Origin of the sequence: Streptococcus oralis (genome assembly GCF_002386345.1) — a bacterium.
Lineage (GTDB): Bacteria > Bacillota > Bacilli > Lactobacillales > Streptococcaceae > Streptococcus > Streptococcus oralis_S.
In genome coordinates this window covers 1,325,532-1,440,874 of sequence record NZ_CP023507.1, presented here as the reverse complement: position 1 = coordinate 1,440,874, position 115,343 = coordinate 1,325,532, and the positions used below count along the sequence as shown (strand labels likewise).

The 115,343-nt window shown below is 41.2% G+C and carries 106 protein-coding genes, 1 tRNA gene and 1 pseudogene (2 of these 108 cut by a window edge); 84 read left to right on the top strand and 24 right to left on the bottom strand.

What is annotated here, in order from left to right:
* The 28 genes and pseudogenes from CO686_RS07135 to dtd all read left to right on the top strand — a co-directional run.
* Positions 1–1,036, top strand: the final stretch of a protein-coding gene (locus tag CO686_RS07135; RefSeq protein WP_096753665.1) for a DEAD/DEAH box helicase family protein. It extends 1,598 nt beyond the left edge of the window; the window shows 1,036 of its 2,634 coding nt (coding positions 1,599–2,634); the start codon falls outside the window, past its left edge; the stop codon is at positions 1,034–1,036.
* Between the two features lie 67 nt (positions 1,037–1,103).
* Positions 1,104–4,097: a type I restriction endonuclease subunit R gene (locus CO686_RS07130; protein ID WP_096753664.1), complete on the top strand. Its 2,994-nt coding sequence runs from the start codon at positions 1,104–1,106 to the stop codon at positions 4,095–4,097.
* 408 nt (positions 4,098–4,505) lie between these two features.
* Positions 4,506–4,721 (top strand): hypothetical protein, encoded by a 216-nt coding sequence (locus CO686_RS07125; protein ID WP_096753663.1) that lies wholly within the window; start codon positions 4,506–4,508, stop codon positions 4,719–4,721.
* A gap of 25 nt (positions 4,722–4,746) precedes the next feature.
* The gene (locus CO686_RS10350; protein WP_172844176.1) at positions 4,747–5,508 is read left to right on the top strand and encodes a DUF6261 family protein; all 762 of its coding nucleotides are present in this window, start codon (positions 4,747–4,749) and stop codon (positions 5,506–5,508) included.
* 124 nt (positions 5,509–5,632) lie between these two features.
* Positions 5,633–9,097 (top strand): YobI family P-loop NTPase, encoded by a 3,465-nt coding sequence (locus CO686_RS07115; protein ID WP_096753662.1) that lies wholly within the window; start codon positions 5,633–5,635, stop codon positions 9,095–9,097.
* Complete coding sequence (locus tag CO686_RS07110) at positions 9,090–10,340, top strand: restriction endonuclease subunit S (RefSeq protein WP_096753661.1); 1,251 nt, start codon at positions 9,090–9,092, stop codon at positions 10,338–10,340. Before CO686_RS07115 ends, CO686_RS07110 begins: the two co-directional genes overlap by 8 nt.
* A 15-nt stretch (positions 10,341–10,355) precedes the next feature.
* Positions 10,356–11,231: pseudogene (locus CO686_RS07105) on the top strand (HAD family hydrolase); the annotation flags it as partial.
* A gap of 95 nt (positions 11,232–11,326) precedes the next feature.
* Positions 11,327–12,082, top strand: coding sequence for a hypothetical protein (locus CO686_RS07100; protein WP_096753659.1), 756 nt, complete (start codon positions 11,327–11,329; stop codon positions 12,080–12,082).
* 45 nt (positions 12,083–12,127) lie between these two features.
* Entirely contained in the window at positions 12,128–13,729 is a 1,602-nt protein-coding gene (locus CO686_RS07095) for a type I restriction-modification system subunit M (RefSeq protein WP_096753658.1), read from the top strand.
* Between the two features lie 131 nt (positions 13,730–13,860).
* Positions 13,861–14,199, top strand: a complete 339-nt coding sequence (locus tag CO686_RS07090; RefSeq protein ID WP_096753657.1) for a type II toxin-antitoxin system RelE/ParE family toxin — start codon at positions 13,861–13,863, stop codon at positions 14,197–14,199.
* A complete protein-coding gene (locus CO686_RS07085; RefSeq protein ID WP_096753656.1) occupies positions 14,192–15,277 on the top strand; it encodes a HigA family addiction module antitoxin in 1,086 nt (361 codons plus the stop codon). Before CO686_RS07090 ends, CO686_RS07085 begins: the two co-directional genes overlap by 8 nt.
* A gap of 130 nt (positions 15,278–15,407) precedes the next feature.
* Positions 15,408–15,812, top strand: coding sequence for a YbgA family protein (locus CO686_RS07080; protein WP_096753655.1), 405 nt, complete (start codon positions 15,408–15,410; stop codon positions 15,810–15,812).
* Positions 15,796–16,161, top strand: a complete 366-nt coding sequence (locus tag CO686_RS07075) for a TIGR02328 family protein (protein ID WP_049501081.1) — start codon at positions 15,796–15,798, stop codon at positions 16,159–16,161. The genes CO686_RS07080 and CO686_RS07075 overlap by 17 nt, the downstream gene beginning before the upstream one ends.
* 156 nt (positions 16,162–16,317) lie before the next feature.
* On the top strand, positions 16,318–16,683 hold the full coding sequence (locus tag CO686_RS07070) for a type II toxin-antitoxin system RelE/ParE family toxin (protein ID WP_042902787.1): 366 nt from the start codon (positions 16,318–16,320) through the stop codon (positions 16,681–16,683).
* Positions 16,673–16,966 (top strand): helix-turn-helix domain-containing protein, encoded by a 294-nt coding sequence (locus tag CO686_RS07065; protein ID WP_000797736.1) that lies wholly within the window; start codon positions 16,673–16,675, stop codon positions 16,964–16,966. The genes CO686_RS07070 and CO686_RS07065 overlap by 11 nt, the downstream gene beginning before the upstream one ends.
* 353 nt (positions 16,967–17,319) lie before the next feature.
* Positions 17,320–19,569 (top strand): 5-methyltetrahydropteroyltriglutamate--homocysteine S-methyltransferase, encoded by a 2,250-nt coding sequence (gene metE, locus CO686_RS07060; protein ID WP_096753654.1) that lies wholly within the window; start codon positions 17,320–17,322, stop codon positions 19,567–19,569.
* A 94-nt stretch (positions 19,570–19,663) separates the two neighbouring features.
* Positions 19,664–20,530: a methylenetetrahydrofolate reductase [NAD(P)H] gene (gene metF, locus CO686_RS07055; RefSeq protein WP_061421607.1), complete on the top strand. Its 867-nt coding sequence runs from the start codon at positions 19,664–19,666 to the stop codon at positions 20,528–20,530.
* A 495-nt stretch (positions 20,531–21,025) separates the two neighbouring features.
* Positions 21,026–23,239, top strand: a complete 2,214-nt coding sequence (gene pnp / locus CO686_RS07050) for a polyribonucleotide nucleotidyltransferase (RefSeq protein ID WP_096753653.1) — start codon at positions 21,026–21,028, stop codon at positions 23,237–23,239.
* 15 nt (positions 23,240–23,254) lie between these two features.
* Positions 23,255–23,872: a serine O-acetyltransferase gene (cysE, locus tag CO686_RS07045; protein ID WP_096753652.1), complete on the top strand. Its 618-nt coding sequence runs from the start codon at positions 23,255–23,257 to the stop codon at positions 23,870–23,872.
* Between the two features lie 49 nt (positions 23,873–23,921).
* Positions 23,922–24,122, top strand: coding sequence for a YdeI/OmpD-associated family protein (locus CO686_RS07040; protein ID WP_002882686.1), 201 nt, complete (start codon positions 23,922–23,924; stop codon positions 24,120–24,122).
* A 13-nt stretch (positions 24,123–24,135) separates the two neighbouring features.
* Entirely contained in the window at positions 24,136–24,900 is a 765-nt protein-coding gene (locus tag CO686_RS07035; protein WP_000923404.1) for a nucleoside phosphorylase, read from the top strand.
* Positions 24,901–24,908: 8 nt separating this feature from the next.
* Positions 24,909–25,430 (top strand): dihydrofolate reductase family protein, encoded by a 522-nt coding sequence (locus CO686_RS07030; RefSeq protein ID WP_000301981.1) that lies wholly within the window; start codon positions 24,909–24,911, stop codon positions 25,428–25,430.
* A gap of 17 nt (positions 25,431–25,447) precedes the next feature.
* A complete protein-coding gene (cysS, locus tag CO686_RS07025) occupies positions 25,448–26,791 on the top strand; it encodes a cysteine--tRNA ligase (RefSeq protein WP_070535745.1) in 1,344 nt (447 codons plus the stop codon).
* Positions 26,784–27,170 carry a Mini-ribonuclease 3 gene (locus CO686_RS07020; protein ID WP_070535742.1) on the top strand — a complete coding sequence of 129 codons (387 nt, stop codon included), beginning with the start codon at positions 26,784–26,786 and terminating at the stop codon, positions 27,168–27,170. The genes cysS and CO686_RS07020 overlap by 8 nt, the downstream gene beginning before the upstream one ends.
* A gap of 3 nt (positions 27,171–27,173) precedes the next feature.
* Positions 27,174–28,043 carry a helix-turn-helix domain-containing protein gene (locus CO686_RS07015; protein WP_084917805.1) on the top strand — a complete coding sequence of 290 codons (870 nt, stop codon included), beginning with the start codon at positions 27,174–27,176 and terminating at the stop codon, positions 28,041–28,043.
* 114 nt (positions 28,044–28,157) lie between these two features.
* Positions 28,158–29,288, top strand: coding sequence for an ABC transporter ATP-binding protein (locus tag CO686_RS07010; RefSeq protein ID WP_000229944.1), 1,131 nt, complete (start codon positions 28,158–28,160; stop codon positions 29,286–29,288).
* A gap of 139 nt (positions 29,289–29,427) precedes the next feature.
* The gene (locus CO686_RS07005) at positions 29,428–31,644 is read left to right on the top strand and encodes a RelA/SpoT family protein (protein WP_096753651.1); all 2,217 of its coding nucleotides are present in this window, start codon (positions 29,428–29,430) and stop codon (positions 31,642–31,644) included.
* 29 nt (positions 31,645–31,673) lie between these two features.
* Positions 31,674–32,117, top strand: coding sequence for a D-aminoacyl-tRNA deacylase (dtd, locus tag CO686_RS07000; RefSeq protein WP_049538617.1), 444 nt, complete (start codon positions 31,674–31,676; stop codon positions 32,115–32,117).
* 31 nt (positions 32,118–32,148) lie between these two features.
* Here dtd and CO686_RS10500 read toward each other — a convergent pair whose 3' ends face one another.
* The 6 genes from CO686_RS10500 to CO686_RS06970 all read right to left on the bottom strand — a co-directional run bounded on the left by CO686_RS10500 (position 32,149) and on the right by CO686_RS06970 (position 36,539).
* The gene (locus CO686_RS10500) at positions 32,149–32,562 is read right to left on the bottom strand and encodes a hypothetical protein (protein WP_096753650.1); all 414 of its coding nucleotides are present in this window, start codon (positions 32,560–32,562) and stop codon (positions 32,149–32,151) included.
* A gap of 107 nt (positions 32,563–32,669) precedes the next feature.
* Positions 32,670–33,320, bottom strand: coding sequence for a metal-dependent transcriptional regulator (locus CO686_RS06990; RefSeq protein ID WP_049550328.1), 651 nt, complete (start codon positions 33,318–33,320; stop codon positions 32,670–32,672).
* Between the two features lie 83 nt (positions 33,321–33,403).
* Complete coding sequence (gene tpx / locus CO686_RS06985) at positions 33,404–33,898, bottom strand: thiol peroxidase (RefSeq protein WP_000206546.1); 495 nt, start codon at positions 33,896–33,898, stop codon at positions 33,404–33,406.
* Between the two features lie 115 nt (positions 33,899–34,013).
* Positions 34,014–34,946, bottom strand: a complete 933-nt coding sequence (locus CO686_RS06980) for a metal ABC transporter substrate-binding protein (RefSeq protein WP_000733063.1) — start codon at positions 34,944–34,946, stop codon at positions 34,014–34,016.
* 25 nt (positions 34,947–34,971) lie between these two features.
* Positions 34,972–35,820 (bottom strand): metal ABC transporter permease, encoded by an 849-nt coding sequence (locus CO686_RS06975; RefSeq protein WP_000634601.1) that lies wholly within the window; start codon positions 35,818–35,820, stop codon positions 34,972–34,974.
* The gene (locus tag CO686_RS06970) at positions 35,817–36,539 is read right to left on the bottom strand and encodes a metal ABC transporter ATP-binding protein (RefSeq protein ID WP_000619158.1); all 723 of its coding nucleotides are present in this window, start codon (positions 36,537–36,539) and stop codon (positions 35,817–35,819) included. The genes CO686_RS06975 and CO686_RS06970 overlap by 4 nt, the downstream gene beginning before the upstream one ends.
* 179 nt (positions 36,540–36,718) lie before the next feature.
* On the opposite strand from CO686_RS06970, the gene CO686_RS06965 reads away from it, so the two are divergent.
* A complete protein-coding gene (locus CO686_RS06965; RefSeq protein WP_049501051.1) occupies positions 36,719–38,611 on the top strand; it encodes a M13 family metallopeptidase in 1,893 nt (630 codons plus the stop codon).
* A 38-nt stretch (positions 38,612–38,649) separates the two neighbouring features.
* On the opposite strand, the gene CO686_RS06960 is transcribed toward CO686_RS06965, so the two are convergent.
* Positions 38,650–39,279, bottom strand: a complete 630-nt coding sequence (locus CO686_RS06960; RefSeq protein ID WP_049489571.1) for an MBL fold metallo-hydrolase — start codon at positions 39,277–39,279, stop codon at positions 38,650–38,652.
* 101 nt (positions 39,280–39,380) lie between these two features.
* Complete coding sequence (locus tag CO686_RS06955) at positions 39,381–40,574, bottom strand: ferredoxin reductase family protein (RefSeq protein ID WP_049501050.1); 1,194 nt, start codon at positions 40,572–40,574, stop codon at positions 39,381–39,383.
* Between the two features lie 546 nt (positions 40,575–41,120).
* On the opposite strand from CO686_RS06955, the gene CO686_RS06950 reads away from it, so the two are divergent.
* On the top strand, positions 41,121–48,728 hold the full coding sequence (locus CO686_RS06950; protein WP_096753649.1) for a YSIRK-type signal peptide-containing protein: 7,608 nt from the start codon (positions 41,121–41,123) through the stop codon (positions 48,726–48,728).
* Between the two features lie 83 nt (positions 48,729–48,811).
* Here CO686_RS06950 and CO686_RS06945 read toward each other — a convergent pair whose 3' ends face one another.
* From CO686_RS06945 to CO686_RS06935, 3 genes are all read right to left on the bottom strand, one after another.
* Positions 48,812–49,888 carry a DUF2974 domain-containing protein gene (locus CO686_RS06945; RefSeq protein WP_049549831.1) on the bottom strand — a complete coding sequence of 359 codons (1,077 nt, stop codon included), beginning with the start codon at positions 49,886–49,888 and terminating at the stop codon, positions 48,812–48,814.
* 89 nt (positions 49,889–49,977) lie between these two features.
* Positions 49,978–50,754, bottom strand: coding sequence for a ferredoxin reductase domain-containing protein (locus CO686_RS06940; RefSeq protein ID WP_049549830.1), 777 nt, complete (start codon positions 50,752–50,754; stop codon positions 49,978–49,980).
* Between the two features lie 85 nt (positions 50,755–50,839).
* Positions 50,840–51,409 carry a TetR/AcrR family transcriptional regulator gene (locus tag CO686_RS06935; RefSeq protein ID WP_049549829.1) on the bottom strand — a complete coding sequence of 190 codons (570 nt, stop codon included), beginning with the start codon at positions 51,407–51,409 and terminating at the stop codon, positions 50,840–50,842.
* A 321-nt stretch (positions 51,410–51,730) separates the two neighbouring features.
* Here CO686_RS06935 and CO686_RS06930 point away from each other — a divergent pair, with 321 nt between their 5' ends.
* Complete coding sequence (locus CO686_RS06930; RefSeq protein WP_000548981.1) at positions 51,731–52,408, top strand: response regulator transcription factor; 678 nt, start codon at positions 51,731–51,733, stop codon at positions 52,406–52,408.
* Entirely contained in the window at positions 52,401–53,375 is a 975-nt protein-coding gene (locus CO686_RS06925) for a sensor histidine kinase (protein ID WP_049549828.1), read from the top strand. The genes CO686_RS06930 and CO686_RS06925 overlap by 8 nt, the downstream gene beginning before the upstream one ends.
* Positions 53,376–53,528: 153 nt before the next feature.
* Here the strand turns inward: CO686_RS06925 and thrS are convergent, their stop codons facing one another.
* The 3 genes from thrS to CO686_RS06910 form a co-directional block, all read right to left on the bottom strand.
* Complete coding sequence (gene thrS, locus CO686_RS06920) at positions 53,529–55,472, bottom strand: threonine--tRNA ligase (protein WP_049549744.1); 1,944 nt, start codon at positions 55,470–55,472, stop codon at positions 53,529–53,531.
* Positions 55,473–55,482: 10 nt separating this feature from the next.
* A complete protein-coding gene (locus CO686_RS06915; protein ID WP_049549743.1) occupies positions 55,483–56,106 on the bottom strand; it encodes an adenylate kinase family protein in 624 nt (207 codons plus the stop codon).
* A 261-nt stretch (positions 56,107–56,367) separates the two neighbouring features.
* Entirely contained in the window at positions 56,368–56,742 is a 375-nt protein-coding gene (locus CO686_RS06910; protein ID WP_049549742.1) for a hypothetical protein, read from the bottom strand.
* A 195-nt stretch (positions 56,743–56,937) separates the two neighbouring features.
* Between CO686_RS06910 and CO686_RS06905 the strand changes: the two genes are divergently transcribed.
* From CO686_RS06905 to CO686_RS06895, 3 genes are all read left to right on the top strand, one after another.
* The gene (locus CO686_RS06905; RefSeq protein ID WP_049549741.1) at positions 56,938–57,789 is read left to right on the top strand and encodes a metallophosphoesterase family protein; all 852 of its coding nucleotides are present in this window, start codon (positions 56,938–56,940) and stop codon (positions 57,787–57,789) included.
* A gap of 160 nt (positions 57,790–57,949) precedes the next feature.
* On the top strand, positions 57,950–58,891 hold the full coding sequence (locus CO686_RS06900; protein ID WP_096753648.1) for a hypothetical protein: 942 nt from the start codon (positions 57,950–57,952) through the stop codon (positions 58,889–58,891).
* A 164-nt stretch (positions 58,892–59,055) separates the two neighbouring features.
* A complete protein-coding gene (locus tag CO686_RS06895; protein WP_001167390.1) occupies positions 59,056–59,493 on the top strand; it encodes an Rrf2 family transcriptional regulator in 438 nt (145 codons plus the stop codon).
* Between the two features lie 142 nt (positions 59,494–59,635).
* Here the strand turns inward: CO686_RS06895 and CO686_RS06890 are convergent, their stop codons facing one another.
* The 5 genes from CO686_RS06890 to CO686_RS06870 all read right to left on the bottom strand — a co-directional run bounded on the left by CO686_RS06890 (position 59,636) and on the right by CO686_RS06870 (position 63,470).
* On the bottom strand, positions 59,636–60,418 hold the full coding sequence (locus tag CO686_RS06890) for a DUF4037 domain-containing protein (protein WP_049549739.1): 783 nt from the start codon (positions 60,416–60,418) through the stop codon (positions 59,636–59,638).
* Positions 60,419–60,547: 129 nt separating this feature from the next.
* The gene (locus tag CO686_RS06885) at positions 60,548–61,207 is read right to left on the bottom strand and encodes an amino acid ABC transporter permease (protein ID WP_000443890.1); all 660 of its coding nucleotides are present in this window, start codon (positions 61,205–61,207) and stop codon (positions 60,548–60,550) included.
* A 9-nt stretch (positions 61,208–61,216) separates the two neighbouring features.
* Positions 61,217–61,894, bottom strand: a complete 678-nt coding sequence (locus CO686_RS06880; RefSeq protein ID WP_049549738.1) for an amino acid ABC transporter permease — start codon at positions 61,892–61,894, stop codon at positions 61,217–61,219.
* A gap of 12 nt (positions 61,895–61,906) precedes the next feature.
* Positions 61,907–62,701, bottom strand: a complete 795-nt coding sequence (locus CO686_RS06875; RefSeq protein ID WP_080979096.1) for a transporter substrate-binding domain-containing protein — start codon at positions 62,699–62,701, stop codon at positions 61,907–61,909.
* A 10-nt stretch (positions 62,702–62,711) separates the two neighbouring features.
* The gene (locus CO686_RS06870; RefSeq protein WP_001229587.1) at positions 62,712–63,470 is read right to left on the bottom strand and encodes an amino acid ABC transporter ATP-binding protein; all 759 of its coding nucleotides are present in this window, start codon (positions 63,468–63,470) and stop codon (positions 62,712–62,714) included.
* 177 nt (positions 63,471–63,647) lie between these two features.
* On the opposite strand from CO686_RS06870, the gene recJ reads away from it, so the two are divergent.
* The 18 genes from recJ (at position 63,648) to brnQ (ending at position 81,399) form a co-directional block, all read left to right on the top strand.
* Positions 63,648–65,864 carry a single-stranded-DNA-specific exonuclease RecJ gene (gene recJ, locus CO686_RS06865; protein WP_049549745.1) on the top strand — a complete coding sequence of 739 codons (2,217 nt, stop codon included), beginning with the start codon at positions 63,648–63,650 and terminating at the stop codon, positions 65,862–65,864.
* 287 nt (positions 65,865–66,151) lie between these two features.
* Positions 66,152–66,799 carry a COG3942 and LysM peptidoglycan-binding domain-containing protein gene (locus CO686_RS06860; protein WP_000754477.1) on the top strand — a complete coding sequence of 216 codons (648 nt, stop codon included), beginning with the start codon at positions 66,152–66,154 and terminating at the stop codon, positions 66,797–66,799.
* A gap of 498 nt (positions 66,800–67,297) precedes the next feature.
* The gene (locus CO686_RS06855) at positions 67,298–68,959 is read left to right on the top strand and encodes a ribonuclease J (RefSeq protein ID WP_000065622.1); all 1,662 of its coding nucleotides are present in this window, start codon (positions 67,298–67,300) and stop codon (positions 68,957–68,959) included.
* 68 nt (positions 68,960–69,027) lie between these two features.
* Entirely contained in the window at positions 69,028–69,807 is a 780-nt protein-coding gene (locus tag CO686_RS06850) for an alpha/beta hydrolase (RefSeq protein ID WP_096753647.1), read from the top strand.
* Positions 69,808–69,911: 104 nt separating this feature from the next.
* Positions 69,912–70,613 carry a M57 family metalloprotease gene (locus tag CO686_RS06845; RefSeq protein ID WP_049501474.1) on the top strand — a complete coding sequence of 234 codons (702 nt, stop codon included), beginning with the start codon at positions 69,912–69,914 and terminating at the stop codon, positions 70,611–70,613.
* A 101-nt stretch (positions 70,614–70,714) separates the two neighbouring features.
* The gene (uvrC, locus tag CO686_RS06840; RefSeq protein WP_049501473.1) at positions 70,715–72,562 is read left to right on the top strand and encodes an excinuclease ABC subunit UvrC; all 1,848 of its coding nucleotides are present in this window, start codon (positions 70,715–70,717) and stop codon (positions 72,560–72,562) included.
* The gene (locus CO686_RS06835; protein ID WP_049479636.1) at positions 72,552–73,406 is read left to right on the top strand and encodes a metallophosphoesterase family protein; all 855 of its coding nucleotides are present in this window, start codon (positions 72,552–72,554) and stop codon (positions 73,404–73,406) included. Before uvrC ends, CO686_RS06835 begins: the two co-directional genes overlap by 11 nt.
* A gap of 286 nt (positions 73,407–73,692) precedes the next feature.
* Positions 73,693–74,100, top strand: coding sequence for a hypothetical protein (locus CO686_RS06830; protein WP_049479165.1), 408 nt, complete (start codon positions 73,693–73,695; stop codon positions 74,098–74,100).
* Between the two features lie 4 nt (positions 74,101–74,104).
* A complete protein-coding gene (locus CO686_RS06825) occupies positions 74,105–74,434 on the top strand; it encodes a hypothetical protein (RefSeq protein WP_053091096.1) in 330 nt (109 codons plus the stop codon).
* Between the two features lie 120 nt (positions 74,435–74,554).
* The gene (locus CO686_RS06820) at positions 74,555–74,947 is read left to right on the top strand and encodes a hypothetical protein (protein ID WP_001042358.1); all 393 of its coding nucleotides are present in this window, start codon (positions 74,555–74,557) and stop codon (positions 74,945–74,947) included.
* Complete coding sequence (locus tag CO686_RS06815; protein WP_000704552.1) at positions 74,947–76,164, top strand: Tle-like phospholipase domain-containing protein; 1,218 nt, start codon at positions 74,947–74,949, stop codon at positions 76,162–76,164. The genes CO686_RS06820 and CO686_RS06815 overlap by 1 nt, the downstream gene beginning before the upstream one ends.
* On the top strand, positions 76,146–76,538 hold the full coding sequence (locus CO686_RS06810; RefSeq protein ID WP_000438034.1) for a hypothetical protein: 393 nt from the start codon (positions 76,146–76,148) through the stop codon (positions 76,536–76,538). Before CO686_RS06815 ends, CO686_RS06810 begins: the two co-directional genes overlap by 19 nt.
* Positions 76,519–76,812: a hypothetical protein gene (locus tag CO686_RS06805; protein WP_000880830.1), complete on the top strand. Its 294-nt coding sequence runs from the start codon at positions 76,519–76,521 to the stop codon at positions 76,810–76,812. Before CO686_RS06810 ends, CO686_RS06805 begins: the two co-directional genes overlap by 20 nt.
* 143 nt (positions 76,813–76,955) lie before the next feature.
* Positions 76,956–77,561 carry a nitroreductase family protein gene (locus CO686_RS06800; protein WP_000670152.1) on the top strand — a complete coding sequence of 202 codons (606 nt, stop codon included), beginning with the start codon at positions 76,956–76,958 and terminating at the stop codon, positions 77,559–77,561.
* Between the two features lie 12 nt (positions 77,562–77,573).
* On the top strand, positions 77,574–78,974 hold the full coding sequence (gene pepV / locus CO686_RS06795; protein ID WP_049479589.1) for a dipeptidase PepV: 1,401 nt from the start codon (positions 77,574–77,576) through the stop codon (positions 78,972–78,974).
* Between the two features lie 53 nt (positions 78,975–79,027).
* Positions 79,028–79,618: a uracil-DNA glycosylase family protein gene (locus CO686_RS06790; RefSeq protein WP_033583478.1), complete on the top strand. Its 591-nt coding sequence runs from the start codon at positions 79,028–79,030 to the stop codon at positions 79,616–79,618.
* Positions 79,615–79,902, top strand: coding sequence for a rhodanese-like domain-containing protein (locus CO686_RS06785; RefSeq protein WP_000658239.1), 288 nt, complete (start codon positions 79,615–79,617; stop codon positions 79,900–79,902). Before CO686_RS06790 ends, CO686_RS06785 begins: the two co-directional genes overlap by 4 nt.
* A 171-nt stretch (positions 79,903–80,073) precedes the next feature.
* On the top strand, positions 80,074–81,399 hold the full coding sequence (brnQ, locus tag CO686_RS06780; protein ID WP_033583480.1) for a branched-chain amino acid transport system II carrier protein: 1,326 nt from the start codon (positions 80,074–80,076) through the stop codon (positions 81,397–81,399).
* A 48-nt stretch (positions 81,400–81,447) separates the two neighbouring features.
* Here the strand turns inward: brnQ and CO686_RS06775 are convergent, their stop codons facing one another.
* Positions 81,448–81,999: a DUF1307 domain-containing protein gene (locus CO686_RS06775; RefSeq protein ID WP_084872665.1), complete on the bottom strand. Its 552-nt coding sequence runs from the start codon at positions 81,997–81,999 to the stop codon at positions 81,448–81,450.
* 139 nt (positions 82,000–82,138) lie between these two features.
* On the opposite strand from CO686_RS06775, the gene CO686_RS06770 reads away from it, so the two are divergent.
* The 16 genes from CO686_RS06770 (at position 82,139) to CO686_RS06695 (ending at position 94,373) form a co-directional block, all read left to right on the top strand.
* The gene (locus CO686_RS06770) at positions 82,139–83,176 is read left to right on the top strand and encodes a M42 family metallopeptidase (protein ID WP_045617517.1); all 1,038 of its coding nucleotides are present in this window, start codon (positions 82,139–82,141) and stop codon (positions 83,174–83,176) included.
* Between the two features lies 1 nt (position 83,177).
* Positions 83,178–83,639, top strand: coding sequence for an HIT family protein (locus tag CO686_RS06765; RefSeq protein ID WP_096753646.1), 462 nt, complete (start codon positions 83,178–83,180; stop codon positions 83,637–83,639).
* A 15-nt stretch (positions 83,640–83,654) separates the two neighbouring features.
* Positions 83,655–84,371, top strand: a complete 717-nt coding sequence (gene ldcB, locus CO686_RS06760; RefSeq protein ID WP_084872668.1) for an LD-carboxypeptidase LdcB/DacB — start codon at positions 83,655–83,657, stop codon at positions 84,369–84,371.
* A 122-nt stretch (positions 84,372–84,493) separates the two neighbouring features.
* Positions 84,494–84,919, top strand: coding sequence for a 50S ribosomal protein L11 (gene rplK, locus CO686_RS06755; protein ID WP_001085808.1), 426 nt, complete (start codon positions 84,494–84,496; stop codon positions 84,917–84,919).
* Between the two features lie 207 nt (positions 84,920–85,126).
* Positions 85,127–85,816: a 50S ribosomal protein L1 gene (rplA, locus tag CO686_RS06750; RefSeq protein WP_084872670.1), complete on the top strand. Its 690-nt coding sequence runs from the start codon at positions 85,127–85,129 to the stop codon at positions 85,814–85,816.
* Between the two features lie 175 nt (positions 85,817–85,991).
* The gene (locus CO686_RS06745) at positions 85,992–86,504 is read left to right on the top strand and encodes an adenine phosphoribosyltransferase (protein WP_001049316.1); all 513 of its coding nucleotides are present in this window, start codon (positions 85,992–85,994) and stop codon (positions 86,502–86,504) included.
* A gap of 181 nt (positions 86,505–86,685) precedes the next feature.
* Positions 86,686–87,630: a homoserine O-acetyltransferase MetA gene (gene metA, locus CO686_RS06740; protein WP_001122694.1), complete on the top strand. Its 945-nt coding sequence runs from the start codon at positions 86,686–86,688 to the stop codon at positions 87,628–87,630.
* 8 nt (positions 87,631–87,638) lie between these two features.
* Positions 87,639–88,316: a DnaD domain-containing protein gene (locus CO686_RS06735; protein ID WP_084872671.1), complete on the top strand. Its 678-nt coding sequence runs from the start codon at positions 87,639–87,641 to the stop codon at positions 88,314–88,316.
* Between the two features lie 96 nt (positions 88,317–88,412).
* Positions 88,413–89,171 carry a triose-phosphate isomerase gene (tpiA, locus tag CO686_RS06730; protein WP_000087899.1) on the top strand — a complete coding sequence of 253 codons (759 nt, stop codon included), beginning with the start codon at positions 88,413–88,415 and terminating at the stop codon, positions 89,169–89,171.
* 192 nt (positions 89,172–89,363) lie between these two features.
* Complete coding sequence (locus CO686_RS06725) at positions 89,364–89,882, top strand: Dps family protein (protein ID WP_049500186.1); 519 nt, start codon at positions 89,364–89,366, stop codon at positions 89,880–89,882.
* Positions 89,883–90,093: 211 nt separating this feature from the next.
* The gene (locus tag CO686_RS06720) at positions 90,094–90,432 is read left to right on the top strand and encodes a zinc ribbon domain-containing protein YjdM (RefSeq protein WP_001061600.1); all 339 of its coding nucleotides are present in this window, start codon (positions 90,094–90,096) and stop codon (positions 90,430–90,432) included.
* 2 nt (positions 90,433–90,434) lie between these two features.
* The gene (locus tag CO686_RS06715; protein WP_000775204.1) at positions 90,435–91,058 is read left to right on the top strand and encodes a Pr6Pr family membrane protein; all 624 of its coding nucleotides are present in this window, start codon (positions 90,435–90,437) and stop codon (positions 91,056–91,058) included.
* 112 nt (positions 91,059–91,170) lie between these two features.
* The gene (locus tag CO686_RS06710; RefSeq protein WP_000816259.1) at positions 91,171–92,322 is read left to right on the top strand and encodes an MFS transporter; all 1,152 of its coding nucleotides are present in this window, start codon (positions 91,171–91,173) and stop codon (positions 92,320–92,322) included.
* Between the two features lie 99 nt (positions 92,323–92,421).
* Entirely contained in the window at positions 92,422–93,171 is a 750-nt protein-coding gene (gene truA / locus CO686_RS06705) for a tRNA pseudouridine(38-40) synthase TruA (RefSeq protein ID WP_000199174.1), read from the top strand.
* Entirely contained in the window at positions 93,161–93,934 is a 774-nt protein-coding gene (locus CO686_RS06700) for a bifunctional hydroxymethylpyrimidine kinase/phosphomethylpyrimidine kinase (RefSeq protein ID WP_000794789.1), read from the top strand. Before truA ends, CO686_RS06700 begins: the two co-directional genes overlap by 11 nt.
* Entirely contained in the window at positions 93,912–94,373 is a 462-nt protein-coding gene (locus CO686_RS06695) for an ECF transporter S component (protein WP_000814995.1), read from the top strand. The genes CO686_RS06700 and CO686_RS06695 overlap by 23 nt, the downstream gene beginning before the upstream one ends.
* A 42-nt stretch (positions 94,374–94,415) precedes the next feature.
* On the opposite strand, the gene CO686_RS06690 is transcribed toward CO686_RS06695, so the two are convergent.
* The 4 genes from CO686_RS06690 to CO686_RS06675 form a co-directional block, all read right to left on the bottom strand.
* On the bottom strand, positions 94,416–95,498 hold the full coding sequence (locus CO686_RS06690; RefSeq protein ID WP_000040925.1) for a M24 family metallopeptidase: 1,083 nt from the start codon (positions 95,496–95,498) through the stop codon (positions 94,416–94,418).
* 127 nt (positions 95,499–95,625) lie between these two features.
* On the bottom strand, positions 95,626–96,408 hold the full coding sequence (gatD, locus tag CO686_RS06685) for a lipid II isoglutaminyl synthase subunit GatD (RefSeq protein WP_049500184.1): 783 nt from the start codon (positions 96,406–96,408) through the stop codon (positions 95,626–95,628).
* Entirely contained in the window at positions 96,408–97,751 is a 1,344-nt protein-coding gene (murT, locus tag CO686_RS06680; RefSeq protein WP_096753645.1) for a lipid II isoglutaminyl synthase subunit MurT, read from the bottom strand. The genes gatD and murT overlap by 1 nt, the downstream gene beginning before the upstream one ends.
* A gap of 205 nt (positions 97,752–97,956) precedes the next feature.
* Positions 97,957–99,273 carry an FAD-containing oxidoreductase gene (locus tag CO686_RS06675; protein ID WP_096753644.1) on the bottom strand — a complete coding sequence of 439 codons (1,317 nt, stop codon included), beginning with the start codon at positions 99,271–99,273 and terminating at the stop codon, positions 97,957–97,959.
* Between the two features lie 349 nt (positions 99,274–99,622).
* Here CO686_RS06675 and cshA point away from each other — a divergent pair, with 349 nt between their 5' ends.
* From cshA to CO686_RS06595, 15 genes are all read left to right on the top strand, one after another.
* Entirely contained in the window at positions 99,623–101,197 is a 1,575-nt protein-coding gene (gene cshA / locus CO686_RS06670; protein WP_096753643.1) for a degradosome RNA helicase CshA, read from the top strand.
* 283 nt (positions 101,198–101,480) lie between these two features.
* Positions 101,481–102,269, top strand: a complete 789-nt coding sequence (codY, locus tag CO686_RS06665; protein ID WP_000940725.1) for a GTP-sensing pleiotropic transcriptional regulator CodY — start codon at positions 101,481–101,483, stop codon at positions 102,267–102,269.
* Positions 102,269–102,844, top strand: a complete 576-nt coding sequence (locus CO686_RS06660) for a cysteine hydrolase family protein (protein ID WP_096753642.1) — start codon at positions 102,269–102,271, stop codon at positions 102,842–102,844. Before codY ends, CO686_RS06660 begins: the two co-directional genes overlap by 1 nt.
* A gap of 80 nt (positions 102,845–102,924) precedes the next feature.
* Positions 102,925–103,010 (top strand) — tRNA-Leu (locus tag CO686_RS06655).
* A gap of 393 nt (positions 103,011–103,403) precedes the next feature.
* Complete coding sequence (locus tag CO686_RS06650; RefSeq protein ID WP_001068250.1) at positions 103,404–104,681, top strand: ABC transporter permease; 1,278 nt, start codon at positions 103,404–103,406, stop codon at positions 104,679–104,681.
* Positions 104,682–104,693: 12 nt separating this feature from the next.
* On the top strand, positions 104,694–105,341 hold the full coding sequence (vex2, locus tag CO686_RS06645; RefSeq protein ID WP_000173738.1) for an ABC transporter ATP-binding subunit Vex2: 648 nt from the start codon (positions 104,694–104,696) through the stop codon (positions 105,339–105,341).
* Between the two features lie 161 nt (positions 105,342–105,502).
* Positions 105,503–106,882 carry an ABC transporter permease subunit Vex3 gene (gene vex3 / locus CO686_RS06640; RefSeq protein WP_096753641.1) on the top strand — a complete coding sequence of 460 codons (1,380 nt, stop codon included), beginning with the start codon at positions 105,503–105,505 and terminating at the stop codon, positions 106,880–106,882.
* A 140-nt stretch (positions 106,883–107,022) separates the two neighbouring features.
* On the top strand, positions 107,023–107,679 hold the full coding sequence (vncR, locus tag CO686_RS06635; RefSeq protein WP_049518934.1) for a response regulator transcription factor VncR: 657 nt from the start codon (positions 107,023–107,025) through the stop codon (positions 107,677–107,679).
* Positions 107,676–109,004 carry a sensor histidine kinase VncS gene (gene vncS / locus CO686_RS06630; protein ID WP_096753640.1) on the top strand — a complete coding sequence of 443 codons (1,329 nt, stop codon included), beginning with the start codon at positions 107,676–107,678 and terminating at the stop codon, positions 109,002–109,004. Before vncR ends, vncS begins: the two co-directional genes overlap by 4 nt.
* A 139-nt stretch (positions 109,005–109,143) precedes the next feature.
* Positions 109,144–110,025: a class II fructose-bisphosphate aldolase gene (locus CO686_RS06625; RefSeq protein ID WP_001018995.1), complete on the top strand. Its 882-nt coding sequence runs from the start codon at positions 109,144–109,146 to the stop codon at positions 110,023–110,025.
* Between the two features lie 321 nt (positions 110,026–110,346).
* Positions 110,347–111,216, top strand: coding sequence for a hypothetical protein (locus CO686_RS06620; RefSeq protein WP_096753639.1), 870 nt, complete (start codon positions 110,347–110,349; stop codon positions 111,214–111,216).
* A 710-nt stretch (positions 111,217–111,926) separates the two neighbouring features.
* On the top strand, positions 111,927–112,919 hold the full coding sequence (locus CO686_RS06610) for an ABC transporter ATP-binding protein (protein ID WP_070569110.1): 993 nt from the start codon (positions 111,927–111,929) through the stop codon (positions 112,917–112,919).
* Position 112,920: 1 nt separating this feature from the next.
* A complete protein-coding gene (locus CO686_RS06605; protein ID WP_096753638.1) occupies positions 112,921–113,739 on the top strand; it encodes an ABC transporter permease in 819 nt (272 codons plus the stop codon).
* Position 113,740: 1 nt separating this feature from the next.
* Positions 113,741–114,526: an ABC transporter permease gene (locus CO686_RS06600; protein WP_096753637.1), complete on the top strand. Its 786-nt coding sequence runs from the start codon at positions 113,741–113,743 to the stop codon at positions 114,524–114,526.
* Between the two features lie 430 nt (positions 114,527–114,956).
* Positions 114,957–115,343: the 5' portion of a S8 family peptidase gene (locus tag CO686_RS06595; RefSeq protein WP_096753636.1), read on the top strand. Its footprint extends 6,048 nt past the window's final position; 387 of the gene's 6,435 nt are visible here — the first part of the coding sequence; the start codon lies at positions 114,957–114,959; the stop codon falls past the right edge of the window.

Sequence of the window (115,343 nt, the reverse complement as noted above, 5' to 3'; positions counted from 1 at the left end):
GCTGAGTAACCAGATGCGAGGGCGTGCCATTCGTATCTGGTCGGGACATCCAGAAAAGACCAGCAACATCTGGCATCTGGTAGCCGTTCAAGCGCAAGCACTTATCACTCTTCCTGGTGAGGAGCCTAGACCAGAGAGCAATCAGGATCTGCAAACCTTGTCGCGACGGATGGAGCATTTTCTTGGATTGGCCTATAATCAGGAGAGTATTGAGACTGGTTTGGATCGTTTGGATTTTCCAAAGCCCCCTTTTAAGAAAAAGCAAATTAGTGAGTACAATGAGCGAGTTAAGAGTCTCTCCAAGGATCGAGCAGGCTTGAGACAAAAATGGCAGGATGCTCTTGTTGTAGCGGATCAGTTCGAGATAGTTACAGAAGTCGCAACTCAAAAACAGAAAATTCCAGTCATGCTCTTGCTTGATGCATTAAAATGGGTTCGCATGTCATTGCTCTTGTTGGCAGTGGATTTGTTGGTTTTGCTATTTAGACTGAGACTGATCGGTGTTTGGTGGCTTACAGCAGCCTGTCTCCTCTTTTTGGCCTTTGCATCTTGGCGTTACCTCCGCTATAAGAGTCCTTATAAACGATTGCAGTCTTTGGGTGAGCAGATCCGAAAGGCTCTGCTAGATTCGGGGCATCTAACGGATGATCAATCCCGTGTTCAGGTAGAGGAGGACAAAGAAAACTATATGGTTTTCGCCTATCTCAAGGGAGGAAGCATGAGGGACAAAGAATTGTTTGCTCAGACTGTGGGAGAGTTCTTTGCTCCAGTGGATAACCAGCGCTATCTCTTGAAGGCAGAGAAAGTCCTACAAGGTCAGTCACCTTACTATGTCGTGCCTAGTCTTTTTGATAAGCGCAAGGAAGAAGCACAGAAATTCCTCGACTTTCTGACGCCGACTATCGGACATTATCATCTCGTCTACACACGAACAGAGACCGGACGGAAAACTCTTCTCGAAGCTCGTATCAAAGCTCTCTCTAACAAAAATGACCGTATCTTGACTAAGAAGAAGGTTAAAAGTCAGTTGGAGTAGGAGCGTATGGGAAAATCCATCTGAAACATGATATAATATAGTAAAATTGTGCATTATAAAGGAGAGAATGATGCAAGTAAAACCAGAACTGGAGATAGAAAAACAACTGATCACCCAACTGGTAACTGGGGAAAGTCAATGGACTTATAGAGAAGACCTAAAAACAGAAGAACAATTATGGGACAATTTCTTTACTAAACTAGCCCAAAATAACGTTGCCCTGCTAGCAGATCATCCTTTGACTGAGCAGGAAAAACGCCAGATTCAAAATCAACTCAACTTTGTCAGCTACTATGATGCTGCCAAGTGGTTGGTCGGAGAAAATGGCATTGCCAAAGTCGAGGTTCAGAGAGAAGATGCCAGCTTAGGCACCATTCGTTTATCAGTTATCTGGCGAGACAATATCGCAGCTGGTAAGTCGAGCTATGAAGTAGTCAACCAAGTCGAGCGAGACAAGGCGTACCCTCAAGATCAAGACAGACGAATGGATGTGACTCTTCTGATTAATGGACTTCCTATGATTCACATTGAGCTCAAGAGTCCAGGAGTTGGATTTTTGAAAGCTTTTTATCAGATAGAAAAATACGACCGTGAAGGAAAGTTCCGAGGTATTTACTCAAGCTTGCAGATGTTTGTCGTGACCAATAAGGTTGACACTCGCTATATCGCTGCAGCCCGTGAAAATAAACTAAACAAACAGTTTCTGACCAAGTGGGTGGATAAGGACAACCGGCCTGTGACGGATCTGACCAGCTTTGCCCATGAGGTACTCTCCATACCGCGGGCCCATCAGATGGTCATGCAGTATTCAGTCATTGATGATAGCAAGAAAGCCCTGATCCTCCTGCGTCCTTATCAGATCCATGCCATTGAGGCAGTACAGGACGCTTCTCGTCGTCAAGAGTCGGGCTATATCTGGCACACGACAGGTTCAGGGAAGACCCTGACCTCTTACAAAGTAGCCCGCAATCTCTTGCAGATCCCTGCCATCCAAAAGACCATCTTTGTCGTCGATCGTAGAGATCTGGACCAGCAGACGACCTCATCCTTCCTCTCATACGCTGCCAACGATGTCATTGATATCGATGAGACGGATAATACTCACGAACTAGTCAAACGTCTAGGTGGCAATGACAAGCGCGTGGTAGTCACGACCATTCAGAAAATTGCGACCATGATGCGCAAGTTTGAAGAAGGCAAGTACCAGCGGGATGCTGGGAAGATCAAGGACCTGCGCGTGGCCTTTGTCGTGGATGAGTGCCACCGAGCTGTCACTCCACAAATGCAAAAGGAGATCAAGGCCTACTTCCGAAACTCTCTCTGGTACGGCTTTACAGGGACTCCGATCTTCAAGGAAAACAAACGAAAACAAGTGGGAGACTTGGCTCAAACAACCCACCAACAGTATGGCGAACGCCTGCATGAATACACAGTTAAGGAAGCCATCCATGATGGAGCAGTTCTCGGCTTTAAGGTGGATTATCGAAATACCATCATCTCTGATATGCTGGAGGAGGAGATTCCTGATAGTGCTTATGAGGACAAGGAACACATGCTAGAAGTCCTGGATGCTATCCTTAATAAGAGCCAGCAACAGCTCAATATCCCTAAAGGAGTTGGAAAAAGCTATGACGCTATTTTGACGGTCAAGTCTATCCCACAAGCACAGGCTTATTATAATCTGCTCAAGAGTATCATGGCTGGCAAGGAACGGGTCAAAGTCTCCGAGCGGGTCAAACGCCATTTACCGGATTTTCCAAAGTTTACCATCACTTACTCAGTGTCTGAAAATGAGGAAGAGTCTATCGGTTACCAAGACCATATGAAGCAGGTTATGGAGGACTATAACCAAGAGTTTGATACTCACTTTACAATGGCGGATCTTCGTGGCTTTAACACAGATGTCAATAACCGCCTTGCTCGAAAACAGGATAAGTATCTCTATCGCAAGGAGCAGTTGGACTTGGTTATTGTGGTCAATCGTCTCTTAACAGGATTTGATGCCCCTTGTCTATCGACCCTCTTTATCGATCGTAAACCAATGCAACCGCAGGACTTAATTCAGGCATTTAGTCGTACCAACCGTATCTTTGATTCTAGTAAATCCTATGGTCATATCATCACCTTCCAAAAACCTCTAGCCTTTAAGGAAGCGGTGGACAATGCCCTCAAGCTCTACTCAAATGGTGGAGAAAACGAGGTCCTAGCCCCTAGCTGGGAAGAGGAAAAGAGGAACTTTTTACGGAGTTGTAGTGATTTCCAAAATCTCATCACCGATGATCCTGAGCAAGGACTCCAAATCGAGCAAATCTCTACACCTGAATTGAGAAAACTCGCCAAGGCTTATCAATCCTTTGATAAATACTTGGCATCTATCCGCGTTTATAAAGAGTATGATGAAGAAGAAATCTACGCTCAGACAGGACTAAGCGCAGAAGAATTGGAAACCTATCTTGGCTTCTATCAGAACATCCTAGCTGAATTAAAAAGCCGAAGAGATGATGGTAGTGAGGATGGGGAGCCCCTTGATATTCACTATGAACTAGAGTCTATCCAAGTGGATGAGATCAACTATGCCTATATCCTAACCTTAATCCAAAGCCTGATCGAGCAAGGCCAGAGTCAAGAAAAGAACCTAAGCGCTCAAGATAGAGAGGCAGTGAATAGCTATATTGAGAGCCTTGAGAAGACCAATCCAAACCTTGCCCAGATCATCTCAGAGCTTTGGCAAGAAGTACAGGACAAGCCAGAAAGCTATCGCGGTCAGTCCATTGCCAATATCTTGGATCAGATGATCGAGGCGGTTATCCAGCAACATATCCAAGTCTTTAGCAAACGTTGGTATGTCGGAGAGGATGAACTCCGTTACTATGTCGAGCACTACCGCAAGGGAGTCAAGAAACAACTAGGAGAGAGCCAGCTGACCAAGAGCCAGCGCTATCAAGATTATAAGATAGAAGTGGCAGATGCCCTTAATCCCCTCCTCTATAAAAAACAAATCAAGGAGTCTTGTAAGCAACTTGTCGAAGAAGTCATTGAGCCACTCAGAGTGGGGAGATAGTCCTTCTAAGTTTCGAAGACATAGACTTCCTAAAGTTTACATGCATTCTAAACTTAGAATAATAAGAAATACATAAATTTATTAGCATTCTAAGCTTCAGATAGTCTATCTGAGAAGGTTTTGGGGTCTTCGAGCTTTCGAATAATCATCTTTCCTAAAGTTTAGATGTATTCTAAAGCTAGAAAAGTTAAAATCTAAAAATAGTAAGAGTCTCTATCTGACAGACGGAGTGTATGTCTAGTCAGATAGGGATTTTCTATTTCTGAAATGACTGATTTATTCTATAAAAGTAAAAAATAGCCAAAAAAAGTGCTGTTGGGATGATAAAGTAGACAGTTGAGCGGATGAGTGTTCTAAGTTCTTTGCTATTTGTTAGAATTGTCTTATCAACTTAAAGGAGAAAATCTGATGAAGAAAGATAAAGAAAATGAGGAGAGTATGCTATCGACACTTCCTTTGTGGGGGCTCATATTGTTGTTCTGTGTTTTGTTTCAAGTCTTTGTATCTAAGGATAGACCTTTGATTCAACCTGATAGACAAGGAAGCATTGTAAAAACAGACCAAAAACAGGTCTATCTTCCAGAACTAATCCAGTCTTTATTTGATAAAGAAAAAACTAAATGATTCGTTAAATAGAAAGGTTATCATCATGCCAAAAACATTTACCATCCGTCCGCTAAGCTACACCAACTTTATCAACCGCGAGTTTGAAAGTCTCATGGTAGATACGGGTCAACTACTAGAAGTTTTTGCCAAGGCACATAAGGACGAGCCTATGTATGGCAAGCATCTCGATTCCTTCAAGAGCCAGCTAGCAGACTTCCAAGCCCAACTTGCTATCGTGGAAAAGAAAGAGGCGACAAACCTGACCGAAGTCGACCGCAATCGTGACAGTGCCCTAGTCGGCCTCTTTACCCTTCATCGGGGCTTTGCTAAGATCAAGGAGACCAAACTCAAAGAAGCCCATGAGACTTTGAAACCAGTCTTTGCCAAGTACAAGGACATCACCAAGCATAGCAATGATGTGGAAACGGCAGAAATCAAGAGTTTAATCAAAACGCTCAACGAAGACCCCTATCACACGGCAGTAAACAGCCTAGGACTGACACCTATGCTGACGGCGGTAATCAGTGCGCAGGAGGAGTATGATAAGGTGGAAAGTCAGGCGCGTGCGCATAAGTCTGCCAAGGAAGTAGGTAAGACCAGACAAGTCCGTACCGAACTAACCAGCATCTACGACCTCTTTATGCGCTATACCGTAGCTAGTGCAGAAGCCTATCCAGAAAAAGAACACCTGACCAAACTCCTCAAGGACCTGAACACAATCCGAGATAGTAAACGTCGATTGAGTGGTTCAGGTAAGAAGGATAAGAAAGTGAAAGTAGAAGAAGTGACACAAGTGGCAGGATAAATACAACCCCTTAGGAATTGATTTCTAAGGGGCTATTTTGTGTATAAAAGCTTTATATACTCAGTAAGAATTGATATAATGGTATTAGTTTAAACATATAGTAATTATTGGGAGAGATAAATTAATGGAAAGAGAATATAAATTTCGAGCACTTACTTCAAATAAAGATGTTGAAATAAAGCCAGTAACACTAAAAGCACTTCAGTTTGCGATTGATGAGAATTCTGAAGTAACAAATGTAGCTATCACAGGAAATTACGGAGCTGGCAAAAGTAGTATCGTTGAGAGTTTTGAGAGGGAATGTACAGATAAAAAATTCATTCATATTTCTTTGGGGCAATATGATGAAATAAAAAGTAGTGAAAAAAATGGACTTGATAAGCGTGAAATTAATACAATTGAAGGGAAAATAATCAATCAATTGCTTCATCAAATAAATCCTAACAAAATAAGGAAATCCATTTTTAAAACTCTTGATGCTGAATCACAGATCAACCCCCTCAATATTACACTATACCTAAGTTTAACAATACTATTATCTTTGTATCTTTTTAATATTTCTTCATGGAGTGAATTGGTTCATAACTTTTGTTGGTTATCTTGGACTACGAAACCTATTATTTCCCTTCTTGTACTAATAATTTTATTTGTTTTAATTGTATATGGAATTTATTTTTTACTGAAGCTACAAAAAGATTTTGGTTTTATCAAAAAATTATCCTTAAAGGCAGAAAAATTTGAAACTGATATTGAAATCTTCTCAAATGAAAGTTCAAGGGTATCTTATTTTGATCGCTATTTAGATGATGTACTTTATTTGTTTAAGCAATCTGAAGCGGATGTTATAGTATTTGAAGATATTGAACGTTTTAATGATTCTAGAATTTTTGAAAAATTGAAGGAACTAAATATAATTATTAATAGAAATCGAAAGGCAAATCACAAACGTAAACTGGTATTCTTCTATCTTGTAAAGGATGATTTATTTGAATCACAAGAGAGAACGAAGTTTTTTGATTTTATTATTCCGATAGTTCCTGTCGTAACTGCTTCGAATTCACATATAAAACTAAACGAAATATTAAAAGAAATGGGGGAAGATGAATATTTTGATGAAGTCTTTCTTCTGAATGTCGCTTTATATCTTGACGATATGAGATTAATCAATAATATTTGTAATGAATATTTGACTTATAAAGAGACATTAGACTTTGAAATTAACCCTCATAAACTATTTTCTTTAATAGTTTATAAGAATATTTTTCCAAAAGACTTTTCTCTTTTACAAAGAAATCAAGGAGATTTATTAAAAAAACTCAATGTCCGAGAAGAACTGTTATTCTATACAAATGAAGAAACTAATATTGATCCACAAGATGATATCGTTACATTTTTTATCAATAATGATTATATTGATAAAAATTATAGGAATTATCTGTCATATTTTTATGGTGATGGATTGCTAGAAGATGATAAAAAATTTATAAAAAATGTTAATTCTTATATAGTAAATAGTCGCACCATAGAGCTCACCAATTTTAATGAAATTGTTAAGCGAATAGCATTAGATAATTATAAACTGAAATATGTGTTAAATTATAGTTTTTTTGAATTCTTGTTAAATCCAACAAGTGGTGGGGCATATGACCGACAGCTTAAATATATATTTAATCAAGAAGATATCCTAAACTTTATTACTGAATTTTATAAGACCTTAGATAGAGTTGATAAATTAAAAGTTGTAATTTTCAAAGAAGACATTATTGAAACATTCTTAAAAAAATGGTTAGAATATAATTCGCTATCGTTTATAACTTGCATAAATAATAAGAAAGAATACAAAGTTAATTCAAGTATAATCCTATCCTTGCTATCCTTGGTTGACTTAGAAGAAACTGATTATAAAAATAATACAGTTGAAGATGCATTAAGTATTTATTTGCAAGAACATCAAGAGCTCTTCTGTCAAAATGAGTATAGAAATATAGATTTAGTGAAGAAGAATCTAAGGTGGCTTAAGATTAGATTAAAAGGTTTTTTATCTGCTAAAGACAGTTATAATAGAGAAATAATTGATTTTATTTATAATAATCAGTTATATGGCATTCAAAAAGAAACGTTAGAGTTTTTTACACGATTTTACTTAGGCGATACTATCAATGATTCAGAGTTTAAGCACAAAAACTTTGAAATGATTCATGAACATAGCGAACTATATCCTATCCGCGACTATTGTCTATCATATAGAGCCGAATTCTTAGACTATGTTTGGATGTATATTAAACTGTCAGAAAATAAAATGCTTGATAAACCTAAATATATTGAAAAACTATTAAACGAAAATATCGTATTTGAAAATAAAGGAATGAATCTAAACTTTGAACCATTCAAAGATTCAGCGGCAGAAAAAATAATTGCTAGTATTCCAAAGTTTTATATTACATATACAGAAGATAAATTTAATAAACTATCTAATGAAAATCGAGAATTACTAGTAAAAAATCTTGTTCAGACTAAAAAAGCAGAAGTGAATACTGAAATTGTTTTAGACTATTTTAGTCAAAATGAGGAAGAGGATAATTTATTAGTAGATTTCATAAACCAGAATGGTAATTTTGAACTTGATAAGAGGATATATCTAAAATTAGATAAGGAATTACAAGAAAAATTTGTATATTTTGTTTTAGAAGAGTCGAACATGAATAAAAATATCAGAATTAGATTAGTGAAAGAAATAGGATATCCTTATTATGAAACATTTAATGAAATTGATGAAGATGATAATCAGATGGAACATCTCATAAAATATAAATTGATAGATTTTAATGAAGATAATCTTGAGTTTATACGTCAGAAATATCCAAAACATTTAGCCTCCTTTATTAGGATGAATAAATTTGATTATTTAAATACTGCAAAAGATATTCGTGATGAAGAACAAATTAGAGAATTGCTAGAGAATCTGTATCTATCTGAAAAATATAGAGCAGAAATATTAGTGTTTCTTTTAGATAATAATTTTAATAAGTACGACTTTTACAATTTAATAAATCAAAATAGCTATGATTCGTTAGATGTGACGCTTCAAAATAAAATACAAAAAATAGTTAAAAAATATATAAGACAATTTATAGCATTAGATGAAAATGAAATTAGCGTTCCATTGTATGAATCTATCCTAAATTCGAATGATGTTTTACTTGAACATAAGAAAGAACTACTCAAAAAATTAATTTCTGATTCGGAAAGTCAAATAGAAGTAGATAAGCTCACTTTCCTAGGCGATTATTTAGATTTATTAGAATTACCGGATATCATGCAAATCTTGAAGGAACAAATAGATGATGACATCTACACTGAATGGAAAGTGGCCTTTGAAAAATTAAATGAGAATGAAGGTAACGGAGGGAATGGTAATCAGGAGTCTAAGGTATCGTATTCTGAGTTTAACGAGAAACTTCTGGATTACTTAAAGAAAAGGAAGTTTATTTCTAAAAAGTCTAGACGCGAAAATTCTGTATTAAGGATATTTGGACTTAGAAGTAAGCAAATCGATTTTAAAGATAGTTCGGGAGAAATTAATGAGTAAAAATAGTATTCCTCAAATTAGATTTCAAGGATTTGATTCTTGGTGGGAAACGATAAAATTGACAGATTTAGGTATATCTGTGGGAGGAACAGCCATTGAAAGCGAATTTGATCTAGATGGGAAATATAAGGTAATTAGCATTGGTTCGTATTCAGAAGAAGGTAAATATAAGGACCAAGGAATTAGAGTAAAATATAGTAAGAAAACGGAGAGAAGGATTTTAGAAAAAGATGATTTAACAATGATTTTAAATGACAAAACTAGTACAGGTAAGATTATTGGAAGAGTTCTATTAATTGATGAAGATAATAGTTATGTTTACAATCAGCGCACACAAAGAATTTGTTTAGATAAAAATAAATATGTTCCAGATTTTATTTTTCAATTACTAAATGCTGATATTAACCGTAATAAAATCGTAAGAAGTGCTCAGGGGAACACACAAATTTATGTGAATTGGTCAGATATATCCAATTTAGACTATTTAATACCAGATTCATTTGACGAACAATCCGCCATTGGCATCCTTTTCCGCACCCTCGACGACCTTTTGTCTAGCTACAAGGATAATCTTGCTAACTACCAATCTCTTAAGACGACCATGCTCTCCAAGATGTTTCCCAAAGCTGGACAGACAGTGCCAGAGATTCGTTTAGATGGATTTGAGAGCGAGTGGGAATTATATGAACTTAAATCAAGGGCTGAAACTATAACTAAGGGAACCACACCGAAAGATAAAAGCTGGCAAGGGGAAGTAAACTATATTAAAACCGAAAGTATAAATAGAGATACTGGTAGTTTGGTCCGGACAGCCTCTACAAGTTTAGAAGAACATTTAGGATACCTAAAACGTTCTATACTTAAAGAGGGTGATGTATTGTTTTCAATTGTCGGTACTCTTGGGGTAGTTGGGATAGTTGATAAAAAAGATTTACCTGCAAATACAAATCAGCAAATTGCAATTATTAGATTGAAGAGTGACGATGCGATTTTTATGTTGAATTTTTTGAAAAGTCCAAGAATAAAGTCTTTTATCAAAAGTGATTCAACAATTGGAGCACAACCCTCGCTTTCTTTATGGCAGATAGAGAAAATAAAGGTATCACTTCCTCCTTCACTCGAAGAACAACAAGCCATCGGCGCCTATTTCTCAAACCTCGATAACCTCATCAACTCACACCAAGAAAAAATTTCTCAGCTTGAAACACTGAAAAAGAAACTCTTGCAGGATATGTTTATTTAAAAGGAGTGCAGTAAAATGTCAAAAGTAAAATCAGAAACTCTAAAGAAAGAAGAAAAACCTGTAGTAGCTATCTGCTATGATTTTGATAAAACGCTGTCTCCTGATGATATGCAAGCCCAAGGGTTTATACAGAAGCTCGGGTATGAAATCAGTGAATTTTGGAAGAAATCCAATGGTTTTGCCAAGGCTAATAATATGGACAAGAACCTTGCCTATATGTTTACGATGAAAACAGAATCTGAAGGGACAGTCCTATTTACAAAGACAGAGTTAGCTAAGTTTGGTTCAGAGGTAGAACTATTCCCAGGAGTCGAAGACTGGTTTGAGCGTATTCGAAAATATGGTGAAGAAAACGGAGTTATTGTAGAGCATTACATCATTTCATCTGGTTTGAAAGAAATGATAGAGGGGACTTCAATAGCTAAAAATGGTGCTTTTAAGAAAATTTATGCAACTTCTTTTTATTGTGATGAAAAGGGTGTCGCGGTCTGGCCTGCTCAAGTTGTTAACTACACCAATAAGACTCAATTTCTTTTTAGAATTACCAAAGGTATTTTAGATGTTAATGACGATGCGGTGAATGATTTTTTTGCTGAAAGTGATTTACGAGTTCCTTTTAGAAATATGGTCTATTTAGGGGATAGTGATACAGATATTCCATGTATGAAGCTAGTCAAAACAAGAGGTGGCTACTCTATCGGTGTATTCAATCCAAAAACGAATGATAGAACTAAAGTCCACAAAATGACTCAGGATAATCGTATTGATTATTTTGTTCCAGCGGATTACTCAGAAAATACAGAACTTGATAAACTAATCAAAACGATTATTAAAAAGACGGCTTATAATGAATTGTTAGAAAACAAGAAAAATGCTGATAAACTGGAAGCGGTTTTAGAAAGTCAAAACTAAGGTAATTGTTTACTAAATAAAAGAATACCGATTAAGGTTTATCGACGCTAGTATATATACATAAAGGAGTTGCCATGGTATCTGTAACACAACGTATCAAAGAAATTAACCAACCTCGAGGTGGTTATCTGCCTATCAAGTTATTTTCAGTAGAGCAGTTCGAAGACCACAGAATTCTGCATCCTGTAGAGTCTGTATCTCCAAGTTTAGTGGGGATTTGTGTGGACTACTTGACACGCTTTATGAAAGGGACAGAAGCCCGTGATGCTTTCATAATTTCTCTCATGGGAGCTCATAGGGTTAACATGGGAGACCTAGCAGAAGCACTTCTTGATTTGGTGACAGGATTGGACGATTTATCGATAGAAAGTGCGTGTCGTTTGGTTTCTTTTGATGTCGTTTTTCGTGCGGGGATCAAGTATTATAAGCCATTTGAGGAAATTTCAGTGGATGCCGAAACGATAGAGAATATTCGTATCATGGTGGAGCGAAGTCTTTGCTTTTTCGACCTCTATGGTCCTTTGGTAAAGGATGGCTTTAACTTTTTGGGAGGCTATACAGAAACGATTGATAAGGGTGATGGAGATTTTCTGACCAAGGATACACTGTGGGATTTTAAGGTGACTAAAACAGCTCCTAATAAAGACCATACACTACAAGTCCTTGTATACTATATCATGGGCTTACATTCCTATGATCCTGACTTCCTTTCTATCGAAAATCTTGGATTTTATAATCCTCGAAAAAATATCGTTTATCAACTTCCAGTTTCCTCTATTCCTTTAGATTTGATTCAAACGATTGAGAATGAAGTGATTTGTTATAAATGATTGCTTGTTTAAAAAAATTAATTGCAAAACTTAGAAAGAAACACTATGGAAACAACACAAACTTCCCAGTCGCTCTACCAAGCCCTGTGGAACTCAGCGGATGTTCTCCGCTCCAAGATGGATGCTAACGACTATAAGTCCTATCTCTTGGGCATGGTCTTTTACAAGTATCTATCAGATAAGATGCTCTTTTTCGTGGCGGAGACCATGGAAGAGGGGACAGATAGTCTTGAGACTGCCCTTGAGGTCTATCGCAACTACTATGAGGATGCGGACACTCACGAGGATCTTCTTGCAGTCATGAAGGACGAACTCAACTATAGTATCAAGCCTGACCTGACCTTTACGGCTCTGGTAGCACGTGTTAATGAGGGGACTTTCCAGCTGGAAGATCTGGCTCAGGGTTTTCGAGATATCGAGCAGAGTGACGACCTCTATGAAAATCTTTTTGAAGATATCGATCTCTACTCTAAAAAGCTAGGGGCGACTCCGCAAAAGCAAAACCAAACGGTAGCAGCGGTTATGAAAGAGTTGGCTGTGCTAGATGTGGCTGGTCATGCAGGCGATATGTTGGGGGATGCCTATGAGTATCTGATTGGACAGTTTGCAACAGACTCTGGGAAAAAGGCTGGTGAGTTCTATACTCCTCAGCCTGTTGCTAAGCTCATGACGCAGATTGCCTTTTTGGGTCGTGAGGACCAGCAAGGCTTTACCATCTATGATGCGACCATGGGATCTGGCTCTCTCTTGCTCAATGCCAAGAAATACTCTCATAAACCGCAAACGGTTGTCTACTTCGGTCAGGAGCTCAATACCTCGACCTATAACTTGGCTCGGATGAACATGATTCTACACGGTGTTCCAGTTGAGAATCAATTTCTCCACAATGCTGATACACTAGACGAAGACTGGCCGACACAAGAGCCGACCAACTTTGATGGGGTTCTCATGAACCCTCCATACTCTGCCAAGTGGTCAGCAAGCTCTGGCTTCCTGAATGATCCTCGTTTCTCTCCTTTTGGGAAACTAGCACCTCAGTCCAAGGCTGACTTTGCCTTCCTTTTACATGGTTACTACCATCTCAAGCAAGATAATGGAGTTATGGCTATCGTCCTTCCTCACGGTGTTCTTTTCCGTGGAAATGCAGAAGGGACCATTCGTAAGGCCTTGCTAGAAGAAGGGGCCATTGACACGGTTATCGGTCTACCAGCCAATATCTTCTTTAATACCAGCATTCCGACCACGGTCATCATTCTCAAAAAGAACCGTACCAATCGTGATGTCTACTTTATCGATGCTTCTAAGGAGTTTGATAAGGGGAAAAACCAAAATATCATGACGGATGCCCATATCGAGAAGATTCTGGAGGCCTACAAGTCTCGTGAGGAGATTGATAAGTTTGCCCATCTGGCAAGCTATGAAGAAATTGTCGAAAATGACTACAACCTCAATATCCCTCGCTATGTAGACACCTTTGAGGAAGAAGAAGTCGAGCCGCTGACAGAAATCGTCAGCAAGATTAATGAGACAAATGAAGCAATCCAAAACCAAACAGCTTCATTGCTTGAAATGCTCGGTCAACTCCACGGAACCACACCAGAAGCCGATGCCGAGCTCAAAGAGTTTTTGAAAAACTTTAAAGGGTAATGGAGAAACAGTTAGATACATCTATCAGATTTAAAATCCCAGCCAAATCAACCTTTGGCTGGCTTTTATTATTTATTTATGTTATAATTAAATTACCTAAATGGTAATTTGAAATAAACAGAAAGGGATTTATGAAGCTTATCTATACAAACAAAACTGTTGAAAAGCAGTGCACAGAGCTGAGGCGGGCGAAAAAAGATTTTTCGGATAAAATTGCTGTAAAGTTGCATCAGTTGATCAACTTTTTGGAAGCGGCGGATTCTTTGGCTAGTGTGACAGCTTTTCCTAAATATCACTTTCACCAACTTAAGGGAAAGAGACAGGGACAGTTTGCTTTAGATATAGATGGTCGAAGGAGTTCCTATCGGTTGATTGTGGAATTTCGTGAAGAGGATTTAGAAAAGGTATTTCCAAATCCCGTTGAAATCGAAATCCTAAAAATAGAGGAGGTCAGCAATCACTATGAGTAATAAAATTGTTGAATACAAAGACCTGATTGCTTTTCATCCAGGTCAGTATGTTGAAGAGTTGATTGAAGATTATAACGTAACGCAGAAAGAATTTGCGGAGCGTTTGGGAGTTTCGGCAAAGACTGTCAGTAAACTGGTCAATGCAGAGGAGTCTATTAGTAAGGAAACGGCTCATAAGTTAGCCAAGCTAAGCGGAGTTTCTATGCAAACCTGGCTCAATCTTCAAAATGCTTATGATGTAAAAGTTGCAGAGATTGTAGAACAAAAAGAGCTAGAAGAAGGTAGCGAGAAAGAAATCTGTGATCTGATTGATTTCAAGTATTTCAAGGAAAAAGGCTACGTTCCAGACAAACGCTATAGTTTGAAGGAAAAGATTGTCGAGCTTCGCAAGATTCTCGGTATGGCAAGTTTAGAAAATCTTACATCTTTTAACTATCTAGTCAGCTATCGGAATACGCGTGAGTTTACGACTAAAAGTATAGTGAACTCGAATATTATGCTGGAGTTGGCGTCTAAAAAAGCGCGTGATAAAACGATAACTAAGTTAAATCGCAGAAAGCTAGAGAGAAGCCTGCCTGCCTTGAGAAAGTTGACGAGACAGGACTCAGAAGTTTTTCCTCAACGCTTGTATGATATCTTGCTAGACTGTGGTGTTGTCCTAGTCGGTCTACCTGCTTTGCCAAATGCCAATTTGAATGGAGCGACTAAAAAGTTCAGTAATGGTAGTGCCTTGCTTTTACTCACGGATCGAAACAAAGCATCCGATATTTTCTGGTTCTCACTTTTTCATGAGATTGGACACATTCTGGAGAATGATTTTTCATCTGATGAGGGAAACAGTGAGTCCTATCTTCGTTCTGAGGAACAGGCAGACCAGTTTGCAAAAAATTTCTTGATTAGACCAGAAGATTATCAAGCTTTTGTCAAAAAAGGAAACTTTGATAAGACGGATATCATATGTTTTGCGGAGGAAATCGATATTCATCCTAGCGTTGTTTTAGGCAGATTACAAAATGAGGGTATTCTAGGGTTTGACCGTTTCAGAGAACTAAAAGAGAATTATTACTTTGTTTCTTGAATCTATGGAAATTTGTAGAAGATGAAAAAAGATTCATACAGTCAGTTGTGTGAAGTCATTAATTCGCTCATTTTTAAGGTACAACTTTGTTTCCATATTCGCTGGAAACGGATAGAAAACAAGGAGAAAGATGGAACAAACTAACCAAAAATCCCAGTGCCAACAACTCTGGGCTAGGAACAAATATCTCGTTTTGAGTCATTCCAGCAATATTTACAATGAGATTCGCCAATACTTGAAGAATGAACAGGTGGAGGTAAGTCATGTTCAAGAACTGATCGACCGTGCCTGTCAAATCCCTGAGCATAGAGGTCAAGTTTGCAATGCTTTTCAGCATATTTGGGGCTATTTCAAAAAGAAAGCGACAGATGTTGAGCGTAAGGACTATCTGCTCTTGCTGGATCGCTACCGCTTTGGTCAGGTTTCCAAGGAAGACTTGATCGTTAAAACTCGAGACTTGCTTGAACTCTATCCCAATACCTACTTGCAACATTCAACGTTACTGAAAGGAGACGCCCATGAGACTTTGGCATGAGGCCTTGATTTCACAACTTCCCCGTCCTCAACTTTTGGGGCAACATCGAGAGTGCTGCGCCCTGCGTGGCAATGGTTGGGGCAAAAAACATGCGACTGTGGACTATGTCTTTACTCACTCGCCCTATCATCTCTATGCTTATCATCGCTTGATTATGGAGGAAATGGTTGGCCGTGGCTACAATGTCAGTCCAGAATGGCTGGACAAGAACTACCGTGGCAAAATTTGCCCAGCTTATGAAGACTTGCCTGAGGAAAAGTTGGACAATCCCATCTATAGTGAGCATGATGCAGAATACTATGAGGAGTGCATGGCTAATCTCCGAGAGAAAGGCATTGAGTTGGTGTAAGAGTCAGGAATAGCTCCACATTATAACTCTTCTCAAAATTTTTTCGAATAATAAAAATGAGACCTTTAGAATGATTCTAAGGTCTTCTTTTTATGGGTATTAGGATTTACTTTTAATAACTTTTAAGTTATAATTAAATTGAAAAGAGGTTGCTTGGTGCATACAATTTACTTCTATAAGGACAAAAATGGAAATGAGCCAGTCTTAGATTATATGAGAGAATTGGCTAGAAAGAAGAGTAAGGACAGTCGCATCAAACTCAATAAACTAAACGACTATATCGAGTTGCTTAGTCAGCATGGGACTAGAACTGGTGAACCCTATATCAAACATTTGGAAGATGAGATTTGGGAACTACGACCTCTTAAGGATAGGATTTTATTTGTAGCATGGGTTGATGGGAGTTTTGTTCTTTTACATCATTTTGTTAAAAAGACTCAGAAAACTCCTAGGAGAGAGATTGATAAAGCCAAGCGTGAACTGAAAGACATAAAAGAAAGAGGGTTAAGTGATGAAGAATAGTGCTATTGGAAGTAATTGGAAAGATATCCGATCTGAACTCTTTACCAAGGAGGAAATCCTTGAAAGTGATATGCGAGTGGCTATCATGAGTGAGTTGATAGAAGCTAGACATGAGCAAGGTATTAGTCAGAAAAAGCTAGAAGAACTCAGTGGAGTAAGCCAGCCTGTCATAGCTAGAATGGAAACAGGAAAGACCAGTCCTCAGTTGGATACAGTCTTGAAAGTCTTAGCCAGTTTAGGAAAGACACTAGCAGTCGTCCCACTTGAACAGGAAAAAAGTTGATAGAGATGAGATTACTTGGTTGGCTAAAATCATCCACAGAACAATTTTACCTCCCGTCCGCACTTTTTCAGGGAAATATCAAAATTACCAAAGGATAACTAACCTATAGTCTTTTCTAATAGCATGCCATAGTCACTGATGAGAATCGTCAATAGCTCGTTTGAGCATTCTAACTAAAATACAGCAATAAAACAAGCAATACAAAGGATTTGAGACACTGGTCTCAAGTCTTTTTCTCTTGTTCAAAAAAGTGATATAGTTTCAAACTATATCAAAGCCTAATTATTTACAATTATACAGACAGTTTCTTTTCTGTTAAGATAGTTTCAACAACAAATTTTGGAGGACACATCATGTCAACTACGATCATCGGTTTCCCTCGTTTGGGCGAATTCCGCGAATTAAAATTTACAACTGAAAAATACTTTAGAAAAGAAATCTCAGAAGAAGAACTCTTGGCTGTGGCTAAAGAATTGCGTGCTAAACACTGGAACATTGTCAAAGAAAAAGGCATCACTGAAATCCCATCAAACGACTTTTCTCACTATGACAACTTCCTAGACGCGGCTTTCCTCTTCAACGTGGTGCCAGCTTCTGTTCAAAACTTGGAATTGTCAGACCTTGAGCGTTACTTTGCTTTGGCGCGTGGTTACCAAGGTGAAAAAGGGGATGTTCGTGCCCTTCCGATGAAGAAATGGTTCAACACCAACTACCACTACATCGTGCCTAAATTTGAAAAAGACACTCAAGTAAAATTGGCTGGTCACAAGATTTTTGATGAGTTCCAAGAAGCCAAAGAACTTGGATTGAACACTCGTCCTGTTCTTGTAGGTCCATTCACTTTCCTTCAATTGTCAGACTTTGAAGAAGGCGTGAAAGCAGAAGACTTCGTAGACAGCTTAGTAGCTGCTTACCAAGAAGTTTTTGCTAAATTGGCGGAGCTTGGTGCAACTCGCATCCAACTCGACGAAGCAGCTCTTGTCAAAGATTTGACAGCTGAAGAAAAAGCTCTCTTCTTGAACCTCTACAACAAACTCTTGGCTGATAAAAAAGGTCTTGAAGTCTTGCTTCAAACTTACTTCGGTGACGTTCGTGACGTTTATGCTGACCTTGTAAAATTGCCAGTAGATGCTATCGGTCTTGACTTCGTTGAAGGTAAGAAAACGCTTGAACTTGTGAAAGGTGGTTTCCCAGCTGACAAGACTCTCTATGCTGGTATCGTCAATGGTAAGAACATCTGGCGCAATAATTACGAAAAGAGCTTGGCTGTTCTTGAGCAAATTCCAGCTGAAAACATTGTCTTGACAAGCTCATGCTCACTTCTTCATGTGCCATTTACAACCGCTAATGAAGAATTTGAACCAGCTATCTTGAACCACTTTGCCTTTGCAGTTGAAAAATTGGATGAGATCCGTGATTTGGATGCTATCCGCAACGGTCAAGGTGAACAAGCTCTTGCAGCAAACAAAGAACTCTTTGCGACTGAGCGTGTGGGTGAAAATACTGAACTTCGTGCCCGTATTGCTGGCTTGACAGACGCAGACTACACTCGTTTGCCAGCCTTTGCAGAACGTGAAGCGATCCAAGAAGAAACTTTCAAACTTCCAGCACTTCCAACAACAACCATCGGTTCATTCCCTCAAACTAAGGAAGTTCGTGCTAAACGTTTGGCCTTCCGTAAGGGTGAGTTGTCAGCAGAAGACTATGACAAGTTCTTGGCAGAGCAAATCGACGAATGGATCAAATGGCAAGAAGAAGTTGGATTTGACGTGCTTGTTCACGGTGAATTTGAGCGTAATGACATGGTTGAGTACTTCGGCCAAAACTTGTCAGGTTACCTCTTCTCTAAGAATGGTTGGGTACAATCATACGGTATGCGTGGGGTGAAACCACCAATCATCTGGGGTGATGTAACTCGTCTCAACCCAATCACTGTCAAATGGTCTAGCTACGCACAAAGCCGTACAGACAAGCCTGTCAAAGGTATGTTGACTGGACCTGTGACCATCCTTAACTGGTCATTCCCACGTGAAGACATCTCTATCAAGGACTCAACTCTTCAAATCGCTCTTGCTATCAAGGATGAAGTTCTTGACCTTGAAGCTGCTGGCGTGAAAATCATCCAAATCGACGAAGCTGCTCTTCGTGAGAAATTGCCACTCCGTCGTAGCGACTGGTACGAAGACTACCTTGACTGGGCTATTCCTGCCTTCCGCTTGGTACACTCAACAGTAGCGCCAGACACTCAAATCCACACTCACATGTGTTACTCAGAATTTACAGATATCATCCCAGCTATCGACAACATGGATGCGGACGTTATTTCCTTTGAAGCAAGCCGTTCAAACCTTGAAATCTTGGACGAACTCAAAGCGAAAAACTTCCAAACAGAAGTGGGACCTGGGGTTTACGATATCCACTCTCCACGTGTACCAAATGAAGGCGAAATCGACCACACAATCGATGCTATTCTTGCCAAAGTTCCAAGCAAGAAAGTGTGGATCAACCCTGACTGTGGTTTGAAAACACGTGGTATTCCAGAAACAAAAGAAAGCTTGATCCGCCTTGTCGAAGCAGCAAAAGCTGCGCGTGAGAAATTGTAAGATAGAATTTCTCTCTTGACACTGACTGATCAAGGAACTGCTTGGCCCTAGCTGGCTCAGCAATCATGAAATCAAAAAGAAAAGGATAATGACTATGTCACGCCAAACACCGTCACTTTCATTTGAAGTGTTCCCTCCAAACCCAGCAGTGGGTAATGATAAAATTATTTCAGCCTTGCAGGATATGCGGGAGCTGACACCGCACTTTATCAGTGTGACTGCCAGCAATAATAAATTTAATATCAAGGAAACAACGGTTCGTTTGGCTGACTTTATCCAGAATGATTTGGCGATTCCAACCATTGCCCACTTGCCAGCTATCTATCTGACCAAGGAAAAGGTTGCTGAAACCATTGCAGACTTGGATAAGGTTGGGGTACAGAAAATCTTGGCTTTGCGTGGGGATATTATCCCTGATGTGGAACCACAAAAGGATTTCCGCTACGCAACAGATTTGATCGAGTTCATCAAGGAACAAGCTCCTCACTTTGATATTATTGGCGCTTGCTACCCAGAGGGGCATCCTGACTCGCCAAACCAAATCTCAGATATTCAAAATCTCAAGAAGAAAGTGGATGCAGGCTGTTCAAGCCTCGTAACGCAACTTTTCTTTGACAATGAGCGCTTCTATGATTTCCAAGACAAGTGTACCTTGGCAGGGATTGATGTTCCTATTCATGCGGGGATCATGCCCATTCTTAACCGTAATCAAGCGCTTCGTCTCTTGAAGACTTGTGAGAATATCCATCTTCCACGTAAATTTAAGGCTATCTTAGACAAGTATGAGCATGACCCTGAGTCGCTCAGAGCAGCAGGACTTGCCTATGCAGTAGACCAAATTGTGGACTTGGTCACTCAGGATGTTGCAGGTGTACATCTCTACACCATGAACAATGCTGAAACAGCAAAATACATCCACCAAGCAACCCATGCCTTGTTTAATCATCAGTCTTTAGGATAATAAAAAGCAAACCATTCTTCTCAGGTGAGGGGAATGGTTCCTTTTTAATAGAAAAGCCCGCACTTTTTAAGAAAAATATGATAAAATAGACTCTGTACGTACTTGATACAAAGATGAGGGTATAAAAGTGTTAAAGGCTTTGTCGATTCTCAATTTTATGATAGAAATTTTTTCATAATTTGTTCTTTTCAGTATTTAGTTTGAGCGACACGAACGAGTCAAATCGATGTTATTTGACGAGAGAGTTAGTAAAGCATTTAGCTAATCGCCTAATAGCGATTAGCGTGAAAGGATTAGATGCTTTAGCATCAAACCTTTCTAATGATTTGTATCTTGAAAATTGAACTCGGCCGAAAAGCTGTTTAAAAAAGATAAACTGTCTTGTCTTCATCGAAGACTTCGCCAGTTTCCTATTTTTACTTTGCTTTTTGCGACCTTAGTATCTTGATCTTTGTAGGCAAGGCGTATAATTTCATCAATCCAAAGGGGATTAAAATGACAAAACAAGTGTTTCAAACGACTTTTGCAGGTCGTGAGTTAATCGTAGAGACTGGTCAGGTTGCTAAGCAAGCAAATGGCTCTGTTGTCGTGCGTTACGGTGAGTCAACTGTCTTGACTGCGGCCGTTATGTCTAAGAAAATGGCAACTGGGGATTTCTTCCCACTTCAAGTTAACTACGAAGAAAAAATGTATGCGGCTGGGAAGTTTCCTGGTGGCTTTATGAAACGTGAAGGACGTCCTTCTACTGATGCGACCTTGACAGCGCGTTTGATCGACCGTCCAATCCGTCCGATGTTTGCGGAAGGTTTCCGTAACGAAGTGCAAGTCATCAACACAGTTCTTTCTTATGATGAAAATGCATCTGCACCAATGGCAGCCATGTTTGGTTCATCATTGGCCTTGTCTATTTCAGATATTCCATTTGACGGACCAATCGCTGGGGTACAAGTGGGTTATGTCGACGGCCAAATCATCATCAACCCTACTCAAGAACAGGCAGAGCGTTCGCTTCTTGAATTGACAGTAGCTGGTACCAAGCACGCCATCAACATGGTTGAGTCTGGTGCCAAAGAATTGTCAGAAGAAATCATGTTGGAAGCCCTTCTCAAAGGGCACGAAGCTGTTAAAGAATTGATTGCCTTCCAAGAAGAAATCGTTGCTGCTGTTGGTAAGGAAAAAGCAGAAGTGGAATTGCTTCATGTGGATGCGGACTTGCAAGCTGAAATCATCGCAGCCTACAATAGTGACCTCCAAAAAGCGGTTCAAGTAGAAGAAAAATTGGCTCGTGAAGCTGCAACTCAAGCAGTTAAAGACCAAGTGACTGCTGTTTACGAAGAAAAATATGCAGACCACGAAGAATTTGATCGTATCATGCGTGATGTGGCTGAAATCTTGGAACAAATGGAACACGCTGAAGTGCGCCGTTTGATTACAGAAGATAAGGTACGTCCTGACGGTCGTAAGGTTGATGAAATCCGTCCTTTGGATGCGGTTGTTGACTTTCTTCCTCGTGTGCACGGTTCAGGTCTCTTTACTCGTGGGCAAACTCAAGCCCTTTCAGTCTTGACCTTGGCTCCGATGGGAGAAACTCAAATCATCGATGGTTTGGATCCAGAGTACAAGAAACGCTTTATGCATCACTATAACTTCCCGCAATACTCAGTAGGGGAAACAGGTCGTTACGGTGCGCCTGGTCGTCGTGAAATTGGTCATGGGGCTCTTGGAGAACGTGCTCTTGCTCAAGTCTTGCCAAGCTTGGAAGAATTCCCATACGCTATCCGTCTGGTAGCAGAAGTCTTGGAATCAAATGGTTCTTCTTCTCAAGCTTCTATCTGTGCGGGAACTCTTGCCCTTATGGCTGGTGGTGTGCCAATCAAGGCGCCAGTAGCTGGTATTGCCATGGGACTTATCTCAGATGGAAATAACTATACAGTATTGACAGATATCCAAGGTTTGGAAGACCACTTTGGAGACATGGACTTTAAGGTGGCAGGTACTCGTGAGGGGATTACAGCCCTTCAAATGGATATCAAGATCCAAGGAATTACTGCAGAAATCTTGACTGAAGCCCTTGCTCAAGCCAAGAAAGCTCGTTTTGAAATCCTTGATGTGATTGAAGCAACCATTCCAGAAGTTCGTCCAGAATTGGCTCCAACTGCACCGAAAATTGACACCATCAAGATTGATGTGGACAAGATCAAGATTGTCATCGGTAAGGGTGGAGAAACCATTGATAAGATTATCGCTGAAACAGGCGTTAAGATTGATATCGACGAAGAAGGAAATGTATCTATCTACTCTAGCGACCAAGATGCCATTAACCGTACCAAAGAAATCATCGCTGGCTTGGTTCGTGAAGCGAAAGTGGATGAAGTTTACCATGCTAAGGTTGTTCGTATCGAGAAATTTGGTGCCTTTGTCAACCTCTTTGATAAGACAGATGCACTTGTTCACATCTCAGAAATGGCTTGGACTCGTACCAACCGTGTCGAGGACTTGGTAGCTATCGGTGATGAAGTCGATGTTAAGGTTATCAAGATTGATGAAAAAGGCCGTATCGATGCCTCTATGAAAGCCCTTCTTCCTCGTCCGCCAAAACCTGAGCATGATGAAAAAGGTGAAAAGTCTGAGCGACCTCACCGTCCACGTCATCACAAGGACCACAAACCGAAGAAAGAATTTACAGAAACACCAAAAGATTCAGAATAAGAAAAGGAGAAATGTATGGGATGGTGGCGCGAAACCATTGATATTGTAAAAGAAAATGATCCAGCGGCACGCAACAGTTTGGAAGTTTTGCTGACTTATCCAGGTGTCAAGGCCTTAGCAGCTCACCGTCTCTCGCATTTTCTCTGGAAGCATGGCTTCAAACTCCTAGCTCGGATGCACAGTCAGTTTTGGCGCTTTTGGACTCAGATTGAGATCCATCCGGGTGCCCAGATTGACTCAGGTGTTTTTATCGACCATGGTTCAGGCCTGGTGATTGGAGAGACGGCGATTGTTGAAAAAGGCGTTCTTCTCTATCACGGAGTGACTCTTGGTGGAACAGGGAAGGATGTTGGCAAACGCCATCCGACTGTTCGAAAAGGGGCGCTGATTTCGGCCCACGCTCAGGTGATTGGCCCTATTGAAATTGGAGAGAAAGCCAAAGTTGGGGCGGGTGCAGTGGTTGTGGCAGATGTTCCGAGCGATGTGACAGTTGTCGGAATCCCAGCTAAGATCGTCCGAGTTCATGGACAGAAGGATGAGCCGACGATCCACGAAGTTGAAGAAAAACGAGAATACTATCTAGACAAGCTAGAGCATGCCCGTGAAGCCAGTCACCATTCATCAAGTCTGTAGGATAGGGTAGCAAAGTTATCGAGGTGAAGTATGACAGGAGGTAAGAACTATGTCAGATTTATCAGACGCAATTTTGAACCAGGCAGTTCTTGAGTTGCAAGAACGCTTGGATGGTCTTGCTAAGGAGCGCTTTATTAAACTGCCACCTAGCCACCAGCGTGAATGGGCTCATTATATCAGTGAAGCCAAAAAAGATGAGACCAAACTGCGCCGTCTAAATAAAATGAAGGCGGATTTGCTGGAGCCTTAAAGAAAGAGAAGTTATGCTATTAGAGGAATTTGAAGATGTAGCAGCAGTTATTGAGCCAACTGAAAAGCCAGTCCATGACAAGGGAGAGGTATGCGAAACCATCATTCTGTCCTTTAATGGCGAAATTCTGAAACGTTTGATTGAGTCAGAAGATGTCTATCCGGGAGGCTATTTGAAAAGCATAAACGGCCATCATCCATGGTATATTTATGGCCAAGGACCTAGCAAGCTAGCAGTTATGTTGGCTCCAATTGGGGCTCCCATGATAGTCGGCCAGCTGGAGGAGTTGGCGGCCAGAGGCTTCAAAAATTTTATCATTTTAGGTTCCTGTGGCGTTTTGGACCGCTCAATTGAGGCGGATAAAATTATCCTACCTGCGGCAGCATTGCGAGATGAAGGAACTAGCTATCACTATGCCCCACCGGGTGATGAAGTCGCCTATGACGAGTCTCTGCTGATCGAGCTGGAAGCCATCTTTGACAAGCACAATATCGAACATATCCGCACCAAGTCTTGGACGACTGATGCCTTTTATCGAGAAACGCCTGATAAGGTCAAACGTCGCTTGGCTGCTGGAGCTCAAGTGGTGGACATGGAAGCTTCAGCTATCATGGCTTGGAGTCAATTTCGCAAGAGTAAAGTCTATCAGTTCTTCTACACAGCTGACTATGTGGATCATCATAACAGAACCTGGGATGCCCGCCATGAAGAGCGGACAGCTGATGCCATGACTTTTTTCAATATCGCTTTGACAATAGCAAAGGAACTAGAAAGGTAACTACAAGAATGGCAGTATATTTTTACGGCTGTATCACCATGGATGGCTACTTGGCAGACAGCCAGCACAGGATAGACTGGCTGCATCAGCTTGGTTCTGTAGAGGATACAGGCTATGATGACTTTTACAGACAAATGGATATCACCATCATGGGCAAGCGGACCTTTGAGGAAATCCAAGATTTACAAGATGTAGAAAGTTTTTATCAAGCTACGGAAAATTATGTCTTTACGCATGATAGGCATCTGCCTGTCAGCAATTACCAGCCAGTAGCTGGGGATGTGGTGGACTTTGTTCGCCAGATTGACAAAGGCAAAAATGTCTTTGTGATTGGTGGTAATTCCTTGGTAGGACCGCTCTTGGATGCGGATCTTTTCGATCACCTCATTATTCAGATAGCGCCCCTTATCCTAGGAAAGGGGGTTCCCCTCTTTACCCAAGAGGAAGGGCAGCGCTTTTACCAACTGGATAGCCTCAGACAATTTGGCCCTTTTGCAGAGCTGGTTTTCAGCCGAAAAAGTCAGAAATAGAGAAGGGAGTGGACCGCATGATTAAAATTTACGACACCATGTCTCGTGATTTGCGAGAATTTGTCCCAATCGAAGAAGGAAAGGTTCGCATGTATGTCTGTGGGCCAACGGTATACAACTATATTCACGTAGGGAATGCCCGTTCGACGGTGGCTTTTGATACCATTCGTCGTTATTTCGAATACCGTGGCTACGAAGTTGCCTATATTTCCAACTTTACAGATGTAGACGATAAGATTATCAACCGTGCCAAGGAAGAAGGTATCACGCCTCTGGAGGTTGCGGACAAGTACATCGCTGCCTTTCGTGAGGATGTGACAGCTTTGGGCGTGAAACCTGCGACTCGCCATCCGCGTGTGGTGGAGTTTATGGCGGACATCATTCGTTTTGTGGAAGTCTTGATTGAAAAAGGTTATGCTTACGAGAGTCAAGGAGATGTTTACTTCCGCGTGGAAAAATCTCACAACTATGCTAAATTGGCCAATAAAACCTTGGAAGATTTGGAGCTGGGTGCTTCAGGTCGTACCGATGAAGAAACGGCTCGCAAGGAAAATCCTGTAGACTTTGCCCTTTGGAAAGCTGCAAAGCCAGGCGAGATTTCCTGGGATAGCCCTTGGGGACCTGGTCGTCCGGGTTGGCATATTGAATGTTCAGTCATGTCGACAGAGATTTTGGGAGATACCATTGATATCCACGGTGGTGGAGCTGATTTGGAGTTTCCTCACCATACCAACGAAATTGCCCAGTCAGAAGCAAAAACAGGCAAGACTTTTGCTAACTACTGGATGCACAATGGCTTTGTCAATATCGACAATGTTAAGATGTCTAAGTCCTTGGGCAACTTTATAACCGTACACGATGCCCTCAAAACCCTCGATGGGCAAGTGTTGCGTTTCTTCTTTGCGACTCAGCATTACCGTAAGCCTATCAACTTTACCGAAAAAGCAGTGCGAGACGCCGAAACTAATCTCAAATATCTGAAGAACACTTACGAACAACCATTTACAGGAAACGTGGATACCCAAGAGTTACAAGCTTTTAAAGACAAGTTTGTTGCCGCTATGGATGAGGATTTCAACTCCGCCAACGGTATCACAGTTGTCTTTGAAATGGCCAAATGGATCAACTCAGGAAACTATGATGCAAGTGTTAAGGAAGCTCTTGCGGATATGTTGGAGGTCTTTGGGATTGTCTTTGTTGAGGAAGTTTTGGATGCAGAGATTGAAGCTTTGATCCAAAAACGTCAAGAAGCGCGTGCCAATCGTGACTTTGCGACAGCAGACCAAATCCGTGACCAATTAGCGACTCAAGGAATTAAGCTCCTTGATACCAAGGATGGAGTGAGGTGGACTCGTGATTGATGTCAATCTCATTAACGGGATTGCGCTAGCTTTTGAAGGAGATGCAGTTTACTCCATGTATATCCGTCGCCATCTCATCCGTAAAGGCATGACCAAACCCAACAAACTCCACCAAGAGGCGACTAAGTATGTCTCAGCCAAGGCTCAGGCTCGCTTGATTGCCCTCATGTTGGAGGAGCAAGTCCTGACGGAAAAAGAAGAAGAAATCTATAAACGTGGTCGCAATACCAATAGCCACACAAAGGCTAAAAATGCTGATGTGGTGACTTACCGCATGTCTACAGGTTTTGAAGCAGTCATGGGCTATCTCCATCTGACTGAAAATCTGGAGCGTCTAGAGACCATAATTTCTTGGTGCATCCAAAAAGTGGAGGGCTAGAATATGATTGCAAAGGAATTACAAGACTGGTTTCCTGAAGCTCAGATTTCAGATCAGCCAGTAGAGAAACCGGGCTATCTCACTCTCCCTTTAGCTTCTAAGCAGTGGATTTTACTGGAGGAAGCTGGGCTCAGCGAGCGTGAAAAGCAGCTGGTTGCCCTTTTGACCCAGCAAGAGCAGGCTCGTTCGCTCAATCCTTGGTATCCCTATCTGATTGAGGGGAAGGGGCAGGCACCACAAACTTTCAAAAAGATTCAGCTGGTTTATTGCCATCTTTCCTATTTCCAACAGGAAAATCTATCCTCTTGGCTAGACATGATGCGGACTCTTTTTCCCAATTGCCAGACAGTATTGCAGGTCGGGGCTCAGGATTATGTATTTGTGCTTCAACAAGATAAGTACACCTCTGTTCGCTCAATCTTATCTGATACGATTGAAGCGGTTGAGTATGACTTTGACCTTCGTCTGTCTATCATGTTGGGGCAGGTGTGGTTTCAGACAGGCTCTCAAGCCCTATCAGACTTGATCAAAGCGGAGCGAGATTTGTTTAAGACTTGGTGGCGCCAAGGTCACCAAGGTGTACACACCTTTTCACAGCTCTATCTGTGGAGTATGGGAGAAAGGCTAGTGGACTCGAGAGTCATTAAAGAATGCCTGCACCAGATGATTTTGGATCAGGATCAGATTCAGGAAATCATTCTTTCTCTTTGGGAAAACAGTGCTGTTCTGACTAAAACAGCCCAGCAACTCTATCTGCACCGCAATTCTCTCCAATATAAGATTGATAAATGGGAAGAGTTAACAGGACTTCAGTTGAAGGAGTTAACGGATCTTACCTTGTGTTATCAGTTGATTTTACCAGATATTCTCTAAAGTTTTGTGCAAGTTGCACAGAACTTTTTTATTTTTTTGGTCACCTTGCCATAGAAATGTAAAGCGTTTTCATTTATAATGAAACTATCAAAAAATAAAAGGAGTTCACCTTCCATGGTAGAATTAAATCTTAAAAACATTTACAAAAAATATCCAAACAGCGAACACTACTCAGTTGAAGATTTCAACTTGGACATCAAAGACAAAGAATTTATCGTTTTCGTAGGTCCTTCAGGATGTGGTAAATCAACAACTCTTCGTATGATTGCTGGTCTTGAAGACATTACAGAAGGTACGGCATCTATCGATGGCGTGGTTGTCAACGACGTAGCTCCAAAAGACCGTGACATCGCCATGGTATTCCAAAACTACGCTCTTTACCCACACATGACTGTATATGACAACATGGCTTTCGGTTTGAAATTGCGTAAATACAGCAAGGAAGACATCGACAAACGTGTTCAAGAAGCAGCAGCAATCCTTGGTTTGAAAGAATTCTTGGATCGTAAACCTGCTGACCTTTCAGGTGGTCAACGTCAACGTGTTGCCATGGGTCGTGCCATCGTCCGTGATGCAAAAGTGTTCTTGATGGACGAACCTTTGTCAAACTTGGATGCCAAACTTCGTGTATCTATGCGTGCTGAAATTGCGAAGATTCACCGTCGTATCGGAGCTACAACTATCTACGTAACGCACGACCAAACAGAAGCGATGACACTTGCGGACCGTATCGTTATCATGTCAGCAACTAAGAACCCAGCTGGTACAGGTACTATCGGACGTGTTGAACAAATCGGTACCCCTCAAGAAGTTTACAAAAACCCAGTTAACAAATTTGTAGCAGGATTTATCGGAAGCCCAGCTATGAACTTCATCAATGTGAAATTGGTCGGTAGCGAAATTGTTTCTGACGGTTTCCGTTTGAAAGTGCCAGAAGGTGCTTTGAAAGTTCTTCGTGACAAAGGCTACGAAGGAAAAGAATTGATTTTCGGTATCCGTCCAGAAGATGTGAATGCAGAACCTGCTTTCCTTGAAACATTCCCAGAATCAGTTGTCAAAGCTACTATCTCAGTATCAGAATTGCTTGGTTCAGAATCTCACCTTTACTGCCAAGTTGGTAAAGACGAATTTGTTGCCAAAGTGGATGCTCGTGACTACTTGCAAACAGGTGCAACAGTTGAACTTGGATTTGACTTGAACAAAGCACACTTCTTCGACGTAGAAACTGAAAAAACAGTCTACTAAGCAAATGAAATGTCAAAACACTACTAGAGAAATCTGGCAGTGTTTTTTTAATGATTGGTATTGGCATAAAAACAGAGCTTTTCTAGTTTTCATATCCTTAAAAAAGTGATAAAATGGTAGGAAGAATTGGAGAGTATAGATGCCGAAAGAAGTGAATTTGACGGGCGATCAGGTAGTCGCTTTAACGAGAGAATATTTAACAAAGGAAGACGTTGCTTTTGTACAAAAAGCATTGATTTACGCAGTTGACTGTCATAGTGGGCAGTTTCGGAAATCAGGTGAGCCCTATATTATTCATCCCATTCAGGTGGCAGGGATTTTAGCTAAACTCAAGCTAGATGCCGTGACGGTTGCCTGCGGTTTTTTGCATGATGTGGTTGAGGATACAGATGCGACACTGGATGATTTGGAGAGAGAGTTCGGTCATGATGTTCGGATTATCGTTGATGGGGTGACCAAGCTTGGTAAGGTTGAGTACAAATCACTCGAGGAACAATTGGCTGAAAATCACCGCAAGATGCTTATGGCCATGTCAGAGGATATCCGTGTTATCTTGGTTAAATTATCGGACCGTTTGCACAATATGCGGACTCTCAAACACCTTCGAAAGGATAAGCAAGAGCGTATCTCCAGAGAAACCATGGAAATTTATGCACCACTTGCTCATCGTCTAGGGATTTCCAGTGTCAAGTGGGAGTTGGAAGATCTATCTTTCCGTTATCTCAATCCAACTGAGTTTTACAAGATCACCCACATGATGAAGGAAAAACGCAGAGAACGTGAGGCTTTGGTCGATGAAGTTGTAACCAAGTTGGAAGAGTACGCTACAGAAAGAAATCTCAAAGGAAAAATCTATGGTCGTCCTAAGCATATCTATTCGATCTACCGCAAGATGCAGGATAAGAAGAAACGCTTTGAGGAAATTTATGACCTGATTGCCATTCGCTGTATCTTAGATACCCAGAGTGATGTCTATGCTATGCTGGGTTATGTGCATGAACTTTGGAAACCTATGCCAGGCCGCTTCAAAGACTATATCGCCAATCGTAAGGCCAATGGTTACCAGTCTATCCATACAACTGTTTATGGGCCAAAAGGGCCGATTGAGTTCCAGATTCGGACCAAGGAAATGCACGAAGTGGCTGAGTACGGGGTTGCGGCTCACTGGGCTTATAAGAAAGGCATTAAAGGGCAGGTCAACAGCAAGGAATCTGCTATTGGGATGAACTGGATCAAGGAGATGATGGAGCTCCAAGACCAGGCTGATGATGCCAAGGAATTTGTGGACTCTGTTAAAGAAAACTATCTGGCGGAGGAGATTTACGTCTTTACTCCAGATGGTGCGGTTCGCTCCCTTCCAAAAGATTCAGGACCGATTGACTTTGCCTATGAAATCCATACCAAAGTCGGTGAAAAAGCGACTGGTGCCAAGGTCAATGGCCGTATGGTTCCACTGACAACCAAGCTCAAGACAGGGGATCAGGTTGAAATTATCACCAATCCCAACTCCTTTGGTCCGAGTCGTGACTGGCTCAACATGGTCAAGACCAGCAAGGCGCGCAACAAGATTCGTCAGTTCTTTAAAAATCAAGACAAGGAATTATCCGTTAACAAGGGCCGTGAAATGTTGATGGCCCAGTTCCAAGAAAACGGCTATGTAGCCAATAAATTCATGGACAAGCGCCATATGGATGAGGTTCTTCAAAAGACCAGCTACAAGACAGAGGAGTCTCTCTTTGCGGCCATTGGTTTTGGAGAAATTGGCGCTATTACCGTCTTTAACCGTTTGACCGAAAAGGAACGCCGCGAGGAAGAACGCGCTAAGGCCAAGGCGGAAGCAGAAGAGCTTGTCAAAGGTGGCGAAGTTAAGGTTGAGAACAAAGAAACCCTCAAGGTTAAGCATGAGGGTGGCGTGGTCATTGAAGGTGCTTCAGGTCTCCTAGTTCGGATTGCCAAGTGTTGCAATCCAGTGCCGGGTGACGACATTGTCGGCTACATTACTAAGGGACGCGGTGTGGCTATTCACCGTGTGGACTGTATGAATCTCCGTGCCCAAGAAAACTACGAGCAACGTCTCCTTGATGTGGAGTGGGAAGATCAATTCTCAAGCAAGGAATACACTGCCCACATCGATATCTATGGTCTCAACCGTACAGGGCTTTTGAACGATGTTTTACAAGTTCTCTCCAACACGACCAAAAATATCTCAACCGTTAATGCTCAACCAACCAAGGATATGAAATTTGCCAATATCCATGTGTCCTTTGGAATTTCAAACCTTTCTACGCTGACAACGGTCGTTGACAAAATCAAGAGTGTGCCAGAGGTTTACTCCGTCAAACGGACCAACGGCTAATTCTCCCTTCAGTTACTAGAAAGGCTATTATGAAAATCATCATTCAACGAGTCAAGAAAGCCCAAGTGAGTATCGAAGGTCAGGTTCAGGGAAAAATCAATCAGGGTCTCTTATTGTTGGTCGGTGTAGGCCCAGAGGACCAAGAGGAAGATCTGGATTATGCTGTGAGAAAACTGGTCAACATGCGGATTTTTTCAGATGCAGAAGGCAAGATGAATCTGTCTGTTAAGGATATTGGGGGCGAAATCCTTTCTATTTCTCAGTTTACCCTCTTTGCAGATACTAAGAAGGGCAATCGTCCAGCCTTTACAGGTGCAGCCAAGCCTGATAGGGCAGCTGCCTTCTATGACACTTTCAACCAAAAGCTAGCTCAGGAAGTGCCCGTTCAGAAAGGTATCTTTGGAGCGGATATGCAGGTAGAGCTGGTCAATGACGGACCGGTCACCATTATCCTTGATACAAAAAATAGATAAGAAAACCAAGCCTTGTCGGCTTGGTTTTTGTTTAGAAACACTCCCATAAAGAAATGTGTTTGTTGTAAAAGTCGGGATAGTTTTCTCTTAGGTGGCTAGCCGTCATATAATATAAAGTAGAATGACAGGAAGTAAAGACTGGAGTAAGAGAGTAGAAATATTGAGGGCCAGTGATGGATAAAAAGACAAATAATAGAAAATCGCTGATGAGCACTCCTAAATAGTAGAAGCGAATTTTTTTGTTCATCTGAGGATAAATCTCAGAGAAATGTTTTTTGAGTCGATTGACCAAGCGAAATAGCAGTAGTCCTTGAGCAAGGATGAAAATGAAGCAAAAAATCAGACCTCTCTCCAAAGAAAGTTCGTATCGGGGTCTGAAAGTTACCAACAGTAGCAAATCGCTGACTACAATGGCTGCAAAATGGATTCTAAAGAGCTTTTTCATAGGAAGACCTCCCTCTTTTATCTAGCTTCATTCTACATCAAACGAATGGAACTTACAACTAAAATAATAAAAAATCCCTGAAAGGAATTTCTTTCAAGGATAAGGGCTTAGTTGATTTTTTCGACATAGAGTTGTTTGGCGATATCCATACTAACTTGGAGGTCTTCGTCTTTGTTGACCAGAGTAAAGCTATTGGAAAAGCTATCAAACTGCTTGACTTGGAGTTGGTCACCGATATGAATTGCGTGCTTTTCTAGATACTTGAGTAGTTCAAAGCTATCATGAACGCGAGTCAGGAGATAGGTTCCAGCTTCCTGGACGGCTGCTAGTGGTAGGTTATTGATTTCAACCAAGAGTTCTCCCTCGGCAGGTATGGTTCCACCGTGGGGACAGGTTTGAGGGAAGCCAAGTAGTTTATCCAGTCTCTCTACGAAGAGGTCGGATACAGTGTGCTCAAGGACCTCAGCTTCTTCGTGGATCTGATCGCTAGTATAGTCTAGATGGTGAACTAGAAAGACTTCAATCAACCGGTGTTTACGATAGAGCTCGGAGACTAGTTTGAGCCCAATATCTGTCAATAGATAGCCATTCTCCTTGTCCTTGAGGATGAGATTTTCACTTTTCATGCGTTTGATCATCTCTGTTACGGCAGGTGGAGAGACTTGCATACGGGCAGCAATTTCTTTATTGGTGATTTTCTGCATCTCCGTACCGATTTCATAAATACATTTTAGATAGTCTTCTTTATTTGGCGTCATTCGTTTCCTCTTGTCTTTTCTCTCCATCTAGTATATCAAAAAAAGCTAGATTTCTCTAGCCTTCTGCCCTAATGGCTTTGATTTTAGTCCAGTTCTTTCACTGCAGCAATGGCAGCTTCAAAGTCTGGTTCCGTGTTGATGTTGTCAACGTATTCTACGTAACGGATGACATTGTCAGTATCGAGAACAAAGACGGCACGTGCAAGGAGATGCCATTCGTTGATCAAAAGGGCATAATCGCGTCCGAAAGAATGGTCAAAGTAGTCTGAGAGCATGATGGCATTGTCAAGGCCTTCAGCCCCACACCAGCGTCCTTGGGCAAATGGTAGGTCCATAGAAACAGTAAGAACGACGGTGTTGTCAAGGTTGGCAAGTTCTTGGTTGAATCGACGTGTTTGCGTTGAGCAGACACCAGTATCGATAGAAGGGACAACACTCAAGACTTTTTTCTTTCCATCAAAGTCATCTAGCGTTTTTTTAGAGAGATCGGTTGTCGTAAGAGAAAAGTCAAGTGCCTTGTCTCCGACTTGCAGTTGTTTACCTGTAAAAGTTACAGGATTTCCGAGAAAAGTGGTCATGAAACTACTCCATTCTTTTTTCTTTCATTTTACCGAGAATTATCAGATTTTTCCAATGATTTGACCGGAAAGTGTAAAAAAACGCCAATTCGGTGAGAATGACGTTTTTAATGGATTATTTTGACAAACCTTCAGCAATCTTGTCAAGGTTGTATTTCATCATGTTGTAGTAGCTGTCACCTTCTTTACCTTCTTCAGCGATTGAGTCAGTAAAGATTTGTGCGTAAATTGGGATATTTGTGTCTTGTGAAACAGTCTTCATTGGACGGTCATCGACACTTGATTCAACAAAGAGTGATGGAACTTTTGTTTGGCGAAGTTTTTCAACCAAGGTCTTGATTTGTTCAGGTGTTCCTTCTTCTTCTGTGTTGATTTCCCAGATGTAGGCACTTGGAACTTCGTAAGCTTTAGAGAAGTATTTGAAGCATCCTTCGCTGGTTACAATGAGTTTTTTCTCAGCAGGGATATTGTTAAATTTCTCTTTAGCTTCCTTGTCCAGTTTGTCTAGCTTTTCAGTATAGTCTTTGAGATTTTTTTCGTAGAATTCCTTGTTGCTAGGGTCTTTTGCAATCAACTGTTTAGCGATATTTTTAGCATAAATTATCCCATTTTCAAGGTTGAGCCAAGCGTGTGGGTCTTCTTTGCCTTTCTCGTTTTGACCTTCAAGGTAGATGATATCTACGCCGTCACTAACTGCATAGTAGTCTTTGTTTTCAGTTTTCTTGGCATTTTCGACCAATTTGGTAAACCAAGCATTGCCACCTGTTTCAAGGTTGATACCGTTATAGAAAATGAGGTCAGCCTCAGAAGTTTTCTTTACGTCTTCAGGAAGTGGTTCGTACTCGTGTGGGTCTTGACCAACAGGAACGATACTATGAAGATCAATCTTGTCACCAGCGATATTTTTAGTAATATCAGCAATGATAGAGTTAGTCGCTACAACCTTTAGTTTTTGGTTTGTAGATGCTGTATCTTTTTTCCCACTAGCACAGGCAGCTAATCCAATGATAGAAAGAAAAAGAACGAGCAATGTACCTAATTTTTTCATTAGATTCCTCCAGAAGGGTTTCCCCTTATTTATTGATTTTTTTATTTTTTAGTTTCAAGTATCGTTGCTTTGGAGAGATAAAGAAACTGATTAAGAAGAAGCTGGCAGATGTGAGCACGATGCTGGATCCTGCTGCGAGGTTGAAGCTATAGCCGATAAAGAGTCCCAAAACAGAAGCGGTTGCCCCTAGGGTTGATGAAAGAAAAATCATGCTCTTTAGGCTATTAGCATAAAGGTAAGCCGTCGCAGCTGGGGTGATCAACATGGCCACGATAAGAATCGTTCCAACACTTTGCATGGCAGTGACTGACACAAGGGTCAAGAGCACCATGAGTAGATAGTGATAGAAATTAACAGGCATTCCCATGGCTTTAGCCAAAAGCTCGTCAAAGGATGTAATCAATAGTTGTTTAAAGAAAATCCCGATAATCAAGAGAATCAATGCCCCCACACCAATGGTGATCCACATGTCCGTATCTTGGACAGCGAGGATATTCCCAAAAAGGATATGGAAGAGGTCTGTCGAACTCTTGGCAACACTAATCAAGATGACACCTAAGGCTAAGAAAGATGAAAAGGTAATACCAATGGCAGTGTCACTCTTGATGATAGAGTTCCCCTTGATGTAGGTAATGATGATGGAAGCCATCAAGCCAAAGATGATCGCTCCAATAAAGAAATCAATTCCCAGGATAAAGGAAAGGGCTACGCCGGGCAAAACTGCGTGAGAGATGGCATCCCCCATGAGAGACATTCCACGTAAGATGATAAAACATCCCACGGCTCCAGCAACCACCCCGATGACTATAGCTGTTATCAGGGCATTTTGTAGGAAATGGAAATGTTGCAATCCATCGATAAATTCTACTATCATAGGTCACCTCCATTAAAGAAGAGCTTACTACCATAAGCTTTTTTGAGATTGACTTCGGTAAAGGTTTCTTCAGTTGAACCAATAGCAACCAATTCTCGATTGAGAAGCATAACTTGGTCGAAATAATGAGGGACTTTGCTGAGGTCATGATGGACGATGAGAACTGTTTTACCAGCTTTTTTAAGGTCTCTCAGTGTATTCATGATAATCTCTTCACTGATCGAGTCAATCCCGACAAAAGGCTCATCTAAAAAGATGTAGTCAGCTTCCTGCACTAAGCAGCGGGCAATCAAAACACGTTGGAATTGTCCTCCAGAGAGCTGACTGATTTGGCGATCAGCATAGTCTGAGAGTCCAACGATTTCAAGTGCATCCGCCACTTTTTTCCAGTGGCTGGCCTTTAAAGTGTGGAAGAGCGGGATAGATGGATAGAGTCCCAGTGAGACACATTCCTTGACCTTGATAGGGAAATTGTAGTCGATATGGATTTTTTGCTCGACATAGGCAACTCGATGTAAAGATTTCTTGACTTCTTTGTCATCGAGAAAGGCCTGACCTTCGTGTGGGATAATTCCCAACATACTTTTTAATAAAGTTGATTTTCCAGCACCGTTTGGACCAATAATTCCGGTAATAGTTGGTCCGTGGAGCACTAGTGAAATATCCTTTAGTGCCAACGTTTCTTTGTAGGAGACACTGAGGTTTTCGATACGTATCATACAGTTATTTTCCTCCTGTCTTTTAATATACATTAAAAAAAAAATTAAGTCAAGTTAATTTTTAAAAAATTTAAAATAATAACTGAAAAATGAAGAAAAAAGAGAGACCATTTTTAATTGCATTCCCAAGTGTTTTTTGCTAAGCTAAGAATAAGTGAAAAAATGAAAGCGAGAACAAGATGACACGTTATCAAGACGATTTTTATGATGCAATCAATGGAGAATGGGAAAAAACAGCTGTTATTCCAGCTGATAAATCTCGAACAGGTGGCTTTATTGACCTTGATGAGGAAATTGAAGAGTTAATGCTGGCAACTACGGACAAGTGGTTGGAAGGCGAAGATGTTCCAGAGGACGCTATCCTCGCAAATTTTGTTAAGTACCATCGTATGGTACGTGATTTTGATAAGAGGGATGCAGATGGAATCAAGCCTGTCCTTCCTCTGCTCAAGGAATACCAAGATTTGGAGAGCTTTGCAGATTTTACCAGCAAACTGGCAGAGTTTGAACTAGCAGGTAAACCAAACTTCCTTCCATTTGGAGTATCACCAGACTTTATGGATGCCAGAACCAATGTTCTCTGGGCAAGTGCACCAGGAACTATCTTGCCAGATACAACCTACTATGCTGAAGACCATCCTCAACGTGAGGAGCTCTTGACGCTTTGGAAGGAAAGTAGCGCAAATCTTCTCAAAGCCTATGATTTTTCAGATGAGGAAATCGAAGACTTACTAGAGAAGAGATTGGAATTGGACCGTCGTATCGCAGCAGTGGTTCTTTCAAACGAAGAAAGTTCAGAATATGCCAAACTCTACCATCCATACGCTTATGAAGATTTCAAGAAATTTGCCCCTGCCCTACCTTTGGATGATTTCTTCCAAGCAGTTCTTGGACAAACTCCAGATAAGGTTATCGTAGATGAGGAACGTTTCTGGCAAGCAGCAGACCAATTTTATAGTGAAGAAGCGTGGCCTTTGCTTAAGGCAACCTTGATTTTGGCTGTGGTCAATCTTTCAACCAGCTATCTCACAGACGAGATTCGTGTCCTATCAGGTGCCTATGGACGTGCCCTTTCAGGTGTTCCAGAAGCTCAGGACAAGGTCAAGGCAGCCTATCACTTGGCCCAAGGTCCCTTTAAGCAAGCCCTTGGTCTCTGGTATGCGCATGAAAAATTCTCCCCAGAAGCTAAGGCAGACGTAGAGAAAAAAGTGGCGACTATGATCGATGTTTATAAGGAACGTTTGGCTAAGAATGACTGGCTCACTCCTGAAACGCGTGATAAGGCTATTGTCAAACTCAATGTCATCAAGCCTTATATCGGTTATCCAGAGGAATTGCCAGCCCGCTACAAGGACAAGGTAGTGGACGAAACTGCCAGTCTCTTTGAGAATGCCCTAGCCTTTGCGCGTGTGGAAATCAAGCACAGCTGGAGCAAGTGGAACCAGCCAGTTGACTACAAGGAGTGGGGCATGCCAGCACACATGGTTAATGCCTACTACAATCCTCAGAAGAACTTGATTGTCTTCCCAGCTGCTATTTTACAGGCTCCATTCTATGACTTGCATCAGTCGTCTTCTGCCAACTACGGTGGTATTGGAGCGGTTATTGCCCATGAGATTTCTCATGCCTTTGATACAAATGGTGCTTCCTTTGATGAAAATGGTAGTCTCAAAGACTGGTGGACTGAGAATGACTATGCTGCCTTCAAAGAAAAGACTCAGAAGGTTATCGATCAATTTGATGACCAAGAATCTTACGGTGCAAGAATCAACGGAAAACTAACCGTATCCGAAAACGTTGCCGACCTTGGTGGGATCGCCGCAGCCCTTGAAGCTGCTAAGAGAGAGCCAGACTTCTCTGCTGAAGAATTCTTCCACAACTTTGCTCGTATCTGGCGTATGAAAGGCCGTCCGGAGTTGATGAAACTCATGGCCAGTGTCGACGTGCACGCGCCTGCCAAACTCCGTGTCAATGTTCAAGTACCAAACTTCGATGACTTCTTTACAACTTATGATGTCAAAGAAGGCGACGGCATGTGGCGTTCACCAGAGGACCGTGTGATTATTTGGTAAGACAAAAACCAAGGATTTTTTCCTTGGTTTTTTGCTTGCTAGAAAAAGGGATTAAAAGTCTTTTCGTGAGCGATGGTCGTAGCTGGACCATGGCCAGGATAGACATCGTAGTTAGGAAGAGTAAAGAGTTGCGTCTGAATGCTATGGAGGAGTTGTTCCGTGCTACCTGTAGGAAGGTCGGTTCGTCCGATGGTTTCTCGGAATAGAGCATCTCCCGTCAAGACTAGATGAGCATCAGGAAAGACTAGGGAAACGCCGCCGATAGAGTGCCCTGGGGTCGGTAGAACGGTAAAACGAAATTCCTCAAGCTGGTATTCCTCATGAAAGACAAAGGTGTGCTCTGCAGGTTTTGCGACCACATTTGCCATATCATCGTGACGAGGGAGACCAGAGAGATTATCTACAGGTGTATAAAGCCAGCTGGCTTCACTCTCTGCTACATAAACTGGGGGATTTCCAAAAGTCTCACGAACCAAGTCTAGACTCATAATATGGTCGTAGTGGGTGTGGGTCAGGAGAATCGCGCAGACTGGTTTGTTGATTTTTTCAATAGTCTTGCGAATAGCTTCCCAATGGCTACCTGGGTCAACCACAATCAGGTGTTGGTCTCCTTCCAGATAATAAGTGTTTTCATAAGCAACGGGATTCACGGTTTTATGGATTTTCATAAAGGCTCCAATCTCAAAGAATGTACTAAACTAAGTATAGCACAGAAGAGGGAAATAAAGTGAAAAGAAAGTCCCTCTTTTGTGTTAGAGGGACAATGATCTTATTTAAACTTGAAACCTTCGTAAATGAGTTTTGCTTTGGGATTCTTTTTCTTGATTTGCTTGGCAAGGGCCTTCATCATAGGAAGAGGTCCACACATATAGACTGTAGTCTGGTCAGGGATTTCTTCTTGATCCAAAGTCAGGTATCCTTTTTCATTGCTATCGACCAGCTGCAGGTCAAAGTTAGCATTTTGACGAGCGTAGTCTCGAAGTAGATCTAGGTAGACAGCATTTTCCTCTCCACGGAAACTATAGTAGAAGCGGACGCTCTTGTCTAGGATAGGGTGTTCTCGGATATAAGAGATGAAAGGTGTCATTCCAATTCCACCTGCGATCCAGATTTGCTGCTTTGGACCATGTTCCATAGTCATATGTCCATAGGCGCGATCAACCGCAACCTTGCTACCAACTTGAAGATTGTCATAGATATTTTTGGTGTGGTCACCAGAGTTTTTAATCGTAAAATAAAGAGTTCGTCCTTGCCCTCCAGAGATGGAGAAAGGGTGTGGAGCAGTCTCAAAACCTTTTTGGAAAATTTTTAGAAAGGCAAATTGTCCATATTCGTAGGTGAAAGGGTGACTGAGTTCTATTTCAATTTCAGTCGTATCGTGGTTGAGTCGTTTGATTCCTACGATTTTTCCAAGATAGGTGAAACCGACCTTTTGATAAAGGAAAATAATATAAAAACCTGCAAGCAAGCCTAAAAGAGCATAGATTCCAAAGATAAAACCTAGGAAACTAAAGGAGAGGAGACGATTTCCCATGATCATCAAAACATGAAAAAGGCCAAAGATATAGGCTAGATAAACCAATCGATGAATCCATCTCCATGCTTCATACTGGATGTACTGTCCCAGATAGGCAACCAGAACGATGCTGATAAAGATATAGATAGCAATATTTCCAAACTGGGCGGCCAAATGCGAACCCCAGAGACCACCCATGCTAAAGTTGTGTAGGGTTAGTAGGAGTATGGATAGAAAAGCCGTGAATTTATGAGCTAGATACATCTTTTCAAGTCCGTTAAACCAAGCCTCAAGCAAGGGTAAACGGCTAGCTAGTATAAAAGTAAGTGAGAGGGTAGTGAGAGCTAAACCAGGGATTAGAAACTGATTAGCGCCTGAACTGAGCCAAGCCAGAATAGTCAGAAGCATACTAAGTCCGATAAATAAAATACCTTTTAATGATTTCATAGTAGAATTCCTTTCATGGATTTATCTTATATTAGATGTAATAATATTTGTTACATTTTAACAAAAAAAGAATCTCTAGTCAAGGTTCTAGGCCTCTAAGTCAAATCTTCATGATAATCTATAAATAATGGCTAAGAAATATACTGTTAAATTTGTGCACTTCTTATAGAAAATTTTTTGTTATAACAATGTAAGACTTGGGAAAATTTAACTTCTACAAGACTCTAAAAAATAAATTGATACATTAAAGTGTATTTTATTTAATTATAAGATAAATGATTCCGGGAATTTACACGCTGTAAACCATCGTGAATATTGCTTTTTTAAAGCATTTACCATTAAATTATTTTTGTATTTTTCTAAAATAAAATTATAAAAGTTGTTGAAAAAGATAGGGAAAAGTGTTAGTATGAATATGCATATTGAATACGAGGATATAATCCTTTTGAAATATCAAAATTTAAAAGCCTTTTTAAGGAGAGAAAGAAATTTTGTTTTTCTATATTTCAATATCAACATAATGAAAATAGGGAGGTTGTGTATCTTATGAAGAGTAAGCAACAGGGTTTTAGAACGGAGAAGTACATTCGTTATGGCATTCGGAAGTACAGCTTTGGGGCAGCGTCGGTGGCAATTGCGACCGGTTTGATGATGTTCCTAGGTAATGGTGCGGTATCGGCAGCGGAAGTACAAGGTGCAGATGCAACAGTGGCAACGACAACACCAGTAGCAACAAAGGAGTCGGAGTCAACTATAACGGCGGAGAAATCTGAAGCTAAGGCGTCAGAAAAAGTAGTAGAGACTAAAAAAGTTGATAAGACTGCTCTGACTAAAAAAGTAGTTGAGTTAGAAGCGAAGATTGCATCTGCAAAGAAAGCTGATGCAACAGCGATAGCTACTGCAAATGAAGTATTGACTGCGGCAAAGGCAGTTCTTGCAAACGAAACTGCAAAACAGGCTGATATCGATGCAGAGCATGCTAAAGTTGAAGCTTTGATTACAGTTGTAGTTGAGTCAGACGAAGCTGGGAAACAAGTTGAGAAAACAGCAGCAACTACAGCAGTCAAACCAGTGGCGACCACTGCTACAGAAAAAGCAGAAAAAGTAGAAGAAACAAAAGAAACTGTCGAACCAGTCCAAGAAGCTAAAAAAGTCTTAGAACAAGTTACCTCTGAAGCTGAGGTAACCAATGTTTTAGCAACTGAAGCAATCCGGAAAAATCAGCTTGAGGCTGAAAACAAAGCGGCAATTGAGGCGGCGATAGCTAATAATAAAGAAGTTATTGCGGAAGCTAAAAAAGTGTTAGTTACGGATAGCGTTACAGCTAGACAAGGCAATGAACAATTGTCACGTTTGAACGAGTCAATTCTTGCAGTATATAATGAACTAAAAAAAGCAGGAATCGGAAAAGATGGAAACTTCGGAGTAGCTTTGGCTGCTCAAGATTTCTATGCTGAAGAGGGTTCTAACACAACTCATGCATCGGAAACAAACGCTGCAAATCATACTGGTAAAGATACCTATACGATCCCGGTACAAGAAATTAAATTAATTAAAGGTACTGATGCTACAGGTCTAGAGATTGAAGTCTATTCTAATCAGCGGGTTGGTAATGATACAAATGCTGGAAATGGGATGCATACAGAACAAGGTGGAAAAACTGGTCATAACAACAAAGGACGTGTAGACTATCCATTAACCCCTGATGCCGCTAAAAAATTAGCAGAAGAAGCCCCTCTTTGGAGAAACAAACTCCGTGCGGATGGGTCAAGAATTTTAAACGCTGCAACATCGATTTACTCTGCTAATGGTGGTTATGAATACCTAGCTACAGAAATTTATGGATTGGGTTACGAACAAGGAATTGATCGTGTACTAATTAAAGGCTTGAAAGATCGTATCGCTGTTTCTGAAAATGCCAAGCAAGCTGGTTGGAGTTTAACTTCTGTAACCCCAACTAACCTTGTGCCGGGATTGACATACGATTCAGAAACAGACACAATTCAAGGAAAAGTTATAGCGGATATTGAAAATGGAGTTTATGATTTACGATTTAATATTACTGCGACCAATACAGATGGTCGAACAGTAACTTTCCAAATTCAGAATCTTCGTGCTGGTTGGGTCGGGTGGCAAGATAGCACACCTCCTAAAATAAAGTCAGACTCTGAGCGTTATGATCGTAAAGTAGGTGATGATGCTAATGTAAACATTCAATTCTATGACGAATCAGGTGCCAGTGCAACACCAGCAAATAGTCGAGGAACTTATAACTACACGACGGTTGAAGGAAAAGTTGTAAGAGTGCCTCAAAGATTTTCTAGAGCAGTGACAGGAGTTTCAGGATATAACACCATTGGTGAACAATTAGATGATTCTAAAGTCCTAATTCCAGGTACTAGCTATAGTGTTTCAAACAGTACTTCTGATGAGCAAGCTGCTGATCAAACGAATATGGGGAGAGGAATCATTTCTGGAAAATTAACTGAAGCAGGAATTTACACAGTCTCCGTATTTGCAAAAGATTATGATAAGTTGGCTAATAATAATGTCTGGAACCAATCTGGACAAGAAGCACATGCTACCGTAACATTAGTTGTGAAACCAAAGGTTGAGGTTCAAAACGTTGAGACTTACTCAACGGTTGTACCAGTTAAAATTTCTAAAGGTGCATCAAGAGCTAAGATAACAATGCCGGATGGTACTGTAACCAATCTAAAAGCAGTTAATGGAAAATGGCTCGTAGACAGTGGTTCAACCAACACAGCTGTTTCTGAAAATCAAGAATTAGGTACTGTAGATTCAAATACCGTCTTTAATATTCCAGTCACGTCAGAAGCAACTGCAAAAGTTGGTGTTGATAATATCAAAGTAGAAGCATCAGCTGAAAATGTTAAGGGAACTTTCTTACGTGAGCGAGTTGAATTGAATGGAACTGATGGGCAAAAACACACTGCAGTTTTAAATAGTACATCTGGTCACTGGGAGCTTCCTGCTGACTATGCCGAAGTGAAAACAGCAAATGGAGATGGGACTACAACTTGGACAAAACGCCAAGTATACACTGAAGCGAAACTAGATGGCGGTATGAAATTCTTCATTTACGAATATACTCGTCAACTTGATAAAGATGGAAATGTAACCAGTGTAACTACTCCTGATCGTCCAATGACGGAATATGTTTCTCAAAATACTAACCAAGCTGGCGATGGTATGTCAGTAACTATTACTTTTGACAAACATTCAAACACATGGACATCATCAGATGGAACAGAAGTTACTGCTAAAAAGTTGGGTGATGATTCATGGGAAGTTCATACTAAATCAGGTTTTGGTGGAATCATTAGAGGAACAATCGCAACTAACTCAGATGTTGCGACTGTTGTCAATACGAAACCAACTGCAAGCTCACAAGATTATACTTCTACTAAAGGAACTGCGGTAGATCTCCGTAATGAAGCAAAAGCTGCAGTGACAATCTCTGATGCAGAAGATACTAAGTACGGAAAAACAACTTACATTACTCGTATTACAGTAACATCTCCTTCAGGAGTTCAGAAGGTTTATGACACTAAACAAGATGCAAACAACTATAATCTTGCTAGTGGTTATACACTGAGTGAAGTGGGAGTCTATACAGTAACAGTTGACGTTATTGATAGTAATGGCAATTACACAACAGATGCTACAATAGGTGGAACTGAATCTGGTGTGGATCATGGGGCTGGCTCATCAACAGCTACAACAACTTACCACATCACAGTAACAGACACGATTGAAGGTCATAATGTAACATCCACAGATGTTCAAGGAGCGACTCAAACAGGTACTCCAACCTTTACATCTGTTGGTGATGGCTCACCTGTGGCACCAAGTGCTACTTCACCTGCTAAGTTGGTAGATCCTACCACTGGTAACTTAGTTGACCAAGTAACAATTGATGGTCAAGGAACATACACAATTAATAATGAAACTGGTGTTGTGACATTTGTTCCGTTGAAAACATTCACAGGTACAGCAACCCCAGTGACTGTATCATTAACAGCAACTCTTGGTCAAGATAAAGATGGACAACCTATTACCGCTACAGCGACAGCAACTTATACTCCAACTGTTACACCAGTTACTCCAACAGCAACTCCTGCAGAATCAACTGGAATCCAAGGCGCTACTCAAACAGGAACGGTAGCATTCAAAGAAGGACACTCTGTTGCTCCAATCAAGCCGAACTCAGCTGTTCTTCTTGATAAGAATGGTACTCCGGTAGCACCTGGAGCTTCAGTAGATGCTTTGGATGAGAATGGTAACAAAGTAGGGGAATATACAATTGACCCAACTTCAAATACTGTAACATTCAGTCCAACCGATAAGACTTACAAAGGTAAAGTCCAACCTGCAACAGTTCAGGCTGAAGATGAGAATGGTACAAAAGTTAAGACAACTTATACTCCACATATTGTAGGTGTTACTCCAACAGCAGAACCTGCTAAGTCAGTTGATGTCCAAGGAGCAACTCAAGAAAGTACAGTAACATTCAATGGTGGTACGACTACACTGGATGGTAAACAGGTGACTGTAGATATTGACCCAGCTACTTTCACTCTTTTAGATGAAACCGGAACTCCAGCAACATCTGTTCCAGCTAAAGACCCTAGTGGAAATGTTATTGGTACATATACTCTGAAAACAGTTGGTGAACAAGCCGTTGCAGTCTTTACCCCAACTGATAAGACTTATAGTGGTGAAGTTCAACCTGTGCGTGTACAGGCTAAAGATAAAAATGGTATTTCGGTTGAAACAACTTACACACCATTGATTACGCCAGTTACACCAACAGCAACTCCAGCAACTTCTGAAAATATTCAAGGAGCAACACAAACAGGCACCCCTACATTTGTTCAAGGTGATGCAATTGCACCAATTAAACAAGGTTCAGTAAAACTTCTTGATAAAGAAGGAAATGAAGTTCCTGCAGGTCAGACAACTCCAGCTTATGCTGAAGATGGGACTACTGAAATTGGTACATTCTCTATTGATCCAACAACTGGAAAGGTAACCTTTAGTCCAACGGATAAATTGTATTCTGGTAAGGTTACTCCAGCAACTGTGCAAGCAGAAGATGAAAATGGAACTAAAGTGACGACAACTTACACGCCACAAATTATCCCAGTAAATCCTATTGGAGTTCCTGCGACTTCTGAAGATGTTCAAGGTGCAACTCAAACTGGAAAACCAGAATTCCAAGGTGGAACTGCAGTTGTCAATGGAAAAGAAGTTACTGTTGAGATGAATGACACTGTTCCAGCTAAATTGATTGATTCTAAAACTGGAAATGTTGTGGATTCTATCACTATTCCGGGTGAAGGTACTTATACTGTAGCACCGGACGGAACAGTAACCTTTGTTCCTGAAAAAACCTTTACAGGTCAAGCATCAGGCGTTGAAGTTTTACGTGAAGACAAGAATGGAACCCCCGTTACAGCAAGCTACACTCCAGTTGTTAAGGCAGCAATTCCAACAGCTACTGATGCTGTTACAGAAGACATTCAAGGTGCAACTCAAAAAGGAGTGCCTACATTCCTAGGTGGTAGGGTTACTGTTAATGGAGTGGAAAAAATTGTTCCTATTGATGAAGCCAAGGGTCTTGAACTTATTGATCCAAAAACAGGAAAACCAACAGATCAACCAATTGTCATTCCAGGCGAAGGAACTTATACTGTAAATAATGGTATGGTAGAATTTAAGCCAGAACCACAATTTACTGGAAAAGGAACAGGTGTAGAAGTTCAACGTGTAGATGAGAATGGAACTCCTGTAAAAGCTAAATACACTCCAGTTGTTAAACCAGCAACTCCAACAAGTTCGGATGTTATTACAACAGATGTTCAGGGTGCAACTCAATCAGGAACACCAACATTTGAAGGTGGAAAAGTCAAAGTTAATGGTATTGAGAAAACTGTTGAAATTGATGAAACAGTCAAACCAACGTTTGATGATGGTACAAAAGAGAAGACAATTCCAGGTGAAGGTACATATACTATTGATGAAACTGGAAAAGTAACCTTTACTCCCGAGAAGACATTTACAGGTCAAGCAACAGGTGTGACTGTTAAGCGTGTTGATAAGAACGGAACCCCAATTACAGCTAAGTATACCCCAGTTGTTATCCCGGTTACACCTACTTCAAAAGATTCTGAATCAGAAGGTCCGAAAGGACAACCTCAATCAGGAACACCAACATTTGAAGGCGGAAAAGTAACAATCAATGGTAAAGAAATTCCGGTAGAAATTGATGAAACAGTTAAGCCGACCTTTGACGATGGTACAACAGAGAAGAAGGTACCAGGCGAGGGTACATATACTATTGATGAAGCTGGAAAAGTTACTTTCACACCAGAGCCAGAATTTGTAGGTCGAGCAACTGGAGTAACAGTTAAACGTGTTGATAAGAATGGAACCCCGATTACAGCTAAATACATCCCTACTGTACGTCCGAATACTTCATTTGTTGATACTAAAGGAAATATCCTAGCACCAAGTGAAGATGGTTCGCAGCCTAAGAAAGATATTCCAGGATATAAAATTGTTGAAACTAAGGTTGATGAAAAAGGCAATGTGGTCCACGTTTATGAGAAGGTTAAGACCAGTCATAAGGATAAGGAAGGCAATGACATTCCAGGTTATCCAACCGAAGACGGCGAACAACCTAAGAAAGATATTCCAGGCTACCGCTTCGTAGAGACTAAGAAACTTCCAAACGGTGACACAGAACATGTCTACGAAAAAGTGAAGACTAGTCACAAGGATAAGGAAGGGAATGAAATTCCAGGTTATCCAAGCGAAGACGGCGAACAACCTAAGAAAGATATTCCAGGTTACCGCTTCGTAGAGACCAAAAAACTTCCAAACGGCGACACAGAACATGTCTACGAAAAAGTGAAGACTAGTCACAAGGATAAAGAAGGGAATGAAATTCCAGGTTATCCAAGCGAAGACGGCGAACAACCTAAGAAAGATATTCCAGGTTACCGCTTCGTAGAGACCAAAAAACTTCCAAACGGCGACACAGAACATGTCTACGAAAAAGTGAAGACTAGTCACAAGGATAAGGAAGGCAATGAAATTCCAGGTTATCCAAGCGAAGACGGCCAACAACCTAAGAAGGATATTCCAGGTTACCGCTTCGTAGAGACTAAGAAACTTCCAAACGGTGACACAGAACATGTCTACGAAAAAGTGAAGACCAGTCATAAGGATAAGGAAGGGAATGACATTCCAGGTTATCCAACCGAAGACGGTGAACAACCGAAGAAAGATATTCCAGGCTACCGCTTCGTAGAGACTAAGAAACTTCCAAACGGTGACACAGAACACGTTTATGAGAAGGTTAAGACCAGCCACAAGGATAAGGAAGGGAATGACATTCCAGGTTATCCAACCGAAGACGGTGAACAACCGAAGAAAGATATTCCAGGTTACCGCTTCGTAGAGACTAAGAAACTTCCAAACGGTGACACAGAACACGTTTATGAGAAGGTTAAGACCAGCCACAAGGATAAGGAAGGGAATGACATTCCAGGTTATCCAACCGAAGACGGTGAACAACCGAAGAAAGATATTCCAGGTTACCGCTTCGTAGAGACTAAGAAACTTCCAAACGGCGACACAGAACACGTTTATGAGAAGGTTAAGACCAGCCACAAGGATAAGGAAGGGAATGACATTCCAGGTCATCCAACCGAAGACGGCGAACAACCTAAGAAGGATATTCCAGGTTACCGCTTCGTAGAGACTAAGAAACTTCCAAACGGGGACACAGAACATGTCTACGAAAAAGTGAAGACCAGTCATAAGGATAAGGAAGGGAATGACATTCCAGGTTATCCAACCGAAGACGGCGAACAACCTAAGAAAGATATTCCAGGTTACCGCTTCGTAGAGACTAAGAAACTTCCAAACGGGGACACAGAACATGTCTACGAAAAAGTTGTTACTGACCCTCAACAAAAGCCGACTGAGCAATCTCCAACTACTAAAGCAACCAAAGAATTACCTAATACTGGTACGGAAGATCATGCAGCTTTGGCAGCTCTAGGAGTACTTGGTTTGATGAGCGGATTTGGACTTGTGTCTCGCAAGAAAAAAGAAGACTAATTCTATACTCGAGATTCTAAGTAGTATCCATTAGTTTCTTAAACAAAAAACCAACTAATCATTAGGTTAGTTGGTTTTTTTGTCTATACTCGATTTTTCCAAGCTTGGTAACGGGTATCAATCAAGAGTTGGGTTAAGCGTCCCATGGTTTCTCTTTCTTCGGGAGTGAGGGATTGGGCTTGGACAAAGAGATGATGAATGTGTTCAATGACCTTGAAGGAAGAAAGGTCGTTGATAGAGGAGATGCCTGCATCAAGAATAATTCCAAAAAAGAGGTCAAAGTAGAGCTGCAGTTCTTCGTCAGGGACTGTTTCAACCCATTCCTTGAAGGTGGTATCGACTTGCTGGCTGTCACTATTGGTCTCGTCCAGTTGGACAAAGTGTTTGTCTTCAACCTGCCAACTAAAAGTGTCATGCTGAGCAAGGCCACCTAGAGAGGTGCTTCGAACGACGATTTTTTTGTCCGGAATTTCCAGCATCATCCCGATGATAGAACCTTGTGGGACAAATACTTTCGTTCTTTCCATCATGTTTTGATAGCCAGGTGTTTCGGTTAGTTCCTTGTGAAGCCCAGGGGAATCAAAAGTATAGACAGCGACAATGTTTTTCTGTAAGTTTGGATCAAGTTGACTGGCAGCATAGACAGCTAGATTGCCCCCTTTTGAATGTCCTGCTAGAATAACCTTTTGATTAGGATGTTGAGCAAAAAAGTTCTCTAAATACTGGAGAGAATGTTTTTGAGCAGGGATTTCCTTCATATAGGTCATATGGAAATCTTCTTTCCAACCGATGATACTATCATCCGTCCCACGAAAAACAAGCAAATAAGTATCGAGACTGATACGATAGGTCATGGCTGCAAACTGTTTTTGCAATTCAGGATCAATATCGTTGATAAAATTTGATAGCTTGCAATTTTTAAAGCGTTTGTGTTGAGAGAGTTGATCCAACAACTGGAGGCGGTTCTTATTGGTCAACATCGTCGTGTCTCTAGGGATTTGAGGTGCAAGATCTATGAGGCGCTTTGGTTCTTGGGTAACTACATCATCAAAAGGAAGATAGGTTAATTCAGTCAAGGCAAGAACATCTAACTCGTTCACGGGGAGGTCATAAAAGGAATCGTATGCTACATCATTTAAGTAGTCAAAAATATTGGCCATAAAAGCTCCTTTCTCTATGTTTATCCTACCACATTTACCTAGAATTAGCTAGTAGGGTTTGATTGAAATACATAGAAGATAGATTGCTCCTATTTCAAACCTCTAAACGAGCTTACTTGTATGTTTTTGTTATCAATCCCATTTTCCTTTAAAAAATTCTTCATCTCATTTACATCATCAGGCTGACCTGTGATGAGATAGCTGGCTTGATTGCCGTATTCATCAATAGCACGTTTTAAAAATTCTTGACTTTGAGAAAGTTCATCGCTAGTTTTATAAGTAAAATTCGATGTTTTTTGAGCCAGTTCTTTCATCTCATTATCGAAAATAGTAACTCCTTTGTCAAAATGGTTGAGAATAATCGGACATTTACCAGCCCATTCTTTGATAAGGGGGCGTAGAGCAGAAATGCCGACATCAGATGCAAAGCAAACTAGTGGCTGATTCGTATCTTTAATGGTTAAAGAGGAATCCAACCAACTCATCTCAATCTCACTGCCAGCCGGTAAATGTGTCAAGGTGTTCTTAAAGCGGCTACCACTATTATGAGTCAAAATGAGAATTTCATCTTCATCAGGTGTGGAGGCAATGGTTAGCCATCGACTGGTCTGCTCACCCTTGGCTTCGTTTTTCCTAGCAGCGGACGAGGTATCAGGGAGTGTAAACTTAGCATAAGCCCCAGCTTTCCAAATTTGATGACTCGGTTTTGTGATATGAATTAAATATAGATCTCCGCTGGGGTTTTCGATGGATTTTATCGATAATGTCTGGCTTCGTCCAAGATAAGCGATGGCACCCCAAGTTATAATACATAGCGCTCCAAGTGTTGATAGAATGATAATAAACATTTTTTTACCTCTTTTCATTTTTTATGACTCCTGTTCTTAATATTATGAATGAACTAAAAAATAATTCATTCATATCTTTTCAAAAAATAAAGAAATCCATTCTTTATTTTAGAACTCCTTTAATGAAGTTGGTTGCAAGTATTTCAACAGTTTTGCCAATATCTGGAAAATCTTTTTCCGTGATATGCATATCCATATAGTAAAACAGATTATAAACCTGTAAAATATCTTGAATCTTTTCTGGCGAGTACCCTTCAGCCTGCATACGATTTGTAAAAGTTTTAACTAGAAACTGATGAAAAGGATTTGCGACTTTGCCTTCTTCCGAGGAATAGTAGCTGTGCAACTCATCTGCGATGGCAGGATTGTACCATTCTGCAAGGATTTTATTGGAAGAAACGAGAGTTCTGGACTGAGCAAATAGTTGACCAATGAGGTCGATCATGTCAATTTCCCAATCCAGTTCTTCGATCATAGCTTGGCGAACACGGTTGTTTTCATCTATATAGATGTCTAGAAAAATGGCTTCTTTACTCTCGTAATAGTTATAAAAAGAACCAACTGCAACACCAGCTTGCCTAGCAATTTCTGAAATACCTGTTGCCTTGTAACCTTTTTTCGAAAAAACTTCATAGGCTGCTGTCTTTAAAGATTGTTTTTTGTCCAATATGATTTAACCTCCTTTGTTTCATGAATGAATAAATTCATTTGTTCATTCATATTCTAACAAATCATGGCTAGCTTGTCAATAAGAAGGCTAGATCTATTAAATAAGTTAAAGAAATGCTAACTAAATGAGCACAAAAAGGAAAATATAGGATAAGGCTGGAACTATAATTAAAAATAAGGTATGATATCAGTGGGAATATTCTCTATTTAGCATCTGTTTTCTGATCTGGATTTGGGAAATAGGCTGCTAAACAGTATGAGATACTGATCCGTAAATCTGATATGAAGGGTTTTGATACTTTGAGAAATAACAAAGGAGGAGCGCATGCACAAGATTTTACTAGTAGAAGATGACCAAGTTATTCGGCAACAAGTTGGGAAACTGCTCTCTGAGTGGGGTTTTGAGGTCGTTTTGGTAGAAGATTTTATGGAAGTATTGAGTCTTTTTGTTCAGTCAGAACCTCATTTGGTCCTCATGGATATTGGTCTGCCTCTTTTTAATGGTTACCACTGGTGTCAAGAGATTCGCAAGATTTCCAAGGTACCCATCATGTTTCTTTCTTCGAGAGATCAGGCTATGGATATTGTCATGGCGATCAATATGGGGGCAGATGACTTTGTGACCAAGCCTTTTGACCAGCAGGTGCTCCTGGCCAAGGTTCAGGGCTTATTGCGCCGTTCCTATGAATTTGGCCGTGATGAAAGTCTGCTAGAGTATGCGGGTGTGATCCTCAATACCAAGTCCATGGACTTGCACTATCAAGGGGAAGTTCTGAGTTTGACCAAGAATGAATTTCAAATTTTGCGGGTCTTGTTTGAACATGCTGGCAATATCGTGGCGCGTGATGACCTGATGCGGGAACTCTGGAATAGCGACTTTTTCATCGATGACAATACCTTGTCTGTCAATGTTGCTCGCCTGCGTAAAAAGTTGGAGGAACAAGGATTGGCAGGCTTTATCGAAACCAAGAAAGGGATAGGATACGGACTGAAACATGCTTGATTGGAAATCATTTTTTCTAGCCTATCTGCGTTCTCGCAGTCGCGTTTTTGCCTATATTTTTTCATTAGGCTTTCTCGTCCTTCTCTTTCAGTTTTTATTTGCTAGTCTAGGAACTTATTTTCTTTATTTCTTTCTGCTCAGTAGTTTTTTGACTTTCTTATTTTTAGCTTGGGATATATTTGCAGAAGCTCAGGTTTACCGTCAGGAAGTACTCTATGCTGAGAGAGACCCCAAGTCTCCTCTGGAATGTGCGCTAGCAGAAAAGCTCGAAGAGCGTGAGTCTGAATTGTATCAAAAGAAGTCGGAAGCCCAAAGTAAGCTTACGGATTTGCTGGACTACTACACCTTGTGGGTTCATCAAATCAAGACCCCCATTGCAGCGAGTCGTCTCTTGGTAGCAGAAGTCTCTGATCGTGAGGCCAAGCAGCAACTGGAACAGGAAATCTTTAAGATTGACTCCTATACCAATCTGGTGTTGCAGTATCTTCGTTTGGAAAGCTTCCACGATGACTTGGTATTTGAAAAGGTTCAAGTGGAGGATCTGGTGAAGGAAGTGGTTCGCAAGTATGCCCTTTTCTTTATCCAAAAAGGACTGGCGCTCAATCTACATGACCTTGACAAAATCATCGTGACCGATAAGAAGTGGTTGTTGGTCGTCATTGAACAAATCCTTTCAAATAGCCTTAAATACACCAAAGATGGTGGGCTAGAGATTTATATGGAAGGTCAGGAGCTCTGTATCAAGGATACGGGAATCGGGATAAAAAACAGCGATGTGCTCCGAGTCTTTGAACGTGGCTTTTCAGGCTACAATGGGCGTTTGACCCAGCAGTCGTCTGGACTTGGACTTTATCTATCTAAGAAAATTTCTGAAGAACTGGGCCACCAGATTCGCATCGAGTCTGAGGTTGGAAAAGGAACAACCGTACGGATTAAATTCGCTGAAGTGAAGCTCGTTATTGAGTAAACATAAATGAGAAAAAGCCTCCGAATGGAGGCTTTTATGCTAGGCTCTTATACTCAATGAAAATCAAAGAGCAAACTAGGAAACTAGCCGCAGGCTGTACTTGAGTACGGCAAGGCGACGTTGACGTGGTTTGAATTTGATTTTCGAAGAGTATTATTTCTCAACGCGTGATTTGTTGGCAATATCAGCAAGGATTGCTACGACAAACTCATCTACTGGGACAGTTTGTGTTTCTTTTTGTCCGTAGCGACGAACGTTGACTGTTCCGTCTTCCATTTCCTTGTCACCAACGATCAATTGGTAAGGAATCTTGCTGGTTTGAGAAGCACGGATCTTGAACTGCATTTTTTCATTGCGCTCATCTACGTCTGCACGGACACCACGGTCACGGAGTTTCTTAGCCACTTCCCAAGCGTAGTCCACGTGTTTTTCGTTAGATACTGGGATGAGGGTTACTTGGTGTGGTGCCAGCCATGTTGGGAAGGCACCCTTGTAGTTCTCAATCAAGATAGCTGTGAAGCGTTCCATGGTTGAGATAACCCCACGGTGAATCATGACTGGACGGTGTTCCTCACCATCTGCTCCAACATATTTGAGGTCGAAGCGTTCTGGAAGCAAGAAGTCAAGCTGGATAGTAGAAAGGGTTTCTTCTTTACCGAGGGCAGTTTTAACCTGGATATCCAATTTTGGTCCGTAGAAGGCTGCTTCACCTTCAGCTTCAAAGTAGTCAACGCCCATTTCATCAAGAGCTGCACGAAGCATGGTTTGGGCATTTTCCCACATCTCATCGTTGTCAAAGTACTTGTGAGTATCTTGAGGGTCGCGTAGAGAGAGACGGAAGCGGTATTCAGTTAAGTTGAAGTCTTCATAAACATCGATAATCAACTGAAGAGCACGTTGGAATTCCTCTTGGATTTGTTCAGGAGTGACAAAGAGGTGACCGTCGTTGAGAGACATTTCACGAACACGTTGGAGACCAGTGAGGGCACCAGATTTTTCGTAACGGTGCATCATACCGATTTCAGCGATACGGATTGGCAATTCACGGTATGAGTGAACATGGTGTTTGAAGACTTGGATGTGGTGAGGGCAGTTCATTGGACGAAGGACAAATTCTTCGCCGTCACCCATATCCATGGTTGGGAACATGTCTTCTTGGTAATGATCCCAGTGCCCAGAAGTCTTGTAAAGCTCTACAGAAGCAAGTGGTGGAGTGTAAACGTGTTGGTAGCCAGAAGCCAACTCCTTGTCGACGATGTAGCGTTCCAATTCACGACGGATCGTCGCACCGTTTGGCAACCAGAATGGAAGTCCTTGACCAACTTCTTGTGAAATCATGAAGAGGTCAAGCTCTTTACCAAGTTTACGGTGGTCACGTTCTTTGGCCTCTTCACGCATTTGAAGGTAGTTTTTCAAGTCTTTCTTGTCAAACCAAGCTGTACCGTAGATCCGTTGCATCATCGCGTTGTCGCTATTTCCACGCCAGTAAGCACCTGCTACATGAAGAAGGTGGAAGATTTGGATACGGCCTGTTGATGGAACGTGAGGGCCACGGCAAAGGTCCACGTATTCCCCCTGACGGTAGATAGTCAAACCACCCTCGTCTTCTGAGTGTTCTTCGATCAATTCCAACTTGTAAGGATCGTTCTTGAAGATTTCACGTGCTTCGTCTTTAGTGACTTCCTCACGAATAGATGGGAAGTTTTCTTTGACGATTTTTTTCATTTCTTCTTCGATACGAGGAAGATCTTCGTTGGAGATTTGACCAGCTTGATTGTCCGTATCGTAGTAGAAGCCATCTTCAATAGCTGGACCAACTCCCAAGTGAATGTCTGGGAAAAGGCGACGAGCTGCTTGGGCGAACAAGTGGGCAGCTGAGTGACGCAAGATTGGAAGGGCATCTTCGTGGTCAGGTGTCACGATTTCGATGCTTCCATCTTCAGTGATAGAACGAGTCGTGTCGATGAGTTTGCCGTTGAATTTACCAGCCAAGGCTTTTTTAGCTAGGGAATTGCTGATAGATTGGGCAATTTCAAAAGTAGTAACGCCAGATTCGAATTCACGAACAGCGCCATCTGGGAAAGTAATCTTAATCATGGTTTTCTCCTTAAATATTTATTCTATTTTTGTTGGACAATTTTAAGAGCCGAGCAACTTCTTCCGCAGTCTGATTCTCTGATTGACTACCATCTGTTACGAGACTAGGATAGCCTAATAGCACCGCTTCCTTACGAACCATTTGAGCAAAAAGAATGTCTCGTTGCATCCAGTTTTCAAAAGCTTGTTCGGGGTTGGTTGTACCCTCTAAGACATAAGGAACCCATTCTCTCTGTATATAATGCTTTTTTTGAAAATCAGCTGTCGGAGTCAAGCATAGATAGGATGATGCTTGACATTCAAGCTCCTTTACCAAGTGAGGCAAAAGTCCTGCTCCCTCCACCAAGAGAGGTCTGTTTTGTTTTTTTATCAAGTAAGATTTTACATATGGAAAAATCTCTTCATAAAAGCACCATTCTTCATCTGCCATCTCTTCTGGCTTTCTCATCCAGATTTGTTCTGGATTTCTATCCTTCCTAAGAAGGCAAATTGGCTGTGAGTCTGCACTTGCTTGACTCATCATCTCTTCTACCAAATCATCCAGTTTGATATGAAGTAGTTGATACTGTCTAGCAAGAAGTGAGGCAATTGTTGACTTTCCACTACAAGGCGATCCGCCAATCATATAAAGCATCGTTCTTCCTCCTTCTGACCAAACAAAAAACGACATCCTAAAAGGACGTCGCAACGTGGTTCCACCTTCATTTATGTTCCTCAAAAAAGAGGGACACCTCTGATTGGCTTTAACGTAGCCACCGTTTTATGTTTGCATAAAAGTCAGTAGAGTAGTATCAGTTTAGGCTTTCTATGCGTTTCCAGCAACCACGCACTCTCTAGTAGAAAGGGACTAAGTGACTTGTCTCTATGCATTATTATAGCATGATTGCGAGAATTTTCAAGGTTTTTGTATAATTTTTTTGTTTTTCGCTCGCTGGAAGAGATGCTTGATCCCCATACCAGAAACCAAGCCAAGTAGGGCAAAGAGCTCATAGGCTAGGAAGTAAAGCAGGATGAATTCGCCAAAGGTGATGATGGTAAAGCAATAGAGCAGACCAATACCGAGTAGCCACCAAAGTGAGAATTGGAAACGGTAGCTATAAAGAAGGGATACGATAAAGGTTACCAGAGGTGAGAAGAGGATGATGTTATAAATGTACAGTCCCTTCAGTGTATATGGGTCAGAGATGCATAGAGAGAGGAGTTCATAGAGTGGCCAGTAAAGGAAGAAAATGACAAGGTAGTATGGGATATACTTAAGATAATTCCGCATGGTAATAGTCCTCCAATCTGGAAAAATTGAGAGATATTGTAGACCACATAATCCTAAATGAAGGGGAAATCTCTACTTATATTATAGCACGATTTGGAGGCTCTTACAATTTAATCCATTGATCAGTGATAGTGATCTTTTCGAGTGTTTTCTGTTATAATACTAACAAAAGAAGTAAAAGGGTAAGGAGAAAGAATGACCAAAATAGCAGTTCTTTCAGACATACATGGAAATACGACAGCTTTGGAAGCTGTACTGGCTGATGCTAAAGCGGCAGAGGTAGACCAATACTGGCTTTTAGGGGATATTCTGATGCCAGGAACAGGACGTAGAAGGATCTTTGATCTTTTAGCAAGTTTGCCTATTACAGTAAGAGTTCTTGGTAATTGGGAAAATAGTCTCTGGCGAGGCCTGCATCGCAAGTTAGACCCTACAAAAGCGAGCCATCGTTATCTCCTGCGTCAAAGTCAGTACATCTTAGAGGAGGTCAGCCCTGAAGAAATCGAAGACCTCAATAATCAACCTATGCAAGTTCATCGTCAGTTTGGTGATTTGATGGTGGGAATCACTCACCATCTCCCTGATAAAAACTGGGGAAGAGAGTTGATCCATACGGGAAAGCAAGAAGATTTTGATAGATTGGTGACGAATCCACACGCCTCTATCGCAGTATATGGCCATATTCACCAACAGTTGCTTCGTTACGGAAGTGATGGACAGTTGATTCTTAATCCAGGTTCCATTGGACAACCTTTCTTTCTAGATGCGAAGTTGCGTAAGGACCTGCGGGCCCAGTATATGATCTTAGAGTTTGATGAGGCAGGTTTGTCTGATGTTGATTTTCGTCGAGTGGATTATGATGTAGAAGCTGAATTGCAGTTGGCTAAAGATTTGAAGCTCCCCTATTTTCAGGTCTACTATGAAAGTTTGGTAAATGGGATTCACCATACTCATAATCACGAACTGTTAGGTCAGATTAGTGAACAAGAAGGTTATGATCAGGATGTTGAGCTTTGGATGGAAAGAGACAAGAAAGATTGGTTTTAAGAGGTTTTCTAGTCAGAAATCAGAGAGTCTAGGGACTGCTGTTTCCCGATAAGTCGAACTGGATACGAATTGACGGCTTCTCAAATTTATGTTAGAATAACGGAATATAACTAATTTGAATCTCATACTAATTGATATTCAAAATAAGAGGAGACAGATAATGAAACCAGAAGAGTTACACGCTATTGCCTCGGAGTTGGGCTTGCAATTTGACGAAGATTCGCGTAGTATTTATGGCACGCAGTCAGGCTATTTACTTTTCCTGCAAGAAACTGACGTGAAAAATCAGTTTCGACTTTGTGTCAGTGTGAGTTTGAATGGCAATCCTGCGGATTCAGAAGAAAATGAATTGGTTTGGGATGAGTTTAAGAGTGAATCTCTTCCAAACTTGTCGACCTTGTCCATCAACCAGTACCTTGTTTCTTTTGTCGTAAAAGGTGCCATGCGCAAATCCAAAACAATTGAAAAGTTACAGACGCTCATAACAGACCTCGTTGCCTTCCTTGAAACCCATCATTTCGTCCAAGTGTGTGCCTATAGCGGTCAGGAGTGTCCCGTTGGTCTCTATCAATTAGGTGATTCAATTTTACTTATCAACGAGGAAAGCTATCAATTGCTGAAGAGCAATCTTCAAATCGAGGTGGATTCTTATCAAAATAAAAAGGAAAATGTTCTTCTTGGAGCAGTTGGTGCCTTGCTGGGAGCCTTGATTGGTGGAGCAGTTGCTCTATTTATCGCTCGTCTAGGTTATGTAGCTATGGTAGCGGGTGTTGTTCTGGGGATTTGTACCATTAAAGGATATGAAATCCTTGGAAGAAAGGTATCTCGAAAGGGGATTGTGATTTCCTCTATTTGGATGGTGATTACTGTCTTTCTAGTCAATCAAATTGATTTGGCGATGGAAGTCGTTGCCAAACTAGGGGTTGAGTTTGCCTTTGCTTTCCGAGTGGTGAATGATTTAATCTTTAGCGGTCATTTTCCAGATAACTATTTTTATAATCTAGCTATGTTAGCTGTGTTTACCTTAGTTGGTGCTGGGGTGTCTATCAGCTCAGTCTGGTCAAGTCATAAAACAAAAGGGATTGTCCGTAAAATTGCATAAAAAATAAGTCTTTGTATGCCCTCTACCGTTCTGGTTGTCAAGAGGGATACAGGACTTTTTGCATGGAGAAGGTAATCATTTGTTAATATTTGACAGGATAAGCAAAAAAGGTATAATGTTTATACGGGAAAAGATGAATAAAATATCAATGAAAGGAGAAGAAGATGCAAATTTCAAGCCGATTTACAATTGCGACTCATATGATGATTATTATTGCAATGCAGGATACAGACAGTAAGGTAACTAGTGATTTTCTTGCGGCCAGTGTCGGAGTCAATCCAGTCATTATCCGTAAGACTTTATCGCAACTCAAAAAAGCTGGATTGATTTCAGTTGCTCGTGGTACGGGAGGAACTGAGATAATAAAAGACCTTCAAGAGATCAGTTTGTTGGATGTCTACCAAGCTGTGGAGTGTTTAGGAAAATCCGGTAAGCTCTTTAGTTTTCATGACAATCCAAATCCTAATTGCCCAATTGGTGCGAATATCCATGCAGTTTTGGACCAAAAGTTGTTTGATGTTCAAGCAGCTATGGAAAACCAACTGCGTCAGACAAGTCTGGCTCAGGTTGTGGCAGATGCTCAGAATAAACTGTCTAAGTAAGAGGACTAAGGTTCTCTTTTTCTATTGCCGCTCTTTTTATGAGTTGGGCAAGAAGAATTGTGGTAAAGTGTACTAGATTCTTTACGGTAAACTATAAAGAAAAATGTGAGCCTCAGTTTCAGGTTCACATTTTCTTTTTGGTCTATGGCAAAATGGCTTTTAGTTCCTTCAGGATAGTTTGCAAGGTTACGACCGCTTGTTCTCCTTGTTGCGGTTGGTAGAGTAGTTGGAAATACTTGCGAATAGTTTCTTCAAATTGCTTAGGGAGGAGTGTACAATGGGTCTTTGCGTACTCCAACATTCGTTTTTCACCAGGATGGGTTTGCTCATTGAGCGCAAATAACAAGTCAAAGTAGGAAGCAAAAAATTCACTCGTACGATGATTCATGCTGAGAAGATCTTGACGCTTGATAGCTTTTTCTATTTGATGAGAGAAGGCAGGCATGGCTTGGTCTAGCAAAAGGAACTGCCTTTCGATGATATGTTTTTTGAGTTCCTGTGGATAGGGAATCTGGTAAGTCTTTTGGAGAGAAGCATAGTGTCCATTCGGGTCGTATAGAATCTTGCTGTGGAGTAGATTATGCCACATGCAAGTTGTATAGGCATTTTGGGCTTGATGCTGAAAAACGGTTGAGTTCAATTCTTGTTCAAACGACTCCAGCGAACGATAAATCAACTCGATTTCAATACCGTTGTTTAGTACACAGTCGTCCTCTAACTCCCAAAACTGGTTTCCAATTTCCATATAGGAGCAGTATTTACTCAAAATTTTTAGACGAGTCGCCTCATCAATAGGAGAGTTGAGATAGACATAAACGTCATAATCAGAGTTTTGATCGCAGGCTTGTCCTGCACGAGAACCACCAAGAGCAATAGCTTCTACTTGTTCCAGTTGAGAGAATTCTTTGCAAAGTTCGTGGATCATGATTTTTCTCCTTGCTTTATGGTTTTAAAGTCATTTTACCAAAAAGTAAAACGTTTGCATAGCATTGAGTTGCTCTTTTTCATTTATAGCAAAAAATGTGAACCCTTGTTTCGAGTTCACATTTCGTTTTTATTCTGCAGCTTGTTGCCAACGTTTTGCTAGCTTATGAGACAGGCTAGAAATGGCAAAGTTAAAGATAAAGTAAATCAAGGCAATCAGGATATAAAGACTGAAGACCTGCTCTGGTTCGAAATAACGGCCCATGAGAATTTGGCTAGCGCCAAAGAGTTCTTGTAGAGCGATAACAGAGTAGAGAAGGCTGGTATCCTTAATCACGGTTACAAACTGAGAAATGATGGCTGGCAACATTTTGCGGATCGCTTGTGGGAGAATGATGTAGTAGAGGATTTGCGCAGAGGTGAATCCTTGCGACATTCCTGCTTCGTACTGGCCCTTGTCCACGGCATTGAGGCCGCCTCGGATAATCTCAGCCAGGGCTGCTGAGGTAAAGAGGGTAAAGGCAGTAATACCAGCTGGTGTAGACTTCATCTTAAACACCAAAAAGATGGTGAAAATCCAGAGGAGGTTGGGAACGTTACGTACAAACTCGATATAAATGCTGGAGATGATCCGTAAGACAGGATTTTTCCCATTTCTCATGACGGCTAGTACTGTTCCGATAAGGGTCGAGAGGACGATAGCAATCAGAGAAATGTAGAGGGTCAAGCCAAATCCTTTAAAGATAAAGACTAGGTTATCTGGGGTCAAAACTTCTAAAATAGATTCCATAGTAACCTCCTAAAGTGAATAGGCTTTTTTGTTGGCTTGCTCCATCTTGCGACCAAACTGGGCAACAGGGAAGCATAGGGCAAAGTAGAGAAGAGCGGCACCTAAAAAGGCTGGGATGTAGTTTCCGTTGAGAGCCGACCAAGACTTGGTCACAAACATCAAGTCTACTCCAGAGATGATGGCAACTGTAGAGGTGTTCTTGATGAGGTTGACGATTTGGTTGGTCAAAGGTGGGAGAATGATACGGAAGGCCTGAGGCAAGATAATCAAGCGCATGGCACTGATATAGGTAAAACCTTGCGACAAGGCGGCCTCCATTTGACCGCTAGGAATAGACTGAATCCCTGAACGAATAACCTCAGCGATATAGGCGCCGTGATAGAGTCCCACGCAGAGTACAGCTGTCCAATAAATCGGAATCATGATGGTGTGTTCACTGATAAGAGGCAAACCATAAAAGACAATGACAAACTGCACCAAGAGGGGAGTATTTTGGTAAAATTCGACAAAAATACGAGCCAAAACGCGCAAGACTGGGCGTTTGCTTGTTGACATGGCTCCAAAGAAGATGCCCAAAACCATGGCGAGGATAAAGGAACCAATCGCTAGGGCAAGAGTGAAGAGGAAACCATTGAAAAATTGTCCAAAATCCTGAAAATAGGCTGTCCAAGATGATAAATCTGTCATGGGGTGTCCTCCTTAATCTGCGGTATGGCTAGATGGTTTGAGCTTGTAACGGTCATAAAGTTTCTGCAAACTACCGTCCTTGCTCCATTTAGTGACCAAGGTATCAAGATAGTCGTTTAGCTCGGTATTTGATTTCTTGGTGACGATACCGTAGTCAGATGGCTTGAAACTATCATCTAGTAGTTCTGTCCGTTTACTAATGTAGCCTGACAGGATAGAGCGGTCCACGGAAAAGGCATCAATACGGTGAGCGTGAAGGGAAGTAATCAATTCTGGGTAGGAACCAAGTTCGACGAATTTAAAGGTTAGACCTTTCTTTTTACCCAGTTCAGTAATCAGGCGTTGGGTGATGGATCCTTGAGCAACCCCAATGGTTTTACCGTTTAGGTCCTCAATGCTTTTGATGTTGGCGGATTTATTGACCAAAAAACCAGAAGCGTCCGTATAGTAGGGACTGGTGAAGTTGTATAATTTTTTACGTTCATCTGTGATGGTGAAGGTTGCGATATCCATGTCGACCTGTTCGTTGTCTAGTAGTGGACCACGGGTTTGAGCGGTAACAGGAACGTAGCGAACCTTGACCTTGAGTTCGTCTGCAATCATCTTGGCCAGGTCCGTTTCGATACCAGAATAAGTCCCTGTCTTGGGATCTTTGTAACCAAAATTGGGAACGTCTTGTTTGACACCGACAACTAGTTCGCCTCTTTTTTGAATGTCTGCGACACTAGTATCAGCCTGTACTGGTTTGGAAGCAGCAAGGCCGAAAAGGCTAATCAATAATGTTGATAAAAAGAGTTTCTTTTTCATAAGCGCCTCCTTATTTGACTTTGTCACTTTCGTGGTTGATAATTTTGCTGAGGAATTGCTGGGCACGAGGTTCGCTTGGATTGTCAAAAAAGTCATCGACATCTGTCGTATCCACCAAAACTTCTCCGTCTGCCATAAAGATGATGCGGTCCGCAACCTCTCGAGCAAAGCCCATTTCGTGGGTAACGATAATCATGTTCATCCCGTCATGTGCTAGTTTCTGCATAACTGCTAGAACATCTCCGATAGTCTCAGGATCAAGAGCAGATGTTGGCTCATCAAAGAGGAGGAGTTCCGGATGCATAGCGAGTCCGCGTGCAATGGCAATCCGTTGTTTTTGCCCACCAGATAGCATAGCTGGATAGGAATCTTTCTTGTCCCACATGTTTACAAATTCCAGATATTTTTGGGCTGTTTTTTCAGCTTCTTTTTTATCAATTCCTAGAACTTTTATGGGTGCGAGTGTTACATTTTCTAACACTGTTTTGTGTGGATAAAGATTAAAATGTTGAAAAACCATGCCGACTTCCTTACGAAGAGGAACTAAATCTTTCTGACTAGCACCTGCTACTTGGTGTCCATTGACCAGGAGACTTCCTTTGTCAACAGCCTCTAAACCATTGATCGTACGGATAAGAGTGGACTTTCCAGAGCCGGAAGGTCCAAGCAGGACAACAACTTGTCCTTTTTCAAAACGGAGATTGATGTCGCGGAGTGCGTGGTAGTCTCCGTAATATTTTTCGACGTTTTTAAATTCTACTAAAGCCATGAGAGATCTCCTTTGTGTTAGATTTTATAACATGATTCTACAACAAAAGAGTGTTCTTGTCAAATCATATCTGAAAAAAATTCACTAAAATGTTATAAAAAAGCAATCTGGATAGAGAAAATGCCTAAATCATGTTATAATGAAACGATAGAATTCTTAGAAAGAGTGGATGTTTTTTTGATAACTCCTACTTATGAATGGCAGTTTGCCCCGCAGGTTGAAGATGCGGATTTTACAAAGATAGCCAAGAAGGCTGGACTGGGTCCTGAAGTGGCTCGGTTGTTATTTGAAAGAGGGATTCAGGACGAGGAAAGTCTCAAGAAGTTTTTAGAACCTTCTTTAGAGGACTTACATGATCCCTATCTGCTCCATGATATGGATAAGGCAGTAGAACGGATTCGTCAGGCCATTGAAGAAGGGGAAAACATTCTCATCTATGGAGACTACGATGCGGATGGAATGACTTCAGCTTCGATTGTTAAGGAAAGTTTGGAACAGCTTGGCGCTGAGTGCCGTGTTTATCTACCCAATCGCTTTACCGATGGCTATGGTCCCAATGCCAGTGTCTATAAATATTTTATCGAGCAAGAGGGAATTTCCTTGATTGTGACAGTGGATAATGGGGTTGCAGGTCACGAAGCCATTGAATTGGCTCAGACTATGGGTGTGGATGTCATTGTGACCGATCACCATTCCATGCCGGAAACCCTTCCTGATGCCTATGCGATTGTTCACCCTGAGCATCCAGATGCGGATTATCCCTTCAAATATTTGGCCGGATGCGGAGTGGCTTTCAAGCTAGCTTGCGCTCTTTTAGAAGAAGTGCAAGTGGAATTGCTTGATTTGGTTGCTATCGGTACCATTGCAGATATGGTGAGTTTGACAGATGAAAACCGTATTTTGGTTCAATATGGTCTGGAAATGCTGGGGCATACTCAGCGTATTGGTCTACAAGAAATGCTGGATATGGCTGGGATTGCTGCGAATGAAGTTACAGAAGAAACGGTTGGCTTTCAGATTGCCCCTCGTTTAAATGCCTTGGGGCGTTTAGATGATCCTAATCCAGCTATTGATTTGTTGACTGGGTTTGACGACGAGGAAGCACATGAGATTGCCCTCATGATTCACCAGAAAAATGAAGAACGTAAGGAGATCGTTCAGTCAATCTATGAAGAAGCTAAGACCATGGTAGATCCTGAGAAGAAGGTCCAGATTTTGGCCAAGGAAGGCTGGAATCCTGGGGTTCTGGGTATCGTTGCTGGTCGTTTGTTGGAAGAACTAGGGCAGACAGTCATCGTTCTTAGTATAGAAGAAGATCGTGCCAAGGGCAGTGCTCGTAGTGTGGAAGCGGTCGATATTTTTGAAGCTCTGGATCCCCATCGAGACCTCTTTATCGCCTTTGGCGGCCATGCTGGTGCAGCTGGAATGACGCTGGAAGTGGAGAAGCTTCCAGATTTATCTCAAGTCTTGGAAGACTATGTCCGTGAAAAAGGTGCAGATGCTGTTGGCAAGAACAAGTTAAATCTAGATGAAGAGTTGGACTTGGAGACCCTTAGTTTAGAAACGGTTAAAAGTTTTGAACGTTTGGCACCTTTTGGAATGGACAATCAGAAACCTGTCTTTTATATCAAGGATTTTCATGTCGAAAGTGCTCGTACCATGGGAGCAGGAAATGTCCACCTAAAACTAAAAATTTCCAAGGGTGAGGCGAGTTTTGAAGTGGTGGCCTTTGGACAAGGTAGATGGGCAACAGAGTTTGCTCAAACCAAGAATCTAGAATTGGCAGTCACCTTGTCTGTCAACCAATGGAATGGGCAAACTGCCCTCCAGTTGATGATGGTGGATGCGCGTGTGGAGGGTGTTCAACTCTTTAACATTCGTGGGAAGAATGCAGTCTTGCCAGAAGGGGTTCCAGTCTTGGACTTTGCTGGAGAATTACCAGAATTAGCGACCAGTGATGCTGTGGTTGTGAAAACCATTCCTGAAGATATTACCTTGCTGAAGGCCATTTTTCAGGAACAGGATTTCTCTGCTGTCTATTTCAAAAATGACATCGATAAGGCCTACTATCTGACAGGTTACGGGACTAGAGAACAGTTTGCAAAATTGTACAAGACCATTTACCAGTTTCCAGAGTTTGATATTCGCTACAAGCTGAAAGATTTGGCGGCTTATCTCAATATCCAACAAATCTTGCTGGTCAAGATGATCCAAGTATTTGAAGAGCTGGGCTTTGTTACGATCAAAGATGGTGTCATGACAGTCAATAAAGAAGCGCCAAAAAGGGAAATTGGTGAAAGTCAGATTTACCAAAATCTCAAACAGATTGTTAAAGACCAAGAAATGATGGCGCTGGGGACAGTTCAAGAAATTTATGATTTTTTAATGGAGTAATAGATGGAAAGGGACTGAGATGACCTATCTCGGTCTCTTTTTGACGGATAAATGCTTGATGTGGGAGTGGTTGATTGGATAGTCTTTTGGATGGTTTGCTGATGTAAAGGTTGGGGAAATGATTCATTTTTTTTATTCTCTTCTATCACTTTATACGATGTCTGCTTTTAAACCTTATGTAGTAAAAGTATAAATTTTTGTAACATGACTAAAATATAACTCTAAACGAACTGACATGTAAATCAAGTATGATTTTCTTATCAAGAAAATATAAGGGGAAAATAGTTATGAAAAAAACAGTTACGAAACTGACTCTTGGTTTGACTTCTACCGCTATTTTGGCTACAGTTGGGGCTCAAACTGTTCATGCGAACTCTTACGTTGTCCAAGACGGTGATTCATTTTATGCCATTGCAACTGCAAACGGCATGGATCCGCATGAGTTGGCAGCTTTGAATGGAAAAACCATCTTTGACACTATCCACCCAGGCGATGTATTGGAAGTAAGTGGTTCCGCTCAGGCTAGCTCTACCTACAGTGCTCCAGCTAGCACTGCGAATGTGGTATCAGATACAGAGGATGTTGTCGAAAAGACTCCGACAAACTATGGAAACTCTTATCCTGTTGGTCAGTGTACATGGGGTGTGAAAGAATTGGCTCCTTGGGCTAGCAACTGGTGGGGAAATGCCAACACGTGGGCAATCTACGCGAGCGCTCAAGGTTATAAGACAGGAAGTGTTCCAGTAGTAGGAGCAATCGCCGTTTGGGATGGTGGTGAATATGGACACGTTGCTTATGTAACAGATGTTCAAAGTGAAAACTCTATCCAGGTATTGGAAGCAAACTACAGACGTCAAAAGCAGATTGCGAATTATCGTGGCTTCTTTAATCCTCATGAATTTTTAGGTAACGTAACTTATATCTATCCAAACTAAAGATGATAAAAAGATTTAGAATTTCTAAGTCTTTTTTCTTTTTGAAGAAATTTCCTATCGTTAACCTCCATCTTAATGGCTAATTGCTGAAATTTTTAGATTCTGTAGCGAACAGGAAATTTTCGCTTTTGGATGTAGATAAACCATGTCTTTGTAGAAAATAGTTCTCAAGTCGAGAGGTAAAAGCAAGTTTTTTGAACTAAAAGAAAAATTTAGAGTTCGAGAAAGGTATCTGAAATCAAATTGATTCAGAAAATCCGTATTTTTGATGGTACAATCGTTCTATTATCTTCGATGAAGCCTCCAAAAGAGAAGTCAAAGTAAAAGAATTCGATTCACAGTAGTGACTAATCTCTAGTTAAAAACCGATCTTCGTTTTGAAAATAATCAAAAAAATGGTATAATGGTAGGAAAAGATTCGGCTGAAAGTTTTAGAACTTTTAGAATAAGAGGGTAAATTCGCCCTATAATCAAGATAAATGAATTTTCGGAGGAAAAATGAGTAATATTAGTTTAACAACACTAGGTGGTGTACGAGAAAATGGGAAAAATATGTACATCGCTGAGATTGACAATTCAATTTTTGTTTTGGATGCAGGGCTTAAATACCCTGAAAATGAACAACTAGGGGTTGATGTCGTCATTCCAAATATGGACTACCTTTTTGAAAATAGCAATCGTATCGCAGGGGTCTTTTTGACCCACGGACATGCGGATGCCATTGGTGCCCTGCCTTATCTTTTGGCAGAGGCTAAGGTGCCTGTGTTTGGTTCTGAGTTGACCATTGAGTTGGCCAAACTCTTTGTTAAAGGAAATGATACGGTTAAGAAATTCAATGACTTCCATGTGATTGATGAAGATACGGAGATCGACTTTGGAGGGACTGTGGTTTCCTTCTTCCGTACAACCCACTCCATCCCAGAAAGTTTGGGAATAGTCCTGAAAACAGCTGAAGGTAGCATTGTTTACACAGGGGACTTCAAGTTTGACCAGACAGCTAGCGAATCCTATGCGACGGATTTTGCTCGTTTGGCAGAAATCGGTCGTGATGGTGTCTTGGCGCTCCTCAGTGATTCAGCCAATGCAGACAGCAATATCCAGGTGGCGAGTGAGAGTGAAGTTGGAGATGAAATTACCCAGACCATTGCAGACTGGGAAGGTCGTATCATCGTTGCAGCAGTTGCCAGCAACCTCTCTCGTATCCAGCAGGTTTTTGATGCTGCAGCAGATACAGGTCGCCGAGTTGTTTTGACTGGATTTGATATTGAAAATATCGTCCGCACTGCGATTCGACTCAAAAAATTATCTCTAGCTAATGAAAGTCTCTTGATTAAACCAAAAGAAATGTCTCGTTTTGAAGACCATGAGTTGATTATCCTTGAGACGGGCCGTATGGGTGAGCCTATTAATGGACTTCGCAAGATGTCCATTGGACGCCACCGCTATGTGGAAATCAAAGATGGGGACTTGGTTTATATCGTAACGACTCCATCTATCGCCAAAGAAGCCGTCATGGCGCGTGTTGAAAACATGATCTACCAAGCTGGTGGTGTGGTGAAACTCATTACCCAAAGCTTGCGAGTATCCGGACACGGGAATGCGCGTGATTTGCAGTTGATGATCAATCTTTTGCAACCAAATTACCTCTTCCCTATCCAAGGGGAGTACCGTGAGTTGGATGCGCATGCCAAGGCTGCCATGGCAGTTGGGATGTTGCCGGAACGCATTTTCATCCCTAAAAAGGGAACGACCATGTCTTATGAACATGGAGACTTTGTTCCAGCTGGAGCAGTTTCTGCAGGGGATGTCTTGATTGACGGAAATGCCATCGGGGATGTTGGAAATGTCGTCCTTCGTGACCGTAAGGTCTTGTCTGAGGATGGGATCTTTATCGTGGCAATCACTGTCAACCGTCGTGAGAAAAAAATTGTGGCCAAGGCCCGTGTTCATACGCGTGGATTTGTTTACCTCAAGAAGAGCCGTGATATTCTCCGTGAAAGTTCAGAATTGATTAACCAAACGGTAGAAGAGTATCTTCAAGGTGATGACTTTGACTGGGCAGATCTCAAAGGCAAGGTTCGCGATAATCTGACCAAGTACCTCTTTGATCAAACCAAGCGTCGCCCGGCAATCTTGCCAGTCGTGATGGAAGCAAAATAATAAGTAGCATACCTACAGAAAAAGTCGAAATTCGGCTTTTTCTTATAGAATAGTAAAAGGAGACAACCATGGCAGTTATGAATATTGAGTATTACTCAGAAGTTTTGGATATGGAGTGGGGCGTTACCGTACTCTATCCAGATGCTAGTCGGGTGACTGAACCAGATTGCACAGATATTCCTGTTCTTTACCTTTTGCACGGAATGTCAGGAAACCAAAATAGCTGGCTCAAACGTACCAATGTCGAGCGCTTGTTGCGTGGAACCAATCTCATTGTTATCATGCCCAATACAAATAATGGCTGGTACACAGATACTCAGTATGGCTATAACTACTATACTGCTCTAGCAGAAGAACTCCCCCAAGTCATGAAACGTTTCTTCCCCAATATGACCAGCAAGCGAGAAAAGACCTTTATAGCTGGTCTTTCCATGGGTGGTTACGGCTCCTTCAAACTCGCTCTGTCAACAAATCGTTTTTCTCATGCGGCTAGTTTTTCTGGTGCGCTCAGTTTTCAGGATTTTTCTCCTGAAAGTCAGGATCTGGGGTCACTTGCCTACTGGAGAGGAGTTTTTGGAGAGATTAAAGACTGGACATCTAGTCCTCATTCGCTTGAAAGCATGGCTGCAAAATCCGATAAAAAGACCAAACTATGGGCTTGGTGTGGGGAACAAGACTATCTTTACTCAGCCAATAACCTCGCAGTGAAAAACCTCAAAAAACTAGGTTTTGAGGTGACCTATAGTCATAGTCCAGGTAAGCACGAGTGGTACTACTGGGAAAAACAATTGGAGCGTTTTTTAGCTACTCTACCAATTGACTTTGTTTTGGAAGAGCGCTTATCTTAGTTTTAGGTTTCTTTCAGTTTTATTCAGTAAAATAGAGAATCTATCTTGGTCAAGGAGAATGTGATTTCAAGATAGGTTCTTATTTTTATGAAAGGTGGGACGTCATGTTCTGGATTATTCGATTATTCTTCCGATTTCTTTTGGGAATTTGGCGTTTCTTCTGGCGTCTGGTTTGGACTGTAGTTATTCTACTGCTCATTGCTTTTGGAGTGGTTTGGTATCTGACAGGTGATTTTCATTCTGCGGTCAATCAGGTTGAAAAAATGAGTAAGATTGGTCAAGGTGGCTGGAATCAATGGAAGGAGACGGGAACGCTGGAAGTCTTGTCTCAGACAGACAGTCACCAACATGCAGAAGGCAAGTGGGCTCAGGCCTCAGCTCGCATCTATATTGAACCTCAAATGGATGAGACCTTCCAAGGTGCCTATGCAGAAGCCATAAAAAACTGGAATCAAACGGGAGCCTTTACCTTTGAGGTGGTTGCGGATCCTAGCCAGGCAGATATTGTGGCAAGTGAGATGAATGATGGATCGACCGCTGTAGCTGGTCAAGCCGAGAGTCAAACCAATTTGTTAACCAAACAATTTATATCTGTAACGGTTCGCCTGAATCACTATTATCTATCCAATCCAAACTATGGTTATTCTTATGAACGGATCGTGCACACGGCGGAGCACGAGCTGGGGCATGCCATCGGATTGGATCATACCAACGAAATTTCTGTCATGCAGCCAGCAGGTTCCTATTATGGGATTCAGCCTCAGGATGTGAAGGCTGTTCAAGAGCTCTATACCAGTAGCGACTAGATAAAGTCGGTGAAATCTTAAAAGAAATCAAAGCTTCTCCAACAAGTGATTGGTGGGGCTTTTTGTTCGTCCTGTTACGGCCTTTTTGCTATAATGGAACTATGAACAACTTGATCAAATCAAAACTGGAGCTCTTGCCGACTAGCCCTGGTTGTTACATTCACAAAGATAAAAACGGCACTATCATTTATGTAGGAAAGGCTAAAAATCTGCGCAACCGCGTGCGGTCCTATTTCCGTGGCAGTCATGATACCAAGACAGAGGCTCTGGTATCTGAGATTGTGGATTTTGAATTTATCGTTACTGAGTCTAATATTGAGGCGCTTCTCTTAGAAATCAACCTGATCAAGGAGAATAAGCCTAAATACAATATCATGCTCAAGGACGACAAGTCTTATCCTTTCATCAAAATCACAAATGAGCGCTATCCTCGTTTGATTATCACCCGTCAGGTCAAGAAGGACGGCGGTCTTTACTTTGGTCCCTATCCAGATGTGGGGGCAGCCAATGAAATCAAGCGACTACTGGACCGGATTTTTCCTTTTCGGAAATGTACCAACCCGCCTTCAAAGGTTTGTTTTTACTACCATATTGGCCAGTGTATGGCCCATACCATCTGTAAAAAAGATGAGTCCTATTTTAAGTCCATGGCTCAGGAGGTTTCTGACTTCTTAAAAGGGCAGGATGACAAAATCATCGATGATCTTAAGGGTAAAATGGCAGTGGCAGCGCAAAGTATGGAGTTTGAACGTGCGGCAGAATACCGCGATTTGATTCAGGCAATAGGCACTCTAAGGACTAAGCAGCGGGTCATGGCCAAAGATTTGCAAAATCGGGACGTCTTTGGTTACTATGTGGATAAGGGCTGGATGTGTGTTCAGGTTTTCTTTGTCCGTCAGGGAAAACTCATCGAGCGGGATGTCAATCTTTTCCCTTATTACAACGATCCGGATGAGGACTTCTTGACCTATGTGGGACAATTCTATCAAGAAAAATCTCACCTGGTTCCCAATGAAGTATTGATTCCGCAGGATATTGACGAAGAAGCTGTCAAGGCCTTGGTGGATACCAAGATTCTCAAACCTCAGCGTGGTGAGAAAAAACAATTGGTCAATTTAGCTATAAAGAATGCCCGTGTTAGTCTGGAGCAGAAGTTCAATCTGCTAGAAAAATCAGTCGAAAAGACCCAAGGAGCTATTGAAAATCTGGGACGCTTGCTCCAAATCCCGACCCCAGTCCGTATCGAGTCCTTTGATAACTCTAATATCATGGGAACCAGTCCTGTTTCAGCCATGGTGGTCTTTGTCAATGGCAAACCGAGTAAAAAAGACTACCGAAAGTACAAGATAAAAACGGTTGTTGGACCAGACGATTATGCCAGTATGCGAGAGGTTATTCGCAGACGTTATGGTCGAGTACAACGAGAAGGTTTAACCCCGCCAGATTTGATTGTCATTGATGGGGGGCAAGGTCAAGTCAATATCGCTAAGCAAGTTATTCAAGAAGAGCTAGGTTTGGATATCCCAATTGCAGGTCTGCAAAAGAATGACAAGCACCAAACCCATGAATTGCTCTTCGGAGATCCACTGGAAGTGGTGGAGTTGTCTCGCAATTCTCAGGAATTTTTCCTGCTTCAACGCATCCAAGATGAGGTGCACCGCTTTGCTATCACCTTCCACCGTCAACTGCGCTCAAAAAATTCCTTTTCTTCACAACTGGATGGGATTGACGGTCTGGGACCTAAACGCAAACAGAATCTCATGAAGCATTTTAAATCTCTCACTAAAATCAAGGAAGCTAGTGTGGATGAAATTGTCGAAGTGGGTGTGCCAAGAGCAGTCGCAGAAGATGTGAAAAGAAAGTTGAACCCTCAGGAAGAAGTGGAATTGGCTCAAGTGGCGGAAGAAAGAGTGGACTACCAAACAAAAGGAGATTATGATGAACCATAAAATCGCAATTTTATCAGATATTCATGGAAATGTGACTGCCTTAGAAGCAGTGATTGCAGATGCTAAAGCACAAGGAGTCAGTGAATACTGGCTCATGGGAGACATTTTTCTCCCTGGTCCAGGTGCAAATGACTTGGTCGCTCTGTTAAAGGAACTTCCTATCACTGCAAGTGTTCGAGGCAATTGGGATGATTGTGTCCTTGAGGCTTTAGATGGGCAATATGGCTTGGAAGACCCACAGGAAGTCCAGCTCATGCGATTGACCCAGTTTTTGATGGAGCGAATGGATCCTGAAACGATTGACTGGCTACGAAGCTTACCTTTGCTAGAAAAGAAAGAAGTTGAGGGGCTGCGCTTTTCTCTTTCTCATAATTTGCCTGAAAAAAACTATGGTGGGGATCTGTCTGTTGGGAATGATACAGAGAAATTTGACCAACTCCTAGATGAGGAAACGGACGTGGCAATCTATGGTCATGTCCACAAGCAGTTGCTTCGTTATGGAAGTCAAGGGCAACAAATCATCAATCCAGGTACGATTGGCATGCCCTATTTTGATTGGGAAAAGTTAAAAAATCACCGTGCCCAGTATGCTGTGATAGAAGTGGAAAATGGGGAATTGGTAAATATTCTATTCCGAAAAGTTTCCTATGATTATGAAGCAGAGTTAGAATTGGCCAAGTCCAAGGGGCTTCCTTTTATCGAAATGTATGAAGAACTACGTCGAGATGACAACTATCGGGGGCACAATCTGGAACTCTTAGCTAGTTTAATTGAAAAGCATGGGTATGTGGAGGATGTGAAGAAATTTTTGGAGACTATAAAGTCAGAATATAAGGTAGACTAGTTTCTTTAAATCCCTGAAAATTAGTTGGAACTGGATGAGGGGTTCCCTGATTTAAAAGATGGACTTCGTTTGGTTACTCATCCTTGTTCCAATTTCTTTCTATGAAAAATCTCTGTAAGCTCTTTCAAAATATGGTAGAATGGATGCAGTAGAATTAGAAAAGGAAATCGTAAGTGAACTATGCTAAACTTGAATTCAATGCACAAGACCATAGTGGCTATTGGTCCTATATTATAAGGTAATTAAGACCAAGTTGCTTTATAGAATGATATAAGGAGGTGTGTTAATGAATAAGCGTAAAAAATGGGGTATTATTGCTTTAGTAATCTGTATTATAGGAGGAGTTATAATGTTTAGTTTGAATCATCCAAAAGAAAAAACATTGGAAGAGAAAATGAGAATCGAACAGGATAGGGTAGCAAAGTTTTTAGTTAGTAACTATGATTTAGCTGATGGACAAAAGATTGAGAGAGTGAAGTTTGTTGAATTTCAAAAAAATGAAAGCACCGGGAGTTGGAGGATTACTGCTAAAGTAAATAATCAATATGATATATCTGTCAAAATAGATTCTTTAAATGAGAATGGGAAAATAAGAAGTTCTAATTATTCACCAACAGAATTCATAAAGAGAGAACACAAAGAAGAAGCTGGGTATGATATAGCAGTAAAAATTATCTACTTAGAGGAGAGATAACTATATGGTTACAGAAGAAGATTATAGATATATAGTAGATGATGTTTACGATGTTGACACTGGTAAGGTGAGTAATCCTATTCAGGAGGGACGATTAGTTGCAAACGATCGGTTTAAAGTAATCTCTAAACCCATAGATAACACCTCCAACGGTATGCAGGCGATGGCAGTTGCTCCTGTGGATAAAAATGGGAATGTGGATTATAGCCATGTAGTGATTGCCTATGCAGGGACGAATAAAGATGACATAAAGGATCTTGGTACGGATGTACAGTCTTTATGGCTTGGGAGGGAAAAACTACAGTCTCGTTCAGGACTAAATTCTGCGAAGTAGTAGATTCTCAGTTTGTGACGGTGCTGGATTACGCTAATGTTAGTTAAAATAGCTGTTTATGTTATACTATAAGGTAACTGGGGCTAGTTGCTTTATAGAATGATATAAGGAGGTGTGTTAATGAATAAGCGTAAAAAATGGGGTATTATTGCTTTAGTAATTTGTGTAATAGGAGGAATCGTGATGTTTAGTTTAAATCATCAAAAAGAAAAAACATTGGAAGAAAAAATGAGAATCGAACAGGATAGGATGGTATTGTATTTAGTTAATCATTATGAGGGAATCAATGAAATAGAATTTAATGATATAGAAAATAATGCTACAACAGGTTCAAGAACTGCGTTATTAACTCTAAATAAAGAACTTGAAATGGAAATTACTTTCTTTAAATTTAACGATAAAACTGACAATTATGTAATTAGTTGGAATAAAAGATTAAATTTACAAGAAAAAAATGAAATCACTAATCAACAAACAATAGATAATATTAAAGTGAAATATTGGAGCAAGTGATGAAAATAACAGATAAAAATTATAATGATATTGTTGATGGAGTTTATAATGTTGATGCAGGAAAAGTAAAACGACCTTGGAGAGACGATAAGATTTTTAAATCAAATGGACAAACTTTTCGAGTTCTTAGTGCAAAAGACAACACCTCCAACGGTATGCAGGCGATGGCGGTTGCTCCTGTGGATAAAAATGGGAATGTGGATTATAGCCATGTAGTGATTGCCTATGCTGGGACGAATAAAGATGATCGACTTGACATCCAAACAGATATCCAATCAATAGGATTTGGTGATAGACAGGTGTTGTCGGATTTGAAAACAAAGACATTTAGAAAATCTCAATTTCAAACGGCTCTGAGTTTTGCGGAAGAAATCGAAAAAACTTATCCCTCTGCTAAAATTACAACTGCGGGGCATTCGCTTGGAGAGTCACTGGCTATGTATGTCGCTTTAAAGCGAGGTTATGCCAATGTTGGGTATAACGGGCCAGATATTCATAACTTGATTTCGAAAGAAGAAATCAAGTACATGCAAGAACATCCAGAACAATTTCGCAATTTCCGTCATAAGTATGATGTTATTGGCAATATTACGGGAAATACGACTCAAACAGCTATATTTCCCTACATCTACCCTGCAAAAGATAACTGGGGTGACAAGTTAGAATATCATAACTTGTCCCAGTGGCGATTTGATGAGAATGGCCAGCTAGTTGATTTGGATGGAAAACGTGTCACAAATCTCAAAGTAACGGCATTAGCAGAAGCAACAGCGGGTATGTACCGCTACCAAAAAATTAAAAGCTACCTCTCGGCAGATGGTTTGTCAAGTAGGGAAGAGATATACTTGGATAGCTTGCAGGGAATGGCTCTAGGGGAAGGAATGGCTAATGCGGCTCGAGCTGGTGCAGACGACGTCAAGCACCTTCAAGAAGAGGTGGTGTCAAAAGCACAAGAACTATGGAATCAGCTTGACTTTAGTAGTTTCCGATACCTGAGTTATGATGAAGTTCTATCGACTTTTGCGTCTGCGGGTGTGACTCAGGATACGATTGTCGGTTCAGTTAAGCAAGATTTTGAGCAAATGAATCAAAAGGCTGAAAAACTAGCCACAGAGTTTGATACCCTTAACCAACAGATTATCCAAGTCATTGAGAGTAAACTGGCCACAGATAAGGAATTGGCAGGAGAATTTAGAAAATGGAACAGTCGGATTTAGTCTTCCAAAAGTTAAAAGCAAAAGAAAAAGAGCATTATGATTTGGAAGATGAGTATCTAAAGCGGAAAGCAACTTTTACGAATCAATATAACGAACTCTATGAACGTCGAGACCGCCTTGCCCGAATCATTGAAGACGAAGCTAGCAAAATGGATGTCTTTCTTCAAAAGGGACAACACAGTTACCAAGATGGAGAACAGTTTTATAGGAGTTTGCAACAATTGATGGAGGATTCTCAGTTTGCGTGTAGGCGTAGAGAAGATGAATTGCAGTACCATGAAGAGATGTTAGATAGAGATTATCGTAAAAAGCAAGATGAGTTAGAACAGACAATCGGAGATTTAAGGAGGTCATATGCTCGCACCATTAAATGAATATTACACAGATGAAGAATATGAATTTGCTTTACGTCAGATGTATCGCATGATGGAGAGGAATAGAATCTATACAATGGCGACAGTAATCTTAAAGGAAAAAAATTCTTTGCAAACCAACTATAAAGAAAAAGTGAGAGAAAGTGCGGAGGAGACAAAAGTCGCTATTGGGAAAATAAAATCACAGATGGATACGGCCATAAAAGGTCAGGTAAAGAAAAAGTTGGAAGAAGTGACAACGGAGAAGCTATCTCAGTATGATTCCATTTGCTAATTTTATGGTGAGTGATATAGAATAATTATTACAAACTGCACAGAGCAGTTTGTTTTGCTCTTGCTTTTCCTATGAAAAATCTCTGCAAGCTCTTTCAAAATATGGTAGAATGGAAGCAGTAGAATTAGAAAAGGAAATCGATTATGAAATTTCTTGAATTAAATAAAAAACGTCATGCGACCAAGCATTTTACTGATAAACCGGTAGATCCCAAAGATGTGCGTACGGCTATCGAAATCGCAACCTTGGCCCCAAGTGCCCACAATAGCCAGCCATGGAAGTTTGTGGTTGTTCGTGAGAAAAATGCTGAATTGGCAAAATTAGCTTATGGTTCGAACTTTGAGCAGGTATCATCAGCGCCAGTAACCATTGCCTTGTTTACAGATACAGATCTTGCCAAACGTGCCCGCAAGATTGCCCGTGTTGGTGGCGCAAAGAATTTCTCAGAAGAGCAACTTCAATATTTCATGAAGAATTTGCCTGCCGAGTTTGCGCGTTACAGTGAACAACAAGTCAGCGACTATCTAGCCCTCAATGCAGGTTTGGTTGCCATGAACTTGGTTCTGGCTCTGACAGACCAAGGAATTGGTTCTAACATTATTCTTGGATTTGACAAATCAAAAGCCAATGAGGTTTTGGACATTGAAGACCGTTTCCGCCCAGAACTCTTGATTACAGTGGGTTATACAGACGAAAAATTGGAACCAAGCTACCGCTTGCCAGTAGATGAAATCATCGAGAAAAGATAGAAGGAAGAAAAAATGACAACAATTGATTTTACAGCAGAAGTAGAAAAACGCAAAGAAGACCTCTTGGCTGACTTGTTTAGCCTTTTGGAAATCAACTCAGAACGTGATGACAGCAAGGTAGATGCGCAACATCCATTTGGACCTGGTCCAGTAAAAGCCTTGGAGAAATTCCTTGAAATCGCAGACCGCGATGGCTATCCAACAAAGAATGTCGATAACTACGCAGGACATTTTGAGTTTGGTGAAGGAGAAGAAGTTCTCGGAATCTTTGCTCACATGGACGTGGTGCCAGCTGGTAGCGGTTGGGACACGGACCCTTATACACCAACTATCAAAGACGGTCGCCTTTATGCGCGTGGAGCTTCAGACGACAAGGGGCCTACAACAGCTTGTTACTATGGTTTGAAAATCATCAAAGAATTGGGGCTTCCAACTTCTAGAAAAGTTCGTTTCATCGTCGGAACAGATGAAGAATCAGGTTGGGCAGACATGGACTACTACTTTGAACATGTAGGACTTGCGAAACCAGACTTTGGATTCTCACCAGATGCTGAATTCCCAATCATCAATGGTGAAAAAGGAAATATCACAGAATACCTCCACTTTGCAGGTGAAAATGCAGGTGCTGCCCGCCTTCACAGCTTTACAGGTGGTTTACGTGAAAACATGGTACCTGAATCAGCGACAGCAGTCGTTTCAGGTGACTTGGCTGACTTGCAAGCTAAACTAGATGCCTTTGTTGCAGAACACAAACTCAGAGGAGAACTCCAAGAAGAAAACGGCCAGTACAAGGTGACTGTGATTGGTAAATCAGCCCATGGTGCTATGCCTGCTTCAGGTGTCAATGGTGCGACCTACCTGGCACTCTTCCTCAGCCAGTTTAACTTTGCGGGACCTGCAAAAGACTACCTTAACATCGCTGGTAAGATTCTCTTGAATGACCATGAGGGTGAAAATCTCAAGGTTGCTCATGTGGATGAAAAAATGGGTGCCCTTTCTATGAATGCGGGTGTCTTCCGCTTTGACGAAGCAAGTGCTGACAATACCATTGCCCTCAACTTCCGTTATCCAAAAGGAACAAGCCCAGAGCAAATCAAGTCAATCCTTGAAAACTTGCCAGTTGCTTCTGTTAGCCTCTCTGCCCATGGTCATACACCTCACTATGTACCGATGGAAGATCCACTTGTGCAAACCTTGTTGAATGTCTATGAAAAACAAACTGGTCTCCAAGGTCACGAACAAGTCATCGGTGGTGGTACCTTTGGTCGTTTGCTAGAACGTGGGGTTGCCTACGGTGCGATGTTCCCAGACTCAATTGACACTATGCACCAAGCCAATGAATTTATCGCCTTGGACGATCTCTTCCGAGCAGCAGCAATCTATGCAGAAGCTATCTATGAATTGATCAAATAAAACGATAGAAGTCTGAGATTTTATGCTTAGACTTCTTTTTGGAGGGAAAACAGATGTCTCAAATCGAAAGAATCAAGCAAGCCATTATGGCGGATCCGCAGAATGCCAGCTATACAGAACGTGGAATCGAACCTCTCTTTGCGGCGCCAAAAACTGCTCGCATCAATATTGTCGGTCAAGCTCCGGGGTTTAAAACGCAAGAAGCTGGGATTTATTGGAAGGATAAGAGTGGTGATCGGCTGCGTGAGTGGCTAGGTGTAGATGAAGATACATTTTACAATTCGGGCTTGTTTGCAGTTATTCCCATGGATTTTTATTTCCCAGGACATGGAAAATCGGGCGACCTTCCCCCCCGTAAAGGCTTTGCCGAAAAATGGCACCCACAACTCCTCAAGGAATGTCCAAATATTGAATTGACACTTTTGATTGGGCAATATGCCCAAGCCTATTATTTACATGAGAAAATTAGTGGCAAGGTAACAGAACGGGTAAAACGCTACAAAGACTATCTACCAGAATTTTTCCCTCTGGTTCACCCATCACCACGAAATCAAATCTGGATGGCTAAAAATCCTTGGTTTGAGTCAGAAGTGGTGCCAGATTTGAAAAAAAGAATTAAAACGATTTTAGGAGAAAAAGAATGAAAGAAATAGCCTTCGATGAATTTTACCAGCTCTATCAGAAAGAATCCCTTTCAGTCTTAGACGTGAGAGAAGTAGAAGAGTTCGAGACGCTTCATTTAGAAGGTGCACACAACTTACCGCTTAGTCAATTGGCTGATACTTATGATCAGTTGGACAAGGACCTCTTGCATTATGTCATTTGTAAATCTGGGATGAGGTCAACTCGTGCTTGCCAGTTCTTGGAGGAGTATGGATACAAGGTCATCAATGTTCAAGGTGGAATGACGGCCTTTGAAAATCTTTAAAATTTTGCATTTCTCCTACTTGGTGTGGACTAGGTAGGAGAATTTTGTTTTTAGATAATTCTTATTTTTAAAAATATTGAAAACATTCAATATTTACTTCGTGATGCTTTTTTCATACTCTTATTCGTGATATACTAGGTCAGTATTTTAGAAATATGAAGGAGATTCTTTATGGCTAAAAAAGGTGCCCTAACAGGTTTGCTCCTGTTTGGAATATTTTTTGGTGCGGGGAACTTGATTTTTCCGCCTTCTCTAGGTGCCCTATCTGGAGAACATTTTCTTCCTGCCATTGCAGGTTTTGTCTTTTCAGGTGTCGGTATTGCCGTCTTGACACTTATTATTGGAACGCTAAACCCGAAAGGATACATTCACGAGATTTCTAAGAAAATCTCACCTTGGTTTGCGACGCTTTATCTTGCAGTCCTCTATCTATCAATTGGCCCCTTCTTTGCCATTCCGCGTACAGCCACAACAGCTTACGAAGTTGGGATTAGCCCCCTCTTGTCTGAAGCAAATAAAGGTCTAGGATTGATCGTCTTTACTGTGTTGTATTTTGCAGCGGCCTATCTGATTTCACTCAATCCATCAAAGATTTTGGACCGTATCGGACGAATCTTGACACCAGTCTTTGCTTTGTTGATCGTTATCTTGGTTGTACTAGGTGCCTTCAAATATGGTGGAACCAGTCCTCAAACTGCGTCAGCTGCTTATCAAGCTTCTGCCTTTGGGACAGGTTTCCTAGAAGGTTATAATACCTTGGATGCCCTTGCTTCAGTTGCCTTCAGTGTAATTGCTGTTCAAACCTTGAAACAACTGGGATTTTCCAGTAAGAAAGAATACATTTCAACTATTTGGGTGGTTGGTATCGTTGTAGCTCTTGCCTTTAGCGCTCTTTACATTGGTTTAGGATTCCTTGGAAATCACTTCCCAGTACCAGCAGAAGTGATGAAGGGTGGAACACCAGGTGTTTATATCTTGTCGCAAGCAACTCAGGAAATCTTTGGTTCAACAGCTCAACTCTTCCTTGCTGTTATGGTAACAGTAACCTGCTTCACAACGACAGTTGGCTTGATTGTGTCAACAGCAGAGTTCTTTAACGGACGTTTCCCACAAATCAGCTACAAGGTCTATGCAACTGCCTTTACCTTGATTGGATTTGCTATTGCAAATCTTGGTCTTGATGCAATCATTAAGTACTCAGTGCCAGTACTGGTAATCTTGTACCCAATCACCATCGCCATTGTGATGATCGTAATTGTGAATAAGTTTGTCGCCCTATCAAAACCGGGCATGCAGTTAACCATTGGGCTTGTTACAGCTATTGCGCTTGCAAGCGTCCTTGGAAGTTCCTTTAAGGTAGAGTTTCTAGAAAATCTGATTAATGCCCTTCCGTTTGCGTCAGCCTCTCTTCCGTGGCTAGTGCCAGCTATTATCGGAATCTTGCTTTCATTGGTTCTACCAAACAAACAAGAGAGTGACGTTTTTGAGATGGAATAAAAAAATTCTTGGTCATCGACCAAGAATTTTTTGTATGAGCACGACTCATTAGTTGTTTTGTTCGGTATAACCAGCTTCTTTAAGCATTTTTTTCGAGGCAGCAAAGCTTACACGGCTTCCAATACCAGAATATTCGTTCGGCATTGCTTTTTTCAATTCGTCAAGACTTGCAACAGTCATGTCAACCTCGATGTTTTGGATAACTTTTCCGTCTTGAATTTCAACTTTTTGTGTAACCCCTTTGACCCCTTCATAACCTTTATAAGTATCGTCAACAATTTCCTTAATACCTTCCGCGGTATTATTAAGTTTTTCAGGGTCAAGTACATTATGAACAGTTTGTTTTACAACGTCATCTCCCTTCACAGTATAAGTCAAGGTAGAATGAATCCCAGGTTTGCTATTGTGGACAAATGTGTGGGTTTCTGTCTCATCTTTCTTTTCAGATGATTGTTGACTGCTTTGTTTGCTCTCACTTGACTGAGTTGTTGTGTCTTCTTTGCTACTGCTGTTGATAGGTGTTGATGCTTGTTTGGAACATCCGAGCAGGAGAACAAGTGAAGCCACAAGGGCTAGTGATACTTTAAAGTATGATTTCATATTTTTTACTTTCCTTTCATAATCAAAGTATTTGTATTATAACATGGATCTATAGTGAAAGCAACTAAACACAGTTTTTCTCCTTTTGAGACGGAGTCTGACTAGAAAAATGTTATAATGGTAGGAAAGAGGTGAAGAAATGAATCATACTATAAACTATATCAAAGAACTAACCGCAATTGCATCTCCAACAGGCTTTACTCGTGAGATCTCAGACTATCTAGTTCATACTTTAGAGAAACTTGGTTACCAGCCTGTTCGTACAGCTAAGGGCGGTGTCAATGTGACCATTAAAGGTCAAAATGATGAACAACACCGCTATGTGACTGCCCACGTGGATACGCTGGGTGCTATTGTCCGTGCTGTCAAACCGGATGGTCGTCTCAAATTGGATCGTATCGGTGGTTTCCCTTGGAACATGATTGAAGGGGAGAACTGTACCGTTCATGTGGCTAGCACAGGTCAAACGGTATCTGGGACCATCCTCATCCATCAAACTTCTTGCCATGTCTACAAGGATGCAGGAACTGCAGAACGCACACAGGACAATATGGAAGTGCGTTTGGATGCAAAAGTAAGTAATGAAAAAGAAACCCGCGCCTTGGGCATCGAGGTTGGCGACTTTATCAGTTTTGACCCGCGAACTGTCGTGACAGAGACTGGTTTTATCAAGTCACGTCACTTGGATGACAAAGTCAGCGCAGCGATTTTGCTCAATCTTCTTCGTGTTTATAAGGAAGAGGGGCTTGAATTACCAGTAACAACTCATTTTGCTTTTTCAGTCTTCGAAGAGGTGGGCCACGGTGCTAACTCCAATATTCCAACTCAAGTGGTGGAATATCTAGCTGTCGATATGGGGGCAATGGGAGATGACCAGCAGACGGATGAGTACACAGTATCTATCTGTGTCAAGGACGCTTCAGGTCCCTATCACTATGACTTTCGTCAACACTTGGTAGCTTTGGCAAAGGAGCAAGATATTCCATTTAAGCTCGACATCTATCCATTTTACGGTTCGGATGCTTCGGCAGCTATGTCAGCAGGAGCCGAGGTCAAACATGCCCTCCTTGGAGCTGGTATTGAATCCAGTCACTCTTACGAACGAACACACATTGATTCGGTCATGGCGACTGAACGTATGGTAGACGCCTATCTCAAGAGTGCATTGGTAGACTAATATGTGCTTGATTTGTCAAAGAATTGAATGGATCAAGGCAGGGGAAAATCCCTACTTTGTAAAAGAACTAGAAACAGGCTATGTTGTTATTGGAGACCATCAATACTTTAAGGGCTATACCTTATTTCTAGCAAAGGAGCATGTCACAGAACTCCACCATATGGAGACTTCTGTAAAACTTCGTTTTCTAGAGGAAATGAGTTTGGTCCAAGAAGCTGTTGCCAAAGCGTTTAAAGCTGAAAAGATGAACATCGAACTGCTAGGAAATGGAGATGCCCACGCCCACTGGCACCTCTTTCCAAGACGATCAGGTGATATGAGGGGTCATGGATTGAATGGTCGTGGTCCAGTCTGGTGGGTGCCCTGGGAAGAAATGGCGGCAGAAGATTGCCAAGTGAAATCCCATGAGTTGGAACAATTGATTAAAGCCTTATCCGATGAATTAGAGAAGCACGTGGTCTAAGAGAGGAAGTAAAAAATGAAAAAAAGATATATCGTTTTATCTGGTTTGCTAGCAGTAACCCTAGCAGCATGTTCTCAAGAACAACCTAAAAATGAAGAAAATACTCAAAAAACGGAACAAACTAGCCAATCTGAAGGAACTGTAGGAAGCAAATCTCAAGCTTCTAGTCAGAAGAAGGCAGAAGTTGTCAATAAGGGAGACCACTATAGTATACAAGGGAAATACGATGAAATCGTCGTAGCTAATAAGCACTATCCTTTGTCAAAAGACTATAATCCAGGAGAAAATCCAACAGCCAAGGCAGAGTTGGTCAAACTCATCAAAGCTATGCAAGAGGCGGGATTCCCAATCAGCGATCATTACAGTGGTTTTAGAAGTTATGAAACTCAAACCAAACTTTATCAAGACTATGTGAATCAAGACGGTAAGGAAGAGGCAGATCGCTACTCAGCTCGCCCTGGATACAGTGAACACCAGACAGGTCTTGCTTTTGATTTGATCGGGACTAATGGAGAATTAGTGACAGAGGAGAAGGCAGCCCAGTGGCTCTTGGATCATGCGGCTGACTATGGCTTTGTTGTTCGCTATCTCAAAGGCAAGGAAAAAGAGACTGGCTATATGGCAGAAGAATGGCATCTCCGCTACGTCGGAAAAGAGGCCAAAGAAATTGCTGCAAGTGGCCTCAGTTTGGAAGAATACTATGGCTTTGAAGGCGGAGATTACGTCGATTAAAAAAGTAATTTTTCTCTTGCATTTTTAGATAAATAGTGTATAATGGAAAGGTATGTGTAAAGCATACTTGTGGGAGGTAAAAATCTTACATTACCGCCAAAACCACAAAGGAGGATTTAAAAATGGCTAAAAAAGTCGAAAAACTTGTAAAATTGCAAATCCCTGCTGGTAAAGCTACACCAGCTCCACCAGTTGGACCTGCTCTTGGTCAAGCTGGTATCAACATCATGGGATTCACAAAAGAGTTCAACGCTCGTACAGCTGACCAAGCTGGTATGATCATTCCAGTTGTTATCTCAGTATACGAAGACAAATCATTTACTTTCGTTACAAAAACACCACCAGCTGCTGTTCTTTTGAAAAAAGCTGCAGGTGTTGAAAAAGGATCAGGTACACCTAACAAAACTAAAGTTGCTACAGTTACTCGTGCACAAGTACAAGAAATTGCAGAAACTAAGATGCCAGATTTGAACGCAGCAAACATTGAGTCTGCAATGCGTATGATCGAAGGTACTGCTCGTTCTATGGGATTCACTGTTGTTGACTAATCAATAACACAGTAGAAAATCTCACAGCAGTCTATTAGTTGCTTTTCATACTAGGCAAGTGACTGAGGCTTGTACTTAGGTACAGCAAAGGAACTGAACGAAGTAGGAAAAGGAAAATAATAGACTGAAAACCCGCAAGACTTCATCATTTCGAGGAGTGACGTGGGAGATGAAAATCGATTGAACCACTTACAAGGAGAATAGAAAATGGCTAAAAAAAGCAAACAACTTCGTGCTGCTCTTGAGAAAATCGACAGCACAAAAGCATACAGTGTAGAAGAAGCTGTAGCACTTGCAAAAGAAACTAACTTTGCAAAATTTGACGCAACTGTAGAAGTTGCTTACAACTTGAACATCGACGTAAAAAAAGCTGACCAACAAATCCGTGGAGCAATGGTATTGCCAAACGGAACTGGTAAAACTTCACGCGTTCTTGTTTTCGCACGTGGTGCAAAAGCTGAAGAAGCAAAAGCTGCTGGTGCAGACTTTGTTGGTGAAGATGACCTTGTTGCGAAAATCAACGACGGTTGGTTGGACTTTGACGTAGTTATCGCTACACCTGACATGATGGCTCTTGTTGGACGTCTTGGACGTGTCCTTGGACCACGTAACTTGATGCCAAACCCTAAAACTGGTACTGTAACAATGGATATTGCTAAAGCAGTTGAAGAGTCTAAAGGTGGTAAAATCACTTACCGTGCTGACCGTGCAGGTAACGTTCAAGCAATCATCGGTAAAGTATCATTTGAAGCTGAAAAATTGGTTGAAAACTTCAAAGCTTTCAACGAAACAATCCAAAAATCAAAACCAGCTACAGCTAAAGGAACTTACGTAACAAACTTGACAATCACAACTACTCAAGGTGTTGGTATCAAAGTTGACGTAAACTCACTTTAATCAGTAGTTTATAAAAGAGAAGACGAGTACGAAAGTGCTCGTTTTTTTTGATGAGTATTACCTTTTAGAAAAATCAGTTCATTGATCAGCTTTGTAGCAATAGTGCGTTTCCTCTTCTTCTTTCACAGAAAATATGGTATAATAGAGAGTAAAAAACTTTGAAAGAAAGAAAAAGATGAATTTAAAAGATTATATCGCAACGATTGAAAATTATCCTAAGGAAGGTATTACCTTCCGTGATATCAGCCCTTTGATGGCAGATGGAAATGCTTATAGCTACGCTGTTCGTGAAATTGTTCAGTATGCAACTGATAAGAAAATCGACATGATCGTGGGTCCAGAGGCTCGTGGATTTATTGTTGGCTGCCCAGTTGCTTTCGAGTTGGGAATTGGCTTTGCACCTGTTCGTAAACCAGGGAAATTGCCACGTGAAGTCATTTCTGCTGACTATGAGAAAGAATATGGTATTGATACCTTGACCATGCATGCTGATGCAATCAAGCCAGGCCAACGTGTTCTCATCGTAGATGATCTTTTGGCAACAGGTGGAACTGTCAAGGCAACCATTGAAATGATCGAAAGACTTGGTGGAGTTGTAGCCGGTTGTGCCTTCTTGATTGAGTTGGATGAGCTTAAAGGCCGTGAAAAAATCGGAGATTACGATTACAAGGTACTTATGCATTATTAATGAAAAACAGTCCTTGGGGCTGTTTTCTCTTCATCTGCTATATAAACAAACTATAGCTAGTTAGAGAAAAACTATAATTGAAAACTATATCTTCTTGCAGTATAATAAAAGGACTAAGTGTTTGAGATTTGACTTCAAACACATTCAATTATTTCTAAAAGAGTACAGTTAGGAGAAGGTTATGCCGATTAGAATTGATAAAAAATTGCCAGCTGTTGAGATTTTACGGACAGAGAATATCTTTGTCATGGATGATCAACGTGCGGCCCACCAAGATATCCGTCCCTTGAAAATTTTGATTTTAAACCTAATGCCCAAAAAAGTGGTCACAGAGACCCAGTTGTTACGGCATTTAGCAAATACTCCTTTGCAATTGGACATAGACTTTCTCTATATGGAGAGCCACCGTTCCAAGACGACTCGTGCAGAGCATATGGAGACTTTTTATAAAACTTTTCCTGAAGTCAAGGACGAGTATTTTGATGGGATGATTATCACAGGGGCTCCGATTGAGCATTTACCATTTGAGGAAGTGGACTATTGGGAGGAATTCAGTCAGGTGCTTGAGTGGTCCAAGACGCATGTTTTTTCTACCCTGCATATCTGCTGGGGGGCCCAAGCAGGTCTTTATGCTCGCTATGGCGTTGAAAAACACCAGATGGAGCAGAAACTGTCAGGCATTTACCCTCAGGATACCTTGAAAGAAGGCCATCTACTCTTTCGTGGTTTTGATGATCGCTATGTAGCTCCCCATTCTCGTCATACTGAGATTTTAAAAGAAGAAATCTTAAATAAGACCAATCTGGAGATCCTGTCAGAAGGTCCTGAGGTTGGGGTTTCTATCCTGGCTAGTCGAGATTTGCGTGAGATTTATAGTTTTGGTCATTTGGAGTATGATCGTGACACTTTGGCAAGAGAGTATTTTCGTGATTATGAGGCGGGACTCGACCCTCATATCCCAGAGAACTACTTTAAAAATGATGATGTAAATGAGACCCCCTGTCTCTGTTGGTCTTCATCAGCTGCCCTCTTTTTTAGCAATTGGGTAAACTATGCAGTTTATCAAGAAACCCCTTTTGACTGGAGAAAGGTAGAGGATGATGCGGCTGCATTTGGATATTTATAAGAGGAATTATGACATATTTTGACGCTTTTAAAACAGGGAACTTGGTTTTGCCAAGTGCCCTGCTCTTGCATTTTAAGGAACTCTTTCCTTCCAGCGAAGATTTTCTCGTCTGGCAATTTTTCTATTTACAAAATACCACAGCCTTAGGAGATATTTCGCCTAGCCAAATAGCTGAAATCATTGGGAAAGAGGTGGCAGATGTCAACCAATCTATTTCGAATTTGACTGAAAATGGTTTGCTGCAATATCGGACCATTGAACTAAATGGGGAAATTGAGCTCATTTTTGATGCTAGTCTGGCTTTTGAACGCTTAGATAGCTTGTTGGATACCCAAACTCCAGCTACAACTGCCCCAAACCCGCAGAATCAGTTGAAGGATCTGGTTGAAACTTTTCAGCAGGAATTGGGTCGCTTATTAACACCATTTGAAATCGAAGATCTTTCTAAGACTGTCAAAGAAGACGGAGTTAAGGCGGATTTGATCAAGGAAGCTCTCCGAGAGGCCGTTCTCAATGGCAAGCCAAACTGGAAATATATTCAGGCAATCCTACGAAACTGGCGCCATGAAGGTATTAAGTCTGTGACTCAGGTAGAGGCCAAACGAGCAGAGCGAGAAGCGAACAATCCCAAACAAGTTCAGGCTTCGGCTGATTTCCTCGATGCCATGAATTTGTGGCAAGATTAGTCGCTTGAAAAATCTTGAAAATTAGAGTAAGGTTTGCAAGCTCCTTATAAATATGATAGAATAATAGTGAATAAAATGAAAAAAGAGGTATGTGAAATGTCACGTAAACCATTTATCGCTGGTAACTGGAAAATGAACAAAAATCCAGAAGAAGCAAAAGCATTCGTTGAAGCCGTTGCATCAAAACTTCCTTCATCAGACCTTGTTGAAGCAGGTATCGCAGCTCCTGCAGTTGATTTGACAGCTGTTCTTGCTGCTGCTAAAGGTTCAAACCTTAAAGTTGCTGCTCAAAACTGCTACTTTGAAAATGCAGGTGCGTTCACTGGTGAAACTAGCCCACAAGTTTTGAAAGAAATCGGTACAGACTACGTTGTGATCGGTCACTCAGAACGTCGTGACTACTTCCATGAAACTGACGAAGATATCAACAAAAAAGCAAAAGCAATCTTTGCAAACGGTATGCTTCCAATCATCTGTTGTGGTGAGTCACTTGAAACTTACGAAGCTGGTAAAGCTGCTGAATTCGTAGGTGCTCAAGTATCTGCTGCATTGGCTGGATTGACAGCTGAACAAGTTGCTGCATCAGTTATCGCTTATGAGCCAATCTGGGCTATCGGTACTGGTAAATCAGCTTCACAAGACGATGCACAAAAAATGTGTAAAGTTGTTCGTGACGTTGTAGCAGCCGACTTCGGTCAAGAAGTTGCGGACAAAGTTCGTGTTCAATACGGTGGTTCTGTTAAACCTGAAAACGTTGCTTCATACATGGCTTGCCCAGACGTTGACGGTGCCCTTGTTGGTGGTGCGTCACTTGAAGCTGAAAGCTTCTTGGCATTGCTTGACTTTGTAAAATAATCTAGGTTATTCCAGACAGTCTTTTAAGACTGTCTTTTTTTAAAAAAAATTCTGTATATTTTTCTTAAATTATCAGTCTATTGCAACTTTTCTCAGATAGTACATTTTCCTTGATATCATTTTCTGGTAGTAGTATACTTGTATTATAGCTACTGTGAAGTAGTTATAAAAAAATGAAAAGAGGTAAGAAATATGGTTGAATTGAAAAAAGAAGCAGTAAAAGACGTAACAACATTATCTAAAACAGCGCCAGTAGCATTGGCAAAAACAAAGGAAGTATTGAACCAAGCAGTAGCGGACTTGTATGTGGCTCACATTGCCCTTCACCAAGTTCACTGGTATATGCGTGGTCGTGGCTTCCTCGTATGGCATCCAAAAATGGATGAATACATGGACAGTCTTGATAGCTATCTTGACGAAATCAGTGAACGTTTGATTACTCTTGGTGGAAAACCTTATTCAACTTTGACAGAATTCCTTCAACACAGTGAAATCGAAGAAGAAGAAGGAGAATTCCGTAACGTTGAAGAAAGCTTGGAACGTGTTCTAGCAATTTATCGCTACCTCATCACTCTTTTCCAAAAAGCTTTGGATGTAACTGACGAAGAAGGTGATGATGTTACAAACGATATCTTTGTTGGGGCTAAGGCTGAACTTGAGAAAACAGTTTGGATGCTTACAGCAGAACTTGGACAAGCTCCTGGTTTGTAAGATATAGTTGCTACCCCTTTTATCATGAGGTGCTTGATAAGTGCCCATGATCAATCATCTTTTAAAAGTCATGTAACTGTAAAAAGGTGCATGACTTTTTTGTTTGCTAGCCCTTAGGAAACATTGTCAAATCTAGGATTTTACGGTATAATAGTTGCTGTTCGAGAAATTTTGATTTTCAAAGAATAGTGAAATGTTATAAGGAGAACCCATGAACAACTTACCAAATTGCCCAAAATGTAATTCAGAATATGTCTACGAAGACGGAAGTCTCTTGGTTTGCCCAGAGTGTGCCTATGAATGGAATCCTGCTGAAGTTGCAGAAGTAGAAGAAGGTGTTGTTGCTATCGATGCCAATGGAAATAAATTGGCTGACGGCGATACTGTAACCCTCATCAAGGACTTGAAAGTAAAAGGTGCACCTAAGGATTTGAAACAAGGAACTCGTGTTAAAAATATCCGTATCGTAGAAGGTGACCACAACATCGACTGTAAGATTGATGGTTTTGGAGCTATGAAACTCAAGTCAGAATTTGTTAAGAAAATCTAGCCATGAAACTGAATTATAAATTTATCTTTTATAGTCGTGTGCTCTTGTTTTTAGCGGCATTTACAGGGGTTTATTTAGAAATTACCAAGCACGGTGGCTTTGGTATGCTCCTTTACTACACAGTGTTGTCCAATCTTTTGGTAACGATTTTCACGGGCTATCTGCTCCGTGTGATGAGCCGTTCAGGTGAAAATTGGCAAAGTCCGACCTTGCTTCGTCTCAAGGGTGGTGTTACCATGAGTATCATGATTACCTGTGTGATTTACCATTTTATGCTTGCTCCGATTGCGACAGACTTTTACCGTGTGGAAAATTTCCTTTGCCACTATATCGTTCCACTCTGGTTTTTAGCCGATACCCTCTTCTTCGATAAACGGGGTCAATACAAGATCTGGGATCCAGTCTTGTGGACCATCCTGCCCTTGGTTTATATGATTTTTGCCTTGTTTAACGGCTTGGTCTTAAAACTCAATATTCCGAATTCCAAGGACAATCCCTTCCCTTATTTCTTTTTAAATGTGAACAAGGGTTGGGACGTGGTTATCAAATGGTGTTTGATCATTTTTGCGGCCTATATGGTTGCAGGCTTCATCTTCTATCTGATCAAGCAAATCAAGCGAAAATAGTCTTCCTATTAGGAAAGTTAGGACGGAGTCTCTAGTTCAATCGGGCTCCTTCTTTTCTTGCCATCTTCCTTTTAAAAGGATCAACAGTGAGAAATATACAGAAAGAAAATTCATGAAACAATATTTAGAACGGGCTAGTATTTTGGCCCTCTCCCTCGTTTTGATTACCTCCTTCTCCATCTCAAGTGCTCTGCCAGCCATGTTTGACTACTATCAAGGCTATCCCAAAGAACAAATCGAGCTCCTGGTCAGTCTTCCTTCTTTTGGAATTATGATTATGCTGGTTTTAAATGGGTTTTTGGAGCGGTTATTTCCTGAGCGACTTCAGATTAGTCTAGGACTTCTCATCCTTTCTATCGGTGGAACTGCCCCTTTCTGGTATCAGGAGTACAACTTTGTCTTTGCGATGCGGATTTTATTTGGCTTGGGTGTTGGGATGATCAATGCCAAGGCTATTTCTATCATCAGCGAACGCTATCATGGAAAGACACGGATTCAGATGTTGGGTCTTCGCGGGTCAGCAGAAGTTGTCGGGGCATCGATTTTGACTCTAGTGGTCGGTCAACTCTTATCCTTGGGGTGGACTGTGACCTTCTTGGCCTACAGTGCGGGATTTTTAGTATTGATCCTTTATCTGCTCTTTGTCCCTTATGGGAAAGAAAAGAAAGAAACAAAGAAAAAAGAGACCGAAACGACTCGTTTGACAGGAAAGATGAAAGGATTAATTTTTCTATTGGCTGTCGAAGCAGCAGTTGTTGTCTGCACCAACACAGCTATCACCATTCGTATTCCTAGTCTGATGGTGGAAAGAGGTCTAGGGGATGCCCAGTTATCGAGCTTGGTCTTAAGTATTATGCAGTTGATTGGTATCTTGGCAGGTGTGAGTTTTTCTTTCTTTATCTCTCTATTTAAAGAAAGATTGCTCCTTTGGTCAGGTATCACCTTTGGATTGGGGCAGATTGTGATTGCCTTGTCTCCGTCATTGGGTGTGATGGTAGTTGGAAGTGTTGTGGCAGGTTTTTCCTACAGTGTGGCCTTGACCACTGTCTTTCAGCTTCTTTCTGAAAGAATCCCAGCCAAGCTCCTTAATCAGGCAACATCTTTTGCAGTGCTAGGATGCAGCTTTGGAGCCTTTACGACACCTTTCATTCTTGGGGCGATTGGCTTGGTGACTCAAAATGGTATGTTGGTCTTCACCATTTTAGGATGTTGGTTGATTGTCACTTCTATCTTTGTTATGTACGCACTTCAAAAGAGAGCTTAGGATTAATTTCCTAAGTTTTTCTTTCTGGGAATTTTGTACCCAGACAATTATTGGTTTTTAAACTTGTTTACACTTTTATTTCCTGATAAAATAGAAGTTATGACAAGATATAAAGCAACTATTTCTTATGATGGTTTTGCTTTTGCCGGTTTTCAGCGCCAGCCTCATGCGCGGAGCGTTCAAGAGGAAATCGAAAAAACCTTAACGAGACTCAATAAGGGGCAAGCCATCGCTGTTCATGGTGCTGGTAGGACGGATAGTGGGGTCCATGCTCTGGAACAGGTCATTCATTTTGATCTGCCCTATCAGATGGATGAGGAAAAACTCCGTTTTGCTCTGGATACTCAGTCACCAGAAGATATCGATGTGATTTCGATTGAGATTGTGGCGGATGATTTTCATTGCCGTTATGCAAAACATAGCAAGACCTATGAGTTTATAGTAGATAGGGGGCGTCCTAAAAATCCCATGCGCCGTCACTATGCTACTCACTTTCCCTATCCCCTCGATGTGGAGCGGATGCAGGAGGCTGTCAAGAAATTAGAAGGAACCCACGATTTTACCGGTTTTACAGCATCTGGAACCAGTGTAGAGGACAAGGTTCGGACCATTACAGAAGCCAGTCTTAGTGTTGATGAGACAGGGCAGTTTTTGACTTTTACCTTTTCAGGAAATGGATTCTTATATAAACAGATTCGTAATATGGTGGGGACACTGCTCAAAATCGGAAATAATCGAATGCCAGTTGAGCAGATTGACTTGATTTTGGAGAAGAAGGACAGGCAGCTAGCAGGTCCAACGGCTGCACCGAATGGCTTGTATTTAAAGGAGATTCGTTATGAAGAATAATCGTATTTTAGCCCTTTCTGGGAATGATATTTTTAGTGGTGGTGGTTTATCAGCTGATCTTGCCACCTATACCTTAAACGGCTTGCATGGCTTTGTAGCAGTGACTTGTTTGACAGCCTTGACAGAGAAGGGGTTTGAAGTCTTCCCTACAGATGATACTATTTTCCAACATGAGTTGAATAGCTTACGTGATGTCGAGTTTGCAGGGATTAAGATTGGCCTTCTTCCTACTGTCAGTGTGGCTGAGAAGGCCTTGGACTTTATCAAGCAACGTCCAGGAGTGCCTGTGGTATTGGACCCCGTTTTGGTCTGCAAGGAAACGCACGACGTGGCTGTTAGTGAGCTCTGCCAAGAGTTGATTCGTTTTTTCCCTCATGTCAGTGTGATTACGCCAAATCTTCCTGAAGCAGAATTGTTAGCGGGTCAAGAGATCAAAACATTGGAAGATATGAAAACTGCAGCGCAGAAATTGCATGATTTAGGAGCGCCAGCAGTTATTATCAAGGGAGGCAATCGCCTCAGTCAGGACAAGGCAGTGGATGTCTTTTATGATGGACAAACTTTCACTGTTCTAGAAAACCCAGTCATTCAAGGCCAAAATGCGGGTGCAGGATGTACCTTTGCCTCAAGCATCGCCAGTCACTTGGTTAAAGGGGATGAACTTTTACCAGCAGTAGAGAGCTCGAAAGCTTTCGTTTACCGTGCTATTGCACAAGCAGATCAATATGGAGTAAGACAATATGAAGCAAACCAAAACAACTAAAATCGCCCTTGTATCCCTCTTAACCGCCCTTTCTGTGGTTCTAGGTTATTACTTGAAAATTGGAACGCCAACAGGAATATTGACTCTCTTGGATGCAGGTATTTTCTTTACTGCCTTTTACTTTGGCAGTAAAGAAGGGGCCGTCGTTGGAGGACTAGCAGCTTTTCTGCTTGACCTTTTATCAGGCTTTCCACAGTGGATGTTCTTTAGCTTGGTAAACCATGGCTTGCAAGGATTTTTTGCAGGTTTTAAAGGGAAATGGCAATGGCTAGGCCTTGTCTTGGCTACTATCGTCATGGTAAGTGGCTACGCTCTGGGCTCAACTCTAATGAATGGCTGGTCAGCAGCCTTGCCAGAAATCCTTCCAAACTTCCTACAAAATACCTTGGGAATGGTTGTGGGATTTGTAGTCTTTCAGAGTGTCAAGAAGATAAAATAAAAAAGTCAGCTTCAATAGCTGACTTTTTGCTTGTCTCTATGTTTAATCAAAATAAAGCAAATCTTTGCTGGTGCTGGTAAAGAGGTCAAATCCATCCTTAGTGACAACACCGCAGTCTTCGATACGAACACCGACTTTGCCCGGGATATAGATACCAGGTTCAACAGAGAAGCACATGCCTTCTTCGATGACCATGTCGTTACCTTCCATGATAGATGGGAATTCGTGGACATCCATACCGATACCGTGACCGAGACGGTGGTTGAAGTACTCACCGTAACCAGCTTTTTCGATGACCTCACGGGCGGCGCGGTCCACTTCATGGGCAGTCACACCTGGCTTGATGAAGTCAAGGGCAGCTTGTTGGGCTTCAAGCGTCAAGTTGTAAATATCTTTTTTGAACTGGTCTGGTTTACCGACAGCGACCGTACGAGTCATATCTGAGGCATAGCCATTAACCATGACACCGAGGTCAAAGAGGAGAAGGGCGTCCTTTTCAACTTTGTTTGCACCAGGAATTCCGTGCGGATTTGCAGCGTTATCGCCAGTCAAGACCATAGTATCAAAGCTCATTTCATAGCCTTCACCTTTCATGGCAAAATCGATTTGGGCAATGATGTCTGTTTCCGTCTTATCAAGAGAAATATTGTCAAAACCAACCTTAACAGCCTTATCAGCATAGAGCCCTGCAACCATCATTTTTTGCACTTCATCAGCTGATTTGATGAGGCGCATGCGTTGAATGCGAGGAGTGAGGTTTTCAAACTCAGCAGTTTCAAAAACTGTTTTCAAACCATGGTATTTGGTCAAGATGAGATTGTCAAACTCAACAGCGACACGTTTGAAGTCGTGCTGCGGCAAAGCATTTTTGATTTTTTGCCATGGATTTTCAGAATCTACATAGCCCGCAACCGGGAAGGAAACGGTGCTACTTGCACGTTCCACTTCGAGAGCTGGGACAAAGAGGAGAGGTTCCTGATCCGCTAGGACAAAGAGGAACATTTGGCGTTCATGGGGATCACTGTAAAAGCCAGTGAGGTAATTAATAGTGACGGGGTCAGATACGACAGCGACGTCTAGTTTTTCTGATTCAAGATATGTTACGATTTGTTGTAATTTAGACATATGCTACCTTCTTTCTACCCCTCTATTTTGGCAAAAAAAGAGAGAAAATGCAAGGGAGAAGGGTAAAATAGCAGGCAAAAAGAACTCCGACAAGATAGGGGAGTTCTTTGATATAGCTTTCATTTCTTTAAGAAAAGTCAGCCTTGCTTTTGACGTCGCTGTATTCTTCAGCGATTTCTTGACTGAGAATGTCTTCATAGGCAGGGAGTTGGATATCCTGACCGTATTTCTTCTTAAGGGCAGTAGTGACCAGGCGATAAGCTAGATTGGCATTACGAGAGAGGATAGGTCCGTGGAAGTAGGAACCAAAGACATTCTTATAATGAACCCCTTCGCCGACCTTTTCTTCGTTGTTTCCATTTCCATAGACCACCTGTCCCAGTGGTTTTTGGTCATCCGAGAGGAAGGTACGGCCCTGGTGATTTTCAAATCCATAGTAGGTTTCATTGAAATCTTCATTGTGAATTTTGATGTCACCGATAAAGCGATTATTGGTCTGGTTGAGGGTATAGTGGCCCATGACCCCTAGACCTTCGATGCGTTTCCCTGAAGCCTCAACATAATATTGCCCCAATAGTTGGAAACCACCACAGATGGCTAGAACCACTCCGTCGTTTTGGATGTAGTTGTCAATGCTTTCTTTTTTAGCAGGAAGATCGCCTGCGATGATGCTTTGTTCAAAGTCTTGGCCGCCACCGAAAAAGGCGATATCGTAGTGATTTTCGTCAAAGTCATCATGGAGAGAAACGATGTCAACCGTCACATGTGCCCCCAGTTTTTCAGCCACATACTTGAGCATGAGGATGTTTCCATTGTCCCCGTAGGTATTCATGAGGTTTCCATAGAGGTGGGCGATGTTGAGCTGATAAGGGTAGTTGCCAGCTTTTGAGGAAAGTGAAGTATAAACCATCAGTTCATCTCCTTTCTAATAATCTGACGACTAGCCAGCAGTTCACGGAATTCCAGCATAGCAGTATAGGTAGCCAGGATATAGGCATGCTTGCAGTCTTGGTTCTCAATGGTCTTGAGAACTTGCTCTAGATTGCTTGTTTCAGTGATTTTCTCAGCTGGATAGCCTGTCACTCGTAGACGACGTGCGATTTCAGAATGACGAACACCGCCAGCGTTTATTTCTGGAATGTCCATGTCAGTGATTTGTTCAAAGTCAGCATCCCAAATCCAGCTAGTATCAATCCCATCAGCATAGTTGGCGTTGAGAAGGACAGATAGGCTAAATGGATAAGGAGCTAGTTTGATCATCTCGATAGCCTGAGTTGCACCGACTGGATTCTTAATCAAGACGAGAGTACATTCCTTGTCGCCGATATGGAAGGTTTCCTGGCGTCCAAAGACAGCACGGCTCTTATCAAATCCTTGCTTGATGAGTTGTGAATCAGCCCCGAGGAAACGGGCAATAGCGACCGCAGCAAGGGCATTGTAGATGTTGTAAAGTCCACCGATTTGGATTCCGTATTCTTGTCCGTCAATGACAAAACGAGAGCGATTGTTGGTCAACTCAACCAAGTCTGTCAGACGGTAGTCCAAGTCAGGTCGTTTGCAACCACAATTTTCACAGATATAGGCACCCAAGTTGGCATAGGTATTGTGCTCATATTTGAGGATGCCTTGACAGTCAGGGCAGAGGATTCCTTCGGTATTGTAGTGAGCCAGTTGGGCTGGCCCTTTTTCCAAGTCAAAACCAAAATACTCTACAGGATTTGGAATAGCTGGCTTGTAGAAAAGCGGACTGTCACCATTGAGGAGAACAGTAGCCGTAGGCACCTTACGGATGGCATCCAAAATCATGTTATAAGTTGTGTAAATCTCACCGTAGCGGTCCATCTGGTCACGGAAAATGTTAGTGATGACAAAAAGGCTAGGCTGGATATAGTCACAGATACGAGAAAGACTGGCTTCGTCGATTTCGAGGACGGCAATGTTTTTCCCAGTTTTAGAGGATTTGGCCGTCAAGAAGGTTGTCGTTATCCCTGTGATCATATTGGCGCCACTAGGATTGGTCAGAACCTGACCATAAACTTCTTTTAAAATGCCGACAGTGAGAGCAGTTGTCAGGGTTTTCCCGTTGGTTCCAGTGACCACGACAATCTCGTAGTTCTTAGCTAGATTTTGTAAAATATCTTTATCAAATTGAAGGGCGAGTTTTCCTGGGAGCGTACTTCCGCGGCCAAGACGGCTTAAAACGAAGTGAGAAGAACGCCCAGCTAGGAGGCCCAAAGTAGTTTTTAATTTCATGTTTCTATTATATCATAAAAGAGGGAAAAGACAGATTTGATACTCAATGAAAATCAAAGAGCAAACTAGGAAGCTAGCCGCAGGCTGTACTTGAGTACGGCAAGGTGAAGCTGACGTAGTTTGAATTTGACTTTCGAAGAGTATGAGATTTCGCAGAAACAAAAACAGCCCTCGTCGGGCTGTTAGCTAACAAATCAGTCTCAACTTAAATCGCAAATAAGTCATTCAAGTTCTCAGCCAAGGTTGGGTGAGTGAAGATTTGTTTTGTGAAGTAAGTGTAAGGAATCTTGTTGTCCATGGCAACAGTGATGATGTTGATGATTTCTTGAGAACCTTCTGAGAAGATACTTGCTCCAAGAATTTCTTTTGTTTCAGTATTAACAACAGCTTTGAAGGCACCGCGAAGGTCTCCATTTACGTGACCACGAGGCATTGCTGCAACTGGAATTTCTTTCACAGCGTATGGAAGTTTCAAATCAGCTGCTTGGCTTTCAGTCAAACCAACTTGTGAAAGTGCAGGTGTGATGAACATGGTGTTTGGTACATTGAGACGGTCTTCAAGTGTGTAGCTGCCATCTCCAGCAAGGTAGCTGTAGACAACACGGAAGTCATCAAGTGAAATGTAAGTAAATTGAAGTCCACCGTTGACATCCCCAACTGCAAAGACGCCAGGAACGTTTGTTTGGCAGTGTTTGTCTACTTTAATAGCGCCACGTTCAGTTAGTTCAATGTCTGTATTTTTAAGTTGAAGTGGTTCTACATTTGGTTTACGTCCGGTTGCATAGAGAAGGGCATCGAAACGGTATGTTTCGTTTTCAGTTACGACAAGGACTTGGTCACCGTCATTTTTAATTTCAGTAGTACGGATATTTTGAAGCAATTCAATACCGTCTTCTTCCATGTATTGTTTAGCAAGAGCTGCGATGGAAGGTTCTGCACGAGGAAGGAATGTATCCAAGGCATCTAGGACTGTGACTTTGCTACCAAGTTTGTTGTAGAGTCCAGCAAATTCAAGACCGATGTTTCCACCACCAAGGACTCCAAGTTTTTCAGGCAATTTGTCCAAGTTTTGGATACCTGTTGAGTCAAAGACATTTTTACTTGTAGCAAGTCCAGGAATTGGCAAGACGTTTGAAACAGCGCCAGTGTTGATGACGATTGTTTCAGCAGTCATTTCTTGTTTTTCGTCACCAGCCTGGATCTCGATCACCTTATTTGACACGAAATGTGCCTCTGCATCAATGACATCAACGCCATTATCGGCCAACATTTTATAATTTTTAGCGTTAAGACGACCAGTCACTGCACCACGCTCTTTCATGGTATCGTCAAATGACCAGCCCTTTTCAGCCGCTACAATCATAGTCTTGGTTGGGATACAAGCAATATTAATGCAAGTACCACCATACATCGCTTTACTGCGCTCGATGACAGCAACTTTTTTTCCAGCCGCATTCATCTTAGCAGCCAAAGTCTTACCGGCTTTACCAAATCCAATGACAATTAAATCGTATGTTAACATTTTTAAATCCTCCTATTTGATTTAATTCTAGCACAAGAAAAAAACTTTTGCACAATTCTGCTACGGGAAATGGAGTGAGTTTGAAATGCTCCCTTCAAATCCTTTGAAAAACCAGTTTCGGGCTACTTTACTGCTAGAAAATCGTTTACATGATTTTCCTTAAGGATTCTACTATCTTTTGCCTCTCTCTTGTGTTATACTAGATAGGTTGCAAAGAAACTCGTACTTTTCTTTCGTGGAAAAGAAGCAACACGGTATCTCTTTTTTGTAGAAGATACGTCATGAAAAGAAAAGTATAAACTAAAGCCCTATAGGGTGGCTTCGCACCACCTTTAGAAAGAAGAATAACGTGAAATTTAATGAATTTAACTTGTCTGCTGAATTGCTAGCAGAGATTGAAAAAGCTGGATTTGTAGAAGCCAGTCCTATCCAAGAACAGACCATTCCCTTGGCCCTCGAAGGAAAAGACGTTATCGGTCAAGCTCAGACAGGTACAGGAAAAACTGCAGCCTTTGGCTTGCCAACCCTTGAAAAAATCCGTACAGAAGAAGCGACCATCCAAGCCTTGGTTATTGCTCCAACTCGTGAACTCGCTGTCCAAAGCCAAGAAGAACTCTTCCGCTTTGGCCGTAGCAAAGGAGTGAAAGTTCGCTCAGTTTATGGTGGTTCCAGCATTGAAAAACAAATCAAAGCTCTTAAATCTGGTGCTCACATCGTGGTAGGAACACCAGGCCGTCTCTTGGACTTGATTAAACGCAAGGCCTTGAAATTACAAGACATTGAAACCCTCATCCTTGATGAAGCGGATGAAATGCTCAATATGGGCTTCCTTGAAGACATTGAAGCCATCATTTCCCGTGTCCCTGAAAATCGTCAAACCTTGCTCTTTTCAGCAACCATGCCAGATGCTATCAAACGTATTGGTGTTCAGTTTATGAAAGAACCTGAGCATGTGAAGATTGCGGCTAAGGAATTGACAACAGAATTGGTTGACCAATACTATATTCGTGTTAAAGAACAAGAAAAATTTGATACCATGACTCGTCTTATGGATGTGGAACAGCCTGAGCTTGCTATCGTATTTGGTCGTACCAAACGTCGTGTAGATGAATTGACTCGTGGTCTTAAAATCCGTGGCTTCCGTGCAGAAGGAATTCATGGAGACCTAGACCAAAACAAACGTCTTCGTGTCCTTCGTGATTTTAAAAATGGGAATCTTGATGTTTTGGTTGCGACAGACGTGGCAGCACGTGGTTTGGATATCTCAGGTGTGACCCATGTCTACAACTACGATATTCCACAAGATCCTGAAAGTTATGTTCACCGTATCGGCCGTACAGGTCGTGCTGGTAAGTCAGGTCAATCTATTACTTTCGTAGCACCAAATGAAATGGGCTACCTTCAAATCATCGAAAACTTGACTAAGAAACGCATGAAAGGCTTGAAACCAGCGACAGCAGAAGAAGCCTTCCAAGCTAAGAAACAAGTAGCGCTCAAGAAAATCGAACGTGATTTTGCAGACGAAGCCATTCGTGGGAACTTTGAGAAATTTGCTAAAGATGCTCGTAAGTTAGCTGCTGAATTTAGTCCAGAAGAATTGGCTATGTATATCTTGAGTCTGACTGTCCAAGATCCAGACAGCCTTCCTGAAGTGGAGATTGCGCGTGAAAAACCACTGCCATTTAAACCATCAGGTAATGGATTCGGTGGCAAAGGTAAGGGAAGTCGTGGAGGCCGTCATGGAGACGACCGTCGAGACCGTGATCGCCGTGGTGGTCGCCGTGATGATTTCAAAAAAGGCAGTCGTGGAAATGATCGTTTTGATAAAGACAGACGTTACCGTAATAAAGACAATAAAAAACCTCGCAACACTTCAAGCGAAAAGAAGACCGGCTTTGTTATTCGTAACAAAGGAGACAAATAGAAAAAAGCGATTCACACTGTGAATCGCTTTTATATATAAGGAGACCGATAGTAAAAGAAGATGGTGATAGTAAATGATAGGTGAAACGGAAAGGGATTTATCATGTCATCTTCTTATGATGTTATAATATCAAAAATAAAATAGGATGTCAATAAAAAAATCGCTTTTTTTTCTAAAATATTTTTGCTGTTCAAAATTGCAATTAAATAAGCAATTTTCAGATAATTATTGAAATAAAGACTTTTCTATGTTATAATGGAAGCGATTATATGCGAGGTAAAAAATGGCACATTTATTAGAAAAAACAAGAAAAATCACGTCTATTCTAAAGCGCTCTGAGGAGCAACTTCAAGATGAACTTCCTTACAATGCGATCACACGCCAGTTAGCTGATATTATTGACTGTAACGCTTGTATTGTGAATAACAAGGGACGTCTCTTGGGCTACTTTATGCGTTATAAGACAAATAATGACCGTGTAGAACAGTTCTTCCAAACTAAAACCTTCCCTGAGGTCTATGTACAAGGCGCAAACATGATTTATGACACGGAAGCCAATCTTCCTGTTGAACATGATTTGACTATTTTCCCTGTAGAGAGCCGTGCGGACTTTCCAGATGGTTTGACGACCATCGCTCCGATTCATGTATCAGGGATTCGCCTAGGTTCGTTGATTATTTGGCGCAATGATAAGAAGTTTGAAGATGAAGATTTGATCCTTGTCGAGATTGCGAGCACGGTTGTGGGAATTCAACTGTTGAACTTCCAACGTGAAGAAGATGAGAAGAATATTCGCCGTCGTACGGCTGTTACCATGGCGGTCAACACCCTTTCCTATTCAGAACTTCGTGCCGTATCAGCTATTTTAGCTGAATTGGATGGAAATGAAGGGCAGCTGACTGCGTCTGTTATTGCAGACCGTATTGGCATTACACGCTCAGTGATTGTCAATGCGCTTCGTAAACTGGAGTCAGCGGGAATTATTGAGAGTCGTTCATTAGGAATGAAGGGGACTTATCTCAAAGTTCTAATTGGTGATATTTTTGAGGAAGTGAAAAAGAGGGATTACTAATGGCAAAAGCTTTAATCTCGATTGACTATACAGAGGATTTCGTAGCAGATCATGGAAAGCTAACTGCTGGAGCACCCGCTCAAGCAATATCAAAAGCCATTGATCAGGTAACCAGACTGGCTTTTGAACGTGGGGATTATGTCTTTTTTACCATTGATGCTCATGAGGAGAAGGATACATTCCACCCAGAAAGTAAGCTTTTTCCACCGCACAATATCATCGGAACTAGTGGGCGTAACCTTTATGGCCCCCTAGCTGATTTTTATGCTGAGCATGAGGCGGATAGTCGCGTCTTTTGGATGGACAAACGTCACTATTCAGCATTTTCAGGAACGGACTTAGATATCCGTTTGCGGGAACGTCGGGTTGATACTGTTATCTTAACTGGAGTCCTGACGGACATTTGCGTCCTTCATACGGCTATTGATGCCTATAATTTAGGTTATCAAATCGAGATTGTCAAGCCTGCAGTTGCCTCTATTTGGCCAGAAAATCATCAGTTTGCTCTTGGGCATTTTAAGAACACATTGGGAGCAAAATTACTGGATGAAAACCTTGCTGAAATTGAACTATAAGACTGTTGGAAAAATGAAAAAAATCTGAAAAAAGTGTTGACAAAGATTTTGAAAGTTGATATACTAGTAAAGTAATCGACGCGGGGATGGCGGAATTGGCAGACGCGCAGGACTAAGGATCCTGTGACCGCTTTAGGTCGTGAGGGTTCAAGTCCCTCTCTCCGCATAGGGTAAGAGTTAGCTTTGGCTAGCTCTTTTTTGTTTTTACAAATAAGATTAGAGGCTACGTTTCCTATATCGAAAAATATTGGCATCAAGAACAGTCATTGTATCAGAACATTTAAACTGAGTTTTCCATTTCATCCTATCAAGAATTTCCTCAAAAACTAGTCAGAAAATGAAGAACTTAGGAGATGGAAAAATACTAATCAGAAAGATGTGACTATCATTTTTAAAATGAAGTAGATTTTTGATTGGTACTATACATCCTTATATAAGAAGGAAAGTTAGCGTTTGCTAGCTTTTTTGTTTTTTTCAAAAATAAATCAAAAAAATTTTCGATTTCATAAACATTTCATATTTGGATTTTATAATAGTCTTACAAACATGGAGGTGACAAATGAATCCAATCCAAAGAGCTTGGGCTTATGTCAGCAGAAAACGACTGAGAAGTTTTATTTTATTTCTGATTTTATTTGTCCTTTTAGCAGGAATTTCAGCCTGTTTGACTCTGATGAAGTCCAACAAAACAGTAGAAAGCAATCTTTACAAATCACTCAATACTTCATTTTCTATCAAAAAGATAGAAAATGGACAGACCTTCAAGTTGTCTGACCTTGCATCCGTGAGCAAGATTAAGGGACTGGAAAATGTCTCTCCTGAACTTGAGACGGTCGCAAAACTGAAAGACAAGGAAGCGGTGAGTGGTGAGCAGAGCGTAGAACGTGATGATTTGTCAGCTGCAGACAAGAACTTGGTTAGCTTAACGGCTCTCGAGGATTCATCCAAGGATGTCACCTTTACCAGTTCGGCTTTCAATCTAAAAGAAGGGCGACACCTTCAAAAAGGGGACTCCAAGAAAATCCTCATCCACGAAGAGTTGGCCAAGAAGAATGGTCTTTCGCTTCACGACAAGATTGGCTTGGATGCTGGTCAGTCCGAAGCTGGAAAGGGGCAAACAGTAGAGTTTGAAATTGTCGGCATCTTTTCTGGTAAAAAACAAGAAAAGTTCACAGGCTTGTCTTCCGACTTCAGTGAAAACCAGGTCTTTACAGACTATGAAAGTAGCCAAACCCTTCTGGGAAATAGTGAACCGCAGGTCAGTGCAGCGCGCTTCTATGTAGAAAATCCTAAGGAAATGGACGGACTCATGAAGCAGGTGGAAAACTTGGCTTTGGAAAGTCAAGGCTACCAAGTCGAGAAGGAAAACAAGGCCTTTGAGCAAATCAAAGACTCAGTGGCAACCTTCCAAACCTTCCTCACCATCTTCCTTTATGGGATGTTGATAGCAGGAGCAGGAGCCTTAATTTTGGTCTTGTCCCTCTGGTTGAGAGAAAGGGTCTACGAAGTGGGAATTCTTCTGGCACTTGGAAAAGGCAAGAGTTCGATCTTCCTCCAGTTCTGTTTAGAGGTAGTTTTGGTATCACTTGGAGCTTTGCTTCCATCCTTTATCGCTGGAAATGCCATCACATCCTATCTACTCCAAACTGTACTAGCCAGTGGAGATCAGGCAACCTTACAGGACACGCTGGCCAAAGCAAGTGGTCTATCAACCAGTCTCCTATCCTTTGCAGAATCCTATGTCTTTCTGCTCCTGATTGGTTGCTTGTCTGTAGCCCTTTGTTTCGTATTTCTATTTAGAAAATCGCCGAAAGAAATTTTATCATCTATTAGTTAAGAAGGAGAAATCATGACTTTATTACAATTGCAAGATGTTACCTACCGTTATAAGAACACTGCTGAAGCAGTTTTATATCAGATCAAGTATAATTTTGAACCCGGAAAATTTTATAGTATCATTGGTGAGTCAGGAGCAGGAAAATCCACTCTCTTGTCCCTACTGGCTGGTCTAGATAGTCCTGTTGAAGGTTCTATCCTTTTCCAAGGAGAGGACATTCGGAACAAGGGGTATTCATACCATCGCATGCACCATATTTCCCTGGTCTTTCAAAATTATAACTTGATAGATTATCTTTCTCCGCTGGAAAATATCCGCTTGGTCAACAAAAAAGCAAGCAAGGATACACTTCTTGAGCTTGGTTTGGATGAAAGTCAGATCAAGCGGAACGTTCTCCAGTTATCAGGTGGTCAACAGCAACGTGTAGCCATCGCTCGCAGTTTAGTCTCAGAAGCTCCAGTTATTCTAGCTGATGAGCCAACAGGAAATCTGGACCCTAAAACTGCTGGAGATATTATCGAACTGCTCAAATCACTTGCCCAGAAAACAGGTAAATGTGTGATCGTCGTCACCCACAGTAAAGAAGTGGCGCAAGCGTCAGATATTACGCTTGAATTGAAGAATAAGAAATTGACTGAAACTCGCAATACTACGAAATAATACTCTTCGAAAATCAAATTCAAACTACGTCAGCGTTGCCTTGCCGTACTCAAGTACAGCCTACGGCTAGCTTCCTAGTTTGCTCTTTGATTTTCATTGAGTATAATACGAGCTTTTTCTGTTAGAACTATAAAATAGAACAACATCTAGAAAGGGAACCTATGTTGCACAACGCATTTGCCTATGTTACAAGGAAGTTTTTCAAATCGATTGTTATCTTCCTGATTATTCTCCTCATGGCGAGCTTGAGTTTGGTCGGCTTGTCGATCAAGGGAGCTACAGCCAAGGCTTCTCAGGAGACCTTTAAAAATATCACCAATAGCTTCTCCATGCAAATCAATCGTCGCGTCAATCAAGGAACGCCACGTGGTTCTGGGAATATCAAGGGTGAGGATATCAAAAAAATCACCGAAAATAAGGCCATCGAGTCTTATGTTAAACGCATCAACGCTATCGGAGATTTGACTGGATACGACCTCATCGAAACGCCAGAAACCAAGAAAAATCTCACTGCAGACCGTGCCAAGCGTTTTGGAAGCAGCTTGATGCTGACAGGTGTTAATGACTCCTCAAAAGAAGATAAGTTTGTCTCTGGCTCATATAAGCTGGTTGAAGGTGAGCACCTAACCAACGACGATAAAGACAAGATACTCATGCACAAGGACTTGGCAGCTAAACATGGCTGGAAAGTCGGAGATAAGGTCAAACTGGACTCCAATATCTACGACGCAGACAATGAAAAAGGGGCTAAGGAAACAGTTGAAGTAACCATCAAGGGTCTCTTTGATGGTCACAATAAGTCAGCAGTAACCTACTCACAAGAACTCTATGAAAACACAGCTATCACAGACATTCACACTGCTGCAAAACTTTATGGATACACAGAAGACACAGCTATTTATGGGGACGCAACCTTCTTTGTAACAGCAGACAAGAACTTGGATGATGTCATGAAAGAGTTGAATGGCATCAGTGGTATCAACTGGAAGAGCTATACACTTGTGAAGAGCTCCTCTAACTACCCAGCTCTAGAGCAATCCATTTCTGGTATGTACAAGATGGCCAACCTCCTCTTCTGGGGTAGCTTGAGCTTCTCAGTCCTTCTCCTTGCACTCTTGCTTAGTCTTTGGATCAACGCTCGTCGCAAGGAAGTGGGAATTCTCCTCTCTATTGGTCTCAAGCAGGCAAGTATCTTGGGTCAATTTATCACAGAATCAATCTTGATTGCTATTCCTGCTCTCGTTTCTGCTTACTTCCTAGCCAACTACACAGCTCGTGCCATCGGAAATACTGTTCTTGCCAATGTGACTTCAGGTGTTGCCAAGCAAGCCAGCAAGGCAGCTCAAGCCTCTAACCTTGGTGGTGGTGCAGAAGTAGATGGCTTTAGCAAGACCTTGTCGAGCCTAGACATTTCCATTCAGACATCAGACTTTATCATCGTCTTTGTCCTTGCCTTGGTTCTAGTGGTTCTCGTTATGGCGCTTGCTTCAAGCAATCTCCTTAGAAAACAACCAAAAGAACTCTTGCTCGATAGCGAATAAAAAACTTGCTACCTATTCTCCCCTAAATGGGGTATAATATAGGTAGCATTTTTATGTATTTCATCTCCCTAAAGCCTTTCCTTTCAGGATGAAACAGGGATGATTTAAAAGAAAATTAAAGAAATGTGAAAGGTTTTTCTATGAAAATTTTAATTGTAGAAGATGAAGAGATGATTCGTGAGGGAATCAGTGACTATTTGACAGATTGTGGTTATGAGACCATTCAGGCTGCGGACGGCGAGGAAGCCCTAGAACAATTTTCCAGCTATGAAGTAGCACTAGTTTTACTGGATATCCAGATGCCCAAGCTCAATGGTTTAGAAGTCCTAGCGGAGATTCGTAAGACCAGTCAGGTTCCTGTTTTGATGCTGACAGCCTTTCAGGATGAAGAATACAAGATGAGTGCTTTTGCTTCTCTAGCAGACGGCTATCTGGAAAAACCCTTCTCCCTCTCCCTCTTAAAAGTGAGGGTAGACGCGATTTTCAAGCGCTACTACGATACAGGACGAGTCTTCTCCTATAAGGACACCAAGGTGGACTTTGAGAGTTACAGTGCAAGCCTCGCAGGTCAAGAAGTGGCCATTAATGCCAAAGAGTTGGAAATTTTGGACTATCTGGTAAAAAATGAAGGACGAGTCTTGACCCGCTCTCAGATTATTGATGCCGTCTGGAAGGTGACAGATGAGGTTCCCTTTGACCGTGTCATTGATGTTTACATCAAGGAACTGCGGAAAAAGCTAGACTTGGATTGTATCCTCACAGTGCGCAATGTTGGTTATAAATTGGAGCGAAAATGAAACGAACAGGTTTATTTACAAAGATATTTATCTATACCTTCTCGATTTTTAGTGTTCTGGTTATTTGTCTTCATTTAGCTATTTATTTTCTCTTTCCGTCAACTTATCTGAGTCATCGTCAGGAAACCATTGGCCAGAAAGCGACAGCCATTGCCCAGTCCCTAGAAGGAAAGGATAGGCAGAGTATCGAGCAAGTCTTAGACTTGTATTCCCAGACTAGTGATATCAAGGGGGCCGTCAAGGGAGAGATGACTGAGGACAAGTTAGAGGTCAAGGACAATCTTCCACTAGACGCGAATCGCCAGACCACCTCTCTCTTTATCGAGGAGCGTGAGGTGACAACCCAAGATGGTAGCACTATGACACTTCAATTTCTAGCTTCCATGGACCTGCAAAAGGAAGCAGAGCAGATTAGTCTCCAATTTCTCCCTTATACCTTGCTGGCATCCTTTCTGATTTCCCTCTTGGTAGCCTACATCTACGCTCGAACCATTGTTGCCCCGATTTTGGAAATCAAGCGGGTGACCCGTCGGATGATGGAACTGGATGCTCAAGTACGGTTGCGCGTGGACTCTAAGGATGAGATAGGTGATCTTAAGGAACAGATCAATAGCCTTTACCAGCATCTCTTGACTGTCATTGCGGACTTGCATGACAAGAATGAAGCTATTCTCCAGCTGGAGAAGATGAAGGTTGAGTTCCTACGAGGGGCCTCTCATGAATTGAAAACACCTCTGGCTAGTCTCAAAATCCTAATCGAAAATATGAAAGAAAATGTCGGCCGTTATAAGGATAGAGACCACTATCTTGGAGTTGCCTTGGGAATTGTGGATGACCTCAGTCACCACGTTCTCCAGATACTTTCTCTTTCTTCTGTTCAGGAATTGCGAGAGGAGAAGGAGAACATTGACCTAGTCCAGATGACGCAAAGTCTGGTCAAGGATTATGCTTTGCTCGCCAAGGAGAGAGAACTTCAGGTGGACATTAGCCTAACCTATCAGCAGGCTTACATAAACCCATCTGTTATGAAACTGATATTATCGAATCTCATCAGCAATGCTATCAAGCACTCCACTCCAGGCGGCTTGGTTCGAATTGGTGAAAGAGAAGGGGAGCTCTATATCGAGAATAGCTGTAGTCCTGAAGAACAAGAAAAACTGGCCCAGTCTTTTTCTGACAATGCTAGTCGCAAGGCCAAGGGTTCGGGGATGGGGATCTTTGTGGTCAAAAGTTTATTAGAACATGAGAAATTACCTTATCATTTTGAGATGCAGGGCGATCGCTTGAGTTTCTTCATACGTTATCCCAAAGTCACTCAGGACTAAGGAGAAGAAAGGGGTTACATTGATTGGATTGGAAGAAATTCAATCTAAAGTATGGGAAAAACTAGCTTTTTTTATCAAAAAGTGATAAAATGAACAATGTAAATGGGATGTCCCAAAAAATATATAGGAGGCCTGACAAATGGCAATCGTTTCAGCAGAAAAATTTGTCCAAGCAGCTCGTGACAACGGTTATGCAGTTGGTGGATTTAACACAAACAACCTTGAGTGGACTCAAGCTATCTTGCGCGCAGCAGAAGCTAAAAAAGCTCCAGTTTTGATCCAAACTTCAATGGGTGCTGCTAAATACATGGGTGGTTACAAAGTTGCTCGCAACTTGATCGCTAACCTTGTTGAGTCAATGGGTATCACTGTACCAGTAGCTATTCACCTTGACCACGGTCACTACGAAGATGCACTTGAGTGTATCGAAGTTGGTTACACTTCAATCATGTTTGACGGTTCACACCTTCCAGTTGAAGAAAACCTTAAATTGGCTAAAGACGTTGTTGAAAAAGCACACGCTAAAGGTATCTCAGTAGAAGCTGAAGTTGGTACTATCGGTGGTGAAGAAGACGGTATCATCGGTAAAGGTGAATTGGCTCCAATCGAAGACGCTAAAGCAATGGTTGCAACTGGTATTGACTTCTTGGCAGCTGGTATCGGTAACATCCACGGTCCTTACCCAGCAAACTGGGAAGGTCTTGACCTTGACCACTTGAAGAAATTGACAGAAGCTCTTCCAGGCTTCCCAATCGTATTGCACGGTGGTTCAGGTATTCCTGATGACCAAATCCAAGCAGCTATCAAACTTGGTGTTGCGAAAGTTAACGTTAACACTGAATGCCAAATCGCATTCGCTAACGCAACTCGTAAATTTGCTCGTGACTACGAAGCAAACGAAGCAGAATACGACAAGAAAAAACTCTTCGACCCACGTAAATTCTTGGCTGACGGTGTAAAAGCTATCCAAGCATCAGTTGAAGAACGTATCGACGTATTCGGTTCAGAAGGTAAAGCTTAATCTAGCTGAATAATACAATACAGAAACCTGCCCATTGGGTGGGTTTTTTGGTTTTCTTTTACCGTATTCGTTGACTTTCTATATTGTATTACTTCACTTATTTTAGTAATACTTTCTATAGTGAAATCTAGCATCAGACTAATTAAGCAATTATTTAATTATTAATAAAAACAATGTCAAATACGATGATGTAAAATTTGTTACCTAGGAATATTTTTGTTATACTAAAAAGAGAAGTTATCATGATAATAGATTTTTAATGATTAAGTATTTTATTGTTATGAGTATTCATAATTATTAATTATATTGAAAGGATTTTTTATGGATAGAGAAGAGTATAGAACGACTCCAGATTTTTTTAAATCTTTAGATATTGTAAAAAGTTTTGTTAGTGATGCATTAAATGGAGACGTTAATATGTTAAAAAATGAGGATATTACTCTTCTTGTTAATAGAATTAGTGATCGAGAAAAAAGAAACTTTTATTTTGGTAGTATAGCTGATCCTGACATGTATTACATAACTCAGGCAATATATATATTGATTTGGGGACATGTTTTTGATTTAACTTTTGAAAAATTAGGTTCCTGGGGGGCAGTAGAACATCCTTTTAGAGGAGATACAATGAATTCTTTTAATAGTGTTTTTGGAAAGGAATATTTAATTGCCAAAAGATATAAAGTAAATAAAAACTTATTGAAAAATATTGAAGAATATTTAAGTTTATACCACTCTATTGGTAATTTTATTGTGATACCTAACAAATTAAATTTAAATAGGCAGAGAGCGAACTACTATACTCTTCAAGATTATTTTGATAGCTTTCTTGGAGCATTGTTTCAGTATAAGTATCCGGATATAGAAACTGAGTATAGAACCTTTTCTGAAGTATTACATTCTTCGTTAATAGAAAATACTATTTTTAATAAAATTGAATTTAAAAAATATATATATGATTTCTTTTTGGAAAGCTATGTAGAAGACGGAAAACCGTACAATGTTTTTGATATACCTCTTGAAATTCGAAGAAAAGAGTATATTGGCAGAAATAGACGTTCTCGGTCTGACTTTATTACTAGAGATGAATATATCGATTTGGCGTCTAATTACTATAATAAATCAAAGGAGATAATTAGTTATAGAGCAGAATGTATAGTAGATGTTTTGAAGAATGAAATTGAAAATAGTTGACTAAGTTCTGTACAAGATAGTTTATGTTATCTAAATAGATTAAATGGATTATGGATTCAATAATGTTAGTTACCATCAATCCAGATTATAAAGTTAAGAGTAGTTTTAGCTCACTTTTTCTCAGGTAGTTCCTACTTTTAGTCAACACAGGTACATTACTTTAAATCATAGAAGTTAATAGTTTATAAGTAAACTATTATATAGAAAGGTTAGCATACACTGAATTACTTCTCCATCAAACAAGGACATTTAGTTCATAGAAAAAAATTAAATTTTGTCCCCAATTTGCCTTGCTTTTTAAGAACTAAAGAGTGTAATTAATAATCGTTCCAATACAGTGTGGGGAGAAGAATACCTGAATATAGCCCTTTTTAGTGTATGAGAAAGTATAGTGAATAAATGATTTAGGTTCAGAAGGTAAAGCATAATCTAGCTGAACAATACATACAGAACCTGCCCATTGGGTGGGTTTTTTGCTGTTTTAAAGAAATTATCAAACCAGAATTTTTGTTTAAAAGTATGATTTTAAGAGAGAAATCTCTAATTTCATAATCTATAGGCAAACGCTTGCATTCTAGTTTTTATTGGACTATAATAGGTTGGTATAAAGCCTTCTGTAGTAATAAAATGTAGAAGTTGTAGAAAGTAAGGATTTAGATATTTGTAGTCAAAAATACAATGTTGCTATTCCTTGCGATAGGGAGAGATTTATGGCAATGATAGAAGTGGAACATCTTCAGAAAAATTTTGTGAAGACAGTGAAGGAGCCGGGGTTAAAGGGAGCTTTGCGCTCCTTTATTCATCCTGAAAAGCAGACCTTTGAAGCGGTCAAGGATTTGACCTTTGAGGTTCCCAAGGGGCAGATTTTAGGCTTTATCGGGGCCAATGGTGCTGGGAAGTCGACAACCATCAAAATGCTGACAGGAATTTTAAAACCGACATCTGGTTTTTGTCGGATTAACGGCAAGATTCCACAGGACAATCGTCAAGACTATGTCAAGGATATCGGGGTTGTCTTTGGACAACGCACCCAGCTATGGTGGGATTTGGCACTGCAAGAGACCTATACGGTCTTGAAAGAGATATACGATGTGCCAGACTCGCTCTTTCATAAACGCATGGATTTTTTGAATGAAGTCTTGGATTTGAAGGAATTTATCAAGGATCCTGTGCGAACTCTTTCACTGGGGCAACGGATGAGGGCGGACATTGCGGCTTCCTTGCTTCACAATCCCAAGGTTCTCTTTTTAGATGAGCCGACCATTGGTTTGGATGTTTCGGTCAAGGACAATATTCGTCGGGCAATTACTCAGATCAATCAAGAGGAAGAAACAACCATTCTCTTGACCACTCACGACCTGAGCGACATTGAGCAACTCTGTGATCGAATTTTTATGATTGATAAGGGGCAAGAGATTTTTGATGGAACGGTTAGCCAGCTCAAGGAAACCTTTGGCAAGATGAAGACTCTTTCCTTTGAACTGCTACCAGGGCAAAGTCATCTTGTCTCTCACTATGAAGGCTCTTCGGATATGACCATTGATAGACAAGGAAACAGTCTCAATATTGAATTCGATAGTTCCCGCTACCAGTCGGCTGATATTATCAAGCAAACCCTGTCTGATTTTGAAATCCGCGATTTGAAGATGGTAGATACGGATATCGAGGATATTATCCGTCGCTTCTACCGAAAGGAGCTCTAAGATGGTCAAATTGTGGAGACGTTATAAACCCTTTATCAATGCAGGTGTTCAGGAGTTGATCACCTATCGAGTCAACTTTATTCTCTACCGGATTGGGGATGTTATGGGAGCTTTTGTGGCTTTTTATCTCTGGAAGGCTGTCTTTGATTCCTCGCAGGAGTCTTTGATTCAGGGCTTTAGTATGGCAGATATCACCCTCTACATCATCATGAGTTTTGTGACCAATCTGTTGACCAGGTCAGATAGCTCCTTTATGATCGGGGAGGAGGTCAAGGATGGTTCCATTATCATGCGTTTGTTGCGACCAGTGCATTTTGCGGCTTCTTACCTCTTTACAGAGCTTGGATCCAAGTGGTTGATTTTTATCTCTGTTGGACTGCCATTTTTAAGTGTTATTGTCTTGATGAAAATCTTATCTGAGCAAGGGATAGTAGAAGTGCTGGGACTAACTACCCTTTATCTTTTTAGCTTAACGCTGGCCTATCTGATTAACTTTTTCTTTAATATCTGCTTTGGATTTTCAGCCTTTGTGTTTAAAAATCTATGGGGTTCCAATCTACTCAAGACTTCCATAGTGGCCTTTATGTCTGGAAGTTTGATTCCCCTGGCTTTCTTTCCAAAGATTGTTTCTGATATCTTGTCCTTCTTGCCTTTTTCATCCTTGATCTACACTCCTGTCATGATCATTGTTGGGAAATACGATGCCAATCAGATTCTTCAAGCTATCTTGCTACAGGTTTTCTGGCTCATAGTGATGGCGGGCTTGTCTCAGCTGATTTGGAAACGAGTCCAGTCATTCATCACCATTCAAGGAGGTTAGTATGAAAAAATATCAACGCATGCACCTGATTTTTATCAGACAATACATCAAGCAAATCATGGAATACAAGGTCGATTTTGTGGTGGGCGTGTTAGGAGTTTTTCTAACTCAAGGCCTGAACCTCTTGTTTCTCAATGTACTCTTTCAACACATCCCCTCGCTAGAAGGCTGGACTTTTCAAGAAATCGCCTTTATCTATGGATTTTCCTTAATTCCCAAGGGATTGGACCATCTCTTTTTTGACAATCTCTGGGCACTGGGGCAACGTTTGGTGCGAAAAGGAGAGTTTGACAAGTACCTGACGCGTCCTATCAATCCTCTTTTTCACATCTTGGTTGAGACCTTTCAGATTGATGCCTTGGGCGAACTATTGGTCGGTGGTATTTTGTTAGCGACCACAGTGTCTAGCATTGGTTGGACTCTTCCAAAATTCCTGATTTTTCTAGTCTGTATTCCTTTTGCGACCTTGATCTATACTTCCTTGAAAATCGCGACTGCCAGTATCGCTTTTTGGACCAAGCAGTCAGGTGCCATGATTTACATTTTTTATATGTTTAATGACTTTGCCAAGTACCCAATTTCCATTTACAATTCGCTTCTTCGTTGGTTAATTAGCTTTATCGTACCTTTCGCCTTTACAGCCTACTATCCTGCCAGCTATTTCTTGCAGGACAAAGACGGGCTCTTTAACATTGGTGGGTTGATTTTGATTTCCCTTGTCTTCTTTGTCATTTCTTTGAAACTATGGGACAAGGGCTTAGATGCCTACGAAAGTGCTGGTTCTTAAGAGATAAAATAGAATGAGATTTAAAAATTAAATATGTTACAAACAACCGTTGAAAATTATTGCGGTTGTTTTTGCATGTTTATTAAGGCATAAATTCTGTCCATACCCCTTTTTGCGATTTTGGTAGTTATTCCAGTTGATTGATAATATTTTTGATGGCACGAATGAGTTTATATTGTAGCCAGTTAACTATAAAATTTATTGACTAGATTTTTTGTTAATATGGATTAAAAAAAAAATTAACCCAGGTTAATTTTTCTTGACTTAAATTTTTTTAATTGATATACTATTTTTCAGAGAGCTAACAATTATATATAAATGTACTACTCTATCCCACTAGATAATACGTCATAAAACTTTTTATAACAAAGGCTAGCAAGGTTAAAGTTTTCTATCTATTGGGTTTAAAATAAAAAATGAAGGAATTATAATGAAAAAAAGTACGGTATTGTCATTAACTACTGCTGCAGTTATTTTAGCAGCATATGCCCCCAATGAGGTGATTTTAGCAGATACAACTAGTTCTGAAGATGCTTTAAGAATTTCTGATAAAGAAAAAGTAGTAGCAGATAAAGAAACAAAAAACAATGAACAATCTGAAGAACTTCATAATGTTATAGAAACTTCAAAGGATACTGAAGAGAAGAAGACAACAGTTATTGAGGAAAAAGAAGTTGTTAGTAGAAAGTCTGAGATAGACAAAAAAACTAGTAACGAAGGAGCAAGTATCAAAGAAGACTCCAATCAATCCAAAGGAGATGATGCGAATTCATTTGTAAATAAAGATACAGAAAATCCGAAAAAAGAAGATAATAAA

Excerpts from the sequence above, each read along its gene's own strand:
- CO686_RS07130 (WP_096753664.1), top strand. The coding sequence starts at position 1,104 with ATGATGCAAGTAAAACCAGAACTGGAGATAGAAAAACAACTGATCACC.
- CO686_RS07125 (WP_096753663.1), top strand. The coding sequence starts at position 4,506 with ATGAAGAAAGATAAAGAAAATGAGGAGAGTATGCTATCGACACTTCCT.
- CO686_RS10350 (WP_172844176.1), top strand. The coding sequence starts at position 4,747 with ATGCCAAAAACATTTACCATCCGTCCGCTAAGCTACACCAACTTTATC.
- CO686_RS07115 (WP_096753662.1), top strand. The coding sequence starts at position 5,633 with ATGGAAAGAGAATATAAATTTCGAGCACTTACTTCAAATAAAGATGTT.
- CO686_RS07110 (WP_096753661.1), top strand. The coding sequence starts at position 9,090 with ATGAGTAAAAATAGTATTCCTCAAATTAGATTTCAAGGATTTGATTCT.
- CO686_RS07100 (WP_096753659.1), top strand. The coding sequence starts at position 11,327 with ATGGTATCTGTAACACAACGTATCAAAGAAATTAACCAACCTCGAGGT.
- CO686_RS07095 (WP_096753658.1), top strand. The coding sequence starts at position 12,128 with ATGGAAACAACACAAACTTCCCAGTCGCTCTACCAAGCCCTGTGGAAC.
- CO686_RS07090 (WP_096753657.1), top strand. The coding sequence starts at position 13,861 with ATGAAGCTTATCTATACAAACAAAACTGTTGAAAAGCAGTGCACAGAG.
- CO686_RS07085 (WP_096753656.1), top strand. The coding sequence starts at position 14,192 with ATGAGTAATAAAATTGTTGAATACAAAGACCTGATTGCTTTTCATCCA.
- CO686_RS07080 (WP_096753655.1), top strand. The coding sequence starts at position 15,408 with ATGGAACAAACTAACCAAAAATCCCAGTGCCAACAACTCTGGGCTAGG.
- CO686_RS07075 (WP_049501081.1), top strand. The coding sequence starts at position 15,796 with ATGAGACTTTGGCATGAGGCCTTGATTTCACAACTTCCCCGTCCTCAA.
- CO686_RS07065 (WP_000797736.1), top strand. The coding sequence starts at position 16,673 with ATGAAGAATAGTGCTATTGGAAGTAATTGGAAAGATATCCGATCTGAA.
- metE (WP_096753654.1), top strand. The coding sequence starts at position 17,320 with ATGTCAACTACGATCATCGGTTTCCCTCGTTTGGGCGAATTCCGCGAA.
- metF (WP_061421607.1), top strand. The coding sequence starts at position 19,664 with ATGTCACGCCAAACACCGTCACTTTCATTTGAAGTGTTCCCTCCAAAC.
- pnp (WP_096753653.1), top strand. The coding sequence starts at position 21,026 with ATGACAAAACAAGTGTTTCAAACGACTTTTGCAGGTCGTGAGTTAATC.
- cysE (WP_096753652.1), top strand. The coding sequence starts at position 23,255 with ATGGGATGGTGGCGCGAAACCATTGATATTGTAAAAGAAAATGATCCA.
- CO686_RS07040 (WP_002882686.1), top strand. The coding sequence starts at position 23,922 with ATGTCAGATTTATCAGACGCAATTTTGAACCAGGCAGTTCTTGAGTTG.
- CO686_RS07035 (WP_000923404.1), top strand. The coding sequence starts at position 24,136 with ATGCTATTAGAGGAATTTGAAGATGTAGCAGCAGTTATTGAGCCAACT.
- CO686_RS07030 (WP_000301981.1), top strand. The coding sequence starts at position 24,909 with ATGGCAGTATATTTTTACGGCTGTATCACCATGGATGGCTACTTGGCA.
- cysS (WP_070535745.1), top strand. The coding sequence starts at position 25,448 with ATGATTAAAATTTACGACACCATGTCTCGTGATTTGCGAGAATTTGTC.
- CO686_RS07015 (WP_084917805.1), top strand. The coding sequence starts at position 27,174 with ATGATTGCAAAGGAATTACAAGACTGGTTTCCTGAAGCTCAGATTTCA.
- CO686_RS07010 (WP_000229944.1), top strand. The coding sequence starts at position 28,158 with ATGGTAGAATTAAATCTTAAAAACATTTACAAAAAATATCCAAACAGC.
- CO686_RS07005 (WP_096753651.1), top strand. The coding sequence starts at position 29,428 with ATGCCGAAAGAAGTGAATTTGACGGGCGATCAGGTAGTCGCTTTAACG.
- dtd (WP_049538617.1), top strand. The coding sequence starts at position 31,674 with ATGAAAATCATCATTCAACGAGTCAAGAAAGCCCAAGTGAGTATCGAA.
- CO686_RS10500 (WP_096753650.1), bottom strand. The coding sequence starts at position 32,562 with ATGAAAAAGCTCTTTAGAATCCATTTTGCAGCCATTGTAGTCAGCGAT.
- CO686_RS06990 (WP_049550328.1), bottom strand. The coding sequence starts at position 33,320 with ATGACGCCAAATAAAGAAGACTATCTAAAATGTATTTATGAAATCGGT.
- tpx (WP_000206546.1), bottom strand. The coding sequence starts at position 33,898 with ATGACCACTTTTCTCGGAAATCCTGTAACTTTTACAGGTAAACAACTG.
- CO686_RS06980 (WP_000733063.1), bottom strand. The coding sequence starts at position 34,946 with ATGAAAAAATTAGGTACATTGCTCGTTCTTTTTCTTTCTATCATTGGA.
- CO686_RS06975 (WP_000634601.1), bottom strand. The coding sequence starts at position 35,820 with ATGATAGTAGAATTTATCGATGGATTGCAACATTTCCATTTCCTACAA.
- CO686_RS06970 (WP_000619158.1), bottom strand. The coding sequence starts at position 36,539 with ATGATACGTATCGAAAACCTCAGTGTCTCCTACAAAGAAACGTTGGCA.
- CO686_RS06965 (WP_049501051.1), top strand. The coding sequence starts at position 36,719 with ATGACACGTTATCAAGACGATTTTTATGATGCAATCAATGGAGAATGG.
- CO686_RS06960 (WP_049489571.1), bottom strand. The coding sequence starts at position 39,279 with ATGAAAATCCATAAAACCGTGAATCCCGTTGCTTATGAAAACACTTAT.
- CO686_RS06955 (WP_049501050.1), bottom strand. The coding sequence starts at position 40,574 with ATGAAATCATTAAAAGGTATTTTATTTATCGGACTTAGTATGCTTCTG.
- CO686_RS06950 (WP_096753649.1), top strand. The coding sequence starts at position 41,121 with ATGAAGAGTAAGCAACAGGGTTTTAGAACGGAGAAGTACATTCGTTAT.
- CO686_RS06945 (WP_049549831.1), bottom strand. The coding sequence starts at position 49,888 with ATGGCCAATATTTTTGACTACTTAAATGATGTAGCATACGATTCCTTT.
- CO686_RS06940 (WP_049549830.1), bottom strand. The coding sequence starts at position 50,754 with ATGAAAAGAGGTAAAAAAATGTTTATTATCATTCTATCAACACTTGGA.
- CO686_RS06930 (WP_000548981.1), top strand. The coding sequence starts at position 51,731 with ATGCACAAGATTTTACTAGTAGAAGATGACCAAGTTATTCGGCAACAA.
- CO686_RS06925 (WP_049549828.1), top strand. The coding sequence starts at position 52,401 with ATGCTTGATTGGAAATCATTTTTTCTAGCCTATCTGCGTTCTCGCAGT.
- thrS (WP_049549744.1), bottom strand. The coding sequence starts at position 55,472 with ATGATTAAGATTACTTTCCCAGATGGCGCTGTTCGTGAATTCGAATCT.
- CO686_RS06915 (WP_049549743.1), bottom strand. The coding sequence starts at position 56,106 with ATGCTTTATATGATTGGCGGATCGCCTTGTAGTGGAAAGTCAACAATT.
- CO686_RS06910 (WP_049549742.1), bottom strand. The coding sequence starts at position 56,742 with ATGCGGAATTATCTTAAGTATATCCCATACTACCTTGTCATTTTCTTC.
- CO686_RS06905 (WP_049549741.1), top strand. The coding sequence starts at position 56,938 with ATGACCAAAATAGCAGTTCTTTCAGACATACATGGAAATACGACAGCT.
- CO686_RS06900 (WP_096753648.1), top strand. The coding sequence starts at position 57,950 with ATGAAACCAGAAGAGTTACACGCTATTGCCTCGGAGTTGGGCTTGCAA.
- CO686_RS06895 (WP_001167390.1), top strand. The coding sequence starts at position 59,056 with ATGCAAATTTCAAGCCGATTTACAATTGCGACTCATATGATGATTATT.
- CO686_RS06890 (WP_049549739.1), bottom strand. The coding sequence starts at position 60,418 with ATGATCCACGAACTTTGCAAAGAATTCTCTCAACTGGAACAAGTAGAA.
- CO686_RS06885 (WP_000443890.1), bottom strand. The coding sequence starts at position 61,207 with ATGGAATCTATTTTAGAAGTTTTGACCCCAGATAACCTAGTCTTTATC.
- CO686_RS06880 (WP_049549738.1), bottom strand. The coding sequence starts at position 61,894 with ATGACAGATTTATCATCTTGGACAGCCTATTTTCAGGATTTTGGACAA.
- CO686_RS06875 (WP_080979096.1), bottom strand. The coding sequence starts at position 62,701 with ATGAAAAAGAAACTCTTTTTATCAACATTATTGATTAGCCTTTTCGGC.
- CO686_RS06870 (WP_001229587.1), bottom strand. The coding sequence starts at position 63,470 with ATGGCTTTAGTAGAATTTAAAAACGTCGAAAAATATTACGGAGACTAC.
- CO686_RS06860 (WP_000754477.1), top strand. The coding sequence starts at position 66,152 with ATGAAAAAAACAGTTACGAAACTGACTCTTGGTTTGACTTCTACCGCT.
- CO686_RS06855 (WP_000065622.1), top strand. The coding sequence starts at position 67,298 with ATGAGTAATATTAGTTTAACAACACTAGGTGGTGTACGAGAAAATGGG.
- CO686_RS06850 (WP_096753647.1), top strand. The coding sequence starts at position 69,028 with ATGGCAGTTATGAATATTGAGTATTACTCAGAAGTTTTGGATATGGAG.
- CO686_RS06845 (WP_049501474.1), top strand. The coding sequence starts at position 69,912 with ATGTTCTGGATTATTCGATTATTCTTCCGATTTCTTTTGGGAATTTGG.
- uvrC (WP_049501473.1), top strand. The coding sequence starts at position 70,715 with ATGAACAACTTGATCAAATCAAAACTGGAGCTCTTGCCGACTAGCCCT.
- CO686_RS06835 (WP_049479636.1), top strand. The coding sequence starts at position 72,552 with ATGAACCATAAAATCGCAATTTTATCAGATATTCATGGAAATGTGACT.
- CO686_RS06830 (WP_049479165.1), top strand. The coding sequence starts at position 73,693 with ATGAATAAGCGTAAAAAATGGGGTATTATTGCTTTAGTAATCTGTATT.
- CO686_RS06825 (WP_053091096.1), top strand. The coding sequence starts at position 74,105 with ATGGTTACAGAAGAAGATTATAGATATATAGTAGATGATGTTTACGAT.
- CO686_RS06820 (WP_001042358.1), top strand. The coding sequence starts at position 74,555 with ATGAATAAGCGTAAAAAATGGGGTATTATTGCTTTAGTAATTTGTGTA.
- CO686_RS06815 (WP_000704552.1), top strand. The coding sequence starts at position 74,947 with ATGAAAATAACAGATAAAAATTATAATGATATTGTTGATGGAGTTTAT.
- CO686_RS06810 (WP_000438034.1), top strand. The coding sequence starts at position 76,146 with ATGGAACAGTCGGATTTAGTCTTCCAAAAGTTAAAAGCAAAAGAAAAA.
- CO686_RS06805 (WP_000880830.1), top strand. The coding sequence starts at position 76,519 with ATGCTCGCACCATTAAATGAATATTACACAGATGAAGAATATGAATTT.
- CO686_RS06800 (WP_000670152.1), top strand. The coding sequence starts at position 76,956 with ATGAAATTTCTTGAATTAAATAAAAAACGTCATGCGACCAAGCATTTT.
- pepV (WP_049479589.1), top strand. The coding sequence starts at position 77,574 with ATGACAACAATTGATTTTACAGCAGAAGTAGAAAAACGCAAAGAAGAC.
- CO686_RS06790 (WP_033583478.1), top strand. The coding sequence starts at position 79,028 with ATGTCTCAAATCGAAAGAATCAAGCAAGCCATTATGGCGGATCCGCAG.
- CO686_RS06785 (WP_000658239.1), top strand. The coding sequence starts at position 79,615 with ATGAAAGAAATAGCCTTCGATGAATTTTACCAGCTCTATCAGAAAGAA.
- brnQ (WP_033583480.1), top strand. The coding sequence starts at position 80,074 with ATGGCTAAAAAAGGTGCCCTAACAGGTTTGCTCCTGTTTGGAATATTT.
- CO686_RS06775 (WP_084872665.1), bottom strand. The coding sequence starts at position 81,999 with ATGAAATCATACTTTAAAGTATCACTAGCCCTTGTGGCTTCACTTGTT.
- CO686_RS06770 (WP_045617517.1), top strand. The coding sequence starts at position 82,139 with ATGAATCATACTATAAACTATATCAAAGAACTAACCGCAATTGCATCT.
- CO686_RS06765 (WP_096753646.1), top strand. The coding sequence starts at position 83,178 with ATGTGCTTGATTTGTCAAAGAATTGAATGGATCAAGGCAGGGGAAAAT.
- ldcB (WP_084872668.1), top strand. The coding sequence starts at position 83,655 with ATGAAAAAAAGATATATCGTTTTATCTGGTTTGCTAGCAGTAACCCTA.
- rplK (WP_001085808.1), top strand. The coding sequence starts at position 84,494 with ATGGCTAAAAAAGTCGAAAAACTTGTAAAATTGCAAATCCCTGCTGGT.
- rplA (WP_084872670.1), top strand. The coding sequence starts at position 85,127 with ATGGCTAAAAAAAGCAAACAACTTCGTGCTGCTCTTGAGAAAATCGAC.
- CO686_RS06745 (WP_001049316.1), top strand. The coding sequence starts at position 85,992 with ATGAATTTAAAAGATTATATCGCAACGATTGAAAATTATCCTAAGGAA.
- metA (WP_001122694.1), top strand. The coding sequence starts at position 86,686 with ATGCCGATTAGAATTGATAAAAAATTGCCAGCTGTTGAGATTTTACGG.
- CO686_RS06735 (WP_084872671.1), top strand. The coding sequence starts at position 87,639 with ATGACATATTTTGACGCTTTTAAAACAGGGAACTTGGTTTTGCCAAGT.
- tpiA (WP_000087899.1), top strand. The coding sequence starts at position 88,413 with ATGTCACGTAAACCATTTATCGCTGGTAACTGGAAAATGAACAAAAAT.
- CO686_RS06725 (WP_049500186.1), top strand. The coding sequence starts at position 89,364 with ATGGTTGAATTGAAAAAAGAAGCAGTAAAAGACGTAACAACATTATCT.
- CO686_RS06720 (WP_001061600.1), top strand. The coding sequence starts at position 90,094 with ATGAACAACTTACCAAATTGCCCAAAATGTAATTCAGAATATGTCTAC.
- CO686_RS06715 (WP_000775204.1), top strand. The coding sequence starts at position 90,435 with ATGAAACTGAATTATAAATTTATCTTTTATAGTCGTGTGCTCTTGTTT.
- CO686_RS06710 (WP_000816259.1), top strand. The coding sequence starts at position 91,171 with ATGAAACAATATTTAGAACGGGCTAGTATTTTGGCCCTCTCCCTCGTT.
- truA (WP_000199174.1), top strand. The coding sequence starts at position 92,422 with ATGACAAGATATAAAGCAACTATTTCTTATGATGGTTTTGCTTTTGCC.
- CO686_RS06700 (WP_000794789.1), top strand. The coding sequence starts at position 93,161 with ATGAAGAATAATCGTATTTTAGCCCTTTCTGGGAATGATATTTTTAGT.
- CO686_RS06695 (WP_000814995.1), top strand. The coding sequence starts at position 93,912 with ATGAAGCAAACCAAAACAACTAAAATCGCCCTTGTATCCCTCTTAACC.
- CO686_RS06690 (WP_000040925.1), bottom strand. The coding sequence starts at position 95,498 with ATGTCTAAATTACAACAAATCGTAACATATCTTGAATCAGAAAAACTA.
- gatD (WP_049500184.1), bottom strand. The coding sequence starts at position 96,408 with ATGGTTTATACTTCACTTTCCTCAAAAGCTGGCAACTACCCTTATCAG.
- murT (WP_096753645.1), bottom strand. The coding sequence starts at position 97,751 with ATGAAATTAAAAACTACTTTGGGCCTCCTAGCTGGGCGTTCTTCTCAC.
- CO686_RS06675 (WP_096753644.1), bottom strand. The coding sequence starts at position 99,273 with ATGTTAACATACGATTTAATTGTCATTGGATTTGGTAAAGCCGGTAAG.
- codY (WP_000940725.1), top strand. The coding sequence starts at position 101,481 with ATGGCACATTTATTAGAAAAAACAAGAAAAATCACGTCTATTCTAAAG.
- CO686_RS06660 (WP_096753642.1), top strand. The coding sequence starts at position 102,269 with ATGGCAAAAGCTTTAATCTCGATTGACTATACAGAGGATTTCGTAGCA.
- CO686_RS06650 (WP_001068250.1), top strand. The coding sequence starts at position 103,404 with ATGAATCCAATCCAAAGAGCTTGGGCTTATGTCAGCAGAAAACGACTG.
- vex2 (WP_000173738.1), top strand. The coding sequence starts at position 104,694 with ATGACTTTATTACAATTGCAAGATGTTACCTACCGTTATAAGAACACT.
- vex3 (WP_096753641.1), top strand. The coding sequence starts at position 105,503 with ATGTTGCACAACGCATTTGCCTATGTTACAAGGAAGTTTTTCAAATCG.
- vncR (WP_049518934.1), top strand. The coding sequence starts at position 107,023 with ATGAAAATTTTAATTGTAGAAGATGAAGAGATGATTCGTGAGGGAATC.
- vncS (WP_096753640.1), top strand. The coding sequence starts at position 107,676 with ATGAAACGAACAGGTTTATTTACAAAGATATTTATCTATACCTTCTCG.
- CO686_RS06625 (WP_001018995.1), top strand. The coding sequence starts at position 109,144 with ATGGCAATCGTTTCAGCAGAAAAATTTGTCCAAGCAGCTCGTGACAAC.
- CO686_RS06620 (WP_096753639.1), top strand. The coding sequence starts at position 110,347 with ATGGATAGAGAAGAGTATAGAACGACTCCAGATTTTTTTAAATCTTTA.
- CO686_RS06610 (WP_070569110.1), top strand. The coding sequence starts at position 111,927 with ATGGCAATGATAGAAGTGGAACATCTTCAGAAAAATTTTGTGAAGACA.
- CO686_RS06605 (WP_096753638.1), top strand. The coding sequence starts at position 112,921 with ATGGTCAAATTGTGGAGACGTTATAAACCCTTTATCAATGCAGGTGTT.
- CO686_RS06600 (WP_096753637.1), top strand. The coding sequence starts at position 113,741 with ATGAAAAAATATCAACGCATGCACCTGATTTTTATCAGACAATACATC.